Genomic DNA, 115343 nt, shown 5'->3' on the forward strand with positions numbered 1-115343 from the left:
AAAAAGACTGGACGAGGATAATTTGGCATTTGACAAGTGCACGCTGTTGAGTTCTCAAGGATCGGACGCACCCACACACCAACCAACAAAGGCCAGACGCGCAAGGCAACTTCACAATCATAATCATCCCGACCCGACTGTCAAATCGACGGCCGTGAGGATCAGAACGAATCCGCTGCCCGTGAAGGCAACTTGTCTATCTTATCCGTCTCAGCCTATCTGTCAAGTTGACTCCCGGGCGGGACTTCCACGCTCTTCAGCACGAGGCTGATCATCCGAAGATGAAGGAGGTGGTTGTTCGCTACTTGGTGGGGAGCCAGACCCTGAGGCCTTCCGCTCAACCGCTTGGGGCGAACAAGTAAGAGCTTACGTGCGTCCGAGCATCCCGGCAAATCGGGCCCCTCCGGTCGGGCGTGTCGCCCCCGCGGAGGAATGCCGCGGCCGCGGTCGCGGTTGCATCCGACGATGACTACTCCTGCGCTCTCCGTTCTCGATCTCGTCCCCGTCCGTGCCACGTCTGACGGCACCGTGCAGACCAGCGCCCAGGCGCTGACCTCCTCCCTCTCGCTCGCGCAGCGCGCTGACGAGCTGGGCCTGCGTCGCTACTGGTTCGCCGAGCACCACAACATGCCGGCGGTGGCATCCACCTCTCCCCCGGTACTGATCGCCGCGGCCGCAGCACGCACCCGACGCATCCGCGTCGGCTCGGGCGGCGTCATGCTGCCCAACCACGCGCCACTCATCGTCGCCGAGCAGTTCGCCGCGCTCGAAGCGCTCGCGCCCGGACGCATCGACCTCGGTCTCGGCCGCGCACCCGGCAGTGACCCCGTCATCACGCAGCTCCTGCGTTCATCCGGCGCCGCCGGCGATGTCGAGCGCTTCCCGCAGCATGTTCAGGACATCGCGCTGATGCTGCAGCCCGACGGCGCCACCGTGCAGTTCACGTCCGGCGGGCAGTACCAGGTGCACTCCACACCCTCCGCGACCGGGGCTCCGCAGATCTGGATGCTCGGATCGAGCGACTACTCGGCGCAGCTCGCCGCCGCGCACGGCCTGCCCTACGTCTTCGCCAACCACTTCTCGGGGCATGGCCTGGAACGTGCGCTCGACCTGTATCGGTCCGGCTTCCAGCCGTCCGAGACGCTGGCCGAGCCGCGCACCTTCCTGACGGCCAACGTGGTCGCCGCCGATACCGCCGAAGAAGCCGACGATCGCGCCCTGCCCCAGCTGCGCATGATGGCGCGCCTGCAGCAGAACAAACCACTCACCGCACTGCAGACCGTCGAGCAGGCCAAGACGGGACTCGCCGCCGACGCCGACCCCGCCGAGCACTCGCTCATCGCCGCCATGCGGCAGCGCTGGTTCATCGGTGATGGCCCGTCGGTGGCATCCGATCTCTCGGCATTCGCCGCCCGGCACGGCGTCGACGAGATCATGCTCTCGCCCGTCGCCGGCGCCTACGAGGCCGAGCCTCTCGACGAGACGCCGGGACGCATCCGCACGCTGGAGCTGCTCGCCCGCTGAGGCGGGCGGGGCGGCGAGCGCGGGGCCTATGCCTCGGGCTCGCCGTGGATCAGCGCGCGCAGCCAATCGCGCGCCTCGACGAACACCTCGTCGGCATACCGTTCCGGGTACTGCACGATCTTGCGGTCGGCGCGCGGGTACGACCCCAGGAAAGCCACGCGAGGGCTGAAGCGCCGGATCCCCATCAGTGCATCGGCCATGCGCTCGTCGTGCGCGTGGCCGTCGGCGTCGACGACGAATCGGTACCGCCCGAGGGCATCTCCGACCGGACGCGACTGCAGCAGCGACAGGTTGATGCCGCGGGTGGAGAACTGCTCGAGCATCTCCAGCAGCGCGCCGGGGCGATCGTCGGGCAGTTCGATGATCAGCGAGGTCTTGTCGGCGCCGGTCGGCTCGGCGGGGGCGACGGTCTTCGACACCAGCACGAACCGGGTCACGGCGTTGTCATTGTCGCCGATCTGCTCGGCGAGCACCTCGACCTCGTGATGCGCGACGATTCCCGGGGCGGCGATCGCGGCCTGCGCGGGGAGAGTTCCGTCGAGCACGCCGATCGCGGAGGCCACGTTGCTGGCGGCCGGCACGTGCGCGTGCCGCGGCAGGTGCTCGCCGAGCCAGCCGTGGCACTGCGCGTAGGCGACCGGATGCGCGGCGATGACCTGTACGTCGTCGAGGCGGGTGCCCGGCGCGCCGACCAGCACGAAGTTGACGTTGACCAGGTACTCGCCGATGATGCGCAGCCCCGGCAGCGTCGCGAGGGCATCGAGTGTGGTCGAGACACCACCCTCGACCGAGTTCTCGATCGCGATCATGGCCGCGTGGCTGCGGCCTTCGAGCACGTCGGCGAGCGCCTCACCGACGTTATGCACAGCACGCCAGTCGTGTCCGCGCGCCTCGGGCACCTGGTCGAGCGCTGCCTCGGTGAAGGTTCCGGCGGGGCCGAGATAGCTGTATGTGCGGCGTTCGGTCACTCCGCCAGCCTAGACCCGCGCCCCGGTGCGTCGACGCCGCGTTTCCGGGGCCCGCGGCAGGGTGAGTGAGGTCGGCCGTGTTCCGAGAACAGGATGGATGCTGAGAACAGGACGGATGCCCGAGAATCGTCCTGTTCTCGGTAACGAGCCTGTTCTCGGTGACGGCCGGGACAATCCCAGCCCCGACCCTCCGTCTCACCGCGACACGAGGATGCGCAGGCGCGAATGCCGGGGCAGACTATCCCCATGACCAGCCGTGCCGGACTCCCCGCCGAGGAACATGACCTGATCGACGTCGACGAGCTGATCGCCGCGTACTATGACCGGCGCCCGGATCCGTCCGTTCCCGCGCAACGCGTTGTGTTCGGCACGAGCGGCCACCGCGGCTCGGCGCTGACGTCGAGCTTCAACGAGGACCACATCCTCGCCACCACGCAGGCCATCGTCGACTACCGCGCCGATCAGGGCATCCGCGGGCCGCTCTTCCTGGGGAGAGACACGCACGCGCTCTCGCTGCCCGCCGAGCGCAGCGCGATCGAGGTGCTGATCGGCAACGGCGTCGATGTGCGCATCGACTCCCGCGAATCGTGGGTTCCCACACCCGCCCTCAGCCACGCCATCCTCACCTACAACCGCGGCCGCGAGGCATCCGACGCGGACCGTGCCGACGGGATCGTCGTCACCCCCTCGCACAACCCGCCCCGCGACGGCGGCTTCAAGTACAACCCGCCGCACGGCGGCCCCGCCGACACCGACGCGACGGGCTGGATCGCCCAGCGCGCGAACGACCTGATCGCTGCCGGGTTGGAGGGTGTGCGACGCATCCGTCACGCCGACATCGACGAGGACACGATCGGCACCTACGACTTCCGCGATGCGTACGTGCGCGATCTGCCCTCGATCATCGACATCGACGCGATCCGGCGCGCGGGCGTGCGCATCGGCGCCGACCCGCTCGGCGGGGCGTCGGTGGACTACTGGACGCTCATCGCCGAGATGCATGACCTCGACCTGCGCGTCGTCAACCCCGAGGTCGACCCCACCTGGCGGTTCATGACCCTGGACTGGGACGAGAAGATCCGCATGGATCCGTCGTCGCCGTCGGCGATGGCCTCGCTCGTCGCCAAGAAGGGCGACTTCGACGTGCTCACCGGCAACGACGCCGACGCCGACCGGCACGGCATCGTCACCCAGGACGCCGGACTGATGAACCCCAACCACTACCTGGCCGTCGCGATCGACTACCTGTTCTCTCACCGCGCCGACTGGCCTCGCGATGCGGCCATCGGAAAGACGTTGGTCTCGTCGATGATCATCGACCGGGTCGCCGAGTCGCTCGGTCGGCGCCTGCTGGAGGTTCCGGTCGGCTTCAAGTGGTTCGTCCCCGGCCTGCTCGACGGCACCGTGGCGTTCGGCGGCGAGGAGTCTGCGGGAGCGTCGTTCCTGCGCCGCGACGGCAGCGTCTGGTCGACCGACAAGGACGGCATCCTGCTGTGCCTGCTGGCCGCCGAGATCATCGCCGTGACCGGCAAGACCCCCTCGGAGCGCTACCGCGAACTCGAAGCGGCCTTCGGCGCCTCGGCTTACCAGCGGGTCGACGCGCCGGCAACGCCCGAGCAGAAGGCGACGCTGTCAAAGCTCGCCCCCGATGCCGTGGATGCCACCGAGCTGGCCGGTGAACCGATCACGGCGAAGCTCTCGCAAGCCCCCGGCAACGGCGCCGCGATCGGCGGGTTGAAGGTGCAGACCGAGCACGCCTGGTTCGCCGCGCGCCCCTCGGGCACCGAAGACGTCTACAAGCTGTACGCCGAGAGCCTGCGCGGCCCCGAGCACCTCGCGCAGGTGCAGGAGGAGGCCCGGGCGGTCGTCTCGGCCGCACTCGCCGACTGACGCGACGCCCGGCACCGGGATCGGCCCGCGGGCGCGGCGCCCGGGCGCGTCGCGCGGGCGCCGCGCGTCCGATTCAGCCGCGGGCGAGTTGTGCGCCGGCCTCGCGCAACCAGCGCTCGGGGTCGGCAAGGGCGGATGCCGCAGAGCCGGCGATCTGCGTCAACGACAGCGTGCCGGTGAACAGGTCGGTGTCGGCCCCATCATCGATACGACCGGCGACGAGTAGGGCGCGCGCGCTGGCATCCGCCGCGAGCGACGCGACGTACGACGGCACCTTGCCGTCTCCGGACTGCCCGTCGTACGCCCCCTCGCCGGTGACGACGACGTCGGCCGAGGCGACGGCCTCGGCCAGTCCGATCAGCCGCGCGACCTCGATCGCGCCCGGCACCAGCTGCGCGCCCCAGGCCACGAGCGCGCCACCGACGCCGCCGGCAGCGCCCGCACCGGGCGTCGCGGCATCAACGCCGAGCAGGTGCGCCACCTGACCGAGCGCGGCATCGACCCGGTGCTGATGCGCGGGGCCGGTGAGTCCCTTCTGCGGGCCGAAGACCGCGGCCGCACCGCGGGGACCGGTGAGCGGGTTGGTGACGTCGGTGAGGACGATCACGTCGGATGCCCGCCGCAGGCCACTCAGGTCAGCCGTCACGATGTCAGCAAGCCCGCGCGCGCCGGGGGCGGTCTCCGTGCCCGACGCGTCAAGGAACCGTGCGCCGAGCGCCCGCAGCATTCCGGTGCCACCGTCGGTCGATGCGCTCGATCCGATACCGAGCACCACCCGCGAGACGCCGAACTCGAGCGCCGCAGCGATCGCCTGCCCGAACCCCCGCGAATCGGCATCCCACGGACGCAACTGATCGAGCATCTCGATGCCCGAGGTCGACGCCATGTCGATCACGGCCGTCCCCTGCGGGGCGTCGTCGGATGCCGGAAGCAGCAGCCACGACGTCGTGACAGGCATGCCGGCCGGGCCGTCGACGGTCACGGGCATCCGCCGCGCGCCCGGCACCGACGCCTCGAACGCGGCGACCGTACCCTCGCCCCCGTCGGCCATCGGACGCGGCACGATCACTGCCGAGGGGTCGACCGACCGCCAGCCCGCGGCGAGCGCGTCGACGGCATCCGCGGCGGTGATCGTGCCCTTGAAACTGTCGGGCGCGAGCACCACGCGCGTCACGGCGTGACCACCGGTGTGCTGTCGCGCACGAGCACATCCAGTTCGATCGGCGACTGCTGCCACTGCGCATCGACGGTCGCCCGGAACGCCTGGTACCCGAGCTCGTCGAGCGGCACGCGCACCGTCGTCAACTGCGGCGTCACATCACGGCTCGCCGGCACATCGTCAAAGCCGCACACCGCGATGTCGGCGCCGACCGTGCGCCCGGCCTCGCGGATCGCCGTCATGGCGCCGATCGCCACGACGTCGCTCAGCGCGAAGACCAGCGTTCCGGCATCCACCCCGTCGCGCAGCGCATCAGCCATCGACGCCGCACCCGACTCGCGTTCGAAGGTGCCGCGGTAAGTGCGCTCGAGCGCACCACCTCCGGCAGTGAAGCCCTCAGTGAAGCCGGCGAGGCGGTCATCCGACGTGCGCACGCCGTCGGCCGCACCGATCGCGATCGCGCGGCGATAGCCGAGACGCGCCATCTCGCTGCCCAGACGCTCGGCCCCGTCGCGGTTGTCGATGCGGATGCTGCGACCCGCGCCCGCGCCGAACGCCACCGTGCGTGCGCCGAGGTGGCGGAAGGCGTCCAGCTCGTCCGCCGTGCGGGTCTCGCCGTCATCCGTACGCGAAGCTGCCAGGATCACACCGCGCGGACGCTGCCCGCGCAGAGCACGCAGGATCTTCGCCTCGCGCTCGGGGTCGCGCTGCGTGATGGCGATGGTGACGATGAGGCCCTCTTCATCGGCACCTCGCGCGACACCCGCGGCGATCTGCCCGAAGTACGGGTCGGCGATATCGGCGACCAGCAGCGCGATGGCCGCCGAGGTTCCGCGCGCTGTGGCTTGCGCCGAGGCATTGGCCGTGTAGCCGAGCTCATCGGCGGCCTTCTCGACCCGCTCGCGATACGACTCAGCGACCTTGCGGTCGGAGCCGTTCAGCACGCGGGATGCCGTCGCCAGCGACACCCCCGCGGCGCGGGCGACATCGTGCAGGGTCGGTGAGCGTCGCACGTCAGCGGTCATGCGCCGAGCCTACCCATGTGACGCGGACTGCTCTCACGAGGGGTGGGGGTCTTCTCCTCATGAGGGGTGGGGGTTTGTGCCTCACGAGGGGTCAAAATGTGCGGGGTTGCGCGCCCATTACACGACGTTTGTTGGCCCCTCGTGGGAGGGGTGAGGTTTCTCGTGGGGGTGGGGTTTCTCACGGGGCTGGTTCGCCCGCCTCGCCGGCGAGCAGAGCGCGCAGGGTCGCGGCTTCGGATGCCAGTAACGCAGGGTCGTCGTCGGGAACGAACTCCAGCAGGGCGTCCCGCGGCGGCAACGCCTGGGCGGATGCCGCCGTGAACAGGGCTCGCCACAGCTCCGCGCGCTCGCGCAGCCGCAGGCGCTCCGCTGCCGGCCACCACGAGAACACATGCACGGCGCTGGTGTGCGCAGCCACCGCATCGTACTCGGCCAGGGCGACAGCATCCGGCGCCCCGACCGACGGCTGCCAATACGTCGTCAGGGCGGGACTGCCAACGTCGGCGAGCAACCGCAACGTCGCCTGAGGGGTGTCGGCCAGCGTGCCGCGGTGGTACTCCAACGCCAGGGTGATCCCGCACTCTACCGCCTCGGCGGCGGCGTCCCGCAGCCGCGCGACCGTCTGCGCGTACTGCTGCGAAGACGCATCGGCGGAGTCGACGCGCCCCGCCCAGATCCGCACGCGGTCGGCGCCCAACGCGGCCGCGCTGTCGAGGGCGGGGGTGAGCGCCTCGTCCGGGTCTGCGCGGAAGTACGCTCCGTACGAGCAGGTCAGCAGTCCAGCATCCGATGTCAGTTCGGCGACCTGCGCGGCACGCTCGACGTCGCCGGCCGGCACGTGCACGTCGCCGCCCCACTCGATCACCTGCAGGCCCGCTTCAGCGGCCAGCGGCACGAGCTGCTCCGGCGTCAGCTGCCGGAAGGTCACCGAGCACAATCCCGGTCTCATCACCGTCCCCTTTCGCATCTATTCGTCACATACTCCCGCTATTCGGCCCGAATTCAGGCAGTTTGTGACGAATAGACGGGTGGGGAGGGCGGGAGGTGCGGGGCCACCGTGGCGGCGAAGGCCGCGGCCGTGCGGGCAACTACCGTCTCGGGGGCGTCAGCCCAGATGTCGGCGTTGAAGATCTCGACCTCGATATCGCGGTCGTAGCCGGTGTCGACCACCGCGCGGGTGAGCGAGGCGAAGTCGATGATGCCCTCACCCATGTAGTGCCGAGAAAGCAGCACATCGGCCGGCAGCGGCGTCTGCCAGTCGCACACCTGGTACGTGGCGATGCGCCCTTCGCGCCCGGCGCGTGCGATCTGCTCGTACACCTGCGGATCCCACCAGATGTGGAAGGTATCGACCGCAGCGCCGACCGTCGCGGCATCGAAATCGGATGCCAGATCCAGGGCCTGCCCGAGCGTCGAGACGACGCACCGGTCGGAGCCGAACATCGGATGCAGAGGTTCGATCGCCAACGTCACTCCGGCGCTGCGCGCATACGGTACGAGATCGCCGAGGGCGTCCCGCACCCGTTCACGAGCCCCGACGAGATCGCGCGATCCCTCGGGCAGTCCACCCGCGACGAGCACGAGCACGGCCGTTGAGCCGTCGGCGCCGGCATCCGCCAGCGCCGCGGTCTCGTCGATCGCTCGCCGGTTATCGGCAAGAGCCGCGTCGCGCTCGGGACCGGCCGGCAGGGTGAAGAACCCTCCCCGGCAGTGCGTCGAGAAGCGCAGGCCCGAATCCGACAGCATCCGCGTCGCCGTGTCGAGACCGACCTCGTTCACGGGCTCGCGCCACAGTCCGATGGACTGCACTCCGGCATCCGCGGTCACCCGCAAAGCGGTCGCGAGATCGGCGTACTTGATGGTGGCCTGGTTGATCGACAGGCGCGCGTCGACGGTCATATCGCGCTCCGCTCTCCACGAGGGGTCAAGAAATGCTGGGTCTGAGGGTGCAGATACGACGTATTTTGACCCCTCGTGGGGTTGGCGGGCGTTCATGCGTCGACGCCGTTCAGGCGCAGCATCCCGTGCCAACGCTGCTGCGCCAGCTCGGGGTTCTCCAGCGCGAGCGAGGCGTTGGCCAACTCGACGATGCGCGACAGGTGCGGCAGGCTGCGCGCCGAGTGCAGGCCCCCGACCATCTGGAACGCCGGCTGGTGGCCGTTGAGCCAGGACAGGAATGCGACACCGGTCTTGTAGTAGAACGTGGGTGCGGCGAACACCTGCCGGCTGAGCTCTTCGGTGGGTCCGAGGAAGCGCGCGTAGGCGGCGTGATCACCGGCATCCAACGCCTGGATCGCCGCCGACGCGACCGGGGTGATCGCAGCGAAGGCGCCCAGCAGGGCATCCGAGTACGATCGCTCGCCGACACCCGAATCGCCGATCAGCGAGACATAATTGAAGTCGTCGCCGGTGAACATGCGCACGCCCTGCGGCAACCGCTCGCGCACCGAGATCTCGCTCTCAGCGTTGAGCAGACTCATCTTCACACCCGCGATCTTCGCCGGGTTCTCGGCGATGATCTGCAGCAGCACCTCGGCGGCCGCAGGCCACTCGGTCGATCCGAAGTACCCCTCCAGCTGCGGGTCGAACGCGGTGCCCAGCCAGTGCAGCACGACGGGCGTGGTCGCCTTGTCGAGCACGGCGCGGTAGACGCGCCGGTAGTCCTCGGCGCTCGTCGCGGTGCGCGCAAGGTGACGGGATGCCATCAGCACCGGTCCCGCACCCTGCTCTTCGGTGAAGTGCAGCTGAGCGGTGTACGCGTCGATGATCTGGTCGAGCGAGAGGTGCTCGTCGTCGATGTGGTCGGTGTTGACGCCGACCACGACCGAGCCGCCCTCCTCGCGCGCGACCTGGGCGCTGCGCGCGATCAGCTCGCGAGTGGCGGCCGCGTCGAGGCCCATGTTGCGCTGCGCCGTGTCCATGGCGTCAGCGACGCCGAGTCCCCACGAGTACACGTTGCGGCGGAACGCGAGCGTGGCGTCCCAGTCGATGTCGGCGGGCTGCCCCGGCGTGTTGTCGGCGTGCACCTTGGGCACGACGTGCGCGGCCGCGTAGGCGACGCGGCTGCGCAGGGCGGATGCCGGACGCGCGTAAGCGCCGGAGTCGTTCAGGGTGGCATCCGAGATCGCTCCGGATGCTGCCAGCAGGCGAAGCGTCGTCATCAGAGCGACAGCTTCTCGATCGCCACCTTGCGCCCTTCGGCGCTGGAGGTGAGGCCGGCCTCGGCGAACTGCACACCGCGCGCACCGGCGAGCAGGTCAAAGTCGTACTCGGTGCCCAGGACGTACGAGGTGAGGTACTCCTCCCACTGCTGACGGAAGCCGTTGAGGAAGACGTCGTTGGTGGGGACGTTCTGCCAGTCGGCGTCGTAGTCGTGGGTGTCTTCGAGGTCGGGGTTCCAGACCGGCTTGGGCGTGGCGTTGCGCGGCTGGATCTTGCAGCCGAACAGGCCCACGACGGCCGAACCGTGCGTGCCGTCGACCTGGAACTCGACGAGCTCGTCGCGGTTGACGCGCACGGTCCACGACGAGTTGATCTCGGCGATCACGCCGCCATCGAGCTCGAAGATGCCGTACGCGGCGTCTTCGGCGGTGGCGGTGTAGTGCTCGCCCTTCTCGTCCCAGCGGTCGGCGATGTGCACGGCGGCCTGCGCGTACACGCTCTTGACCTCGCCGAAGAGGTTCTCGAGCACGTAGTTCCAGTGCGGGAACATGTCGCTGATGATGCCGCCGCCGTCTTCGGTGCGGTAGTTCCACGACGGACGCTGCGCGGGCTGCCAGTCACCTTCGAACACCCAGTAGCCGAACTCGCCCCGCACCGAGAGGACGCGACCGAAGAAGCCCGAGTCGATCAGGCGCTTGAGCTTCTGCAGGCCCGGCAGGTAGAGCTTGTCGTGCACCACACCGGTCTTGACGCCGGCCTGCTGCGCCACGCGCGCCAGCTCGAGCGCCTCATCCACCGACTCGGCTGTGGGCTTCTCGGTGTAGATCGCCTTTCCGGCGGCGATGGCCTTGCGGATAGCGGTGGCGCGCGCCTTGGTCACCAGGAAGTCGGCGTAGATCTCCCACTGCGGGTCGGCCAGCGCGGCGTCGAGGTCGGTGGTGTAGTCGGCGATGTCGTGCTGCGCGGCGATCTCGGCGAGCTTGGCCTCGTTGCGGCCGACGAGCAGCGGCTTGACGGTGACCTTCGTGCCGTCGGGGAGCTCGATGCCGCCCTGGTCGCGGATCGCCAGGATCGATCGCACCAGGTGCTGGCGGTAGCCCATGCGCCCGGAGACGCCGTTCATGATGATGCCGATCTCGCGTACGTCGGTCATGGTGATCCGTTCTGTCGGTGATGCTCGGAAGTCTGTGCGCTCCGCATCCGTGCGGGTAAGCGCTTTCCGCTATCAAAGCAGGTCGGGTCATCGAGCGCAACCTTCGAGCGCTCGCGGCGTCAGCAGCAGAGGGCATCAGCGCACGAGAGCGCGTCAGTGGCAGAGAGCGCCAGCGACCGAGACGGTCGGCCGAGCGCGTCAGCGACCGACACGGGCGGGCCGAGCGCCTCAGCGCTCGCGAGCGTCAGCGACCGAGCGCGTCGAGGAGGTCGGCGAAGTGTTCGAGGTCGTCGGCCGACCAGGCGCGCAGGCGGTCGCCGAGGCGCTCCTTGTACGTCGCGCGCGCGATCTCGACGCGCTCCTGCGCGAGTTCCGTCGCGACGAGGCGCCGAGCGCGTCGGTCGTCGGGATCACGGATGCTGTCGACCAGCCCCAGCTCTTCGAGCTGACGCACCTGACGACTCACCGTGGACTTGTCGGTCTGCAGTCGATCGATGATCTCGCCCGCCGTTGTCGCCGTGCCGTTCACGATCGACGTGAGCACCTGGTAGCCGAGCGGCTGCAGATCCGGATGCACCGAGGCCGCCGCTTCACGCCACCCCACTCGGATGCGGGCGAACAGCCGCCCGAGCTCGTGCTCGACGCGCGATACGGCCTGATCGAGCTCGATATCGCCCACGCCGATGCGGCCGTCCGTGCCGTCTGAGGCATCGGCGCCGACGGCAGCACCGTCGGCCGCGTGCGGGGCGGCGGTCATCTCGCCAGTGTACGACGCGGCCGTGCACGAATCGGCGACCGGCGCCCCCCGGTCAGCGTGTGCGTGCACCGTCGCCTCCGGCGTCCGTAACGACGCGGATGCCACCGGTGACGGCCATCGATGCGCCGACCTCTGCCTCGGCGACCTCGATCGTCGATTCCTCGGCCTGCTCCCGCAGCAGCTCCGCCGAGGTCTTGGTCGACAGCGGCTTGTTGCGGATGAACGCGATCGCGATGACCCCGACCACCGCCAGCGGAATGGCGATCATGAAGGCGTCGGCGATGCCGTGCCCGTAGGCGGATTCCACGATGACCCGGATGCTGTCGGGCAGCTCTCCGACCTTCGGGACGTCGCCGGAAGCCAGCCCCTGCAACGCGTCAACCTCGTCGGGCGCCGCCGGGGCGAAACCGGCCAGGCCGTCGGCGATGTAGACCCCGACGCGGGAGGCGAGCAGCGCACCCATGATGGTCACGCCGATCGTGCCGGCGATGGTGCGGAAGAAGTTCACGTTCGACGATGCCGCACCAAGCTGCTGCGGCGGGGTGTCGTTCTGAACGATCAGCGTGAGGTTCTGCATGACCATGCCAAGGCCCGCGCCGAGCACAAACATGTAGGTGGCGACGAGGGCGAATGGGGTGTCGTAGCGCAGCGCCGACATCAGCGTGACGCCGAGCAGCGTGAGCGCCGAGCCGGTCAACATCCACCCCTTCCACTTTCCGAAGCGGCTCACCAACTGGCCGATGATGATCGACGCACCCATCTGACCGACGATCATCGGGATCGTCATCAGCCCCGACTCGGTCGGCGTGGCGCCCCGCGCCAACTGGAAGTACTGGGCGAGGAAGACGGACGTGGCGAACATCGACACACCGATCGCGATCGAGGCGATCACCGAGAGCGTAAACGTGCGGTTGCGGAACAGCGACATCGGCACGATCGGCTCTTTCACGACGAACTCGACGGCGATGAAGGCGACCAGGAAGACACCCGCGATGCTCGCGAGGATCCAGCTGGTGGCGGAATCCCACGCGAACTGGCTGCCGCCCATCGACACCCAGATCAGCAGGGTCGACACCCCCACGGCCAGCAGAACGATGCCGAGATAGTCGATAGAGACCTTGGCCTTCTGCGGCTTGGGCAGGTGCAGAGTCACCTGCAGCAGGATCAGGGCGAGCACCGCGAAGGGGACGCCGATGAAGAAGTTGGCGCGCCACCCCCACGTGTCGGTGATGACGCCACCGAGCAGCGGCCCGCCGATCGTGGCGAACGCCATGACGCCGCCGACTACCCCCATGTACTTGCCACGCTCACGGGGAGAGATCAGAAGTGCCACGGCGACCATGACCAACGACATCAGACCGCCTACGCCGATGCCCTGCACGACGCGCACCGCGATGAGCATGTTCATGTCGACCGAGAACCCAGCGGTCACCGTGCCGACCGTGAAGAGGATGAGCGACAGCTGCACCAGGATCTTGCGGTCGAGAAGGTCGGCGAGCTTTCCCCAGACCGGCGTCGAGACAGCTGTGGCGAGCAGGCTCGCGGTGATCACCCAGGTGTACTGCGATTGCGTTCCGCCGAGGTCTGCGACGATCACCGGCAGCGAGGTCGAGACGACCGTGCCCGAAAGGACGGCGACGAACATGCCGACGATGAGGCCCGAGATGGCAGTGAAGACCTCGCGCGCGGAGCGCTGCGGGACGGGATCCGAATGGGTGGCTGCGGTGGTACTCAAAGGCGTGGGCGCTCCTGGATAGATAGTTGATCGACATCAACGATACGCCACTAGTTGCGATTGAGCAACCATTGCACAAGATCAATCACGAGCCGAGCGAGCGAGCACAGGAAGTCGGAGCCGACGCAGCTCACCCCGAAAACCCCTATCGTTGACGCGCAGCATCCGATCCAATGGAGGACTGATGACCACCCCGTACGAACTCGACGCACACGCGCACGGGGCCGCGCCACGGCATCCGCTCACCGCCGACCTCGACACCTTCGCATGATCGCCCTCCCCGCCGCCGACACCGCTCTCTCGCCTTTCACCGGCTGGACACGCGCACACTGGGAGCGCGTTGCCGACACGATCCTCGACGGAGCCGCCCGCCACGCCAGCCCCACCGGATCGCTGATCCGCTACCCCGGAGTCCCGGGCGGCCTCGGACGCGACATCGACCATCTCGAGGGCTTCACGCGCACGTTCATGCTGGCGTCGTTCCGCATCGCCGGCGATCCCGCCCGCACCCAGTCGCTGGCCCGGCGCTACGCGCGCGGCATCGCCGCCGGGGTCGATCCGACGCATCCGGAGCGCTGGGTGCGCATCGAAGAGCACACCCAGGCGAAGGTCGAGGCTGCGGCGCTCGCACTGGGACTGCACCTCACGCGCGACACCGTCTGGGCACAGCTCGACGATCGCGCGCGAACGCAGACGATCGACTACCTCTCGGCATTCATGGGCGAGCCGTATCCGCCGAACAACTGGGCCTGGTTCCGCATCATGGTGTCGTTCTTCCTCGAGAGCGTGGGCGGGCCGTTCTCGGCATCCGACCGCGACGAGGACTTCGCACTGCTGGACGGATTCGACCTGCCCGGTGGGTGGACCTCCGATGGCGTCGGCCGCGACTTCGACCACTACTGCGGGTGGGCCCTGCCGTTCTACCCGATCGTCTGGGCGCAGCTCGTTCAGGACGATGCCCACTATGCCCAGCGGGTGGCTCGGTACACAGAGCGACTGGACGACTACCTCGATGACGCGCTGCACCTGATCGGCGCCGACGGGGCACCGCTACTGCAGGGTCGCAGCCTCACCTACCGGTTCGCCACGGCGGCCCCCGCGTGGGCGGCCGCGTTCCACGGGCGATCCCGCCACGATCCCGGACTGCTGCGCCGGGCCGCGAGCGGCCAGATCAAGCATTTCGTCGAGCGCGGCGCCCCCGATGCCGATGGCGTCCTCTCACTCGGCTGGCACCATCCGTGGCGGGCGATCGCGCAGAACTACTCGGGGCTGGGATCGCCCTATTGGGCGGCGAAAGGGATGCTGGGGCTGGCCCTGCCCGCTTCGCACCCCGCGTGGACCGCGCCCGAGCAACCGCTGCCGATCGACCGCGGCGCCTTCGCGCGTGCCCTGTCCGCGCCCGGGTGGCTCGCCATGGGAACGACCGACGGCATCGTGCGCATCGTCAACCACGGCACCGACCATCGCGCCGAGGGCACCGACCACCCGGACGCGCCCCTGTACGCGAAGTTCGGCTACTCGACGGCGACCGCCCCCGTGCTGACCGATCCCGGCACCTCCTGGCCCGTCGACGGGACAGTGGCGCTCGTGCGCGACGGACTGCCCAGCCACCGCTCGGGATTCACCGTGGGGAACACGCTCGCCCTGGACGCTCAGACCCTCCTGGGTTGGTCGACATCGACGGCCCACTGGCCGATCGGCTACGAGGCAGGACCGGACCACGGCGTCGGCACCCACCACGGCGCAACGATGCACGGGCCGCGCATCGACACCGTATCGGTGACCCACGGCGCGTGGGAGGTGCGATTGATCCGCGTGCACGCCGATGCGCCGCTGCAGCCGGGCGACACGCTGCGCGTCGGCGGCTGGGCGCTGACCGGCGACGTGGCCCCGTTCACCGACGGCCCCGCGCCGAGTGACGAAGCACCCCACGCCGCATGGGCACGGACCGAGCGACTGGCGACCGGCGTCGTGGCGCTCGGCGAATACACGCTCGGCGACGGGGGCGACCCGCACTCCTCCGGAGTACTCATCCTCGACGACGCCACACCTCTGGCGGGACGCACCGCGGTTCCCTGGCTGGAGACGGCCCCGGATGCCGGCGCGTGGCGCGCCTTCGGCATCCACCTGGGCGCCCCCACCGAGGCGACCACAGCGCCCGTCGTCTCGACCCACCACGAGGGCCGGCACATCGCCTGGCCCGACGGGCACGTCACGCGCCTGCCGATCGACCCGCTTCTCAGCCGCTCCGACGCGACACCATGACGGGCAGCATCCGCAGGTCTTCCGGCTCGCCCCCCTCGATCAGGTCGGCCAGGCACTGAACGGCCGCCTCGCCGAGGCGATCGAAATCCTGTCGCACCGTCGTGAGCGGCGGCCGGTACTGGGCGGCATCCGCGACGTCGTCGAAACCGATCACCGCGACGTCGTCGGGCACCCGCACACCCGCGTCAGCCAGCGCCCGCAACGCTCCGAGGGCCATCTGGTCGTTGGCTGCGAACAGCGCGGTGAACGCAGCGTCGGCCGGCTGCGTGCGACGAGCATCGAGCATCCGCTCCGTCTGCGCGTACCCCGCGTCGGCGCTCCAATCGCCCCGGACGACGTCGGGAGCAGACGCACCGGCCGCGGCGAGCGCGGCACGCCAGCCGCGTTCGCGTTCGGATGCCGCGAATGAGTCGAGCGGACCGCCGAGGTGATGCACCGTGCGATGCCCGGCCGCGAGCAGCCGCTCCGTCGCCGCCCGCGCTCCCGCTGCGTGGTCGGTGGCGACGACGGTGAAGCGCTCATCGGGCGGCGAGTCGACCACGACCAGGCGGATGCCCGCCGAACCGGCCTCGCGGGCGAGAGCCGTGGCCTCGTTCAACACGATGGCGCCGTCGACGCCCTGGTCATGCAGACGCTCGAACGCGTGCGCGATATCGCCGGCGTCCCCCAGCGTGACCACGGTCAGGGCATACCCGCGTGCGGAGGCGGCATCGGCAACCGCCTGCAGCATCCGTGAGTTGCCGACCGTCGAAAGGGTCTGGGCAACCAGTCCAAGAGTCTGCGTGCGACCGGTGCGCAGCGCACGAGCGGCACGGTTCGGGCGGTACCCGAGCTCGGCCATCGCCTGTTCGACGCGCAAGCGGGTGGCGGGGTCGACGCGCGGACTGTCGTTCGCGACGCGCGAGACGGTCTGATTCGACACCCCGGCGCGGGTGGCGACCTGGGCCATCGAGACGCGTCTGGCCTGTGGCATCCGATCTTCCCCTCATTCACGGTTCGCAACTCCGGAGTGTTGACGTTACCACGGCGCCGCGCGTAACATGTTCACGTGAACATGGAAAATTCTCCGGAGTTGCGAACCGACGAACTCGGCGCCGGCGTCATCAAGCGCAGCACCCGCCTGGCCGACGGCCGCGAACTGTTCTACTTCGACGACCCCGGCACCGCACTCGGCCCCGAACGCAGCGTCGATTCCCGCGCACTCGACGAGCGCCCCGAGACGGCCACCATGCGCCAGGACGTACTCACCGGCGACTGGATCACGTTCGCCACCAAGCGGCAGAACCGCGTCATGATGCCCAGCGCCGACGCCGATCCCCTCGCACCGCAGACGGCGTCCAACCCGTCGGAGGTGCCCTCCCTCTACGACGTCGCGGTGTTCGAGAACCGCTCCCCCTCCTTCGGCCCCGCGCTCAACCGGGCCACCGGCGGTGTTCCCGCCGCGAGCAACCCGACCCGCGGACTCGACGACCTCGCCGAGCTCGGCATCGGACGCACCCGCACCAGCATCGGCCGCTGCGAAGTCGTCTGCTTCAGCCCCGAGCACGAGGGGTCGTTCGGCAGCCAGTCCATCACCCGCGCACGCACGATCATCGAGGCGTGGGCCGACCGCACCGCCGCCCTCTCGGCACTGCCCGGCATCGAGCAGGTGTTCCCGTTCGAGAACCGGGGCGAGGCGATCGGCGTCACGCTCCCGCATCCGCACGGACAGATCTACTCGTATCCGTACGTCACGCCGCGCACGCAGCGGCTGCTCGACAGCATCCACCGCACCGCTCCCGACCTGATGGGGCGCGTGCTCGACTTCGAACGCACCTCGGAGCGCGTGGTGCTGCAGGGCGAGCATTGGACCGCTTTCGTGCCGTTCGCCGCCCGATGGCCACTCGAGGTGCAGCTGATGCCGCACCGGCACGTTCCCGACTTCGCCGCGCTCAGCGACGAGGAGCGCGACGAGCTCGCGCCGATGTACCTGCGCCTGCTGCGCGGAGTGGATGCCCTCTACGAGACGCCGACGGCGTACATCGCCGCCTGGCACCAGGCGCCCGTGAACGTCGGCCGCGACACCGTGCGGATGCGGCTGGAACTGACCAGCCCGCGCCGCGCCGAGGACAAGCTGAAGTTCCTCGCAGGCTCGGAGGCCGCGATGGGTGCGTGGACGGCCGAGATCCTGCCCGAAGTCGCCGCCGACCGACTGCGCTCCGCGATCGCAGCGACCTCGACGCACTGACCCCCGCCCCTCCCCACCCCTCCCACGAGGGGTCACAAAACGTTGGGTCACCCCCACTCAACACGACACATTTTGACCCCTCGTGAGGGTTGGGACGCCTCATGAGGGTGCGCCCCCCTCGCACACGGGGCAACCGAGAATCCGAACCGAGGCACCATGACCCACACATCAACAGCACAAACCGCCGCCCGCGACCTGTTCACGGCCCTCGCCGGCACCGCACCTCAGGGCATCTGGTCGGCGCCCGGCCGGGTGAACCTCATCGGTGAGCACACCGACTACAACGAGGGCTTCGTGCTGCCGTTCGCGATCCAGCACCGCACCTACGCTGCGGCGAGCCCGCGCGAAGATGGCCGCATCCGGGTCGCCTCGACGTTCGCCGATGAGCCGGTCGAGGTGTCGCTCGACGACCTCGACCGTCTCTTCCCCACGCCTGCGGGAGAGGCGCCCGCCGTACCCGAATGGTCGGCCTACGTGCTCGGCGCGGCCTGGGCGATGCGGGCACTCGCACCCACGCCCGCCGAACACGGTGCCGATATCGCGATCGCGTCCGACGTTCCGGTCGGTGCCGGGCTGTCGTCGTCCGCCGCGATCGAAGGGGCCGTGGCATCCGCGCTCGACGAGCTCTGGCAACTCAACCTCGACCCGGTGACGCTCGCTCAGGTCGGACGCCGCGCCGAGAACGAGGCGGTCGGCGCGCCCACCGGCATCATGGACCAGATGGCGTCGATGCTCGGCCTGCCCGATGCCGCAACCTTCCTCGACTGCCGGACGTTCGAAACCCGCTCGGTGCCCACCGGGTTCACCGCTGAGCACCTCGAACTGCTCGTGATCGACACGCAGGTCAAGCACTCGCACTCGACCGGCGGGTACCGCGAACGCCGGGCATCGTGCGAGCAGGGCGCCGAGCTGCTCGGCATCCGCTCGCTGCGCGACGCCGGCGTCGAAGACCTGCCCCGCGCCGCCGATCTGATGGACGACGTGACGTTCCGCCGGGTGCGCCACGTGATCACCGAGAACCAGCGCGTGCTCGACACGGTTGACGCCCTCGCCGCGCAGGGACCGCGCGCGATCGGTGACCTGCTCGTCGCGTCGCACGCATCGATGCGCGACGACTTCGAGATCTCGGTGCCCGAGCTCGACCTGGCCGTCGAGACGGCGCTCGCGCACGGCGCGATCGGCGCGCGCATGACCGGCGGCGGTTTCGGCGGGGCGGCGATCGCCCTGATCGAGCATGCGTCGGTCGCGTCGGTGTCGGATGCTGTCGCGCGGGCGTTCTCGGATGCCGGCTTCGCCACCCCGCACATCTTCACCGTGCAACCGTCGGGCGGCCCGCGGCGGGACGCCTGAACAGCCTGGGGCTCCGGTAGCTCCAGGCGCCCCGGGCAAGTCGCACACTTGGCCGCAATGCGCCACCGCGAGGCGACCAGGTGACACACATGTCCGGGCAGGCAGCCGCAGAACCCGACCTGACACAATGACACTGCGCATCCGCGCGAGGGAAGGAACATCATGTCTTGGCTTGTCACCGGCGGCGCCGGCTACATCGGAGCACACGTCGTGCGCGCATTGTCCGCGGCCGGCCTGACCCCCGTCGTGCTCGATGACCTCTCCAGCGGGAAACCGTCGTTCGTCCCCGAGGACGTGGCGCTGGTCGACGGCAGCATCCTGGACCGCGAGCTGGTCGAGCGCACACTGCGTGAGCACGATGTCGAGGGCGTCATCCACGTGGCGGGTTTCAAGTACGCCGGCGTCTCGGTGCAGCGTCCGCTGCACACGTACGCGCAGAACGTCGAGGGCACCCGGGTGATCCTCGAGGCGATGGAAGCCGCAGGCGTGACGAACATCGTGTTCTCGTCGAGCGCTGCCGTGTTCGGCACGCCGGACGTCGCGCTCGTCACCGAAGACACCGCCAAGCGCCCCGCGAGCCCCTACGGCGAGTCGAAGCTGATCGGAGAGTGGATGCTGCGCGACCAGGGCACCGCGACCGCGGCATCCGACGCTCCGTTGCGCCACACCTCGCTGCGCTACTTCAACGTCGTCGGGTCGGCTGATCCGACGGTCTACGACGTCAGCCCGCACAACCTGTTCCCGATCGTGTTCGAGAAGCTGCTCGCCGGCGAGACCCCGGCGATCTTCGGCGACGACTACGACACCCCCGACGGCACGAACGTGCGCGACTATGTGCACGTGGGCGACATCGCGGCCGCCCATGTCGTGGCGGCGCAGCGCCTCGCCGACGGCCGCCCGATCGAGCCCGCATACAACCTCGGCTCGGGCGACGGCCTGAGTGTGAAGCAGATCATGGATGCCATGGTGCGCGTCACCGGCATCGACTTCACGCCGACCGTCGGTCCGCGTCGCCCCGGCGACCCCGACCGCATCGTCGCCACCGGCGAGCTCGCCGCGCGCGACCTGGACTGGACGATGCGTCACACCGTCGACGAGATGGTGCGCTCGGGCTGGGAGGCCCGCCGCAACGCCGGGTGATCGGCGACATCACTCCGGTCGCAGTTTCTCCCGGGTCGTCGGGGAGGCAGATCACTCCGGTCGCAGTTTCTCCCGCTTCCCGGCGTCGGATGCGGGAGGAAGTGCGACCGGAACGCCGATTCGCCAGCCGAGAGCCAGCGCTCAGTCCCAGGCAGACATGACGTGCTTGATGCGCGTGTAGTCGTCGAAGCCGTACTGCGAGAGGTCCTTGCCGTACCCGGAGTGCTTGAATCCGCCGTGCGGCATGTCTGAAACGAACGGGATGTGGGTGTTCACCCACACGCAGCCGAAGTCGAGATCGCGGGTGAAGCGCATCGCGCGGTTGTGGTCGCGGGTGAAGACGGATGCCGCCAGCGCATAACGCACGCCGTTGGCCATGCCCAAGGCCTCGTCATCATCCGAGAACGACTGCACGGTGAGCACCGGACCGAAGATCTCATCCTGCACGGCCTCGTCGTCCTGACGCATGCCCGACACGATCGTGGGTGCGAAGAAGTAGCCCTGCTCGCCGACCCGCGTGCCTCCGGTCTCGACCTTCGCGTGGGCCGGCAGCCGGTCGACGAAGCCCTGCACCTGCGCGAGCTGGGCAGCGCTGGAGAGGGGACCGTAGAACACGCCCTCCTCGCGCGGCCCACCGGTGCGGGCGTGCGTCTGCGTGCGGGCGACCAGCGCGCGAACAAGTTCGTCGTGCACCGATGCGTGGACGATCACCCGGGTCGCCGCGGTGCAGTCCTGACCGGCGTTGAAGAAGGCGCCCGACACGATGGCATCCACCGCCTTGTCGATCGACGCGTCGTCGAAGACGACGGCGGGCGCCTTGCCTCCGAGCTCGAGGTGCACGCGTTTGAGATCGGATGCCGCAGACTCGGCCACGGCCATGCCAGCCCGCACCGATCCGGTGATCGCGACCATCTGCGCACTCGGGTGCGCGATCAGCGCTGCCCCGGTCTCACGCCCACCCAGCACCACGTTCAACGCGCCCGCGGGGGTGTGCTCGGCGACGATCTCGGCGAGCAGCAGCGTGGACTGCGGCGTGGACTCGGCGGGCTTGAGTACGACGGTGTTCCCGGCGGCGAGCGCGGGTGCGATCTTCCAGACCGCCATGTTGAGGGGGTAGTTCCAAGGGGTGACCTGGCCGATCACGCCGATCGGTTCGCGTCGCACGTACGAGGTGTGTCCGGCGAGGTATTCACCGGCCGCGCGCCCTTCGAGGCTGCGCGCCGCGCCGGCGAAGAACCGCAGCTGGTCGATCGACTGCTCGATCTCGTCGGCCACGAGGGTGGCGCGGGGCTTGCCGGTGTCTTGTGATTCGAGGTCGGCGAACTCCTCGGCGCGGGCGGCCATGGCATCCGCGATGCGGAACAGGGCGAGCTGGCGGTCTCCGGGGGTCGCGTCGCGCCACGCGGGGAAAGCCGCCGCGGCGGCGGCGTACGCGGCGTCGATGTCGGCGACACCCGAGAGCGGGATGCTGCCGTACACGCCTTCTGTGGCAGGGTCGATCAGGTCGAGCCGCTCGTCGGTGAGGGCTTCGCGGTACTCACCCGCGATGTGGTTGCGCAACGTCGTCGTAGCCATGTCGCCACTCTAACCAGGATCCCTACGGAATCGAAAGTATTCTGCGCCAGATCCTGCGAAATCAGTTGCGTTCTACCGTTTTGAGTGTCAGGATCGACACGTGAGCGACAAGTCGAAAGCCCCCGTCCTCGACGATGTGTCAAAGCAGATCATCGAGCTGCTGCAGCAGGACGGACGCCGACCGTATGCCGACATCGGCCGTGCGGTGGGACTCAGTGAGGCCGCCGTGCGCCAGCGCGTGCAGCGCCTCACCGATGCGGGCATCATGCAGATCGTCGCGGTGACCGACCCCCGACAGCTCGGCTTCTCTCGTATGGCGATGATCGGCATCCGCACGACCGGTGATCCGCGCGAGCTCGCCGACGCGGTCAAGGCGATCGACGAGATCGCCTACGTCGTGGTGACGCTCGGATCGTTCGACGTACTCGCCGAGGCGATCTGCGAATCGGATGAGCACCTGCTCGACCTGGTCTCATCGCGCGTGCGATCGATCCCCGGGGTGACGCACACCGAGAGCTTCCTCTACGCCGGCCTGCACAAGGACTTCTACAACTGGGGCACGCGCTGACGCCGACCCCCGCCCCTTCCCCGATATCCACAACGGAGTGAGAACTATGGGAACCACCGTCTTCGAGAGGTTCCGGCCTGCCGAATCGCAGATCGATGCAGCATTGCGCGACACCCGACACTCGACCTTCTGGCTCGATGATGTCGCCCGCCCCGAGCATCCGCCGTTGCGCACCGATGTGCGCGCCGATCTCGTCGTCGTGGGCGGCGGGTACGCTGGCCTGTGGACGGCGGTGCGCGCCAAGGAGCGCGACCCGCAGCGCTCTGTCGTGCTGCTGGAGGCGTCACGGATCGGCTGGGCCGCGTCGGGGCGCAACGGCGGGTTCTGCGAGGCGAGCCTGACGCACGGCTACGAGAACGGCATGAACCGCTGGCCCGACGAGATGGAGCAGCTCGAACGCCTGGGCCTTGAGAACCTCGACGGCATCGAGCAGACCGTGCAGCGCTACGGCATGGACGTCGACTGGGAGCGCACCGGCCAACTGGCGGTGGCCACCGAGCCGCACCAGATCGAGTGGATGCACGGCGAGGAGTTCCTCGACCAGGACGCCGTGCGCGCCGAGGTGCACTCCCCCACCTATCTCGCCGGCAACTGGGATCGGCGGGGCTGCGCGATGGTGCATCCGGCGAAGCTCGCCGTTGAACTCGCCCGCGTCGCGACCGAGCTGGGTGTGCAGATCTACGAGCACAGCCGGGTCACCGGGCTCTCGGGCAAGGGCACCCAGACGGTGACGGTCGACGGGGGCGGCACCGTCACCGCCGACCAGGTGGCACTCGCCACCAACGTCTTCCCGTCGCTGCTGGCACGCAACCGGCTCATGACGGTGCCGGTGTACGACTACGTGCTGATGACCGAGCCGCTCACCACCGACCAGCTCGGCGCAATCGAATGGCAGAACCGTCAGGGCCTGGCCGACTCCGCGAACCAGTTCCACTACTACCGACTCAGCGCCGACAACCGGATCCTGTTCGGCGGCTACGACGCGATCTACCACTTCGGCGGCAAGGTGCGCGCCGCCTACGAGGAGCGCCCCGAATCGCACCGACGACTCGCGTCGCACTTCTTCACGACGTTCCCGCAGCTGGAGGATGTGACCTTCACGCACCGCTGGGCGGGCGCGATCGACTCATGCAGTCGGTTCTGCGCGTTCTACGGTGTCGCGCGCGGCGGCCGTGTCGCGTACGCGACCGGCTTCACCGGCCTGGGCGTCGGGGCATCCCGCTTCGCGGCGGACGTGATGCTCGACAAGCTCGCCGGAGTCGAGAACGAGCGCACCCAGCTCGAGATGGTGCGCACGCGTCCGATCCCGTTCCCTCCCGAGCCGGCCGCCGCGATCGGAGTGAACATGGTGCGCCGTGCGATGGACCGCGCCGATCACAACGAGGGCAAGCGCAACCTGCTGCTGAAGACCCTCGACGCGATCGGGATGGGGTTCGACTCGTGAGTGCGGATGCGCTCACGCCGGGAACAGCGTCGGATGCCACGGGCCTGACCCTCGCACATGAACCGCTCCCGGCCGCCGACGTGCGCCGCGGGGAACCGACAGCCGGCGCACAGGACCTCGGGACGTTCTCGGGCGTTGAGCTGGGCGTCTGGGAGATGAGCCCCGGTGTGGCCGCGGATACCGAGGAGGATGAGGTCTTCATCGTGCTGTCGGGGCGGGCGCGTGTCGACTTCGAGCATCCGTCACTACCGTCGATCAACCTCGGCCCCGGTTCGGTCGTCCGCCTCACCGAGGGCATGCGCACCGTATGGACCGTCACCGAGACCCTGCGCAAGGTGTACCTGGTCTGACGACGCGGTTCACCGCACCGGCAGCGTCAGCACCGCCAGGTGCAGCGCCGCGAGCGTCTCACCGTCGTCGAGGTCGGCGTCGAGCAGGTCCGAGATCAGCGTGAGCCGTTGGTAGAACACCGACCTCGACAGGTGCGACGACGCCGCTGCGGCCGTGCGACTGCCCGGGTGCGCGACCACGGCGCGCAGCACGCGCAGCAGGTCGCCGCCGTGCTGCTCATCGAACCGGATCAACGGCGCCAGCATCCGCTCACTGTGCTCCTGCAGGCGGTGATCGCCGCCGAGCTCGGTGACCAGGCGCGTCAGCGGCCGGTCATCGACGCGCCGCACCTCGGCAGGGCCGAGGCGCGCGGCCAGGAGCCGCGCCGGACGGACGGATGCCAACAGCTCGGCGACCGTCGACGCCGGTGTTCCGATCGCGAGCCCCGTCGAAAGCCCGGCCGCCGCGGCGAAGATCTGCGCCGACGACAGTTTCCTCCGAGACGAGACGAGCACCACACCATCGCCATCGTGCACGGCGCCCATCGCCCGCGTATCAGCGCCCGCATTTCGGGCATCCGTCGCGGTGAGCGCCTCGACCAGACGCTGCACCTGCCCGGGCTGCGCCCGCGGCACCACCAGCACGCCGAGCGCACGCCCCACCACCGGCAGCCCCGCCGCCGCCATGCGCGCCGCCACATCCGCGTCGCCGCTGTGGCCGCCCCCCGCGATCGCCTGAACGAGATCCCGCGCCGGGAGCACCTCCCAGGCCGTAGGGCCGTCGGCGAGCCGGGCGAAGGCCAGCGCCGTCGCAGCCAGCTCGAGCACGGTCAGCGCCCCCGCCGGATGCTCCGCTCCGGGCAGCGCGACCAGCGCACCCCATCGCACGCCACGCGCCTGCACCGGCACCGTCAACAACTCCACGTCGCTGCGGGATCGGGCGGCCCACCCGGTGAGCACATCGGATGCCCGCACGTCGCGCACCTCGGCGGTGACCACCTCGCGCCCGGGCGTCTCGAGCACGATGGGCGCATCGAGCACGCGGGCCGTCTCGCGCACGACGACATCCGCGGGTGCGCCGCGCAGGCTCAGCCCGGTGAACAGCTCATGCAACCGCTGACGCTCCTGCAGCGCCTCCAGCTGCCCCGAGATGATCCGGCGATGCACCGCCTCGGTGACCGTCACGAACTTCACCACGCGTTCCAGGGCGATCAGCGCCAGACCCCGGGCGCGGCACGCGGCGATGAACGCCGGCGGTGCGACCGTGAAGCGTGTCCCGAGCTCGATCACGACCCCGGCGACGCCGGCCCCGGCCAGTCGGTCGGCCAGATCGTGCAGCGCGGCATCCGCCCCCGCCCACCCCGCTGCCGTCGTCAGCAGCAGCTCGCCGCCGTCAAGAAGGTCGGCCACCTGGTCACTGTCAGAGACGTGCACCCAGCGCACACGGGCATCCAGCGCCTCGCCGCCGACCAGCACCTCGGGGGCGCCGCGCTGCAGCGCGTCCACACGGAGCACGTCGCGCACACGAGGGAGCGCATCCTCTTCCGGACGATCTGTCTGATCCGCGCCGATGTCCTGACGATCTGCACCCACTCTCCCATCCTTGCCTCTGTCAGCATGGGGATCAAGCCATTCGTACCGATTCGGTCATTCTGTACGACACATCCCCTGACTCTCGACGAGGAGCACATCTGTGAGCACCATCCGCCACTTCATCAACGGCGCCGACGCCGGCGAAACCGCCCGCACCCTGCCGGTGTACAACCCGGCCACCGGTGAGGTGCACCGCCAGGTTGCGGCCGCCTCGGCCGACGAGGTCGCCCACGCGATCGCCACGGCGAAGGCTGCCGCTCCGGCATGGCGGTCGTCGAGCCTCATCAAGCGCGCCGATGTGTTCTTCCGCCTGCGCCAGATCCTCGTCGAGCGCACCGACGAGCTCGCCGCGATCATCACCAGCGAGCACGGCAAGGTGCTCTCGGACGCCGCCGGCGAGGTCTCGCGCGGCATCGAGAACGTCGAGTTCGCCGCGGGCCTGCTGCACCACCTCAAGGGCGAGCGCGCCGAGCAGGTCGCGCGCGGCGTCGACGTGCACTCGGTCAAGCAGCCGGTGGGCGTGGTGGCGTGCATCACGCCGTTCAACTTCCCCGTCATGGTTCCGCTGTGGATGATCGCCTCGGCCATCGCCTGCGGCAACACCGTCGTACTCAAGCCCAGCGAGAAGGACCCCTCGGCCGCGCTCTGGATCGCCCGCGCCTTCCAGGAGGCCGGCCTGCCCGACGGCGTGCTCAACGTCGTCAACGGCGACAAGACCGCCGTCGACGCCCTGCTCGACGCGCGCGACGTCGCCGCCATCAGCTTCGTCGGCTCGACCCCGATCGCGAAGTCGATCTACGAGCGGGCCTCGGCCAACGGCAAGCGCGTGCAGGCACTCGGCGGCGCCAAGAACCACATGGTCGTCATGCCCGACGCCGACATCGAGGCTGCCTCCGCCGCCGCCATCTCGGCCGCCTACGGCTCGGCCGGCGAGCGCTGCATGGCCGTCTCGGTGCTCGTCGCCGTCGGCGACATCGCCGACGGGCTCGTCGAGGGCATCCGCTCACGCATCGGCGACCTGCGCATCGGCGACGGCACCGACCCGGCCAGCGAGATGGGCCCGCTCATCACCCGTGAGCACCGCGACAAGGTCGAGTCGTACGTCACCGGCGCCGCAGCCGAGGGCGCCACCGTCGTCGTCGACGGCACGCAGAAGCGCTTCGACAATGACGGGTTCTTCACCGGCGTCACCCTGCTCGACAACGTGCGCCCCGGCATGAAGGCCTACGACGAAGAGATCTTCGGCCCCGTGCTGTCGGTCGTGCGCGTCGAGACCTACGCCGACGCCGTCGAGCTCATCAATGCCAACGCCTTCGGCAACGGCACTGCGATCTTCACCCGCGACGGCGGGACCGCCCGCCAGTTCGAGTTCGACATCGAGGTCGGCATGGTCGGCGTCAACGTGCCGATCCCCGTGCCCGTGGGCGCCTTCTCGTTCGGCGGATGGAAGAACTCCCTGTTCGGCGACTCGCACATCTACGGCCCCGAATCGATCCACTTCTACACCCGCTCCAAGGTCGTCACCACCCGCTGGCCCGACCACACCCCCGCCCAGATCGACCTCGGCTTCCCGAGCAACCACTGATCGCGAAAGAGACACCGATATGGCACAGTTCACCGACCGGCACGGCGTGCAGCATCCGCTCCCCGCACCCGAGGCCGAAGCGCAGGTACGCGCCGACGACCGCTCCCACGTGTTCCACTCGTGGAGCGCCCAGGCGATGATCGACCCGCTGCCGGTCGCCGCCGGCGAGGGATCGACGTTCTGGGACTACGCGGGCAACGCGTACCTCGACTTCTCCAGCCAGCTGGTCAACCTCAACCTCGGTCACCAGCATCCCGATCTCGTCGCGTCGATCCAGCAGCAGGCCGGACGCCTCGCGACCATCCAGCCCGCCGTCGCCAACGACGTGCGCGGCGAGCTGGCCCGCCTCATCAGCGAGGTCGCCCCGGACGGGTTCGAGAAGGTGTTCTTCACCAACGGCGGCGCCGAGGCGAACGAGTACGCCGTGCGCATGGCCCGCCAGGCCACGGGACGCCGCAAGGTGCTCTCGATGTACCGCAGCTACCACGGCTCGACCTCGACCGCGATCTCGCTGACCGGCGACCCGCGCCGCTGGGCGAACGAAGTCAGCGATGCCGGAGCCGTGCGCTTCTTCGGCCCCTACCTGTACCGCTCGCCGTTCCACTCGACCACCCTCGCCGAGGAGTCGCAGCGTGCGCTGGAGCACCTCGAGCAGACGATCGTGCTCGAGGGGCCCTCGACCATCGCGGCGATCATCATCGAGACGGTCGTGGGCACCAACGGTGTGCTCGTGCCGCCGCCCGGCTACCTGCAGGGCGTGCGCGAGCTGTGCGACCGGTACGGCATCGTGTACATCGCCGACGAAGTCATGGTCGGCTTCGGCCGCCTGGGTGAGTGGTTCGGCATCCACGCGTTCGACGCCCAGCCCGACCTGATCACCTTCGCCAAGGGCGTCAACTCGGGCTACGTGCCCCTCGGTGGAGTCGTCATCTCGGATGCCATCGCGGCGCACTTCGACAAGACCGCCTTCCCCGGCGGGCTGACCTACTCGGGGCATCCGCTGGCCTGCGCCGCCGGTGTGGCGACGTTCGAGGTGTTCCGACGCGACGGCATCCTCGAGCGGGTGCGTGACCTGGGCGAGCGCGTCGTCGAGCCAACGCTGCGCGCGTGGGTCGACGCCCACCCGAGCGTCGGCGAGGTGCGCGGTCGCGGCCTGTTCTGGGCCGTCGAGCTGGTGCGCGACAAGGAGACGCGCGAGCCGCTGGTGCCGTTCAACGCGGCGGGAGCGGATGCTGCGCCGATGGGCGCGTTCGCTGCGGCGGCGAAGAAGGGCGGCGTGTGGCCGTTCACGCACTTCAACCGCATGCACGTCGCCCCGCCGCTGGTGATCAGCGAGGACGACCTGGTGCGTGGCCTGGCCGTGCTCGACGACGCCCTCTCGGTCGCCGACGAGTACACCGCCTGACACCCACCCGGCACCTCCTCAGCACCTCCCACGAGGGGTCAATAAACGCGGCATCGGGCACCCCCGACCCGACGTTTATTGGCCCCTCGTGGTGTTGGGGCCCCGTGGTGTTGGGTGGCTGTTGCGCGGGGACGACGAAGTGCGCCGGGGGATGCTCCCCGGCGCCCTTCGCGCTGTTCTGCGTGTCTCAGCGACTCACGTGTCAGCGCACGGGATCCAGCAGCGGGATCTCGTAGCGGTGCGGCGTACCGAAGCGGTGCGCCGTGACCGAGACGGCCTGCTCGCGCAGGAACGTCAGCAGCTCGACACGACCGGCCGCGACGACCGGGTTCGCGTAGATCGCCAGGCTCGGCGAGCCGTTCACGGCGGATGCGGTGGCACCGGCATCCGATCCGACCAGGCGCACGCGACCGTCGGCGTCGGCCAGGCGACGGGCGTGACCCGCCCAGGCCTGCGCGTCTTCGGTCACGACGACGACATCGTGCGCACCCAGCCAGGTGACGACGGGGGTCGGCAGGGCCGATGCCGTGCTCACCGTGACGCGCGAGCCGGCGCGCACACCGGCGGCAGCGACGCGGATCAGGTCGACGATGCGGCCACCGTCGAAACGGATGGCGGCGGGGATCGCCTGGTAGCGCAGGGCGTTGTGCTCGGTCACCAGACCGGTGGCATCGCGGACGACACCGAACTCGTCCGCCCACGCGTCGATGTCGGTGGCGAGAGCGCCGCGCAGCCAGGCCGCCTCATCGCCGTCGACCAGCTTGACGGCCGACAGGCCCAGCTCATCCAGCGGACGCGAGGTCGAGACGGGGGCATCCGTCCACTCCGACAGACCGACGAGGTAGTTCGGGCCGCCTGCCTTGGTACCCGCGCCGACGGCGGCCTTCTTCCATCCGCCGAACGGCTGGCGCTGCACGATGGCGCCCGTGGTGCCGCGGTTGACGTAAACATTGCCGGCCTCGATGCGCGAGAGCCACTGCTGGATCTCAGCCTCGTCGAGCGAGTGCAGACCCGAGGTCAGGCCGTACTCAATCGCGTTGACGATATCGATCGCCTCATCGAGCGTCTCGGCGGTCATCACGCCGAGCACGGGGCCGAAGTACTCGACCATGTGGAACTCACTGCCCGGCTGGACACCCTCGCGGATGCCCGGACGCCACAGGCGCCCCTCGTCGTCGAGCTTCTTCGGCTCGAGCATCCAGGACTGGCCCGGGTGCAGCTGCGTGAGCGCTCCGAGCAGCTTGCCCTCAGCGGGTCCGATCAGCGGACCGATGCGGGTCGAGCCGTTGCTGGGCGCGCCGACCTCGTACGCGCTGACCGCGTCAAGCAGCTGGCGACGGAAGCGGTCCGACTTCGCGACCGAGCCGACCAGCACCACCAGCGATGCGGCGGAGCACTTCTGACCGGCGTGACCGAACGCCGAGTAGACGGCGTCCTTGGCGGCGAGATCGAGGTCGGCCGAGGGGGTCACGATCAGGGCGTTCTTGCCGCTGGTCTCAGCCAGCAGCGGCAGGTCATTGCGGAACCCGCGGAACAGTTCGGCGGTCTCGTAGCCGCCGGTGAGGATCACGCGACCCACGGCCGGGTCGCTGACCAGCTGGGTGCCCAGCTCGCGTCCGTCGAGCTGCACGTACTGCAGCACGTCGCGCGGCACACCGGCCTCCCACAGTGCCTCGACCATGACGGCGCCCGAGCGGCGTGCCTGGCGTGCGGGCTTGATGATCACCGGCGAGCCGGTGGCGAGAGCCGACAGCACAGAGCCGGCGGGGATCGCGACGGGGAAGTTCCACGGCGGGGTGACGACCGTCAGGCCGACCGGCTGCATCGTGGCACCGTCGACGTCTGCGAGCTTCTTGGCGCTCTCGGCGTAGTAGTGCGCGAAGTCGATCGCCTCGGACACCTCGGGGTCGCCCTGCTCGATGACCTTGCCGGCCTCCGAACCCATGACCTCGAGCAGGTCACCGCGGTGCGCCTCAAGGATGTCACCGGCACGGTGCAGGACCTCGGCACGACCGGCGGCACCCAGCGCACGCCAGGCCTCACCGGCGGCGACGGCCGTTGCGATGCGCTCGTCGACCTGCGCGGCCGACTTCAGCGTGTTCGCCGCCACGGTGTCGTTGCCGAGCGTCGAACCCTCCATGCGGGCGCGGATCGCGTCGCCCCAGGCACGGTTGGCCGCCAGCGACGGGTCGGTGTCGGGGGTGTTGATGAAGCCGTCGCGCAGTGCGGGCACCGCGGGCTTGCTGCGGTCCTGCACACGGTTCGGACCGGGAACCTCGGTGGGCATCGAGGCGACGGATGCCAGGAAGCGCTGCTTCTCGCGGTCGAACAGCTTCGGGTCGGCGTCGAGATCGAACACGGCCGACATGAAGTTCTCGTGGCTGGCGCCCTCTTCAAGACGACGGATCAGGTAGGCGATCGCGACGTCGAACTCGTCGGGGTGCACGACCGGCGTGTACAGCAGCAGCGAGCCGACAGTGCGCTTGACGACCTCGGCCTGCGCCGAGGCCATGCCCAGCAGCATCTCGAACTCGATGCCGCTGGTGGCGCCGCGCTTCTCAGCGAGCAGCCAGGCCAGAGCGATGTCGAAGAGGTTGTGACCGGCCACACCGATGCGCACGTTCTTGACGCGCTCGGCCTGCAGCGAGTAGTCCAGGACGGCCTTGTACGAGGCATCCGACTCCTGCTTGGTCGACCAGGTCGCGAGCTCCCAGCCGTGCGACTCGGCGTCGACGGTCTCCATGGGCAGGTTGGCGCCCTTGACGACGCGCACCTTGATCGGCGCACCGCCGGCGGCCACGCGTGCGGCGGCCCACTCCTGAAGCTGGATCATCGCGCCGAGGGCGTCGGGCAGGTAGGCCTGCAGCACGATGCCGGCCTCGACGTTCTGGAACTCGGGGCGGTCGAGGATGCGCGTGAAGACCGCGATGGTGAGGTCGAGGTCCTTGTACTCCTCCATGTCGAGGTTGATGAAGGTGCCGTTCGACTTGGCGACCTCGTACAGCGGGCGCAGTGCCTCGATGGCCTCGTCGACGGCCTCGTCGAACGCCCAGGGGCTGTGCGGGGCAACGGTCGAGGACACCTTGATCGAGACGTAGTCGACGTCGTCGCGCTCGAGCAGGCGGCGGGTGCCGGCCAGACGACGGGCGGCCTCTTCCTGACCGAGGATGGCCTCGCCGAGCAGGTTGACGTTGAGGCGCACGTTCTCGGCCGAGCGGATGCGGCGGATGGCCGAGCCCAGCTGGGCGTCGCGGGCGTCGACGATGAGGTGGCGCACCATGCCGCGCAGCACGCGACGGCTGATCGGCACGACGATCCCGGGCAGGATCGGGGCGAAAGCGCCGCCCAGGGCGATGGCGCCGCGCAGCGGTGCGGGCAGGAACTTGGGGGTCAGCGGCACGATCTCGCGCAGGGCACGAGCGGCGACCTTGGTGTCTTCGGGGCGCACGACGCCGTCGACGAAGCCGACGGTGAATGCGAGGCCGTTCTCGTCGCGCAGCACGCCGGCGAGGCGCTGTGCAGCGACATCGGTAGGAACTTCGCGGCTCTGCACGAGCCACTGACGGACGAGTGCGACAGCGTCGTCGGCGAGCTCGGCGAGCTCGGCGGATGTGTCGGAGTCGGGAAGCAGAGGGGTGGTCATGTTCTCAGGATGCGGCCTGAGACCCCTAAAGAAAAGCGAACTTTTACGACGATGACTGTTTGGTTTCATCGATGGTTTTGTGGCGGGTGCGCCTACGGCGCCACCTTGCGGTGCGCGGCGAACGCGTCGGCAAGCGCCGCCCGCACCAGCGTCACGCTCTCGGATGCCCGTGCCGCCGACCGCACGGCGGTGAAAACCTCGCGCACGGGGGCGCCGGGAAGGGTCGCCAGACTCATGCCGCTGGGCTCATCTCCCCAGATCAGATCGGGCAACAACCCCACCGCATGACCCGCCGCGATGAGCCTCAGGTGAGCAGTCAGATCGTCGGCCTCGAACCGCACATCGGGCTCGAAACCCGCGGCCCGGCATTGCTGCACGGCCCAGTGGCGCACGGCCGTACCGGCCGGCTCCATGACCCAGACCCGGTCGGCGAGCTCAGCGAGACCACGCGGCTCTTCATCGGGCGGCAGCACGATGCGGATCGGATCCTCTCCCAGCAGTCGATGTTCGAGACCGGCGTGTACCTCGCGGGTATGTCCGGGGTACTGTTCGGCGATCACCAGATCGAATCGGCGCGCCGACAGCTCGAACAGGCTCTTCTCGGGCGGCAGCTCGGCCAGTTCCACCCGCAGCTGCGGGGCGCGTTCGGCCAGCAGCGTCAGCGCGGCCGGCACGATCGTCTGCGCCGCTGTCGGCATCGCGGCCAACCGCACGGGTTCGAGTGCCCCCGGCGCCGACAGCGCGGCCCGAGCAGCCTCGTCCAGTTCGAGCGCGCGAGCGGCGTGCTCTGCCAGCATCCGCCCCTCGGCCGTCAGTCGCACCCGGCGCCCGTCCGGCTCGAGCAGCGGTACCCCCGCTTCGCGCTCCAGCAGCGCGAGCTGCTGCGAGACCGTCGACGGACTGTACGACAGCGAGGCCGCCACCCCGGCGATCGTGCCGCGCAGTGCCAGCTCATGCAACAGGCGCAGGCGCCTCAGCTCGAACACGTGCCCATCCTAATTGCGGCCACCGCGGCACGCCTCAGATCGTGCGGACGTACGCGTGCGGCATCCGCTCGTGCATCACCCGGATCGCATCGGCGTTGTCGTCGACGAGCACCGCGTGCCGTCCGAGTGGGGCAGCCACGGCCCCGAGCGTCCCCGATCCCGCGAACAGGTCGAGCACACGATCTCCGGGCCGACTGGACGCCTGCACGATACGGCGCAGCACCCCCTCGGGCTTCTGCGTCGGGTATCCCGTCTTCTCGCGGCCGGTGGTCGGCACGATGGTGTGCCACCAGACGTCGGTGGGCAACTTGCCGCGCGCGGCCTTCTCAGCGGTCACGAGTCCCGGTGCCATGTACGGCTCACGATCGACGGCATCCGAGTCGAAGTAGTGCTCGCCGGGGGTCTTCGCGTAGACCAGGATCGTGTCGTGCTTGGTCGGCCAGCGTCGGCGCGACTTGGCGCCGTAGTCGTACGCCCAGATCAGCTCGTTGAGAAAGGCGTCGCGGCCGAACACGGCGTCGAGCATCACCTTGGCGTAGTGCGCTTCACGGTAGTCGAGGTGCAGATACAGGGTGCCGTCGGCGGCCAGCAGCCGCCACGCCTCTTCCAGGCGGGGGATGAGAAAGTCGCCGTAGTCGTCGAAACGGTCGTCGTATGCGCGCAGCATGCCGCGCACGCGCTCGTACGTGTGGCCGTGGAACCCCTGGCGCACCTCGCGGTCGACGCTCGGCTCGCCGGCTTCCGGTTCACAACTCCGGAGATCTGCGGCGGATTCGGCAGAATCTGCCGGTTCTGGGCCGGGATCATCCGGATTCTCCGGAGTTGCGTGCAGGCGACGGGCGGTGACGACCTGCCGTTCGCGGGTGCGCCCGGTGTTGAACGGCGGATCGAGGTAGACGAGGGTGAACGATCCGGATGCCAGGGTGGGCGCGACGGCCAGATTGTCGCCCTGGATGATCTCGACCGAGCCCCGAGCAGCGGACTCGGTCACGGAACCCTGTGCAGCCACGCGTCGGTGGCGAACTTCGACTGCACCAGTTGCTCGGCGGCCGCGTACTCGTCGTCCGAGATCGCGCCGTCCTCGGCGCCGGTGAGCGCGCGGAACGTGCTCTTGAATCGCTCGATGATCTCGGAGCGCTCCATGCCGGTCTGCGTGCGCAGCGGGTCGACGCGCTTGGCGGCCGACGTGGTGCCCTTGTCGCTGAGCTTCTCGCGTCCGATGCGCAGCACCTCGGTCATCATCTGGCCGTCGATGTCGTACGAGATGGTGGCGTGGTGCAGCACGCCACCGTTGGCGAGGCGCTTCTGCGCCGCACCGCCGATCTTGCCGGTGGGTGAGGCGATGTCGTTGAGCGGCTGATACGTCGCCTCGATACCGAGCGAGCGCAGCGCCTGCAGCACCCAGTCGTCGAGGAAGGCGTACGAGTCGGCGAACGTCATGCCCTGCACGAGGGATGCCGGAACGTACAGCGAGTATGTGATGATCTGGCCCGCGGCCATCATCATCGCGCCGCCACCCGAGATGCGGCGCACGACGTCGAAGCCGTGCTTCACGGCACCGTCGGGGTCGACCTCGTTGCGGTACGACTGGAACGAGCCGATCACCACGGCCGATTCGTCCCACTCCCAGATGCGCAGGGTGGGGCGCCGGCGCCCTTCGCCGACGCGGGCGGTGAGCACTTCGTCGAGGGCGAGGTTCATGCGCGGCGAGACGGCCTTCTCGTGCACGACCTCCCAGTCGAAGTCACTCCATCCGGGGGCGGTGACCAGGGCGCGCCGCACGGCAGTGCCGACGGCCTCGGGCGAGAACCCGAGCAGCTGCGCGCCGTCGGGCAGGGCCGCGCGCACGGCGGCGGCGATCGTGGCCGAGTCGGCTTCGACCGGCATACCCTCGACCGCGGCGTTGATGGCGTCGAGGGCCGTGTCGGGTTCGAGGAAGAAGTCGCCCGCGAGGCGGAAGTCGCGGATCAGGCCGTCTTCGACCTCGAGATCGACGACGACGAGCTTTCCACCGGGAACCTTGTACTCACCATGCACCCGTCCAGCTTAAGCCGCCGGGTCGCGAGCGCACCGGGTTCACGCCCGGACAGGCACCCTCGCGTCGAGCCAGGCCAGCAGGTCGGCACGCACGGATTCGGCCTGCAGCTCGTGGAAGATCTCGTGCCGGGCATCGGGGTACACCAGTGTGGTGACGTCGGTGAGCCCGGATCGCGTGCGGTAGGCGTCGGCGAGTTTGTGCACACTGCGGGGGCCGCCGACCGGATCGTCGCCGCCGACCATCAGCAGCACGGGGATGTCGCGTCCGAGGTCGCGTGCCGGTCGGCCGTACAGGCGCAGCGCCTCGATCGGGCCGAACAGTTTCAGCAGAGGCGTCTCGGTCGTGAGCGGGTCGTCGCGGAACGCCTCCCACACGGCGGGGTCGCGCGAGAGCCACTCCAGGCCGTGCGCGTCGGGCCCCGCCCAGCGCGCGTTCAACGGCGCCGCATTCAGGTCACCGGGGGTGCGCAGCGCCGAGCCGGTCAGCACGACGGCGTCGTACGCCTCGGGATGCTGGTTCACCAGCATCTGCGACAGGAACGACCCCCAGGAATGACCGATCAGCACGAGCGGCAGTTCCGGATGGTGGGTGCGGATGATCCCGGTGAGCTGCCAGCAGGCGGCGACGGCGGCGCGCAGACCGCCCGGCCCCAGTCGGCCGAGCTTCGCCGGGCCGCCGTGTTGTCTGATGCCGGTGCGCCCGTGGCCGCGGTGGTCGTCGGCGTAGACGTGGAAGCCGGCCGCGGTGAGAGCGTCAATGACGGCCCCATAGCGGCCGGCGTGCTCACCGACGCCGTGCAGCAGCTGCACGACGCCGCGCGGTTCGCCCGCTGCCGTGTACACGTCGTACACGATCGATATCCCGTGGGCGTCGACGAACTCGGCTGTTGTGGGTGCGGCCATGGCCCGAGTCTACGGATTTCGCTCGGCGCGGGTCAGGCGACGACCGGGGCGAGGGCGGCGACGACGGCCAGTGCCGCGTCGCGATCGGTGGTCTCGTAGCCACCGACGCCGTCGCTGGCGGATCCCAGGCGGACTCCCCCATCGGCGGTCACCGTGCGCTTGGCCGAGAAGTGCACCGCGTCGACTCCGGTGGCGGCGATCGCGACGACGTCGGATGCCGTGATGCCGCTGCCGGCCATGACCTCGATGCCGCCGTCGGCCTCGGCGACGAGCGCGCGCAGCACGTCGACGCCGTCGACCGCGCGCGAGGCGCCACCCGAGGTCAGGACACGTCGGATGCCGAGTTCTCGCGCCGTACGCAGCGCGGCGATCGGGTCCCGGGTGGTGTCGATCACACGGTGCAGCGTCACCGGGGCGCCAGCGGCAGCATCCACCAGTCGTGCGAGACCCTCCCGGTTGAGCGCGCCGTCGTCGCCCTGGCATCCGACGACGACACCGTGCGCACCCGCGGCGAGCGCGAGGCGCACATCGCGCGCCATGAGGGCGATCTCGTCGGCGTCGTAGTGGAAGTCGCCGGCACGGGAGCGCACCAGGGCGTGCACCTCGGGGCCGTCGTCCCCCGCGACCTCGCGGGTGATTTCGATCGTCGCCTGGGAGGGCGTGAGCCCGCCGAGGGCCAGCGCCTGGGTGAGTTCGACGCGCGCCGCACCCGCCTCGCGCGCGATGCGCATTCCGGCAGGGTCCTGGATGGCGATTTCAAGCGCGAGTGACATGAAAACGATTTTCGCAGGATCGCCCTCGACGTCAAGTGTTCTGGTCTTTATTTTCACGCCCCCGAAATGTATCCCCCGGATCACCCAAAAGTTAGTTAGGCTATCTAAGCAATGACTGCCGATCTCCCCGCCACCGCCACTGAACTCCGCTACGCCGTCTTCCGCCTCGCCCGGCGCCTCCGCTGCGCGCGAGCCGTCGACTCCCTGAGCGACGCGCAGCTGGCGATCCTGGGCGGCCTGCGCGCGCACGGCAGGCACACGCTGTCGCGGCTCGCCGAGCGCGAACGCGTCACCGCGCCGACCATGAGCGCCATCGTCGGCGGGCTGGTCGAGATGGGTCTCGTTGTGCGCATCCCCGACGAGGACGACCGCCGCCGGGTGCACGTCGAGATCACGCCGCAGGGCGAGGACGTGGTCACCGAGACCATCCGCCGCCGCGACGAGCTGCTGGCGGCGATGATCACCGACGCGGGCCTCGACGACAGCGACCTCGCGGTGCTGCGCGAGGCGGCCGCCCTGCTGCAGAAGATGGCCGACGCATGAGCGGCATGTTCCGGTCGTTCCGCACCTTCAACTACCGCACCTGGTTCCTCGGCGGCGTCATCTCGAACATCGGCGGCTGGATGCAGGCGACCGCCCAGGACTGGGTGGTGCTCACCGAGCTGACCGACAACGACGCCACCGCGATGGGCATCACCATGGCGCTGCAGTTCGGCCCACCGCTAGTGCTGGTCAGCATGACCGGTTGGGTGGCCGACCGGTTCGACCGGCGCAAGGTGCTTCTCGTGACGCAATCCACGCTGATGCTGCTGGCGCTCGGCGTCGCGGCGCTGCTGCTGACCGGCGTCATGACGCTTCCGCTGATGTTCTGCTTCGCGGCAGCGTTCGGCGTCGCGAACGCCTTCGACGCCCCGGCCCGCCAGGCGTTCGTGTCGGACATGGTGAGCATCGACGACGCCTCGAATGCCGTCGCGCTGAACTCGGCGGCGTTCAACATGGCCCGCCTGATCGGCCCGGCCGTCGGCGGTCTGCTGATCGTCGTGCTCGGCAGCGGATGGGTATTCGTCGCCAACGCCGTCACCTTCCTCGCCATGATCATCGCCCTGCTCGCGATGCGCGTGCACGAGCTGATCCCCCGCACCAAGGACCACCGCTCGGGTGGCCTCGCCGAGGGCTTCCGGTACGTCTGGGGCCGGCCCGACCTCGTCGTGGTGTTCGTGATGGTGTTCCTGATCGGCGCGTTCGGCATGAACTTCCCGATCTTCGCCTCGACGATGGCTCTGGAGTTCGGCAAGGACGCCGATGGCTACGGCGTGCTCAGTTCGGTACTCGCGATCGGGTCCGTGGCGGGCGCACTGCTCGCGGCGCGGCGCGACCGCGCCCGGGTGAGGGTGCTGGTGCTCTCGGCGGGAGGGTTCGGGCTGGCATCCGTCCTCTCGGCGTTCTCGCCGACGTACTGGACCTACGCGTTCGTGCTCGTCTTCGTCGGGTTCAGCATCGTCTCGATGCTGACCACCGCCAACGGCTACGTGCAGACGACGACCGACCCGGCACTGCGCGGCCGAGTGCTCGCGCTGTACATGGCGGTCATCATGGGGTCGACGCCGATCGGCGCGCCGATCGCCGGGTGGATCGTCGATGCGTTCTCGGCGCGCACCGCGATCGTCGTCGGCGGCGTCGCCGGCATCATCGCATTCGGGATCGGCGTCGGGTGGATGCTGTGGTCCGGCCGCCTGCACCGGCGCGAGGGTGCGAGGTTCCGGCTCACGCTCGACGAGACCCGACCGGTCTCGGTCGTGCGCGCGATGGAACCCGAGACCTTCGACGAGCGCACCGCGATCACCTCGCCGATCCGCCTGCCCCGCCTTCGCAAGAGCAAGCGCTGACCCGTGCAGCGGCATCCGCGCTCACTGCTCCTCGCGCTCGGCGCGCTGACGGCCTTCGGCCCGCTCTCACTCGATGTCTACCTGCCGTCGCTGCCACAGCTCGGCAGTGACCTGGGCGCCTCCGAGTCGCTGACCCAGTTCACCCTGAGTGCGTGCATGATCGGCCTGGCGCTGGGCCAGCTGCTGTGGGGGCCGATCAGTGACCGGTACGGACGGCGGATGCCGCTGTTCATCGCGATCACCGGGTTCATCGTCACCTCGCTGCTGTGCGCCGTAGCACCCACGATCGAGGTGCTGATCGGCATCCGCATCGTGCAGGGACTGTGTGGCGCCGCCGGAATGGTGATCGCCCGCGCCGTGGTGCACGACCTGTTCTCGGGTGCCGAAGCGGTCGCGGCGTACTCCACACTCGCCGCCGTGCTCGGCATCACGCCGGTGCTCGCCCCGCTCGTGGGCGGCGGCATCGCCCTGGTGTCGGACTGGCGTGGCGTCTTCGTGACGCTCGCCGTGATCGGTGCGCTGCTGCTCGCGGTCGCCGCCCTCGCCGTCCCCGAGACGCACGCCCCCGACGACCGCACCGCCGGTGGCATCCGCAACGACTTCCGCGGCATCGGTGCGGCCCTCACGAACGGTCCGTTCATGCTCGCGGCCGCCACGCTCGGTCTCGCCTCGATCGCCCTGTTCTCGTACCTGCAGATGTCGCCGTTCGTGCTGCAGCAGCAGTACGGTCTGAGTCCGCAGGGCTTCGCCCTGGTGTTCGCGGCGAACTCGGTCGGCATCCTCGCCGCTGCGACCCTCAACCGGCGCCTCGCCCGCCGAGCCCCCGCTCAGCGGGTCGTGCGGTGGTCGTTGTCGATCGCCGCGGCAGCCGCGATCGCGGTGCTGCTGGCCGGAATGCTCGACTCGTCACTGCCGTGGCTGCTGGTGCCGCTGTTCGTTGTCATGTCATCGCACGGCATCAACAACCCCTCGCTCACCGCGCTCGGTTTGGGCCAGATCACGCGCAGCGCCGGGTCGGCATCCGCCGTGCTCGGCACCGTCTCGATGCTGCTGGGCGCCCTCGTGCCGCCGCTGGTCTCGCTGTTCGGAGTCTCGGCCGCGGTTCTCGGCGGAACCATGCTCGCAGCGCTCGTCGGGGCACTCGTGCTGCTGGCCGTGGCGAGCGCCCGCGGCGCCCGGAACGCGTAGCCCCGCCTCGCGCGAAGATCAGGCGCACGACGCGGGCCGGGGCTCGTAACGTGGAGTCGTGAGGCGATCCGGTGCGGCGGCAGCGGCCGGTGGCGCGGCAGCGCTGCTGGGCGCAGGAGCAGGCGAGCTCGTCGCGGCCCTGGCGGCTCCGACGGCCAGCCCGTTCGCCGTGATCGGCGGCGCCCTCATCGACGCGGCGCCGACATGGGCGAAAGACACCGCGATCGCCTGGTTCGGCACGGCCGACAAGCTCGCGCTGCTGATCGGCATCGGCGTCGCGCTGCTCGCCGTTGCGGCCATCGCAGGCGTCGCCGAATCTCGGTGGCGGGGTGTCGGCGTCATCGCGTTCGCCGCGCTGGGCGTCGGAGTCGGCGTTCTCGCGCTCACCCGGGCCGACGCGGGACCACTGTCGTGGCTGCCCGCCGTCATCGCGGGCGCCGTCGCAGCGGTGTTCCTGCGCACGCTGCTCTCGCTCGCGCCTGCCGAAGGGGTCGTGCCCGCCGAAGGGGTCGTGCCCGCCGAGGGTGTCGTGCCGTCCGAGAGGGTCGCGCCGGAGGGCGCACCATCTGACACGTCCGCGCACTCCCGGCGGCGCTTCCTCGCCTGGACCGGTGGTGCCGCGATCGTCGGGGTCGCCTTGGCGGTGGGCGGCACGCTTGCCCGCGCCGGCTCGACCGCGGTCATGGTCGTGCGCGACGCGATCCGCCTGCCCCGACCGGCCCTGCCCGCTCCGGCGGCGCCGGCCGGCGCAGCGCTCGATGTCGCCGGGCTCAGCCCACTGATCACTCCGAACAGCGACTTCTACCGCATCGACACCGCCCTCGTGGTGCCCACCGTCGACCCGGCGCAGTGGCAGCTGCGCATCCATGGTCTGGTCGACCACGAGGTGCGGCTGACCTGGGACGAGCTGCTCGCCCTGCCGCTGATCGAGGCACCGGTCACCCTGTCGTGCGTATCGAATCCGGTGGGTGGAGACCTGGTCGGCAACGCTGTGTGGCTGGGATACCCGATCCGCGAGCTCCTTGCCCGTGCTCAGCCGCACGCCGACGCCGATATGGTGCTGTCGACCTCGGCCGACGGCTTCACCGCCGGCACACCCTTGGAAGCGCTCACCGACGACCGCGACGCTCTGCTCGCGATCGGCATGAACGGCGAACCCCTCCCTCTGGAGCACGGCTTTCCCGTGCGGATGGTGGTGCCCGGCCTGTACGGGTACGTCTCGGCGACGAAGTGGGTGACCGACCTTGAGGTGACCCGCTTCGATCGGTCGCGGGCGTACTGGACCGACCGCGGCTGGTCGGCACGCGGCCCGATCAAACTGCAGTCGCGCATCGACGTACCACGCTCGGGAGCGCAGATCACCGCCGGCGACGCCGTGATCGCCGGCGTCGCCTGGCAGCCCGGCACCGGTGTATCCGGCGTCGAGGTGCAGGTCGACGACGAGCCGTGGCAGCGTGCCGAGCTCGCCCCGGCGCTCTCGTCCGACACGTGGGTGCAGTGGCGGATGCCCTGGCGCGCCACCCCGGGGGCGCACGTGCTGCGCTGCCGGGCGATCGATGCCGACGGGAACGCCCAGACCGGGGCATCCGCTCCTCCCGCGCCCGACGGCGCGACCGGATGGCACACCGTCACCGCGACCGTGGCGTGAGCCCCATTCCGCCGGCGGCACGACAGGAGTAGCGTCCTGTCGCATGGACCTCATCATCCGCACGCGCGGGCTGACGAAGACGTACGGACGGGTGCACGCCCTCGACGGCCTCGACCTCGAGATCGGTGCCGGGCAGGTGCACGGCTTCCTCGGCCCCAACGGCGCCGGCAAGTCCACCGCGATCCGCGTGTGCCTGGGGCTGGCGCGCAAGACGGGCGGAGATGCGTCGGTGTTCGGCGAGGATCCGTGGACGTCGGCCGCGCGCCTGCATCGGCGCATCGCGTACGTGCCCGGCGATGTCAGCCTGTGGCCGAACCTGTCGGGCGGCGAGGCGATCGACCTGCTCGCCCGGTTGCGCGGCGCCCGCACCGACGCCGCCGACTACCGCGCACAGCGAGCGCGTCTGCTGGACGTGTTCCAGCTCGACCCACATAAGAAGGGTCGCTCGTACTCGAAGGGCAACCGGCAGAAGGTCGCGCTCGTCGCGGCTCTCGCGGTTCCCGCCGACCTGTACATCCTCGATGAGCCGACCAGCGGCCTGGACCCGCTGATGGAAGTGACGTTTCGGCATGAGCTCACCCGATTGAGGGACGGCGGCGCGACCGTGCTGCTCTCGAGCCACATCCTGAGCGAAGTCGAGCACACGTGCGATCACGTCTCGATCATCCGAGCGGGGCGCATCGTCGAGACCGGCACCCTCACCGACCTGCGGCACCTTACCCGCACCGAGGTCTCGTTCGACGCGACCTCCGACGACGCCCTGACAGGGATCCCCGAAGCCCACGACGGCGCTGTGCGTGGCGGCCGCGCCCGATTCACGGTCGACAGCGACCGGGTCACCGCCGTCCTCCCGGAACTCTCCCGTCGGGCCGTGACGGGACTGCGCATCGAACCGCCCTCGCTGGAGGAGCTGTTCCTGCGTCACTACGGCGACGTGGTGAACGACACAGCGTCCAACACGGTGGACGCACGCGGGAAGCTCCGTCGATGAGGACGCTCCTGCTGCTGCGGCTGCGCCGTGACCGCCTGCAGGTGCCGCTGTGGGTCGTCGGCACGACGCTGCTCGCTGCTGCCGCGGTCGGCGGTGTCACCGCCTCGTTCACGACCGAGGCCGACCGCCACGGGCTGCTGGCCGCGGTGATGGCCAATCCGGTCATCCTGCTGTTCCGCGGGTTGCCGTCCGGGTCGGGCGAGGCGCAGGTCGCGGTGTTCCTGATCCTCCCGTTCCTGTCGATGCTCGTCGGCATGATGAGCGTGTTCCTCGCCGTGCGCCACACCCGCACCGATGAGGAGCAGGGGCGGGCCGAACTGGTCGCCGCAACCCCCGCAGCGCGAATCCTGCCCCTGGCGGCGACCACCCTGCACGGCCTCCTCGTCACCACCGTGATCGGCGTCGGCATCGCCCTCGCGTTCATCACCCTGGGGTACCCGGTCGCGGGCTCACTCATCGCAGGGCTCGCCGTGGCATCCGTCGGTCTGTGCTTTCTCGGGGTCGGGCTGCTGTCGGCGCAGCTGATGCGCACCTCACGCGGCGCGAATTCCCTGGCCGTCTGGCTGCTGGTCGCGGCATACCTGACCGCCGGGCTCGGCAACGCGCTCGGCACGCCCAGCGACGACCTCACCCGTCTGGAGAGCAGCCCGCTGACCTGGCTGTCGCCCATCGGATGGGCCGAGAACACCCGCGCCTACGCCGATGACGTCGCCTGGCCGGCGCTGCTGGGCATCGCCCTGGGCGCGCTGCTCGCGAGCGCAGCGTTCCTCGTGCAGTCGACGCGCGATCTCGGCGAGGGCATCGTGCCGCAGCGGCACGGTCGTGCCTCGGCGTCGCGGATGCTGGGATCGCCGATCGGCCTGGCCTGGCGTCTGTCGCGCGGCGCCGCGTGGGGGTGGGCGACGGGCGGGCTGATCGCCGGCGTATTGGCCACGAGCCTCACCTCGGCGATGAACGAGCTCGCCCGGATCGACTCGGTGCAGCAGTTGCTCGAAGCGATGTCGCAGCAGAACGACATCGAGCAGAGCATGGTCGTGGTCTTCTACCTGATCGTCGGCGTGCTCGCCTCGTGCGCCGCTGTGCAGACGGTCTGCCGGGCCCGTCAGGAAGAAGCACACGGCACCGCCGAGCCCGTCCTGGCGGGCGCCGTCGACCGAACCCGCTGGCTGGCATCGCACCTCGTGGTGGCGGCTGCCGCGGCGGCGCTGACCCTGGCCGCCGCGATCGCAGGATCGGCACTGGGAGGTCTGCGCGGCGGTGCCGACCTGGTCGCCGACGCTGTCATCGCCGGCGTGGGCCAGGCGCTGGCGGCCGCAGTGATCCTAGCGCTGACCGCGGTGGTCTTCGTCGTCGCGCCGCGAGCGACGATCGTCTTCGGGTGGATGCTGGTGCTCGTCGCGTTGCTCATCGGCCTGTTCGGCCCGCTGTTCTCGCTACCGGAATGGGCGACCCGGCTGTCGCCGTTCGCGCAGGCACCGGTGCCGGGCCCCGACGGAATCGATGTCAATGGCGGATGGTGGCTGCTCGCGATCACCGTGCTGGGTGCTGCGGCGGCGCTGTGGCTGATGCGCCGACGCGAGTTGCACCCCGCATCCTGAGGCCGCATTCGTCACCGGTGACCCGCACTGGATAGCGTGGAGGGCATGAGCGGACACGGCGAGGCGACTCAGACGACCGAGACCGAGACGCGCGAACCCCAGGTTCTGCGATGGGTCTTCTGGCCCGCGGCGGCGATCATCATCGCGTTCGTCTTGTTCACCCTGCTGTTCCCGCAGGTCGCCGAAGAGGTGTTCGCGGCCGTGCAGACCTCGATCGTGAACGCCTTCAACTGGTACTACGTGCTGATCGCGGCGTTCTTCGTCGCGTTCAGCCTGTTCCTCGGCTTCAGCCGGTTCGGTGACATCAAGCTCGGGCGAGACGACGAAGAGCCCGAGTTCTCGCTGATGAGCTGGTTCTCGCTGCTGTTCGCCGCCGGAATGGGCATCGGTCTGGTCTTCTACGGTGTCAGCGAACCGCTCAGCCACTTCGTGAGCCCGCGGCCCGGCGTGACCGGAACACCCGAGCAGCTCGCACAGGGGGCGCTGGGGCAGACGTACCTGCACTGGGGTGTGCACGCCTGGTCGATCTATGTCGTGATCGGTCTCGCCCTGTCGTACGCGATCCATCGCCGTCGGCGTCCCGTGTCGATCCGGTGGACGCTCGAGCCGCTCCTCGGCAAGCGCGTCGAAGGCGGCTGGGGGCACACGATCGACGTGATCGCCCTGGTCGGCACCCTCTTCGGCGTCGCAACCTCGCTCGGGCTCGGTGTGCTGCAGATGAGCTCGGGCCTGCACGCGGCAGGCTTCGCCGACCCCGACGAGGCGACCCAGGTCGTGCTGATCCTCATCATCTCGGTGTTCGTGCTGATGTCGGTGCTGTCGGGCGTCACCCGCGGTATGAAGTGGCTGTCGAACGCCAACCTGGTGCTGGCCGGGCTGCTGGTGCTCTACCTGCTGGCTGTCGGCCCGACCGAGTTCCTGTTGCGCGACTTCGTGCAGTCGATCGGGTACTACGTGCAGAACTTCGTGGGTCTGTCGTTCAACGTGAGTGCGTTCCAGGGCGAGGCCGGCGAGCAATGGCAGGCGGGGTGGACGTCGTTCTACTGGGGCTGGTGGATCTCATGGGCGCCCTTCGTCGGCATCTTCATCGCCCGGGTCTCGAAGGGCCGCTCGGTGCGCGAGTTCGTGATCGGCGTGATCATGGTGCCGACGCTGCTCGGCATCCTGTGGTTCGCCGTGCTCGGCGGCTCTGGGCTGGCGATGGAACTCGCCAACCCGGGCACCCTCACCGGACCCGACGGCGAAGTGGACTTGCAGGGTGCGCTGTTCGAGATGCTGCAGCACGTGCCCGGGTCGGCAATCGTCAGCATCGGAGTGCTGTTGCTGCTGACGATCTTCTTCGTGACCTCGGCCGATTCGGGCGCCCTGGTGATGGGCATGATCGCCACCGGTGGCAAGCCCGAACCGCGCCGGTGGATCCGCACGTTCTTCGTCGCGGCGACGGCCCTGCTGGCGATCGCGCTCCTGCTGGCCGGAGGCCTCACCGCGCTGCAGACGGCGGCGATCACGATCGCACTGCCGTTCAGTGTGGTGATGCTGCTGATCTGCTGGTCGACTGTCGTGGCGTTCACCCGTGAGCGCCGCGCCTATGCGAAGGCCGAGCGTGCGCAGTTCATCGACCGGATCGGCGACTACTACGGCCTGGAGGTCGAGGCGCACGACGCCACCGGCGTGCTGGGAGCCCAGCCCCGATGGATGCGTAGCCTGCAGCGCCGGTTCGGGCTGCCCGTGGCGCCGACCGAACCGTCGCGCATCACGCCGACAGCACTCGCGATCGAGAGCCACGTGGATGCGTCGCCGTCGACGATCGACGTCGACGTGCTCGTGGATCAGGACGAGCTCGCCGGCCTCGACGACCCCGACGTTCCCTCGCAGGACGCAGGCCCGTTCCTGAAGGACTGACGCCCCGCGCGCTCGCGCCCAATCCCCACGCGCCCACCCCCCCACCCACGAGGGGCCAAGAATCGCGCAGTCCAGCCCCTTGAACGCGACATTTCTTGACCCCTCGTGAAGAAGAGAGCTGTTGCGTGCGCTGCGTGACCCACGAGGGGTCAAATTCTGCGCAGTCCAGCCCCCTGAACGCGGCATTTCTTGACCCCTCGTGAGGAGGAGAGGTGTTGCGTGCGTTGCGTGCGCTGTGTGCGGTGCGCGCGGGCTACGCGGCGAGCACGTGCCGCAGCTGCTCGACGGCCCAGTCCAGCTCGGTCGCGCGGATCACCAGCGGCGGCGCGATGCGGATGGTCTGCCCGTGGGTGTCCTTCACCAGCACGCCGCGCTCGCGCAGCTTCTCGGCGATCTCTCGCCCGGTACCGATCGCGGGGTCGATATCGACGCCGGCCCACAGCCCCGCGATACGCACCGCGGTCACGCCGTGCCCGATGAGCGGTTCGAGAGCGGATGCCAGATGCGCGCCGAGCAGACGGGCACGCTGCTGGAACTCGCCCGTGCTGAGCATCTCGACGACCTTGGTGCCCACGGCGGCGGCCAGCGGGTTGCCGCCGAACGTCGAGCCGTGCTCGCCGGGACGGATCACCCCGAGCACATCCCGGTTGCCGACGACGGCCGAGACAGGCAGGATGCCCCCACCGAGCGCCTTGCCCAGCAGATACAGGTCGGGCACGACGCCCTCGCGATCGCAGGCGAAGGTCTCGCCGACGCGGCCGAGGCCCGACTGGATCTCATCGGCGATGAACAGCACGTTCCGCTCGTCGCAGATCTCTCGGACCCGGCGCAGGTATCCCTCGGGTGGGATGATCACGCCGCCCTCGCCCTGGATCGGCTCGATGAGCACGGCCGCGGTGTCTTCGGTGATCGCGTTCGCGATGGCATCCGCATCGCCGTAGGCGGCCACGTCGAAACCGGGCGTGTACGGGCCGAAATCGGCACGCGCCTGCTCATCGTCGCTGAAGCTGACGATCGTCGTGGTGCGGCCGTGGAAGTTACCGTCGGCGACGATGATGCGCGCCCGACCGGCCGGGATGCCCTTGACCCGGTACCCCCACGCGCGGGCGACCTTGATGCCCGTCTCGACGGCCTCGGCGCCGGTGTTCATCGGCAGCACCAGCTCTTTGCCGCACAGTTCGGCGAGGGCCGCGGCGAACGGTTCGAGCTGGTCGTTCATGAACGCGCGGCTGGTGAGCGTGACGCGGCCCAGCTGCGCGGTCAGCGCCTGCACGATCGCCGGATGCCGGTGACCGAAGTTGACGGCCGAGTAGGCGGCCAGCAGATCGAGGTAGCGCTTGCCGTCGGCATCCGTCACCCACACCCCGTCGGCTTCGGAGACGACGACGGGCAGTGGGCTGTAGTTCTCGGCGACGTGCGGTTCGAGCGGCGCGGTCGTCGAGGTCGACATCAGGACTCCCCGTCGGTCTTCGCGCCGCGCAGTTCGAGCGTGCAGCACTTGATGCCGCCACCGCCGAGCAGCAGCTCGGACAGGTCGACGGTGAGCGGGTTGTATCCGCGCTCGCGCAGCTGCTTCTCGAAGCCCTTGGCGCGCGGCGAGATGATCACGTTGTAGCCGTCGCTGGCCGAGTTCAGGCCGAACACGGCGCCGTCCTCATCAGCGACGAGGATCGCGTCGGGGAAGCGCTCGGCGAGGATGCGCTGGGATGCCTCGTCGAACGCGCCAGGCAGGTAGGCGATGTTGGCGCGCTCGGGGCCGCCGTTCTCGTGACCCACTACCGGGTCGAGCACGGTGAGCGCGGTGTCGAGGTGGTAGAACCGCGGGTCGACGAGCGTGAGCGTGACGACCTCGCGTCCGAAGACCTCGTGCACCTCGCGGTGGCTGTCACCGGCGGAGCGGAAGCCGGTGCCGGCGAGGATCACGTCGCCGGCGAGCAGGAAGTCGCCCTCGCCCTCGTTGACTTCCTGGGGCAGAACCGTGTCGAAGCCGTTCGCGCGGAACCACTCGGCGAAGGCGGGGGCCTCACCCTGGCGCTGCTCGAAGTAGAACTCGGGGACGTACGCCCGGCCGTCGATGACGAATCCGCCGTTGGCGGTGTAGACCATGTCGGGGTAGCCAGCCAGCGGCTCGATCAGCTCGACCTCGTGGCCGAGCTCGATGTACAGGTCGTACAGCTTCTGCCACTGCTCGAGGGCCTTGGCGGTGTCGGTGGGCTTGGCGGGCTCCATCCACGGGTTGATCTTGTAGCTGACCGTGAAGTGCTCGGGACGGCACATCAGGTAGCGGCGGTGGTGGGCGACGCGGGTGGGGGCGGTGGCGGTGGTGGTCTCAGGCATGGACATGGAGGCTCCTCGTGAAGGTGCGGCGGACGCTGTCCAGGGGCCCGGCGGAAGTTCGACCCGCAACACTGACGGGGAAGATGCACGTGGGCACGCCAGTGATCATTATTTCACGGGAAGGCTCACGATGCAGTGGGCGAATCCTCAGCGTGCACGACGAGTTTTCCGGCGGCGTGCCCCGTCTCGATGCGAGCCATTGCCTCGCCCGCCGCCTCGAATGCGTACTCGTCGGCGATCACAGGATGCAGGCGCCCCTGTGCCACGAGGTCGAGCAGGTTCGCGAGGATGTCCGGCTTCGCGACGGCTGCGAGGGGGCGGATGCGATGGCGCGATCCGATCGAGAGCAGAGCGGCCCGTAGCATCCGAGGGATCGGTCCGAGCACGCGTCCGCCATCGCCCCCGACGAGCACGACCGTGCCACCGGGACGAGTGAGCCGCTGCAGCGCGCGCAGCGACTGCCCGCCGGCGATCTGGATCACCGCGTCGTACTCACCGTGCGGCAGCTCGTCCACGGGGGTGTTCCGGTCGAGCACGCGTGCGGCGCCGAGCCCGGAGAGTAGCGGGTGGTGCTGTTCGCCGGACGTGGCATGCACCTCGGCACCACGGATCGCCGCGAGCTGGACGGCGAACGTGCCGACGCCACCGGAGGCCCCGAGAATGAGCACTCGGTTGCCCTCGGTGACCCCGGCGAGGTCGAGCGCCTGCCAGGCGGTTCCGCCCGCGATCGGCAGTGTCGCCGCGATCTGCGGCGGCACGGCCTCGGGTCGCGGCACGCAGCGAGCGACCGGGGCCGTCGCAAACGGCGCCAGCCCTCCGCCGCCGGGCAGTTCGGCCACGACGGCGTCGCCGACGGTGGCATCCGTCACTCCGTCGCCGAGGGCGACGACCGTACCCGCGACATCCATGCCTCGGACCGGCTGACGGGGCCCGCGCAGTCCGAAGGCGGGCCGGACGACCAGCGGGTCGCCGAGCATGATCCGCACGTCTCCGGCGTTAAGCGCGGTGGCCTCGATGCGCAGCAGCACCTCGCCGCGTCGCGGCTCGGGGGTGGTGCGCTCGTGGCGTCGGATGCCGGATGCCGGCCCGTAGCGGTGCTGCATCCAGGCGGTCATGGTGGTTGTCGAAACGGTCATGTCAATCCTCCGGGTACTGGAAGAGGTCATCGAGCCCGAGCTGGAGTGCGCGGGCGATCTGGAAGGCGAGTTCGAGCGTGGGCGAGTACTTGCCCTGTTCGATCGCGATGAGGGTCTGGCGGGTGACGCCGATGGTGCGGGCGAGTTCGGCCTGCGTGAGCCCGGCGCGTTCGCGGTGCGCGCGGATGCTGTTGGTGACCAGTGTCGGCTTGACCATCAGATGAGCCCCCGCCGGTAGGCGATCACGCGGGCGATTCCGCCGACGAAAGCCGAGACGGCGAACCCGGCGAACATGGTCTGTGCGATCCAGAAGACATCGGCGCTGACCGCGCACAGGGCGATGACGCCGAGCCCGGCGATGACCAGGAAGGCGTGCTCGACGCGTGTTCCCATGCGCGAGATGTCGCGGTCGCGGATATCGGTGGCGGCGACCGCGTCTCCCTCACGGGCACGGGCGATGAGCGCCCAGACCGCGATGATCAGCACCGTGAGCACGATGCCGGCACCGATCGTCCACAGCATGATCGGCAACCACGATGCCGTGGGATCGGAAGCACCCACGAGCACCACCACATATACGGGGATCGTCAGCACCAGGCTGATCAGTCCGGCCCAGGCGGCCCGTTCCTCAGCGACCATCACACACCTCCGTGTAAAAGATTCTTTACACGGAGGCTACGCCTACCCGCGGCGCGATGTCAAGAATCTTTTACATGGGCCGCGGTCGCCCCGTTCAGGTCGCAATATCTCCCGCAACATCACCGCGGAAGCGGCACAAATTGCGACCGGAACGACCGCTTGCGACGAGAACACCCCGCGCGGGCCGGCTCAGATGACCCCGGCGCTCCAGTCGTCGGGATCCCCGAAGCGGTGCGCGGTGATCGAGATCGCCTGCTCGTGCACGAACGGCAGCAGTTCCAGCCGCCCGGCCGTAGTCACCTCGTTGTCATAGACGGCGAGATCCGGGTCACCGGCCACCGCACGCGCCAGATCCGCGTGCAGCGCCGCGACGGCCTCGCGCGATCCGACCAGTCGCACGCGCCCGGCATCCACACGGCCCGAAGCCCCGGCATCCGACGTCACGGCATCCACCCCTCCGGAGTGGACCGCACCGCCGCGCCGCGCGATGCGGTCGATCCACTCCGCGTCGCTCTCGACCGCGATGAGCACCTCCAGGTCGCTGAGCTGCCCGCGCACGCCGGCGGGAAGGCCCGCCGGCACCGACAGCACGAACGGCGCTCCCGCGCGGATGCCGGCGAACACCACCCGCAGCACTTCGTGCAGCCCGGCATCCGACGTCGCACGCACCGTCACCGGAACCGGCCGGTACCGGAACAGATTGCGTTCGACCCCCAGGTGAGAGACGTCACGCACCTGACCGAACTCGCGATCCCACGCGACGGCGTCTGAGAGCGCCGCCTGCCGCAGCCACTCGAACTCGTCGAACCCGAGCGAGGGCTGCGCCGCCTCGATCAACGTCGAGATGCGGGTGTCGAGACCCCGCAGATGCAAGGTGCTCGACACCTTGCCCCGCGACTGCGAACGCCAGCGCCCCAACCCGACCAGGTAGTTCGGCCCGCCGGCCTTCGCTCCGGGTCCGACCGACGAGCGCTTCCACCCTCCGAATGGCTGGCGCTGCACGATCGCGCCGGTGATGCCCCGGTTCACGTAGAGGTTGCCGGCCTGCACCCGGTCGAGCCAGAGCTCGAGGTCAGCGGGGTCCTGCGTGTGCAGTCCCGCTGTCAGCCCGTAGGCCACGGCATTCTGCATCTCGATCGCGTCGCTCAACGTCGCCGCGTGCATCACCCCCAGCATCGGCCCGAAGAACTCCTCCAGGTGTGTGCGCGAGCCCGGCTGCACCCCGGCACGCACGCCGGGACTCCACAGCCGCCCGCTGTCATCGAGCGATCGGGGGCGGATCAGCCACTTCTCGTCACCCTCCAGGTCGTTCAGCGCCCAGGCGAGCTTGCCCTGCGGCTGCTCGATGACCGGGCCGATCTCGGCTGTGGGGTCCGACGGCCAGGCCACCCGCATCGACTTCACGGCATCGGCCAGTTGCCGCACGAACCGCTTGGAGCGGCCCACCGGACCGACCAGAATCGCCAGCGACGCCGCCGAGCACTTCTGCCCGGCGTGGCCGAAGGCGCTGCGCACGAGGTCGGCGACGGCGAGATCGAGATCGGCGGTGGGGGTGATGACGATCGCGTTCTTTCCGCTGGTCTCGGCCAGCAGCGGCAGGTCAGGACGCCACGAGCGGAACAGCGCCGCGGTGTCCCATGCGCCGGTCAGGATCACCCGATCGACCGACGGGTGCGCGATGAGCCGGCGTCCGAGTTCGCGTTCACCGAGGTCGACGAGGGCGAGCACGTCCCGCGGGACACCCGCCTGCCACAGCGCCTCGGCGATGACGGCGGCGCACCGACGCGCCTGATGGGCGGGCTTGAAGACGACCCCGGATCCCGCCGCCAGCGCGGCAAGCACACCGCCGGCGGGAATCGCGAGCGGAAAGTTCCACGGTGGCGTGACCACCGTCACCTGCGCCGGCTCGAAACGCGCGCCACTGACCGCGTCGAGCTCACGCGCGCGGCTGGCGTAGTACTTCGCGAAGTCGACGGCCTCACTGACCTCGATGTCGGCCTCCGAGAACACCTTGCCCGTCTCGACGGCGGCGATCTCGATCAGATCGCCGCGTCGCGTCTGCAGCGCGACGGCGGCACGCTGCAGGATCTCGGCACGTTCGGATGCCGGACGCGCGCCCCACTGGGCACCGCCGGCCTGTACGCGGTCGAGTGTCTGCTCCAGCATCCGCTCGTCGTCGATCCGCGCGGCACGCACCGAGTCAAGGCCCAGGGCGCACGCGTCGGGCTCGGCGACGCGTGCGAGGATGCCGCGCGCCCACTCGCGGTTGGCGGGCAACGCCGGATCACTGTCCGGGGTGTTCTCGAAACCGGGGGCACCTGCGGTGCCGTCCACCGCGACAGCCAGCTCGTGACGCGCGTACACGGCGGTCTGCAGAAAGGCGTCGCCGTCATCCTCCGACCCTCGGGCGATATCGAGCACGACGCCGGTGAGGTCTTCGCGCTCGACCGCCCGGCGCGGTGCGGGGCGCACGGATTCGTGCGCCGGTGCGTTGCGGTCCTGGGTGCGCCGCGGCCCGATCTGCAGGGTGCGGTCGTCCTTGCGGGTGAGCGAATCCACGAAGCGCAGCCGCTCACGCTCGAACAACGAAGGATCCTCGGCGAGATGGAACGCCGCCGAGAGGAAGTTCGACGGCGACGCGTTCTCATCGAGACGGCGCACGAGATAGCTGATCGCGACGTCGAACTCAGCGGGATCGACCACGGGCACGTACAGCAGAACCTCGCCGACCTCGCGGGCCACGGCCGCCACCTGCCCCTGCGCCATGCCGAGCAGCATCTCGAACTCGATGGCGTCGCGCACCTCGCGCTCCCCCGCCAGCAACCACGCATAGGCGATGTCGAAGAGATTGTGCCCGGCGACGCCGATGCGCACGGCGGCGGCGTTGCGGGGCGTGAAGGCCTCGTCGAGGCAGCGCAGGTAGTTCGCGTCGGTGTCGAGCTTGGTGGTGTACGGGGCCTGCGGCCAGCCGTGCATCACGGCATCCACCTTCTCCATCGCGAGGTTGGCGCCCTTGACGAGCCGCACCTTGATGGGCGCACCGCCATGGTCGACGCGGTCGCGCGCCCAGGCGGTCAGCTCGCGCAGCGCGGGCAGCGCGTCGGGCAGGTAGGTCTGCAGCACGATGCCCGCCTCAAGGCGCTTCAGCCGTGGGTCCTCCAGCAGACGCGTGAACACCGCGACCGTCAGATCGAGGTCGCGGTACTCCTCCATATCGAGGTTGATGAACGTGCCGTTCGCCGCGGCGGTCACGTAGAGCGGCAGAAGACGCTCGATCACCTGGTCGACGATCTCGTCGAACGCCCACATCGAGATGCGGCTGATGATCGCCGACACCTTCACTGAGACGTAGTCAACGTCGTCGCGGCGGATCAGCGCGTGAATGCCGTCGAGCCGGCGCTTCGCCTCGGCCTCGCCGAGCACCGCCTCGCCGAGCAGGTTGAGGTTGAGCCGAGAGCCCGAGACGCGCAGCTTCTGCAGCGCGGGTCCGAGCTTGTCGGGTCGCGCGTCGACGATGAGATGGCCGACCATCTCACGCAGCACGCGCCGTGCGATCGGCACGGTGGGCACGGGCAGCAGCGGGGCGACGCCCCCGCCGAGCCGCACCACGCCGCGCAGGTACCAGGGCAGGAAGTCGGGCGCGAGCGTCGCGACCCGATGCAGATTGGATGCTGCCGCCGACGCGCTCTCCGGGCGCATCACCCCGTCGACGAAGCCCAGGGTGAAGGGCATCCCCTTCGGATCCTGCAGCACTCCCGCGAGGCGCTCGGCGGCCGGGTCGACGTGCTCATCGGCGGCCTGCAGAACCCAGCGCGCGGCGAGTTCGACGGCCGCTTCCGCCAGGTCGCTTCCGGTGGGCGATGACGACTGCTCTGCCATGTGTCCACACTAGGCGCGTGCCGGCGTCAGGGGCGGGTGATGCGCGCCGTGTCAGTTCCAGGTGCTGGGCGCGGGCGCCTTCGTCGGCGGCAGGGCGACCGCCGCGGCCCAGTCGTGGATCCACTCCTCGATGTCGGGAATGCCCTCGGGGCGCCCCACAGCGGCGAAGAGCTCTTCGTGGCTCACCGTGCCACCGCTGCGTCGCAGCATCCGCGCCCGTACGATCACGCGGGCATAGACCTCGCCGTCGACGACGGCGCGGTGCTCGAGGAAGACCGCCTTGTCGTCGTGCCCGATCATGCGCGACTCGACGTCGAAGCGCTGCCAGAGCTCCAGCGACTTGCGGAACGTGACGGTCTCACTGGAGACGACGGCGTACCAGCCGCGCTGCTTCATGGAGTCGAACAGGCCGGTGCGGATCAGCAGGTCCCAACGGCCCAGGTCGAACAGCGACAGGTATCGGCCGTTGTTCATGTGCCGCAGGATGTCGATATCGGTGGGCAGTGTGGTGAGCCGGACCGTCCCCACGTCGGTGGGACCGAGCGTGCCGTCGCGGCGCACGCGCCGCCGCGCCTGGAGGATCACGAGGAGGGTGCGCCAGATCACATTCACAAGTGGCGATAGTAGTGATCCACGATGCATGTCCCAACTTCGTTGGCGGGTTTCCACACACGAGGGGGTGTGTGACGGGCCGATTTCACCTCTTGGGCCCTCGAGCGTAGAGTCGCGGCATGAGCGCCGAAGCCCAGCCCGAGATCATCGTCCGTCCGGTCCGCGACGTGGATGCGGAAGCCCTCGGTCGCGTGCACGCGCAGACGTGGCACGAGACCTATGACCACCTGATCAGCAAGGCGGCGCTGGAGCGCATCTCACCGCGCCGCATGGCCGAGCTCTGGACGAACTGGGCCCGTCAGGGCGAGGACTTCAAGATGAGCGCCGCACTCGTCGACGGCGAGATCGTCGGCTTCGTCGGCTCGGGGCCTGCGCGCGACAAGGATGCCCCCGCGTTCCGCGAGCTGTACTTCATCTATCTGCTCGACGAGTACCACGGCACCGGCATCGGCCAGCAGCTCTTCGACGCGGCCGTCGAGAAGGAAGAGCCCCTGTACCTGTGGGTCGCCGAGGACAACCCCCGGGCGCACCGCTTCTACGCCCGCAACGGGTTCTCGCTCGACGGCGCCAGCCACACCGAGCCCTTCCTCGGCGAGACGCTGACCGAGGTGCGCTTCGTACGCTGAGCGCATCGCTCTTCGCGTCGACACCCCGTGTTCGCGCCGAGACCCCCTGCTGCAGACGTCTGCAGCAGGGGGTCTCGGCGTCAGGTGGGGGTGTCGGCGGTCCTGTCCCGTGGCCTGGCCCGGGACCGGCCCGGCCCGGCCCGGGGCGGGGTGGACCGGGTCGGATGCCGGGTCACAGCGCCCGGATGATGTCCTCCACCCGTTCCTTGGCGTCGCCGAACAGCATCTGGGCGTTTTCGCGGAAGAACAGCGGGTTCTGCACGCCCGCGTAGCCCGCGGCCATCGACCGCTTGAACACGATCACGTTCTCGGCTTCCCACACCCGCAGCACGGGCATGCCGGCGATCGGGCTGCCCGGGTCCTCGGCGGCGGCCGGGTTGACCGTGTCGTTGGCTCCGATCACCAACACGACGCTCGTCGAGGCGAGGTCGTCGTTGATCTCGTCCATCCCCAGAACGATGTCGTACGGCACCTTCGCCTCGGCCAGCAGCACGTTCATGTGCCCCGGCAGGCGCCCCGCGACGGGGTGGATGCCGAAGCGCACGTCGACGCCGCGCTCGCGTAGCTTCGCGACCAGGTCGGCGACGGGGTACTGGGCCTGTGCGACCGCCATGCCGTATCCGGGGGTGATCACGACCGACTGCGCCTGCGACAGCAGACTGGCGGCGGCCTCGGCGTTGAGTTCGCGGTGCTCGCCGTGGTCGACGTCGTCGGAGGCGGAGGCTGTGATGCCGAAGCCTCCGGCGATGACCGACAGGAACGACCGGTTCATGGCCTTGCACATGATGTACGACAGGTACGCACCCGACGATCCGACCAGCGCGCCGGTGACGATGAGCAGATCGTTGTTCAGCAGGAAGCCGGCCGCAGCCGCCGCCCAGCCCGAGTAGCTGTTGAGCATCGAGACGACGACGGGCATGTCGCCGCCGCCGATCGAGGCCACCAGGTGCCAGCCGAGGGCGAACGACAGCAGGGTCACCGCCACCAGCAGCCAGAGCTGCTGGTCGAGCACGAACCACACCGTCAGCACGACGAATGCGATCAGCGCGCCGACGTTGAGCAGGTTCTTGCCCGGCAGCACCAGCGGACGCGACGACATCCTGGCTGACAGCTTCAGGTACGCCACGATCGAGCCGGTGAAGGTCACACCACCGATGAAGATGCCGATGAAGACCTCGGCGTTGTGGATGTCGACCAGTTCGGCCGGGATCGACGCGTGCGAGAGGTGGCCGTTCCATCCGACCAGCACCGCGGCAAGGCCGACGAAGCTGTGCAGCAGGGCGATGAGCTGCGGCATCTCGGTCATCTTGACGACCTTGGCGCGCCACAGGCCGATCGCCGCACCGACCAGCACACCGACGGCGAGCAGGCTCAGGCCGAGGGTGGCACCGCTGCCGCCCCAGGCGTCGGCGACGGTGAGCGCCAGAGTGGCGCCGAGGGCGATCGTCATGCCGACGATGCCGTAGACCACGCCCGCGCGGGCGGATTCGTGGCGGCTGAGCCCGGCCAGGCTCAGGATGAACAGCAGGGCGGCGGCGATGTAGGCCGCGCCGGCGAGTGCGTCGACGGTCACTTGTGGTCGCCCCCTGTCGTCTTGCCGAGTGTGAACATGCTGAGCATGCGGCGGGTGACGGCGAATCCACCGAAGATGTTGATGCTCGCGACCAGTACGGCGACGGCGGCGAGGGCCTGCACGATGGGGTTGGCGTCGGTGATCTGCAGCATCGCTCCGACCACGATGACGCCCGAGATGGCGTTGGTGACCGACATCAGCGGGGTGTGCAGCGCGTGGTGCACCTTGCCGATGACGTAGAAGCCGACGACGACGGCGAGCATCAGCACGGTGAAGTGCTGCGGCAGCGGTGCCGGGGCGAACGCATTGACGAGGAACAGCGCGGCGATGCCCACGACGATCAGCGCGATCTTCTTGCCGGCGCTCATCTTCTTGGGCTCGGGAACGGGTTCTGCAGAGGCGGCGAGTGCCGCCGGGGCCGGGGCGGCGGCGACCTGCACGGGCGGGGGCGGCCAGGTGACCTCACCGTCGCGCACCACGGTGACCGCGCGCTGCACGACATCGTCGAAGTCGATGGTGAGCGTGCCGTCCTTGCCCGGGGTGAGCAGCGCGACCAGGTTGGCGACGTTGGTGCCGTACAGCTGCGAGGCCTGCGCGGCCAGCCGCGAGGCGAGGTCGGTGTAGCCGAGGATGATCACGCCGTTGTCGGTGACGACGCGCTCGCCCGCCACCGAGCCCTCGACGTTGCCGCCCTGCGCGGCGGCCATGTCGACGATCACGCTGCCCGGCTTCATCTGCGCGACGTCGGATGCTGTGATGAGCCGCGGCGCTGCGCGCCCCGGGATCAGCGCGGTGGTGATGATGATGTCGACGTCGGCGGCCTGCTCGGTGTAGATCTCGGCGGCGCGGCGGTCGTAGTCGGCGCTGGTGGCCTTGGCATAGCCGTCGGTGGACTTCTCGACCGCGACGTCGACGGCCAGGTAGGTGCCGCCGATCGACGACACCTGGTCGGCGACCTCGGGTCGCGGATCTGTGGCGCGCACGATGGCGCCGAGGCTGGATGCTGCTCCGATCGCGGCGAGTCCGGCGACGCCGGCACCGGCGACGAGCACCTTCGCGGGCGGCACCTTGCCGGCCGCCGTCACCTGCCCGGTGAAGAAGCGGCCGAACTCATGGGCGGCCTCGACGACGGCGCGGTAGCCCGAGATGTTGGCCATCGAGCTGAGCACGTCCATCGACTGCGCGCGCGAGATACGCGGAACCGCGTCAAGGGCGAGCGCCGTGATGTCGCGCTGGGCGAGCTTCTCGATCAGCTCGGGCTTGAGCGCGGGTGAGAGCAGCGCGATCAGGGTGGCTCCGTCGGCCAGGGCGGCGATTTCCGCATCCGATGGCGGGTTCACCTTGAGGACGACGGGGCTGCGCCACGCCTGCTCCGCTGCGACGATCGTCGCACCGGCCTGCCGGTACTCGTCATCCGGGTACGACGATCGCTCGCCCGCCCCGCTCTCGACGGCCACTTCGTAGCCGAGCTTTCTCAGGGTCTGCACGGTGGCCGGGGTGGCAGAGACACGTGTCTCCTCCGGGCCTTCCCGCACGATTCCGATCTGCGTCACTGCGATCCTTCCGTCCCGACATCACTGTCGGCCTCAGCGTTTTGCTCAGACTACTGACCGATCGAGAAGGAATGAGGGGAAATCTGCTCTGTGACCGCTGAAAATCAGGCGAAATTGATCAATGGAGAAAGCGAGAGGCCCCCGTGCTCAGCACGGGGGCCTCTCAAGAAATGCGTGGCGTCAGCGCCCGGACACCTGCCCGAACAGCTTCGCGATCGGCGCCAGCACCAGCGGGCGAGCGGCGAACCAGCCGGCAGCGACCACGACCATGGCTCCGACAAACACCCAGAAACCGGTCCAGACATCCGCATAGGCGATGCCATCGACCGAGCCCTGCGCGGCGAACATGTGGTTCAGGTTGCGCAGCGCACCGGTGAGGAACACCAGCGCGACGTGCACGATGATGAACGCCACGAAGTACAGCATGACGGGGAAGTGCAGAGCACGCGCCCACTCGACCGGGTAGGCCTTCGACAGCTTCTCGGCCTTCTTCGGCCACAGCCCCGACATGCGGAACCCAGTGATCACTGCAAGGGGCGCGGCGATGAACACCGTCGTGAAGTACGCCAGCTGCTGCAGGCTGTTGTAGTTCACCCAGCCATTCTCGGTCGGCCAGTCGAGCGAGATGTACTGCAGCAGGGCCGAAAGCGCGTTCGGGAAGACCTCCCAGCTGGTGGGCACAATGCGCACCCAGTGGCCAGTGACGATGAGCAGCACCACGAAGATCACTCCGTTGACGATCCACAGGATGTCGAGCGACTGGTGGAACCACAGAGTCAGGCTGATCTTGCCCTTGCTGTTGCCGCGCGGCGCCCAGAACACGGTGGGCCGCTTCTCGGTGCGCACCCCGAGCCCCGAACGGATGATCAGCACCATCAGGAAGATGTTGAAGAAGTGCGCCCAGTTGACCCACGGCGCGAAGCCCGGTTCGGTCTCGAACGCGGGGTGGTACTCGCCGGGGTAGGCGGCCAGGAAGTCCTGCATGAACGGCAGAGTGAGGAACGCCCGCACCAGGAACACCCCGGCCGTGGCCAGCAGACCGAGTGAGGCGAGTCCCAGCAGTCCGCCGATGGCCTGCGGCCACGTCGGGCGCAGCTTCGAGGGCTGCGCGACGGGCTGCGAAGCATGCCGCGGCGCGCGTCCCTGCCAGACAGTGCGGGTGAACGGCAGCGGCGTCGACAGGTCGGGGCGGTCGGATGCCACGGCCACCGCAGTCTGGGTGGACGGGGCTTCCGTCACCGCAGCCTCGGCGACAGCATCCGACGACGCGACGACCGCGGCGACCGAAGCGGTACCGGCGGGCGGCCACGGGTCGCCGCCGGCGACGCGCGGCAGGCCGCGGCGCAGCTCGGCGCCCGGCGCGGTGGCTGCGGCGGCGGTCGCCTGGGGCGCGGCAGCCGCCGCCGGGGCGACGGCTGCCGCGGGCGCCTCGGTCACGACCGGGGAGGGTGCGGCCATCGCGGGTGCCGGAGCAGCAGGTGCCGGAGCAGCGGATGCCGGCGGCCAGGGATCTCCCCCGGCGACGCGCGGCAGACCACGACGCAGGCTGGCGCTCGGTGCTGCGGCGGTCGCCGGCGCAGCACTCGCCGGCGCAACGCCGACCGATGCGGCCGCCGGCTCGGCCGCGGGCGCGGCGGGAGCGGACTCCACTGGCGCGGGCGCGGCGGCAACCGCCTCCGCGACCGGCATATCGTTCACGTTGTCAGCGCCCTCGACGGTCACCTCGGTGACGGGAGGCCAGGGCTCTCCGCCGTTGATCCGCGGCAGTCCGCGGCGCAGCATCCGCGTTCCCATGGTTAGTTCTTCCGCGCTTCGAGCGCCTCGATCAGCTGCGGCACCACAGTGAAGACGTCACCGACGATGCCGAAGTCGGCGACGTCGAAGATCGGCGCCTCGCCGTCCTTGTTGATCGCGACGATCGTCTTGGCGGTCTGCATGCCGGCGCGGTGCTGGATCGCGCCCGAGATACCGAGCGCGATGTACAGCTGCGGCGACACCGAGACGCCGGTCTGACCGACCTGATGCGCATAGGGGATGTACCCGGCGTCGACCGCCGCCCGCGAGGCGCCGATGGCGGCACCCAGCGTGTCGGCGAGCTGCTCGACGAGCACGAACTTCTCCTTCGAGCCCAGGCCGCGGCCGCCCGAGACGACTCGCGCGGCACCACGCAGCTCGGGACGCGACGAGGTCTTCTCTTCGGCCACGATCTCTCCGGTGCTCGCGGCGACCGCATCGGACACGGTAACCGCGAGCTCCTCGACCGTGAGGTCGGCGGCCTCGGCGCGGGCATCCACAGCGCCCTGACGGACGGTGATGACCGGGGCACCGAAGGTCGGGGCCGAATCGGTGAGGAACGAGCCGCCGTAGACGGAGTGCTGGGCGGTGACGCCCTCGTCGTCGCGGGAGACGCCGATGGCATCCACCGACAGGGCGAGCTTCTCGCGCACGGCGAAACGTCCGGCGACATCGCGGCCGGCGATCGAGTTCGAGATCAGCACGGCATCGGGCTTCACCTGTGCGTAGGCGGCCTGCAGCGCGTCAACGACCGGGACGGTCAGCTTGCCGGCGTCACCGGCGGCCGTGAGCACGACCTGCGCTCCGGCCGCTGCGGCGGCATCCGCCGCGGCGGGGCTGCCACCGACGATCAACGCGACGGGAGCACCGATGGTGGATGCCGCACCGATGAGCGCCGCAGTGCTGCTGGCGGCATTGCCGGCGGGGTCGACGTCGACGAGGACGAGGATCGGGTTCGCGGGGTACGCCATGTCACACCAGCCTGTTCTGTGCGAGGAACTCGACGAGCTGAGCGGCGGCGTCGCCCTCGTCGGTGATCTTGACACCGGCCGCCCGCGGGGGCTTCTCTGCGACCGTCGTCATGATCGCGCGAGGCGCCAGAGCGGGATCCGCCGAGACGCCCAGGTCGGCCAGCGAGAGCACCTCGAGCGGCTTCTTCTTGGCCGCCATGATGCCCTTGAAGTTGGGGAAGCGCGCGTCGGGCAGCGCCTCGGTGATCGAGATGACCGCGGGCAGTGCCGCGGTGATCTGCTGCGTGCCGTCGTCGCCGGTGCGGGTGCCGACGACCCGTGCGTCGGAGATCTCGATCTGGCTGAGCGCCGTCGCCTGCGCGAACCCGAGGTGCTCGGCGAGCATGGCGGGGATGACACCGCCGGAGCCGTCGGTCGAGAGGTTGCCGGTGATGACCAGGTCGGGCTCACCGCGGCGGATCGCGGCGGCGAGCACCTCTGCGGTCAGCGTGAGGTCGGCGCCGCGCAGATCCTCATCGACGACGTGCACGGCAGATGCCGCGCCGATCGCCAGGGCACGACGCACGGATGCTGTCGACGACTCCGGCGCCATCGAGAGGGCGACCACCTCGGTGCCGGCGTTCTTGTCGGCGTACGAGAGCGCGGCTTCGAGAGCACGCTCGGTGATCTCATCCAGTACGACATCACCCGAACGATCAGCCAGTCCCGTCTCGAGATCGAGCTTTCGGTCACCGTAGGTGTCTGGCACTTCTTTCACCAGGACATAGATCTTCATCGAGCCTCCTTACGCCGGATTCGAGTCTACCTGCGAGCGTACCTGAGATTCAGTTCCGCAGCCGGTGAAATTGAGTATCAGCCAGACTCGATGGCGACCCGATACCGTGGCTCTATGGCCCGCCCCCGCCCTCTTCCCATCGATCCGCTCGCCGAGGCGAAGCGGCAATGGCTCGCGCACGGCTGGAACGATGCCGCCGAGGGCATGGCCGTGGTCACCTCGATCATGCGCGCCCAGCAGCTGCTGCTCGCACGAGTGGATGCGGCACTCAAGCCCTTCGGCGTGACCTTCGCGCGCTACGAGGTGCTGCGTCTGCTCGCCTTCAGTCGCACGGGCACCCTGCCGCTGTCGAGCGTCGTGGCCAGGCTGCAGGTGCACGCTACGAGCCTGACGAGCACGGCCGAGCGCCTCGTGCGCGACGGCCTGGTGCGCCGTGATCCGCACCCGCACGATGGCCGCGCCGCACTGCTGACCCTCACCGATGCCGGCCGCGATCTCGTCGAGCGTGCCACTGCCGCACTGAACACCGAGGTGTTCTCCTCGCCCGGGCTGGCCGCCGACGATGCCAAGGAACTGGTCGGCATCGTCGCGCGACTGCGCAAGAACGCCGGCGACTTCACCGACCCGCGCCCGCTGCCCGAGCCACTCTGAGTCGCGGATCGCGGTCGCGGTCGCGGATCACACCGCCGAGAAACCATCTGTCGTGTGAGAAACCACGTGCGACGTGGTTTCTCAAACGGGAAGTGGTTTCTCACCGGAAGGGTGCGCTCAGTCGCCCTCGTACACGTACTGGTCGAACCGCTCAGGCACACGCTGACGCTGCCAGGCGAGCTCCTCGTCGCGCCGCTCACGGTCGCCGGGGAACGCCTTGGCCGTGTACCGCGGCACCTGGCGGGCGTGCCCGGCCATGTGCGCGACGGCCGCGGCCTGCCCGCACACCCGCGCCGCGGCGATGGCCGACGCCTCAGACGCCTCGCGCGCGGCCGCGTGGCTACCGAACGACCGCTCGCGCACCTCGTCGATCGCGAGTTCTCCGCGGATGAACGCCTGCGCCGCGTCGAGCGCCTCGCGAGGTCTGAGGTCGTCGGGCCGTTCTTCGAGGAAGAACGGCAGCATCCGCTCTGCGCACGCCACGGTCCATTCCACCAGCTCGCGGCGGTCGTGCTCGGAGAGTCTGAGGTCTGCGTCGTCGGGCTGGCTGTTCACGGTCGATCTCATCGGTGCTGGAAGTGAGGGGGGCGCTTCTGTCGAAAAGCGGCCATCCCCTCCTTCTGATCTGCGGTGTCGAACAGTGCGGCGAACTGCTGCTTCTCGACGGCAAGTCCCGCCTCGAGGGTCGTCTCCATGGCAGCATCCAGCGTCGCCTTCGCCGCGTACAGCGACGGCAGCGACTTCGACGCGATCGTCTCGGCGAGCGTCGTCGCCTCGGCGAGCAGATCGGATGCCGGAACCACGCGCGACACGAGGCCGATGCGTTCGGCCTCGTCGGCCGCGATCATGCGTCCCGACAGAATCAGTTCGGCGGCCTTGTAGTACCCGACCGCGCGGATGAGGCGCTGGGTGCCGCCCATGCCCGGCACGACACCGAGGTTGATCTCGGGCTGACCGAAGCGTGCCGAGTCGGCGGCGAGGATGATGTCGCACATCATCGCCAGTTCGCATCCGCCGCCGAGCGCGTACCCCGAGACGGCGGCGATCACCGGCGTGCGGACGGCCGCGAAGCGGGTCCAGGCGCCGAAGTGGTCGGTGTCGAGCATCTCGGATGCCGTCTTCGACTCCATCTCTTTGATGTCGGCCCCGGCGGCGAACGCCTTCTCGGATCCGGTGACGACGATCGCGCCGATCTCATCGCTGGCGTCGAAGATCTCGGCAGCTGCGGCCACTTCTTCGGACACGAGGCCGTTGAGGGCGTTGAGCGCCTCGGGCCTGTTGAGGGTGATCCAGCCCACCCGTCCTCGCTGTTCGACGATGATCGTCTCGTACTCGGCGACGTTTCCTTCAGGCATTTGCGCTCCCTCCGCCGCGTCCCTGCGGCGCTTCCAGTATCTCAGTCCCTCGCGCCCCCGCGCGCACTCCGCCCTCCCCACATGACTCCCGTCTATTCGTCACAAACCCCGGCTATTCGGCCCGAATAGGGGCGTTCTGTGACGAATAGACGGATGCCACGGGGGGCGGGTCAGGAGTCGGTGGCTCGGATGTCGGTGATGATGCCCGAGAAGTCCCGGGCGGCGCCGTCGCCGGCCGCGAACGCAGCATAGATCTGCTGGGCGAGGCGGCCCATCCTGGCATCCGTCGAGGTCTGCTCGATCGCCTGAAGCGCCAGCCCCAGGTCTTTGGCCATCAGCGCGCCCGCGAAACCCGGCTGGTAGTCGCGGTTCGCCGGGCTCGTCGGCACCGGACCCGGCACCGGGCAGTTCGTCGTGATCGACCAGCACTGCCCCGACGCCTGCGAGACGACGTCGAACAGCGCCTGGTGCTCCAGCCCCAGCCGCTCGCCCAGCACGAACGCCTCGGCGACGGCGATCTGCGACACCGCGAGCACCATGTTGTTGCAGACCTTCGCGGCCTGCCCCAGCCCCGGCCCACCGCAGTGCACGATGCGCTTGCCCATCGCCTCCAGCAGCGGCAGCGCGTCGGCGAAATCGGCATCCGACCCGCCGACCATGAACGCGAGGGTGCCGTTCTCGGCGCCGACCACGCCGCCCGAGACCGGCGCGTCGATGTTCCGGTGGCCGGCGGCGAGCGCCAGCTCGTGCGCGGTGCGAGCCTCATCGACGGCGATGGTCGACGATTCGATGAACAGCGTGCCCGGCGCGGCAGCGGCGAGCAGCTCGTCCTGATAGGCGGCGATCACGTGCCGCCCGGCGGGGAACATCGTGATGACGACGTCGGCGCCGGCGACAGCATCCGCACCACTGTCCGCGACCGGGATGCCCGCATCACGCGCGGCGTCGACCGCGGCGGGCACCAGGTCGAACCCGTGCACGTCGTGCCCGGCCTTCACGAGGTTGAGCGCCATCGGCAGGCCCATGTGGCCGAGGCCGAGAAAGGCGACCTTCTTCGATGCCGACGCGGTCATGAGGCGCTCCGCGCCTGAGCCCGCTGCTGCGAGGCCGAACCCGCAGGACGCAGCATCTCGCGTCCGACGATGAGTCGCATGATCTCGTTCGTCCCTTCCAGGATCTGGTGCACACGCAGGTCGCGCACGACCTTCTCGATCCCGTAGTCCTGAAGGTACCCGTAGCCGCCGTGCAGCTGAAGGGCCCGATTGGCGACGTCGAAGCCGGCGTCGGTGGCGAAGCGCTTGGCCATGGCGCAGCGCATCGTGGCATCCGGCGCCTTCTCATCGACCGCCTGCGCACCATCGCGCACCATCAGGCGCGCGGCCTGCAGGTCGGTGCGCATATCGGCGATTGCGAACAGGATCGACTGCTTCTCGGCGAGCGGCTCGCCGAAGGCGACGCGCTCGTGCACGTACTGCACGGCCCGTTCAAGCGCCCACTGCGCGCCGCCCAGCGAGCAGGCGGCGATGTTGAGCCGGCCACCGTTGAGCGCCGACATCGCGATCGCGAATCCTCGCCCCTCGTCGCCGAGCATCGCCGATGCCGGCACCCGCACACCGTCGAGGATCACCGGACGGGTCGGCTGCGCGTGCCAGCCCATCTTCTTCTCGTGCGCGCCGAAGCTCAGGCCGTCGGCATCGCCCGGCACGAGGAAGGCGCTGATGCCCTTGGCGCCCGGCTCGCCGGTGCGGGCCATCACCACGTACACGCCGGCCTCGCCCGCGCCCGAGATGAACTGCTTCACGCCCGTGATCAGGTAGTCGTCACCGTCGCGCGTCGCGCTGGTGGTGATGTTGGCGGCATCCGACCCGGCGCCAGGCTCGGTCAGGCAGTAACCGCCGAACTGTTCCATCGCGGTGAGCTGCGGGAGCCACTGTGCGCGCTGGGCGTCGTCACCGTAGGTGTCGATCATCCAGGCGACCATGTTGTGGATCGAGATGTACGCGGCCACGGCCGGGTCGCCCTTGGCGAGTTCCTCGAAGATCGCCACGGTGTCGATGCGGCCGAGGCCCGTGCCGCCGAAATCCTCGCGGACGTAGATGCCGCCGAGCCCCAGCTCACCGGCCCGGTGCAGCGACTCCCGCGGGAAGATGTGCTTCTCGTCGCGCTCAGCGGCGTGCGGCGCCAGCTCGGTTTCGGTGAACTCGCGCACGGCGTCGAGGATCGCCTCGCGCTCTTCGGCGGTGACGGAGGTGTTGATCATGGTCATCGTGTGTTCCTAGTTCATGGTGGGGATCACGAAGCTGGCACCGTCACGCACGCCGTGCGAGGGCCAACGACTGGTCACCGTCTTGGTCTTCGTGTAGAAGCGGAAGGCGTCGGCGCCGTGCTGGTTCAGGTCGCCGAACCCGCTGCGCTTCCAGCCGCCGAACGTGTAGTACGCGATCGGCACGGGGATCGGCACGTTCACGCCCACCATTCCGACGTTCACGCGCGCGGCGAAGTCGCGCGCGGCGTCGCCGTCGCGGGTGAAGATCGCGACGCCGTTTCCGAATTCGTGATCGGATGCCATCGCCAGCGCCTGCTCGTAGTCGGCGGCTCTGGCGATCACGAGCACGGGCCCGAAGATCTCCTCGCGGTAGATCGCCATGTCGGTGGTGACGTGATCGAACAGGGTGGGGCCCAGGTAGAAGCCACCCTCGTGCCCGTCGACGGTGAATCCCCGGCCGTCGGCGAGCAGCGTCGCGCCCTGGTCGATGCCCTGCTGGATGTAGCCGGTGACCCGATCGACGGCCGCACTGTTGACCAGCGGCCCGTAGTCGGCGCCCTCAGACAGCGACGGACCGACGTTCAGGGCGGCGACGCGCTCGGTGAGCTTGGCGGCGAGGGCATCCGCCGTCTCTTCACCCACCGGCACCGCGACCGAGATGGCCATGCAGCGCTCGCCGGCCGAACCGTAGCCTGCGCCGATCAGGGCATCGGCGACCTGGTCGAGGTCGGCGTCGGGCATCACGATCATGTGGTTCTTGGCGCCGCCGAAGCACTGGGCGCGCTTGCCGTTGCTGATCGCGGTCGTGTAGATGTACTCGGCGATCGGCGTGGAGCCGACGAAGCCGACCGCCTGGATGCGCGGGTCACTGATCAGCACGTCGACGGCCTCTTTGTCGCCGTGGACGACGTTGAACACTCCGGCGGGCAGGCCCGCTTCGAGGAATAGCTCGGCAAGGCGCACGGGGACCGAGGGGTCGCGTTCGCTGGGCTTGAGCACGAACGCGTTTCCGGATGCCAGGGCGGGGCCCGCCTTCCACAGCGGGATCATGGCGGGGAAGTTGAACGGAGTGATGCCGGCGACGACGCCGAGCGGCTGGCGCATCGAGTAGACGTCGATACCGGCGCCGACACCGGTGGAGTACTCCCCCTTGAGCAGGTGCGGCGCTCCGATGCAGAACTCGATGACCTCGATGCCGCGCTGGATGTCGCCCTTGGCGTCGTCGAAGGTCTTGCCGTGCTCGCTGGAGAGCAGCCGGGCGAGGTCGTCCATATCGCGGTTCACGAGTTCGACGAAGCGCATCAGCACGCGGGCGCGCTTCTGCGGGTTTGTCGCGGCCCAATCGGCCTGTGCGGCCTCGGCATTCGCGATCACAGCGCGCACCTCGTCAGCCGAGGCGAGCGGCACGTGGGCCTGTACGGCTCCTGTGCTCGGGTCGAACACGTCGGCGACGCGTCCACCGGTCGGGTCGACGTGCTTTCCGCCTACGAAGTGGGGGATCATTCGGGTCATTGTGCTGACTCTCCTCTGTGCCTTCTTTGGCACAGTGTCATGATACTCGGCCCTCAGTGGATTTACTAGGGAGCCCTAGTAAATCCACTGAGGGCGCTCCCTCGACGTTCAGCGGGCCTCCGATTGAGAGGCCGTCCGACTCAGACGTAGTCGTCAGGATGCATCTGCCGGACACCCCGCTCGAACAGCGTGAACTGCGCCCGGAGCGGGACGTCGAGCGCCTCAGCCTGCTCGGCCATCGCACGCGCCCAGGCACGGTCGATCTCGCGCGGCTCTTGCAGTCCGGGGTGCTCCCACACCAGCACGACCTGGGCGTTGCCGGTCATCTCGCGCATGGACCCGATGCGGTGCATGAGCAGATGCCCGTGCGATACCTCACCGAGGTCGTCGACGCGCACGCTCTCGCCCGGATCCTCTGGATAGTCGGCCATCGGCATGAGCGGATCGCCGAGGCAGCCGCGCTCGTCGATGAACAGCAGCCAGAACTGTCGCTGGTTCGCTTGGCGCAGGAGCAGCTCGATCATGTCGCGCAGTTGGTCGTCGGTGTGCAGCACGCGGTCTCGCGGCGATTGCTGAGTTTCCATGCGCACCACACTGTCGCGCGCGCCTCGCCCGCGTAGTCGGATTCGCCTCATTGTGGACAACTCTTCGGAACCGCCCGCCTGTGCACGAAGACTCGTCAGGAGTTCGCCCACCGTACACCCACCGGCCACCTGCGCCCTCTAGAAAAGAACCCGCGCGACGGAAGACAGATCGGAATCGGGTGTCGTCGGAACTCGCGCCGCGGTGAGTGCGGTCGCAGCCTCCCGCCGCGGTCTCAGACCGCGAGACCCCCGCCGAATCGGGTCGGCGGGGGTCTCTTCCGTCTCAGGAATCGGATGCCGGCTACGCCGTGGCATCCACCGATCGCGCCGCCAGCCGCATCCACGTCTCGACGACGGTGTCGGGGTTCAGCGACATCGACTCGATGCCCTGGTCGAGCAGCCAGTCCGCGAGGTCGGGGTGATCCGACGGGCCCTGTCCGCAGATGCCGACGTACTTGCCGCGACGCAGGCACGCCTCGATCGCCATCGCGAGCATCTTCTTGACGGCCGGATCGCGCTCGTCGAAGGTGGATGCGACCAGTGCCGAGTCGCGGTCGAGCCCGAGCGTGAGCTGGGTCATGTCGTTCGACCCGATCGAGAACCCGTCGAAGTGATCGAGGAACTCATCGGCCAGCAGCGCGTTCGAGGGCACCTCGCACATCATCACGACCTCAAGACCGTTCTCACCCCGGCGCAGTCCGTTTGCTGCCAGCATCTCGACGACCGCGGCACCCTCGGAGACGGTGCGCACGAACGGGATCATGACTTTGACGTTCTGCAGGCCCATGTCGTCGCGCACGCGGCGGATCGCCTCGCACTCCATGTCGAAGCACTCGCGGAACTCCGGCGAGATGTAGCGCGAGGCGCCGCGGTACCCGATCATCGGGTTCTCCTCGTGCGGCTCGTAGCGGTCGCCGCCGAGCAGGTTGGCGTACTCGTTCGACTTGAAGTCGCTCATCCGCACGATCACCGGCTCGGGCGCGAACGCCGCGGCCAGCATGCCGATACCCTCGGTCACGCGCTGCACGAAGAACTCCCGCGGCGACGGGTAGGCGGTGATGCGGTCGGACACCTGGGCCTGAAGATCCGCGGGCAGGGCGTCGTACTCGAGCAGCGCGCGGGGGTGGATGCCGATCTGGCGGTTGATGATGAACTCCAACCGGGCCAGCCCCACACCCCGGTTGGGCAGACGCGAGAACGAGAACGCCTGATCGGGAGTGCCGACATTCATCATGATCTTGACCGGTACCTCGGGCATCCGATCGAGCTGCGTCTCCTCTTCGCGGTACTCGAGCAGGCCGCGGTAGACGAACCCGTCGTCTCCCTCGGCGCACGACACGGTGACGTCGAGGCCGTCGGTGAGCACCCGGGTGGCGTCTCCCGTGCCGACGACGGCGGGAATGCCCAGTTCGCGCGCGATGATCGCAGCATGGCAGGTGCGGCCGCCGCGGTCGGTGACGATCGCCGAGGCCTTCTTCATGATCGGCTCCCAATCGGGGTCGGTCATGTCGGCGACCAGCACGTCGCCCGCACGGAAGGCCGCCATATCGTCGAGGGAGCGCAGCACGCTGACCGCGCCCGAGCCGATCTTCTGCCCGATCGCGCGTCCGGTCGAAAGCACCTCGGCGCGCTCACCGAGCACGAATCGGCGCATGACGTTGGCGTCCGTGCGCGAGACCACCGTCTCGGGGCGCGCCTGCAGGATGTAGAGGCGGCCGTCGACGCCGTCGCGCGCCCACTCGATGTCCATCGGGCGGCCGTAGTGCTGTTCGATCGTCACGGCGTGGCGGGCGAGTTCCTCGACTTCAGCATCCGAGATGCTCAACAGCCGGCGCTCGGCGGCCGGGACGTCCTCGAACACGGTCGTGCCGCCCACCTGCGCACTTTCGGTGTAGCGCATCGCGACGGCCTTCTCACCCACCGCGCGCTTGAGGATCGCCGGTCGTGACGCCGCCAGCGCGGGCTTGTACACGTAGAACTCGTCCGGGTTCACCGCCCCCTGTACGACGGCTTCGCCCAGCCCGTACGAGCTGGTGATGAACACGGCGTCCTCGAAGCCCGACTCGGTGTCGACGGTGAACATGACCCCGGAGGCCCCGATATCGGAGCGCACCATGCGCTGCACGCCGACCGAGAGCGCGACGTCGTGGTGGTCGAAGCCGTTGTGCACGCGGTACGCGATGGCACGGTCGTTGTACAGCGATGAGAAGACCTGCGTTACGGCCTGCAGGATGTTCTCGATCCCCGAGATGTTCAGGAAGGTCTCCTGCTGGCCGGCGAACGAGGCGTCCGGCAGGTCTTCGGCGGTCGCCGATGACCGTACGGCCCAGGAGACGGCATCCGGGGTCGGGTCGTTCTCGACGAGGTGCGCGTAGGCGGCGCGGATGTCGTTCTCGATGTCCGCCGGAAGGGGCTGCCGCTCGATCCACTCGCGCACCGTCGCGCCGACGCGGGTGAGCTGGGTGACATCGTCGACGTCGATCGCCTCGACGGCCTCGCGGATGCGGGTGTCGAGCCCGTCCGAGGCAAGGAAGGCCCGATAGGCGTCGGCTGTGGTCGCGAACCCACCCGGGACGCGCACGCCGAGATCCGAGAGGTGCGAGACCATCTCGCCCAGCGAGGCGTTCTTGCCCCCGACCTGGGGGAGGTCCGTCATCGTGACCTCGTGGAACCACAGGATGTTGCTCATAGCGCTGCTACTTTCGCTCGGGTCACGCACGCAGCTTCATGGTCTGCATGATGACCGCGGACATCTCCTCGACGCTTTTTGTCGAGGAGTTCAGGAACGGGATTCGGTGTCGGCGGTAGAGGTCTTCGGCGCGGCGCAGCTCGAGCGTGCACTGCTCGAGGCTGGAGTAGCGCGAGCTGGGGCGGCGCTCGTGGCGCACCTGGCTCAGGCGCAGCGGCGTCGTGGTGAGCCCGAAGCAGCGCGGGCCGTACTTCGCGATCGGACGCGGCAGCGCCTCGCTGCCGAAGTCGTCGTCGGTGAGCGGGTAGTTCGCGACGCGCAGCCCGTGCTGCAGGGCGAGATACATCGTGGTGGGCGTCTTGCCGCAGCGTGACGGCGCGATGATCACGACGTCGGCCTGGTCGAGAGCGCGCGAACTCTGCCCGTCGTCGTGCTCGATGGCGTACTCGACAGCACGCATGCGTGCGAAGTAGCGGTCGGTGTCGCCGAGGCCGTGGTAGTTGCCGAGTTGCTCGGAGGCCGTCACCCCGAGAGCGTTCTCGAGCTCGGTGAGGTGTCCGGCGAGCAGGTCGATGACCGTCGCGCCCGAGGCGCTGAGGATGCCGCGCAGCTGGGCGTTCTTCACAGTGATGAACAGCAGGGGGTCGTGTCCGCGCGCGACGTCGGCATCGATGCTCGCGACGACCGAGCGCGCCTCGGCGTCGGTGAGCACGAACGGGATCGTGTGCCGCAGAAAGCGGATGCCCGGAAAGTTCGCCAGCAGTGCGTTGCCGAGCGTCTCTGCGGTGACTCCGGTGCTGTCCGAGACGAAGTACGCAGCACGCGTACCGGCGACGGGCGCGGAATCAGTGGGGGGCACGTTCCCACCGTATGGAAGGAACATGCCCCCTTACCAACGAATTCACCCGAAGGTTTTCGTAGTTTTACGATTTGTGAAGAACTGCGCTACGCGAGGCGCTCCACGATCAACGCGTTGGCCATGCCGCCGCCCTCGCACATCGTCTGCAGCCCGAGCGTGCCACCCGTCTCATCGAGATGGTCGAGCAGGGTGCCGAGCAGGCGCGTGCCCGATGAGCCCAGCGCGTGCCCCAGAGCGATGGCTCCGCCGCGCGGGTTGAGCCGGTCGGGATCGGCTCCGAGCTCGGCGGCCCAGGCCAGCGGCACCGAGGCGAACGCCTCGTTGACCTCGTACGCATCGATGTCCGAGATATCGAGCCCGGCGCGCTCCAGCACCCGACGCGTCGCGGGGATCGGTCCGGTGAGCATCATCAGCGGGTCGTCCCCGACCACGTCGAAGGCGCGCAGTCGAGCCCGCGGGCGCAATCCGAGCTGCTCGGCACGGTCGGCGCTCATCATCAATGCAGCCGAGGCCCCATCGGTGAGCGGCGACGAGTTGCCCGGCGTGATGCGCCAGTCGAGCTCGGGAAAGCGTTCGGCCAGGGCATCCGTGCGGAACGACGCCGGTAGGCCGGCGAGCTTCTCGGCTGTGGTGCCGGCCCGCACCGTCTCATCGACGCGGGCCTCCGGCGCCTCCGGAACGGCGACCACCGTGCGGTCGAAGAACCCGTCCGCCCACGCCTGCGCCGCCCGGCGGTGCGACTCGGCGGCAAACGCGTCGAGTCGGTCGCGGTCGAAGCCCCAGCGCTGGGCGATCAGCTCGGCGCTGACGCCCTGGTTCACCAGACCCTCGGGATACCGCGCGCGCAGGCGCGGCGACATCGGCGAACCACCCGTGGCCGACGAGCCCAACGGCACGCGGCTCATCGACTCCACTCCCCCGACGACCACGATGTCGCTCTCGCCGGCCATGATCCCGGCGGCAGCGAAGTGCACGGCCTGCTGACTCGACCCGCACTGGCGGTCGATCGTCGTCGCGGGCACGCGCTCGTCGAACCCCGCGGCGAGCACGGCCTGACGGGCGATGTTCATCGACTGGTCGCCGACCTGGCTGACGCAGCCCAGCAGCACGTCGTCGATCTGCCCCGACTCGAGGCCGTTGCGCTCGAGGATCTGCTGCAGGACGCCGGCGGCCAGATCGACCGGATGCACGCCAGACAGCATCCCGCCAGGTTTTCCGCGCCCCACCGGGGTGCGGACCACATCGACGACGACGGCCTCGGTGCTCATCAGCCCGCGGCTTCCTCGGCGCGCTCCTGCACATCGATCGCCGCCGTGTCGGGCACGTACTCGGCGATGTGGCGCTCATCGACGCCGACGTAGGCCGACAGCGGGCGGATCAGCGCGTTCGAGGCCTGCTGTTCGAGGACGTGCGCGGTCCATCCGGTGATGCGCGCCGCGATGAACAACGGCGTGAAGGTGAGTGTGTCGTAGCCGATCAGGTTGTACGCCGGGCCCGACGGGTAGTCGAGGTTCGGGTAGATGCCCTTGCGCGAGACGAACTCGTTCTCGAGCGTCTCATAGAGCTCGGCGACATCGGGGCGGTCGTAGTGCGCGACGAGGGTGTCGAGCGCCGCCTTCATAGTGGGCACGCGCGAGTCGCCGCGCTTGTACACGCGGTGGCCGAAGCCCATGATCTTGCGCTTCTCGGCGAGGGCGGCATCCAGCCAGCCGACGACCTCGGAAGCCGATCCGATCTCATCGAAGATGTGCATGACGGCCTCGTTGGCACCACCGTGCAGTGGCCCCTTCAGCGCGCCGATCGCACCGACGACCGCCGAATACAGATCGCTCAGCGTCGAGGTGATCACCCGGGCGGTGAACGTCGAGGCATTGAAGGAGTGCTCTGCGTACAGGATCATCGAGCGGTTGAACGCGTCGACGACGACCGGGTCGGGCTCTTCGCCGAACGTGAGCCACAGGAAGTTCGCCGCGTAGTCGAGGTCGTCGCGCGGATCGATCATCGCCTGCCCACGGCGGCGACGCTGACCGTACGAGACGATCGCCGGCAGCACGGCGAACAGCTGCAGGCTGCGCTGCAGGTTCTGCTCGGGGGTGCCGACGGCATCGAGCACGTTCCCGGTGCCCGCGGTCTCGATCGCACCGATGACGCTGACGGCGGTGCGCACCTCGTCCATCGGGTGCGCGTCGAGCGGCAGCGCATCGATCGCCGCCTTCACCTTGGGCGCAAGCGCGCGGTGCGCGCGCTCGGTCGCGCGGAACTCGGCCAGCTGCGCCGCCGTGGGCAGCTCGCCGTGCCACAGCAGGTAGGCGACCGCCTCGAACGGCTGGGTGGCCGCGAGCTCCTGCACGGGATAGCCCCGGTACAGCAGGCTGTTGGTCTCTGGATTGACCTTGCTGATCGCCGTCACATCGGCGACGACTCCGGCCAGCCCCTTCTTGATCTCGGTCTCGCTCATTCCGTCACTCCCTCGTGTTCAGCGATCGATGGTGAAGTTGAAGACGCCCGAGTCGAACCGGTTGTACGACTCGTAGTCGATCAGGTCGTAGAGATCGGCGCGGTGCTGCATCTCGCCGAGCTTCGAGGTCAGGTGGCCCTCGTCGATCAACGTATCAAGGGCACGACCGGTCGCGCCCATCGCGATACGCAGCATCGACACCGGCCAGATGACGATGTTCACGCCGACGTCACGCAGCTGATCGACGCTGAACAGGTCGCTCTTGCCGAACTCGGTCATGTTCGCCAGGATCGGCACGTCGACGGCGGCGCGGATCGCGGCGAACTCGTCGAGCGAGCGCATCGCCTCGGGGAAGATCGCGTCGGCACCGGCATCCACCAGCGCCTTGGCGCGGTCCTTCGCGGCCTCCAGCCCATCGACGGCGGCGATGTCGGTGCGCGCCATGATGAGGAAGTTCTCGTCACGACGCGCATCGACGGCGGCGCGGATGCGCTTGACCGCGGTGTCGGCGTCGACGACGGCCTTGCCGTCGAGATGTCCGCAGCGCTTGGGGTTGACCTGGTCCTCGATGTGGGCGCCGGCGATACCAGCATCCTCCATCGATTGGATCGTGCGCGCGACGTTCATCGGCTCGCCGAACCCGGTGTCGGCGTCGATGATGGTCGGCAGGTCGGTCATGCGCGAGATCTGCTGCCCGCGACCGGCGACCTCGGTGAGCGTGGTCAAGCCGATGTCGGGCAGTCCGAGGTCGGCAGAGAGCACGGCGCCCGAGATGTAGACGCCCTCGAAGCCCTTCTGCTCGATCAGGCGTGCGCTGAGCGGGTTGAACGCACCGGGAAAGCGCAGCAGCTCACCCGAGGCGAGGCGCTCGCGGAACGCCCTGCGCTTCTCGTGCGCGGGAACGGTCGAGTACAGCATCAGAACAGCCCCTTCGGGGCGTCGGCGGATGCCAGCAGACCGGGCTTCGCGATGATCGACAGCTCGGCGACCTCGTCCGCGGTCAGCTCGGGCAGGCGCTGGACGAGCTCGAGGAAGCGGTCGATCTCTGCCGGCTCGAGCACGGGCTCGGCGAGGATGCGGAACTTGTTGATGTAGTTCTCGCGGGCAAACGGGCGGGCGCCCAGCGGGTGGGCATCCGCGACGGCGATCTCGTCGATCACCTTCGTGCCGTCGTTCATCGTGATCTCGACGCGACCGCCGAAGGCCTTCTCGCTGATGTCGAGCGAGTGGTAGCGCCGCGTCCACTCGGCGTCCTCGACCGTGGTGATCTTGTGCCACAGCGCAACGGTGTCCTCACGGGCGGCCCGCTCGGGAGCGTACGAGTCGACGTGGTGCCAGGTGCCGTCCTGCAGCGCGACGGCGAAGATGTACGGGATCGAGTGGTCGAGGGTCTCGCGCGATGCCGTCGGGTCGTACTTCTGCGGGTCGTTCGCCCCCGAGCCGATCACGTAGTGGGTGTGGTGGCTGGTGTGCAGCACGACGCTGTCGATGGCCGAGGTGTCGATGCCCTCGCGGTGCAGCTTGCGGGCGAGGTCGATCCACGCCTGCGCCTGGTACTCGGCCGAGTGCTCCTTGGTGTACGTGTCGAGGATGGCCCGCTTGGCCTCGCCGGCGGCCGGCAGCGGCACCTCGTAGGCCGCGTCGGGTCCGTCCAGCATCCACGCGATCACGCCGTCTTCGCCTTCGTAGATCGGCGACGGCGAGGTCTGACCGCGCATGGCGCGGTCGACGGCCTCGACAGCCATCTTGCCGGCGAAGGCCGGGGCGTGCGCCTTCCAGGTCGAGATCTCACCCTTGCGGCTCTGTCGGGTGGCGGTGGTGGTGTGCAGCGCCTGCGCGACCGCCTGATAGATCGTCTCGGCGTCGAGGCCGAGCAGGGTGCCGATGCCGGCCGCGGCCGAGGGGCCGAGGTGGGCGACGTGGTCGATCTTGTGCTTGTGCAGGCAGATCGCCTTCACCAGGTCGACCTGGATCTCGTAGCCGGTGGCGAGTCCGCGCACCAGGGCGCGTCCGTCGCTGCCGACGTGCTGCGCGACGGCCAGGATCGGGGGGATGTTGTCGCCGGGGTGCGAGTAGTCGGCGGCCAGGAACGTGTCGTGGTAGTCGAGCTCGCGCACGGCGACGCCGTTGGCCCAGGCGGCCCACTCGGGGCTGGTGCGGTGGTCGAGCTCAGCGCCGAAGACGGTGGCGCCCTTTCCGCCGGTCGAGACGGGGTGGGCGAAGGCCTGAGCCCGGGCGGCGTTGATGGGTGCGCGCGTGAGAGAGGCCGCGGCGACCGAGGCGTTGTCGATGATGCGGTTGATGATCATGTCGACGACGGCGGGCTCGACCTCGACGGGGTCGGTGGCGACCTCGGCGATCTTCCAGGCGAGCTGTCCCTCGCGGGGCAGGTTCTCTTCGGAGCGGTAGACGCGAACAGGGTGGTTGACGGTCATCATGTTCCTTCCGGGGACTCGAGCGATTCGAGGATGCTGTCGAGGGCGTTGTGCAGGTGGACGTGGGTGGCGTGGGCAGCGAGCTCGGCGTCGCGGGATGCCAGGGCGCGGGCGATCAGGTGGTGCTCGCCGGCGGATGCGGCCAGCCGCTCGGGCTTGTCGCGCGCCATGCGCCGCACGCGCACGAGGTGGGTGCGCACGGTGCGCAGCGCCGAGCTGAGGTAGTCGTTGCCGACGGCGGCGTCGAGCGCGGCGTCGAAGCGCGCGATCAGGGCGTAGTACGCGTCACGCCCCTCGGGGCGGTCGAGGTCGACGCGGGCGAACTCGTCGGCGAGCTCGCGGAACAGCACGGCATCGCCGCGCGTGGCCGCGAGCCGTGCCGAGGTCTCTTCGAGTGCGCGGCGGATCTCGAACAGCGATCGGATGTCGTCGGCGTCGAGATCGGCGACGACGGTGACTCGCGGCGATTGCTGCACGGCGAGCCCTTCGGCGGCGAGTCGGCGCAGCGCCTCGCGCATGGGCGTGCGGCTCACTCCGAGGCGCGCCGCCTGTTCGACTTCGGCGAGCACGGCACCAGCGGGAAGGATGCCGGACTGGATCTCATCGAGCAGCACCGCGTAGGCACGGTCGCTGGCGCGAAGAGACTCGACGGTGGTGCTCACGGGATCAGCGTATACACAAACCCGCGCATATACCAGCGTCGTTCACCGATCAGCCCACTTGCGTATACATAACCGGGGCGCGGCGGGCACTGGCGCACCCCTGCGACTTTCTGCGATCCGGGGGTTGCACTCCCACTACTCAGCGGTACTATGTAGTGGTAGTCAGTATCACTGAGTAGTACGCGGAGGTGCCGGATGGGCAGACAGATGACAGAGATGCTCAAAGGCACCCTCGAGGGCATAGTGCTCGCCCTGCTCGTCGACCGACCGGCATACGGGTACGAGATCACGGCGCAACTGCGCGACCGCGGCTTCGCCGACATCGCCGAGGGCACCGTGTACGCACTGCTCGTACGCATCGAGCAGAAGGGCTTCGTCGACGTCGCGAAGGTGCCGAGCGAGAAGGGCCCGCCCCGCAAGGTGTACACGCTCAATGCGAGCGGCACCGCCGAACTGAACGAGTTCTGGATGACCTGGAGCTTCATCTCCGCCCGGATCGCAGAGCTCCGCACGAAGGGAGAATGACATGGCAGCAAAGTGGATCGAAGCGGTCACCGGACCGCTCGAACAGAAGAGGAACTACCGACAGGCGAAGGCGCGCATGGACGCGCTGCCCGAGCCCTACCGCGCTACTGCGACCGCGCTGACGCGGTACCTCATGTACTACGGCGGCGTCACCGATGGCGACACCCTGGTGCAGATGTTCGTCGACCTCGCCGACCTGTGGGAACGCGCCGCACTCGACGCAACGCCGGTGTCGGCGATCACCGGAGACGACCCCGTCGAGTTCGCCGAGTCATTCGCCCAGGCGTACACCGGCAAGCGGTGGATCGACAAGGAGCGTCAGCGCCTGATCGACGCCGTCGAGGCGGCCACGCGTGCCCAGGAGTCGTCGTGAACGCCGTGCACGCCGATCCGCGAGCGATCGACGTACGCGGCATCCGCAAGTCTTTCGGCGCACACGACGTGCTACGCGGCGTCGACTTCGCCGTCGACCGCGGCAGCGTCTTCGCGCTGCTCGGGTCGAACGGCGCCGGGAAGACGACAATGGTGCGCATCCTCTCGACTCTGCTCGCAGCGGATGCCGGTAGCGCCCACGTGCAGGGGATGGACGTGCACGAGAAGGCCGCCCAGGTGCGCGAGGTGATCAGCCTCACGGGGCAGTTCGCCGCCGTCGACGACGTGCTCACCGGACGCGAGAACCTCGTTCTGGTCGGGCGGCTGCGTCACCTCACAACCCCGGGTGACACGGCGGATGCCCTGCTGGCCAGGTTCGGCCTGACCGAGGCGGGCTCGCGACGCGCGGGAACGTATTCGGGCGGGATGCGACGTCGGCTCGACATCGCGATGAGTCTCGTCGGGCATCCGCAGGTCGTCTTCCTCGATGAGCCGACCACAGGGCTCGATCCCGAGGCCAGACAGGAGGTGTGGGCCGTGGTCGAGGAACTCGTGCGCGGCGGCACAACCGTGCTGCTGACGACGCAGTACCTCGATGAGGCCGAACGACTCGCCGACCGCATCGCGATCCTGCACGAGGGGCGCATCATCGCCAACGGCACAGTCGCCGAGCTCAAGCAGTTGTTGCCTCCCGCACGAGCGGAATACGTCAAGCGGCAACCGACACTCGAAGAGGTCTTCCTCGCGCTGGTCGGTCCGTCGACCAGCGACGCTGAGAGGAGCGATGCCGCATGAGCACGCACGTGCTCGCCGATACGGCGAGCCTCACCGGCCGGTCGCTGCGGCACATCCTGCGCAGCGCCGACACCGTCATCACAACCGCAGTCACACCGATCGCCCTGCTGCTGCTTTTCGTGTTCGTGTTCGGCGGGGCCCTGCGGCAGAGCATCGGCGATGCCGCGTACATCGACTACCTGCTCCCCGGCATTCTGCTGATCACGATCGCCTCGGGGATCGCCTACACGGCGTTCCGCCTGTTCACCGATCTGCAGGGCGGCGTCTTCGAGCGATTCCACTCCATGCCGATCTCCCGCTCGAGCATCCTGTGGGCTCATGTGCTGACATCCCTCGTGGCGAACGCCATGACCCTGGCCATCGTGTTCGGCGTGGCTCTGCTGATGGGCTTCCGTACATCGGCGAGTGTGTGGGCATGGCTGGCCGTCATCGGCATCCTCGCTCTGTTCACGCTCGCGCTGACCTGGCTCGCCGTCATCGCAGGGCTGTCGGCGAAGACGGTCGACGGGGCGAGCGCGTTCTCGTATCCGCTGATCTTCTTGCCGTTCATCAGTTCGGCGTTCGTGCCGACCGACACCATGCCGGGACCGGTGCGGTGGTTCGCCGAGCACCAGCCGGTCACGTCCATCGTGAACTCCATCCAGGCGCTGTTCGCGCAGCAGCCGGTGGGAGCCGACCTCTGGGTCGCGCTGGCCTGGTGCCTCGGCATCCTGATCATCGCCTACGTCGTGGCGATGCGGGTGTATCGCCGGCGCATCGGATGACGACCGCGGGGCGAGTGCCAGCCCCCGCACCTCGCGACCCGTCGCGGGGTGCGGGGGCTAGCATGACGTGATGCCGCCCGACCGTCCGCGTTCGAGAGCCGTGAGGTCGGCGATCATCGCGGTCGCCGGTGCCGGCGCGCTGGTGCTCGTGCTGTGGGTCGTGACGCTGTTCCTGCCCGACCCTCGACCCGCGACGATCGAGGCCGCGACCGCGACCGTGACCTCGCACCTCGATCGGATAGAGGACACCATCCCCGAGGAGGGCGTACAGGGTCGCTCGGAGCGTATCGCTCCGCTGCCGTGCCCCCTGGAGGGATCGGGCCCCCAGGTGAAGGTGCAACGCGTCGTCGACGTCGATCCGCACCTCGATCGGGCACGGTGGGCCGCGGACCTCAGCCACGAGCTCGCGAAGCAGGAGGGGTGGGTGATGCGCGTCACGACGCAGGGCGCCACGGATGCCCGCGACGACCTGCGCATCCGCATCGTGTCTCCCGACCTGACCATCGTGAACGTGATCGCCAGCGACGCCACCGGCACACCGCGGATCACGATGCACGCCACCAGCGAGTGCACGCAGCCTGGTTGAGTGGGCGGATGCCGGTTCGGCGGTCTCGATGTCGGTGGCCCCTCTCATACTGGATCCATCACGGCGCTGATGGATGTCTCACGAGAGCAGGTGGCCACGCTCGACGAGCTGGTCGACCTGGCTGTGGACATGCAGCGCTCGATAGCCGCGATGCAGGCCGGACTCGACGGCGTGCTTGCGCTCGCGTCGCGATGGGCGCTGAGCGCCGCCGGCGACGCGGATGGGGCCGACATCACGCTCCGCACGGTCGCGGCCGAACTCGGTGCGGCGCTCCGAGTGTCCGGTCGCACGGTGCAGCGGCGCATGTGCGACGCCGAACTCAAGGTCGAGCGGTTCCCGGCGGTGTGGCAGGCGCAGGGCACGGGGCGGATCAGCGCCGCGCACGCGCGTGTGATCATCGACGCCGGCGTCCACCTCGACGACGCGGCGTCGCGCGACGCCTACGCCGCGCGCGTGCTGGAGTTCGCCGAAGAGGAGTCCCCGAATCGCGTACGGGCGATCGCCGCGCGAATCGCCGAGCAGTACCAGCCGCGCCCGCTGGAAGAACGGCATGCGGATGCCCATGAGAAGCACTCCGTCTGGGTGAAGGACGCCGACGACGGCATGGCCGAACTGGGCGTCTTCGGTCCCGCCGCGCTCGTGCACGGCGCATTCGAACGCCTCACACGCATGGCCACGACGGGCACCGAACCAAGCTCGGCACCCGGGCTGCTCCGGACCTCGACGGGCGCACGGTCGCGCACAAGCGCGCCGACATCGCGCTGGATCTGCTGCTGACCGGTGCCCCGGCGGGGCATGACACCGCCGAAGGGATGCTGGGTGCGATCGCCCCACATGTGTCCGTCACCGTCCCCGTGACCACGCTGCTGGGCACAGAGGGCATCAACACTCCCCCGGCAGCGCTGGATGGCCGCGCTCCGATCGACAGCGACACCGCACGGCGACTGGCCGGAGCGGCGACCGGATGGGATCGCATCCTCACTCACCCGATCACGGGAGCGATCCTCGCAGTGGATCGGTACCGCCCGACCGCGTCGATGCGCCGACAGTTGCAGGCGAGAGACCAGCGCTGCCGCTTCCTGACCTGCGGCATGCCCTCTCGCGAGAACGACCTCGACCACACGGTCGATGCGGCGCTCGGCGGCGCCACCGAAGAGAACAACCTCGGCGGGCTCTGCCGCCGGCACCACGTGCTCAAGCATCTTTCGCCCTGGCACGTCGAACAGCTCGGCGGCGGCCTCTTGGAATGGACCAGCCCCACCGGCCGCACCTACATCGACAAACCGCCGCCCCAGCACAACGTCAGATTCACTGAGGACGGCGAGGAATCGACTTCCCGTCCCGGCGCATACCCGTGGGCTCACGTGCCCGCGCAGCTACTGGCGCCTTTCTGACGTCGCACGCGCCAGTCGTGTCCGCGGCACCACGCCGCAGCAAGACTCAGCGCACGGCAAGACTCAGCGCGCTGCAGGAATCAGCGCACGGCAGGCTCGGGCAACGGCTCGACGAACTCCTGCGTCGCGGGCTCACCGAGCTTCACGAGCACGACGCCGACCAGCACCAGCGCTCCGCCAAGCAGCTGCACGGTGCCGGGCAGCTGGCCGAGCAGCATCCATCCGAACAGCATCGCGGCGATCACCTCGGCGAGCGCGACGAACGACGCCAGGCGCGAGCCGAGCATGCGCGTCGAGGTGATGCCGAGCACGTATGCCAGGGCGGTGGCCAACACCCCGATGGCGATCACCGGCACGAACCACGGCACCGTCCCGAACCGGTAGGCGACGTCGTCGGTGTTCCAGGCCATCGGCAGGATGCCGATCAGACCGGCCGTGGTCAGCCCGAGCGCTCCGAGCAGCAGGCCGAGCCCTGCCAGCGCAATCGGCGGCAGCCCCGTGTCGCCGCGCCCCGAGAGCACGAAGTAGGTCGCCGCGCCCACCATCGCCCCCAACGCCCAGAGGATTCCCCCGCCATCGATACGCGCCCCGGTGAGCACGTCCAGCATCAGCACCAGCCCGATGAACGCGATCGCCGCGCCGAGGACGCTGCGCCGACTCGGGCGCTCGCCACGACGGATCCAGAACCACAGCACCACGGCCACCGGTGCGGTGTACTCGATCAGCAGAGCGATCCCCACATCCATCACCGCAACGGCCTGAAAGTAGAACAACTGGGTGGCCGTGACCGCGAGCAGCCCGTAGGTGACGATCATGCCGGCATTGGCCCGCACCAGACCCCACCGGCCCCGCAGCGTCAGCACGGTCGGCACGAGCAGCACGAGAGCCGCGACCCAGATGCGTGCGGTGACGGCGGCGCCCGGCGTCCACCCGGCATCGATCAGCCCTCGCGCCCACGCGCCGGACATGCCGAACGCGAACGCGGCAGACACGGCAACCAGCAGGCCGGTGCCGACCCCCGCGCGGCGAGTGTCATGGGTCATAGTCGTCATGATCGATGACGCTACGCCCGGCGTGCGTAAGATGTCAACATGATTTTCACCGATGACACGGATGAGGCGCTGCGCGCTGCCGTCGCGCTGGTGAACTCCGCCGAACCCGTGGATGCGTTCGACCTCGAGGCGTTCCTGACTCAGCATCCCTACACCGGACGCATCGACCGAGACGAGACCGAGCTGGCCGAGCTACGCGCCCTGCGCCCCCGACTGCGCGAGATGCTGCTCGCCCCGCGCGATGAAATGGCCCCGCGCGTCAACGACGCGCTCGCACGCGTCACCCTCTCTCCCCGCCTCGCCCGGCACGACGGTGCCGACTGGCATCTGCACGCCATCGCCGACGACCGCCCCCTGGCCGAACGCATCCTCGTCGAGACCGCCATGGCGCTGATCGATGTCATCCGCAGCCGCGAAGGCAGCCGTCTCACCGTCTGCGCCGACGACGACTGCCGCGCCATCGCCCTCGACCTCTCCCGCAACCGCTCGAAGCGCTACTGCTCGACCACCTGCGCCAACCGCAACGCCGTCGCCGCCTACCGGGCACGGCAAGGAGCCGGCACATGACCGATACGACACGGATCGAGACGACACGGATCGATCCGACGCGGACGGCGCCGCCGTTCGACTCCTGGTTTCCGGATGCCACCTTCGACGGCAGCTACGGCCACACCCTCGACACCCTGCGCGACATCGCTCCGATCGCTGCGACCCCCGCCTTCGCCGTGCAATGGCGCAGGTGGCGTGCTGAGGCACGCCTGGTCGATGCGGCACCCCGCATTCTGTCCACCCAGCAACGCGGCCGCCGCGATGTGTCACTGATCGAGCATTCCGGCGCGGACGGCACACGACTGCGCGCCTGGTATGTGGCGCCGACCTCCGGGCATCCGCGCGTCGGAGTCGTGCACAGCCACGGGTACGGCGGTCGGGACCGCGTCGAGTACGGACGCGTGCCCGCTGATGCGGCGGCGATCTTCCCGGTCGCCCGTGGCCTCGGAGCCCTCAATGCCGGCGTCGGAGCACCCGAGCCGGTCGGTGAACACGTGCTCGCGGGCCTCGCCTCGGCGGACGACTACGTGCCCGGCCTGTGTGCACGCGACCTGTGGCTGGCCGCCGACGCCCTTGTCTCGCTGGCAGGCGAACTGCCCCTTTACTACGTCGGCGAGAGCTTCGGCGGCGGCATCGGCGCGCTGGCCGCCCCATGGGACGATCGCTTCATCGGGGCCACGCTCGTGGTGCCGACGTTCGGGCACTACGACGAGCGCCTCGCCGTGCCCTGCCTGGGCAGTGGCGAGTACCAGCGGATGCACCTGCAACAGCATCCCGAGGCCAGGGAGCAGCTACGGCTGTTCGACGCCTCAACGTCTGCGGCGTTCTTCACGATCCCCGTGCGCGTCGAAGCCGCACTGTGGGATCAGTCCGTGCCACCGCAGGGGCAGTTCGCCGTCGCCAACGCCGTGCCGCACGACCTGCTCGAACTCAGGGTGCTGCCGGCGGGCCACGCCGAGTACCCCGGGCTCGGTCGCGTCCTGGTCGACGCACGACGCGAGGGCCTGGCGCACCTCGAACGCGCGCTCAGCTGACCATCCCCTCAAACAAGCCGATGCGGTTGCCGTCCGGGTCGATGATCACCGCCCACGCGCTCGTCTCGGTGATCGGCGACTTCTCGAAGGCCACCGATCCGCCCGCGGCCTTCGCCGCGGCGATCGTCTCGTCGATCGAGTCGACCTCGACGTAGGAACGCGGATGCTCGAATCCGTCCTCGCGCGGGGCGAGCCCGCCGCCCGAGATCCCATTCGGGGCCTGCCACATCGGGTACCCCTCAAAACCGGGCATCTCGGCGATCTCCCACCCGAACAGCCCGTGGTAGAAGTCGATCGCCCGTTGCATATCGCCCACCGGGATGTCGATGTGCGTGATGTCGCCGTGCGCCATGATCCGTCCTCTCGTCTGCCGACGCGGCCAGTCTGCGCCTGAGAAGGCGCGAAGACAAGAGGTTCCGGCGCTGCGCGTCAGTACGGCACGGCGAAGATCTCTTCATGCACGGCAGCGGGTGTTCCGGTCGGCAGCGGCACGAACTTCAGGAAGTCGCGGTCGTCGGTGTCGCGGCACCAGCGCAGCAGCGAGGTGCGCATCTCGTCGCGCACATCGTCGAAGGCCGACTCGACGGCGAGATTCCGCTGCTCACCGGGGTCGTTGCTCAGATCATGCAACTGCTCCCGGTGACGCCCCCAGCTGTAGACGGTGTACTTGTACGGACCCCGCACGAGCGCACGCCCTCGAGTGAGAGGCGGATCCGATCGCTCGAACCGGGTCTCGACCACCGCGACGCGCTCGGCAGCCCCGTCGCCGACGCCCAGGGCGAGCGGGGCTCCCCGCAGCTCGCCCGGTCGCGGGCATCCCGCCGCCGTCAGCACCGTGGGCAGCAGGTCGAGCCCGACCGACACCACCCCCGACCGCCCCCCGGGCGAGACCCCCGGACCGCGGACGATGAGCGGAACGCGCACGCATTCCTCGAACAGTGCCGTCTTCTGGTTCCATCCGTGCGCGGCGTCGCCATCGCCGTGATCGCTGGTGAAGATCACCAATGTCGAGTCGCTGAGTCCCGCACTGTCGAGCGCGTGCAGCAACCGGCCGACGTACCCGTCGACCCGCTCGACGAGCCGACGGTAGGCGGCCCGGTACACCCGCCAGTCGTCCGCCGTGTAGTCGGCCGTGCCGTACACCTGCCCGGCCGCCGCCTTCTCGAACCGCACGGCCTCGGGTTCGAATGGCGCCGGAGCGAAGTTCGCCGGCAGCGGCGGCGCCTCGCGCGCCCCTCCGGCATCCACGTCGCCGTACGGCATCGGCTGCCGCCGCGCGTACTCGCAGATGGTGTGCGGGTCATCGAAAGAGGCGACGAGCAAGAACGGCTCCTCCTCGTCTGCGCGCCCCCGCAGCCACTCCGCGCACGCATCGACCAGCCCGCGGTCGCCGAACGGCGCCAGCACCTCGAATCCGGCATCCGCGGGGGCACTCGCCTGGGTCGCATGCCACTTGCCGGCGTACGCGCACGTGTACCCGGCCGCCGCCATCGCATGACCGAGGCTGTCGGCGCGCGCCCCCGGCTCGACGACGGTGTCGGGCTGGGCCCGGTTGCCCCCGATGCCCACCTCGTGCGGCATCCGACCGGTCAGCATCGATGCGCGCGAGGGCACGCACAGCGGAAAGGTCACATAGGCGCGACGGAAGTCCGCGCCGGCGCGGCGCAACCCGTCGAGATGGGGCGTCGCCACCCACCCCTCATCACGGTCGAGCACGTGCGCTCCGAGCTGGTCGGCCGTGATCACCAGGATGTTCGGCTGCACGTCTCAGCCCTACTTGCCCATGCCGAGCGTCAGGCCCTCGGTGAGCCGGCGCCCGAGCCACAGGTAGATCGCCAGCATCGGCAGCACGACGATGCACAGGCCGGCGAACAGGCCTCCCCAGTCGGCGCCGGAGTACGTCTGCTGCTGGATGAACGAGATCAGCGCCACCGGCAGGGTGTACTTCTCGGTCGATTGCAGCAGCGTCAGCGCCAGCAGGGTCTCGTTCCAGTGTGAGATCACCTGCAGCACGAAAGCGGTGAGGATTCCGCCCTTCGCCAGAGGCAGGGTGATGCGCCAGAAGGTACCGAAGGCCGTTGTGCCATCGAGCGCCGCCGCCTCTTCCATCTCGAGCGGCAACGAGCGGAAGAAGGCGGTCAGCAGGAACACGGTGAACGGCATCGAGACGCCGATGTAGACGAGGTTCAAGCCGATCAGGCTGTCGGTCAGGTAGACCTCGTTGAGCATGACGAACAGCGGAATGACGATCACCTGCGCGGGAATGCCGAGGCCGAGCACGAAGTACAGAGTCAACGAGTTCGTCAGCCGATTCTCGACGCGGCTCAGGTAGTACGCGGCGGGGGCGGCGAGCGCCACGGTCAGGAAGGACGACACCACCGTGGTGACGACGCTGTTCATCGTCGCCGTCGCGAAGTCGCCGACGGTCCAAGCCGTGACGAAGTTGACCGGATCCAGCGATGTCGGCATGCCCCACGGGTCTGCGAGGATCGCGCGGGTGTCACGGAACGCCTGGATGACCATCCAGACCATCCAGGCGACGTTCAGCACGACGAACGCCCACAGCAGCACGAGGCCGATGCCGCGCAGCACACTGCGGTCGCGCCCGATCGCGGCCCGGTTGCGGTTTCTGCGCCGCGGCGAGGGCACGACGAGCGTGCGGGTGGTCTGATCTGACACCGGTGGTGGTGCGATAGCGGTCACGATGTTCTCCTAGAACTCGATCGCGTCGCGCTTCATCACGCGACGCAGCAGCAGCACGAGCACGGACACGAGCGCCAACGACAGCACGGCCGACGCGGATGCCGCACCGTAGGCCGGCACCGATTCGCCCGAGAACGCGGTCACGTACGTGTAGACGGCGGTGGTCCAGGTCTGGGTCGGAGGCATGCCCTGCCCCGTGGACCCGCCGAAGATCCAGATGATCTCGAAGATCTTCACCGATGAGATGGTCCACAGCACCGCGCAGGTGCCGAAGACGTCCCAGGTGAGCGGGAGGATCACGTAGCGCAACCGCTGCCAGGCATTCGCTCCGGCGAGCGCGCAGTCCTCGTAGTAGTAGGGCGGGATGCGGTCGACGCCCGCCATCAGGATCGTGGTGAAGTACCCGGTGGTGATCCAGGTCATCATCACCATGATCAGCGGGAACAGGTTGTCCTGCGCCAACCATGCGGGCGGGTCGCTGACGCCGAACGCGCCGAGCAGAGTGTTCACGAGCCCGCCGGGGTTGAACACGAAGCCGGCGAGCACGCCGAAGATCATCGCGTTGACCAGGTGCGGGAAGAAGATCACCGAGCGTGCGATCTTGCGCCCAGTCATGTCGCGCAGCACGAGCGTGAGCGCGAAGGCGATGACGAAGATCGCGAGACCGACCACGAACAGCAGCAGCAGTGTGTTGCCGAACGACCGCAGGAACAGCTTGTCCGAGAACAACCGCACGTAGTTGCCGAACCCGACGAACTCCATGGGACCGGCCCCGGCCCACTTGTTGAAACTGATCCAGATCGCGTACAGGGACGGGACGACGAACAGGATCGTGTAGAGCGCGAAAGCGGGGCCGACGAAGGGCACGAGCAGCCGGCGGCGAGCGCGATCGATCGTGCTGCCCCCGCCTCGCCGCCGACGAGCGGCGGCGAGGCGGGGAGCGGCAGGCGCCAGGGCGGCATCGGTCATGAGTTGAGCTTCCAGTAGTCGACTTGACCGGTCTTCATCGTCTCGACGAAGGCCTCCGCATCGATCTTGCCGAGCACCAGGTCGCTGACAGCCGGCCAGAAGAGCTTCTCGGAGTACCCGGGGAAGCTGATGCCGTCGTTCTGCTGGTAGTAGGAGTCGGCTGCCGCGAGGGCGTCGGTGACCGTGGACATCTCATCGCTGACAGCCGCGTCGGGACGGATGGGGATGATCTTCGCGTCGGTGCCGAGCGCGTCCTGATACTGCTTCTTCAAGAAGAACGCGGCGAGATCCTGCGCGTTATCGGAGTTCTTCGCACGGGCGGGGACGGCGAAGCCGACGAAGTCCGCACGGGCGCTGCTGCCCAGGGCGGGGAAGGGGAATGAGGAGTACTCGAAGCCCTCGGCCGCATAGGGCCCCGTCTCGGTGGGGATCCAGGTGCCGTTGAACATCAGGGCGGCCTGGTTGTCGGACCAGGCCTGCTGCTGAGCCGGCCACTTGCTGGCGTTGTACCCGTCGATGAAGTACCCGCCCTCGACGAGTCCCTCGATCATCTGCGCGGCCTCAAGCGCCTCCGGTGCATCCCAGGCCTCACCCGTCTCGTCCGCCGCCGTCTCACGCAGCGAGCCGGGCCCGGCGAGCCCCACCATCGCCGAGGTGTACCAGTAGGCGTTGTAGCCCGCGACATCACCGTCGATCGCGATCGGCGTGGTGCCGGCGGCCTTCATCTCGTCCATCACCGACAAGAACGACGCCCAGTCCTGCGGCGAGTTTTCCACAAGGTCGGGATGCTCGGCGGCATTGAACCAGATGGCATCGCTGGTGAGCGAGTAGGGCAGCATCCACGGCGCGTCCTCGCCCTCGACGGTCACGACGTCGCCGGCGAGGTACGCCTCGGGGATGAGCGAAGAGACGGCGTCGCCCTCGACCTCGGCGCCGTACGCCTCGACCAGGGGCTTGGCCTGGCCGGTCTCGGCGAGCACCGGGGCGAGCTTGGCGAACGACCCGTCGACGAGGTCAGGCACCTTGTTCGTGTTCAGCGTGGGAACGGTCTTCTTGATGTTGTCGCGTCCCTGCCACTGCACGTTCACCTCGATCCCCGTCTCCTCCTCGAAGTCGGCGATGGCGTCGGCGACCACCTTCTGCTGGGCCTCGCCTTCCTTCCACATCGACCAGTAGGTGAGTTCCTTCGAGCCGCCGGCGTCGCCGGACGCCGAGGCGCATCCGGTGAGAGCGAACGCACCGACGAGGGCGACTGCGGACAGTGTGCGGATCTTCGCCATCGGTTTTCCTTCCGTCTGGGAGAGGCGTCTTCGCCTCTGTCGGTCGACTCTCGCGCCGCTTGACAAGAGCATTCAAGGAGTATTCCGGAATTCATCTGCCCTCATCGCTCGAAGACCGCCGTCACCACCGGAGAACTGCGAGCGAACTGACGAGGGAATCCCCGATTACCCCTTTATTCCTTTCTTTGAAGAGAACAGAATCAGAGGAAGAACGACGGAGGTGGGGCATGGCATCACAGCGCAGCGCAGCGGTGCGCGACGCCGAGACACGGGGGCTGAAGTTTGAGATCCTGGCCGACCAGTTGCGCCGGGGGATCATCGCCGGCACGTGGACGGCCGGGCAGAAGCTGCCGACCGAGCAGGAGCTGTCGAAGGAGACGGGTCTGTCGCTGACGACCGTGCGCCGCGCCTTCGACGAGTTGGTCGCGGAGCGGATCGTCGTACGCCGCCAGGGCGCGGGCAGCTTCGTAGCGCCCGCCCGCCCCCGCGAGGAGCGAGCACGCCGGCGCATCGGCGTCCTGCTCCCCGACACGCAGCTGTACTACCCGCGCGTGCTGCAGGGGATCGACGAGTCGCTGTCGGCGGCGGGAGCGTCGCTGCAACTGGCGACCTATCGCTACGACCCCGATCGCGAGGACGAAGCCATCGCGGCACTGCTCGAGGCCGGGGTGGACGGTCTGCTGCTCGCCCCGACACTCTCGGGCATTGCCGACCCCGCGGCCCGCGCACAGCAGCTCATGGCGCTGCCGGCACCGGTTGTGCTGGTCGAACGCAGTCTGCACGGCCTGGGGCCCGCCGACATCACCGAGCACGTCTGCTCCGACCACGCCGGCGGCGCCTACGACGCCGTCGCCCACCTCGCCAGGCTCGGCCACCGTCGCATCGCTCTGCTGACGCGGTCGCGCACCGTGACCGAGTACGGCGTGGTGCAGGGGTACCTGCAGGCCGTCACCGATCTCGGACTGACACCGGATCTGCGATTCTCGCAGTCGAAGACCGAGTGGGAGGCCGATTCCGCCGAGGCGGCCTACCGCGCGCTGCGCGACTTCGAGGCGACGGCGGCGCTGACCTTCGGCGACCGGGAGGCGGCAATGCTCGAAGGCGCCGCGCGACGCAACGGCCGGCACGTGCCCGACGACCTCGCACTCGTCTCGTACGACGACGAGGTGGCCGATCTCGCGGAGGTACCGCTGACCGCCGTCGCCCCTCCGAAGTACCGCATCGGTCGCATGGCGGCCGACGTCATGCTGCGCCGCCTGATCGAGGGCGACGAATGCCCCTTGCACCAGATCCGGCTGCGCCCCAGGGTCGTCGTGCGTCGATCGTGCGGCGCCGAGCCGGCATCCGCGACGCGCTGACCCGCCGGCCGTTTCACCCGTACATCGAAGAGGAGATCACGTGCGCATCGGATTGATCGGGGCGGGCGCTGTCGCGCCGTTCCACATCACGGCGGCGGCCGAGAACGACGGACTCGAGCTCACCGCCGTCTGCGACATCGATGCGGATGCCGCGGCCCGCGCGGCATCCGGATCCGGCGCGGCGGTGTTCACCGACCACCGCCGGATGCTCACCGCCGGGGTCGTCGATGCCGTGATCGTGAACACCCCGCACGCCACGCACCTGCCGATCGGCGCGGATGCCGCGGCCGCCGGCGCCCATGTGATGGTGGAGAAGCCGATGGCGACCACCCTGCAGGACTGCGACCGACTCGCCGAGCTGTGCCGACAGGCGGGTGTCGGGCTCACCATCGGCCACATCCAGCACTACATGCCCGAGAAGGTCGCCGCGCAGCGCGTGCTGGCGACCGGTGAGCTCGGGGCGGTGCGGATGATCCGCGACAACCGCAGCACCGACTACCGTCCGGGATCGCGATCGGAGTGGTTCTTCTCCCCCGAGATCGCCGGCGGGGGTGCCCTGATGAACATCGGCGGGCATTGCCTTGACCGTTCCCTGTGGTTCGGCGGGGGCCGCGCGGTCGAGATGCTCGCCACGACCGTGCACCGGTTCGGCGCAGCCGTCGAGACCGACGGTGCGATGCTGCTGCGGCTCGACAACGGCGTGGGGGTGAGCATCACCGTGGTCAGTGACCCCGGTACGCGCGGTGACCTGTTGACGATCGTGTGCGACCGCGGTGTGATCGAGATCGACCCACGGGTGGGCACGACGGTGCACGCCAACGGGCGGTCGCGGGTCGTGCACGAACATCACGCCGACGACATCCAGCGCGCGTTCACCGCACAGCTGGCCGACTTCGCAGCGGTCATCGCCGGGGCCGAGCCGACCGTCGCGCACGCGCACGCGCGTCACGTGGTCGAGCTCGTGCTCACGGCGTACCGTTCGGCGGATGAGGGCAGGGCGCTGTCGCTCCTGCCTGCCGGGGTGCCCGCGTGACGAACCGCCCGAACCTGATCCTCATCGTCAGCGACGACCAGGGCCCCTGGGCGCTCGGCGCGGCAGGGAACCCCGAGATCCGCACCCCCGTTCTCGACGACCTCGCCGCCCGCGGCATCCGACTCGACCGCTTCTTCTGCGCGTCGCCGGTGTGTTCACCGGCACGGGCGAGCCTGCTGACCGGACGCATACCGTCAGCACACGGGGTGCACGACTATCTCGATGGCGCGCATGTCGGAACCGAAAGCCAGGACTACCTGCAGGGGGTGCCCACACTGACCGACGCGCTGGCTGATGCCGGCTATCGACTCGGGCTGTCGGGAAAGTGGCACCTCGGAGCCAGCGACGCGCCGCGTGCGGGGTTCGTGCACTGGTACGCCCTGGAGGGGGGCGGGAGCGCCTACCGCGACGCCGTCATGTATCGCGACGGCGTCGCCGAACACGTCGGTGAGTACCTGACCGACGTCATCGCCGACGACGCGATCGCCTTCATCGACGCCGAGCAGCAGCATCCGAATCCGTTCTTCCTCGCACTGAACTTCACCGCGCCGCACAAGCCGTTCGCCGGGCAGCACCCCGAGCGGTTCACCGACCTGTACCGCGACTGCGCGTTCGAGAGCTGTCCGCAAGAGAGCCCGCACCCCTGGCTGCAGACGCTGAACGGCGCCCCGATCGGCGGCGAGTCCGATACGCGTGAGGCGCTGATCGGCTACTTCGCGGCCGTGACGGCGATGGATGCCGCGATCGGGCGGGTACTGGATCGGCTGCGCGCGCACGGCATCGAGCAGGAGACGATCGTCGTGTTCCTCAGCGACAACGGCTTCAGCTGTGGTCATCACGGGTTCTGGGGCAAGGGGAACGGCACGTTCCCGATGAACATGTACGACGAGTCGGTCATGGTGCCGTTCATCGTCTCGGCCCCGGGCATGCTCCCGGTCGGCGTCGTGCACGACGACCTGCTCAGCGCCTACGATCTGCCCGCGACCCTGCTGGAGCTGCTCGGCCTTCCCTCGCACGAGTTCGAGCAGGGCCCGGGACGCAGCTTCGCGGGGCTGCTGCGCGGCGAAGCTCCCGCCCGCCCCGAGCGCCCGGTCGTCGTACACAGTGAGTACGGGCCCGCGCGCATGATCCGCACGGCCGATCAAAAGTACGTGCACCGCCATCCGTACGGACCGCACGAGTTCTACGACCTCGCCTCCGACCCTCGGGAGTCGCGCAACCTCATCGACGATGCCGCGTATCGCGATGATCAGGCGCGGCTTCGCGGGATGCTGCACGACTGGTTCGTGCGGTTCTCACGATCGGATGCCGATGGCCGGGCGCTGCCGGTGGTCGGCGCCGGTCAGCACAGTGCCCTGGGCACGGATCCCCTCGGCGCGTTCTCCGCTCCGGGGTGGGACGGGGCCGTCTGACACGCACCGCACCGGACGCTCAGGCGTTCATGGGCTCGAGGCGATAGGTGTCTGCCAGTGCGTCCGCGCCCGCCCAGTCGTCTCCGGCGGCCGTGAGGGCCTCGTGCAGCATCCGCGCCATCGTCGTCGCCAGGCCCGTCTGCGGACGGCTGCTGAGTTCGAACGGGTCGTCGTCGAGGTCGAACACCTCGACGGAGAGCCCACCCTTCGGGTCCCACGTGGCGACGATCTTCGCTTGAGGTGTTCGCAGGCCACGCACGCTGGTCGGATCGCTGCGAGAGGCGTAGCGGTAATACATCGCCGTGTCATCGTCGGCTCCGCCCGGCTCTCCGCGCAGCGCTCCGGAACGGTCGCGCCCCGCGACGGCATCCCCACCGAGCGCGAGCCCGACGAGGCCGAGGATCGTCGGAGCGACGTCCATCGAGTCGACGACGACCTGTGATTCGCCTGCGGGGACGAGCTGCGGCGAATGGACGATGAACGGTAGCCGCATCGACTCCTCGTAGGCGACGTTCTTGTACAGCAGTTCGTGGCTGCCCATCTGCATTCCGTGGTCCGAGGTGAACACGATCACCGTGGGGCGGTCGCCCGAGCACGCCTGCACGGCGGCGTGCAGGCGTCCGATCTGCTCATCGACGCCGGTCACGGCCGCGTAGTAATCGCGGGCGATGCCGGCGGCCTTGTGCGCGGTCTCGGTGCCGAGGCGGACGTTCGGGCGGGGCAACAGGGTCGCGTCGTCGAGCTCTGCGTAACGCGTTCGATAGCGATCGGGTACCAGTTCGAACGGCGGATGCGGCGGATTGAGCGACAGCATCAGCGCGAACGGCTCGTCACCGCTCTGTTGCAGGAAGCGGATCGCGACATCGGTCTCGTGCTCGGCCGACCACTGATCGATATCGACGCGCTCGTGGCGCCCGGCACGGGTCGTCCAGTAGTGCGGGGTGAGGTGACGGTCGGCGGCGCCGTACGAGTACCAGAAGTCGAACCCGAACCGGCGATCGGGCGGCGACCAGGCGTCCCACACCTTCCCGTCACTGCGGCGCCCCTCGCCGAACTCCGCATCCTCATCCACGGGCGGTTCGAGATGCCATTTGCCGATGTAGCCGGTGCGCCATCCGTGCCGACGCAGCACGCCGGCCCAGGTGTCGAGCCCGCTGCGCAGACCGATGCCGTCCTGCGCGGTCTCGGAGTTGACGTTCAGGGTGACGCCGTTGTCGACCGGCCGCATGCCGGTGAGAAACATCGCGCGGTGCGGACTGCATACCGGATAGTTGCTCACCGCCTGCCGCACCAGGCACCCCTCCGCGGCGAGCCTGTCGAGATGCGGCGTGTGCACGGGGTCCTCACCCAGCAGCCCGAGCGATGACGCGCGGAACTGGTCGGCCATGATGACGAGGATGTTCGGGCGATTCGGCAAGGGGCCTCCTGGGGGTGTCCGCTCCAGTCAACTCCGCGCCGACAAGAGGAATCAACACGCACCGCCGCCGCGGCGCGTCGGATCAGCCGCGTCGGTACCCGGTGTGGTCGGGGTTGGGTGCGAGTCGCCACCCCTCACCATCAGCCAAGACGAGGTTCTTCATGCCGCCGGCATCGGCGATGAGGGCGTAGTCCTGGCCGGCGTCCGCGGCGTAGCAGAACAGGGTGACGAACGGCTCGTCGCCGGTGTTCACACTGCGGTGGATCCAGTGTCCGGGCACGTTCACCGCTTTGCCCGGGGTGAGCTCGACCGCTTCGGACTGCCCGTCGACAGTCTCGAGCAGCATGACCCCGCGACCGCTGAGGCAGTAGTACAGCTCGGCGCGGTCGGCGATGGCGTGCAGATGACCACGGGTCACGGCGAACTCCTCGCCGATGCGTCCTGGCAGCAGAGTGCTGGTGCCGACGATGAGCGCACCCGGCCCGTCCTGATACTTGTGATCGTCGACCCAGTAGACGAGCTCAGAGTCGCCCCGCTCCTCGACCGCGGCCCGCCAGGCGGCCTCGTCGCGGTAGACACCCGACATATCGCCCAAGAACTTCTCGTACCGACGGGAGCGCCCTTCGATGCCGCCCGCGGGTGAGATCTGCAGCGGGACGGGGAAATCGACGACGGTGTGAGTGCTCACGGGGACCTCCTGGTAACTTGTAATTACAGGTATACTCCCTCGTACCTCGAAACCCAAACCGCACCTCTGCCAGTGAGACAGGACGAACTGTGATCATCGCGCACGACCTCGGCACGACCGGCGACAAGGCATCGCTGCACCACGACGACGGCCGACTGGTGGCCTCGGTCACCGTCCCATATCCCGCGCACTTCGCCGCCGGCGGCGTCGCCGAACAGAACCCGCAGGACTGGTGGGATGCGACGGTCACGGCGACCCGAGAGCTGCTCGCCCGCACCGGCACCGCGCCCGCAGAGATCGCCGGCCTGGTCGTCAGCGGACAGATGATGGGCGCAGTCCTGCTGGACTCGGCGGGAGAGCCCGTGCGGCCCGCCATCATCTGGGCCGACACCCGATCGGGTGCCCAGCAGCGCGAGCTCGAGGCCGCGCTGGGGGCCGAGCACGCCTATCGACTGCTCGGGCACCGCCTGAACCCCACCTATTCGGTCTCGAAGATCATGTGGGTGCGCGACAACGAGCCCGATGTCTGGGCACGCGTGCGTCGCACGTGCGTCGCGAAGGACTTCATCGTGCTGCGCCTGACGGGGCGTCTGGCCACCGACCGCTCTGACGCCTCGGGCACCAACGCCTACGATCAGCAGCGCGGCACCTGGTCGGACGAGGTTCTGACGGCGGCCAAACTGGACCCGGCGCTGTTTCCCGAGATCCTCGACTCCACCGCCGTGGTCGGCGCACTCACCGCCGACGCCGCCGAGCAGCTCGGCCTGCACACCGGCGTGCGGGTGGTCATGGGCGGCGGCGACGGGCCGATGGCAGCGGTCGGCTCGGGCATCGTCTCACCCGAAGATGGCGCCTACGTGTGCCTGGGCACGAGCTCGTGGATCTCGTTCGTCACCGAGGCGCCGCTGCTCGACCCCGCGATGCGCACCTTCACCTTCGACAACGTCGTTCCCGGTCTGTTCGTGCCGACGGCGACCATGCAGGCCGGCGGCGCATCGGTGCAGTGGATCGCCGAGGCGCTCTCACCGGACCCTGCCCACCCTGAGACGGGTCGGCTGACTGCCGAAGCCGCCGACGGCATCGACACCGAGGACCTCTACTTCCTGCCCTACCTGCTCGGCGAGCGCGCCCCGATCTGGGATCCGCACGCACGCGGAGCCTTCGTGGGCATCGGCCGGCACCACACCCGTGCGCACCTCGTCCGCGCGGTGCTGGAGGGCACGGCGTTCAACTTGCTCACCTGCATCCAGGCGTTCCGCGCCTCGGGCGCCGTGATCGATCGCATCGACGCCGTCGGCGGCGGGGCCCAGAGCGATGCGTACCTGTCGGTGCTCGCGGATGTCTGGGGCATTCCGGTGCGCCGGCGCACGATCGTCGAAGAGGCCAACAGCCTGGGCGCCGCGGTGACCGCCGCGGTCGGACTGGGCCTGGCCGATTTCTCGGCCGCGCGGGCGCTGAGCGAGGTCACGGCCGAGTTCGTTCCGGATGCCGCCCGGCACGCCATCTACACACGACGTCACGCCCGCTTCACCGCCGCGTACGAGGCGCTGGCGCCCTGGTTCGCGGCCGCACCGCACGTTCAAAACGCCGACATGCTGGCCGAGAGCGGAGCCCACTGATGGCTGTGATCCTCGTGACCAGCCGGTCGTTCTCGGATGGCGACCTCGACCTCGTCGAGCGGGCCGCGGCCGCCGGGCACCGCATCATGCGCGGTCCGGCGCACCACGCCCTCGACGACCTGCGGCCGTTGCTGCACGGCAGCGACGCCTGGATCGCCGGCACCGGCCCGGTGACCGCCGAGCACCTGGCTGCGGCGCCGCGACTGAAGATCATCGCGCGCTACGGCGTGGGATACGAGTCGGTCGATCTGGTCGCGGCTGCGGCGCGCGGCATCCCCGTCACCAACACCCCCGGCGCGAACGCGAACGCCGTCGCCGATCACGCCGTCGGGCTCATGCTCGCGGCGCTGCGCACGATCCCGGACGGCGACCGCCGCGTGCGCGCAGGCGACTGGAGCGTCCGCCGCGGGCGCGAGCTGGGGGCGGCGACCGTCGGCATCGTCGGCTTCGGCCGCATCGGCCAGGGCGTCGCCGCGCGACTGCGCGGCTTCGGCGCTCGGATGCTGGCATCCGACCCCTACGTCCCGGCCGAGGCGATCCGCGAGGCGGGCGCGGAGCCCGCCACTCTCGACGACCTGTTCCGCGAGGCGGACCTGATCACGTTGCACGCACCAGGAGGTCAACGACTGGTCGATGCGGCCCGGTTGGCGCTCCTGCGCCGCGGCACCGTGCTGGTGAACACCGCGCGTCCCGACCTGATCGACGAACACGCGGTCGCCGCCGCGCTGCACGAGGGCGTCATCGCCGGGTACGCAGCCGACACGCTCGATGGCGACACCGCGGGCGGCGCCAGCCCGCTGCTGGCCCCCGGCCTCGCCGACCGTGTGATCGTCACACCGCACCTGGCGGCGCAGACCACCCAGGCCGTCGACAACATGGGACGCATGTCGCTCGACGACGTCATCGCCGTGCTGCGCGGCGATGCCCCCGCCCACCCCGTCACCCGCTAGGAGCAGCCGATGACCACCCTCCCTCTCTCCGATGACCACGTGGCTCCCTCTGATGACTACATGGGCTTCGTCGGCGTCACCACCGGCTCGTCGTCGATCATGAAGGTGTTCCCGCTGTGGGCCGACATCCTCGGCCTGCCGACGCGCACCCTTGTCGGGCACGATCTGCCGATGGACGCCACCCCCAGCGTCTACCGCGAGATGGTCGAGCGCATCCGCGACGACAAGCACCACCGCGGCGCCCTGGTCACCACACACAAGATGAACGTGTTCGCGGCGGCATCCGATCTGTTCGACGAGCTCGATCCGTTCGCCGTCTCGTGCTCCGAGATCTCGAGCATCTCCAAGCGCGGGGCGAAGCTGATCGGACGCGCGAAAGACCCCCTCACGGTCGACCTCGCGCTGAACGACTTCCTGCCCGCCGATCATTTCGCCCGCACCGGTGCCGAGGTGATCATCCTGGGCGCGGGCGGCTCCGGCACGGCGCTCAGCTGGGCGCTGTCCGAGCGCGCGGACGCGCCCGCACGCATCACCGTCACCGCGCGCACGCAGGACAAGCTCGACCATCTGCGCGAGGTGCACCGCCAGCACGGCACCCCGGATGACCTGATCCGGTACGTGGTCACTCCGCACGCGACCGACGCCGACGCTCTCGTCGAGGCGGCCCCTCCCGGTTCGGTGATCGCGAATGCGACGGGCCTCGGCAAGGACCGCCCCGGTTCCCCTCTCACCGATGCCGTGGTCTTCCCCGAACGGGCGTGGGCGTGGGAGTTCAACTACCGCGGTTCGCTGGAGTTCCTGCACCAGGCCGCCGCCCAACGCGACCGCCGGGCGCTGCAGGTGGTCGACGGCTGGCGCTACTTCATCCACGGCTGGTCGCAGGTCGTCGCCGACGTCTTCGAGATCGAGCTGACCCCCGACACGGTCGACCGGCTCGCGGCGGCAGCGGAGTCGGTGCGCTGATGACCGCCGTGGTGCGCACCGTCCTCGGTGACGTCGAACCGGCGGCGCTGGGCAGGGTGAACTACCACGAGCACCTCTTTCAGGTCTCGCCCCTGCTGCCAGGGGACGAGCTCGATGACGAGCAGTCCTCGAGCGCCGAGGCCGCTCTGTTGCGAGCCAGTGGGTTCGAGACCATGGTCGATGCCACGCCGTTCGGACTCGGGCGCGACCCCGCGGGTTTGGCGCGGATCAGCACCGCCACCGGACTCGGCGTGATCGCCACGACCGGTCGGCATCGAGAGGCCCACTACGCGCCGGATCATCCGACGCACACAGCGGATGCCGCACAGCTAGCCGCCCTGTTCATCGCCGATGTGCGCGAGGGGATGCCCGCGACCGACGCCGATCCGCGCGGGCCGCGCGCGCTGTCACCGACCGGCGCGCCGGTGCGCGCCGGCATGCTCAAGGGCGGCGCCGACTACTGGCGGATCAGCGCGTTCGAGCGCACCACGCTGATGGCCATCGCCGAGGCGCACCGCGCGATCGGCGCGCCCATCATGGTGCATCTGGAGTTCTGCACCGCCGCACACGAGGTGCTCGATCTGCTGGCGGACGAGGGGGTGGCATCCGACCGCGTCGTGCTGGCCCACGCCGACCGCGACCCCGATGCCGGTCTGCATCTCTCGCTCACCGAGCGCGGCGCCTACCTCGGCTACGACGGCTACGCCCGCCCGCGCACGCGCTCGGATGCCGAGCTGCTGACGCTGACAGACACGGTGATCGCGGGCGGCGGGGGCGATCGCATCGTCCTGGGCGGCGATGTGGCACGCGCCACCCGCTACATCGCCTACGGCGGCATGCCCGGACTCGCCTATCTCGGCGAACGGTACCTGCCGCGCCTGCGCAGCGCCGTCGGCGACGCGGCTGTCGACGCGCTGATCACGACCAATCCGGCACGTCTGCTGGCCCTGCACTAACGTGCACCGCACGACAGCAGAAGGCCCCCTCGCTCACGCGAGGGGGCCTTCTGCTGTCGTGTCAGATCACTCGTAGAGGACTGCCGCGATCTTCGGGTCGTCGATGTTGTCGGCGTCGTACCAGTACGAGCCGGTGTCGTAGAACTCATCGAGCGTCTCGCCGTTGGCCGCGGCCACGGCCGACTCGACGGTGCGGGCGCCGATGCCGATCGGGTCCTGGGTGATGGCACCGGCCATCGTGCCGTCCTTGATGGCGTTGATCTGGGCCGCACCCGAGTCGAAGCCGATGATCGTCAGCTCACCCTTGGCCAGCCCGAGCTCGTTGACCGCGTTCACCACACCGATGGCCGAGCCCTCGTTGGTGCCGTAGATGCCCTTGAGGTCGGGGTGTGCGGCGATCATGCTCTTGGCGATGTCGGCCGACTTCAGGTGGTCGCCATCACCGTACTGGATGTCGACGATGGTGATGTCGGGGTAGTCGGCCTCGATCTTCTCGACGAAGCCGTCACGGCGCTCGACACCGGTCGAGTTGATCTGCGAGTGGCCGACGATGGCCACTTCGCCCTCGCCGCCGATCAGCTCGGCCATGTGCTCGGCGGCCAGCGCACCGGCGGCCTTGCTGTCCGTGGCGGCCAGGCTGAGCCCGACGTCTCCGTTGCAGGGGGCGTCGAAGTAGACAACCGGGATGTCCTTCGACTTCGCCTGCTCGAGCGGGGCGACGCACGCTTCGGGGTCGAGTGCCGCGTAGCCGATGGCGTCGGGGTTGCTGTTGATCGCGGTGGTCAGCATGTCGAGCTGCTGGGCGATCTCGGTCTCGGCTGCGGGGCCCTCGAACGTGACACGCACGCCGAGCTCCTCGGCCTTCTGCTCGGCACCCGTCTTGACGGCCTGCCAGAACTGGTGCTGGAAGCCCTTCGAGACGAGGGCGATGTACATCTCGCCGTCGTTGCCGGACTCGCCCGCGGGGCTCTCGCTGACCACGTCGCCGCCACCGCAGCCGGCGAGGGCGATAGCGGAGGCTGCGACGATCGCCGCGAATGCGGTCTTCTTACCAAATCGCATGGAAACTCCATTGTTCTCTGTGTGCCGACCGAGGTCGGCGGTGTGGACATCTGGTGCTGTGCCGTGCGGATCGCTCCGCGGGTTCGGCCGGAGCCGATCGGGTGGTGGCAGGCACGGGTATCGCCGCCACCCGAGTCATCAGGTGCGCTGTCGATTGCGCAGCGAGTCGAAGAACACCGCCAGCAGCACGACGACGCCGACGACGACGTTCTGCCATTCGGGCTGGATCGACATGATCCGCAGGCCGTTGACGAGCACGCTCATGATCAGCGCGCCGATCACGGTGCCGACGATCGATCCGCGCCCTCCCAGCAGCGAGGTGCCGCCGATGATCACGGCCGCGATGGCCTGCAGTTCGTAGCCCATGCCGATCTGGGGCTGGGCGGAGTCCAGTCGCGACGCGATCACGACACCGGCGACGCCGACGAACGCGCCGGCGAACATGTAGACGAAGATCGTCCAGCGGCGGGTGTTCACGCCCGAGAGCCGCGTGGCCTCTTCATTCGAGCCGATCGCGAAGGTGTAGCGGCCGAGCAGCGTCTTCGACAGCACGAGAGCCGCGACGACCGCGAGCACCAGCGTGATCAGCACGGCGTTCGGGATGCCGGGGATCAGCGTTCCCAGCGCGATGCGCTTGAACTCGGGAGCCGACGTCGAGAAGTAGATGGGTCGCACGTTCGAGATCACCAGCGCCAGGCCACCGGCGATCATCATCATCGCCAGTGTGGCGATGAACGGGGGCAGTCGCAGGATGGTGATGTTCACACCATTGACGAGCCCCATCAGCACGCCGGTGGCGATTCCGCCGACCACGCCGACCCAGATCGGCATGCCCCAGTTCGTGATGAACACACCCGTCATCACGGCCGAGAGTGCCATGCCGGTTCCCAGAGACAGGTCGATGCCGCCGGTGATGATGACGAAGGTGGTTCCGAGTGCGAGGATCGCGATCACCGCGGTCGACAGCAGCACCGTGGTGAGGTTGCTGACGGTGAAGAAGGCGGGGCTGGCGATGGCGAAGAAGATCACCAGCACGATCAGCGTGCCGAATGCCAGCGACTGCTGCAGCTGGCGCTTCAGCATCGCGCCGATGTCGCGCTTGTCGGTGTTCTCGTTCACGGCCTGCTGAACGACGGTCGTCGTCGATCCGGGCTGCTTCGGCGTGCTCATTGTTCTTCCTCCCCGTGGGCGGCGAGCTGCATGATCTTCTCCTGGCTGGCTTCCTCGTTGCGGAGCGTTCCGGTGATCCTGCCGTTGGCGAACACGGCGATGCGGTTCGCGACGCGCAGGATCTCGGGCAGCTCCGACGAGATGACGATGATGGACTTGCCCGATGCCGCGAGCTGCTGCATCAGACGGTAGATCTCCTCTTTGGCACCGACGTCGATCCCTCGGGTGGGTTCGTCGAAGATGAGGATGTCGCAGTCGCGCATCAGCCAGCGGGCGATGACGACCTTCTGCTGATTGCCTCCCGACAGCAGCTTGACGATCTGGTTGACCGAGGGGGTCTTCACACGCAGCTGCTGCACGTACTCCTTGGTCTGGTTCTTGGCCTTGCGGTCGCCCATCCAGCCGATCGCATTGGCGTAGGAGTCGAGCGAGGCCAGCACCGTGTTGAACGTGACGTCCTGGTCGAGCATCAGCCCGAGCAGCTTGCGGTCCTCCGAGAGGTAGCCGATGCCACGCTTGACGGCATCCTCGGGCTGGCGGATGCGGGCGACCTTGCCGGCGATGCTGACGGTGCCGGCGTCCTTGCGGTCGGCGCCGATCACGGCACGGGCCGTCTCGGTGCGACCAGCCCCCATGAGTCCCGCGAAGCCGAGGATCTCGCCCCGATGCAGTTGGAACGACACGTCCTTCAGCAGTGCCTTGGTCGACAGCCCCTGCACGTCGAGCACCACCGGGTCATCGAGGTGCTCACGCGCCGCGGGACGCGTGCCCTCGTCGATGGTCCGACCGACCATCATCTCGATGATCCGGGGAATGCTGATCTCGGACTTCTCGAGCGAGCCGATGTACGCGCCGTCGCGCAGCACGCTGACCCGATCGGCCAGACGACGCAGCTCGTCCATGCGGTGCGAGATGTAGACGATGCCCGTGCCGCGCTGCTTGAGCTGCTCGATCAGCACGAACAGGGTCTCGACCTCGGTATCGGTCAGCGCCGACGTGGGCTCGTCCATGATCAGCACCTTGGCGTTGAACGACAGCGCCTTGGCGATCTCGACCATCTGCTGCTCGGCGACGGTCAGCTCGCCCACCTTCTGTCGTGCGTCCAGGCGGATGCCCAGACGTGCCAGCAGCTCGTCGGTCTGCTTGTTCAGCGCACGTTCCGAAAGAAACGGACCGGTCTTGGGCTCGCGGCCGATGTAGATGTTCTGGGCGACCGTGAGGTCGGGCATCATGTTCAGTTCCTGGTGGATGATCGTGATCCCCAGTTGCTGTGCTTGCAGCGGGCTGGTCAGCTCGACCGGCTGCCCTTCGAAGTGGATGGTGCCCTCATCTCGGGTGTAGATGCCCGAGAGGATCTTCATCAGGGTCGACTTGCCGGCGCCGTTCTCTCCGACGAGAACGAGCACCTCGCCCGACCGCACCTCGAGGTTCACATCCTGAAGCGCCTGCACACCGGGGAACCCTTTGCTGATCCCGGCCATGCGGAGGATGGGTTCGGTCATGTTGCCCTACTCCCTCGGAGGTTACGGACCCCTCTTGGAATCCATTTCAAACATCGGGTCAATTGTGCGCTTCTCGCGGTTCCGATGCAAGTTGTATCTAAATGTATCTAAGAATGCGCGGTTGCGCCAGACCTGTAATAACAAGTCGATTACAGGGCGTCAGTGCAACGCGATCGACTCCACGGCGACGAGCTTGTCGCGGATGAACCGGTTGGCGTGCGCCCCCAGCTCGTCACTATCGGTCCAGAGGTTCCGCCAGATTCCGAGCATCCGGCTGAGGTCGTCGGCGACCACCGCCGACGAGAACGACTCGAACACGATCGGGCCGTCGTAGCCGATACGGCCGAGTGCTTTGAAGAACGCATCGAAGTCGACCGTGCCGGTACCCAGGTACCCGCGGTGGCTCTCACCGATGTGGACGTAGCGCAACAGCTCGGCGGCATCCAGCACAGGAGCGGTCATATCCGACTCCTCGATGTTCATGTGGTACGTGTCGAGGTGAATCCCGAGCCCCGGCCGGTCGACCTGCCCCACGTACTCGACCGCCTGTCTCGCGGTGTTGAGCACATTGGTCTCGTAGCGGTTGACCACCTCGAGCGACACCTGCACGCCCCGCGACGCCGCATGATCGACGACGCGTGCGATCGACCGCTGACTGCGTGCGACGCCGACCTCCGAAACAGGAAGCATGTACTTCTTCATCGCCGAGTAGATCACTCCGCAGAAGTGCGTCCCGCCCAGATCGGCCAGCACATCGACCGCCCGCATCAGCAGTGCTTCACCCGCCGCGACCACCGCGGGGTCGTCGCTGGTGACATCGGTCGCATCCGACAACCCCAGTGAGGCGCTCACAGCCAGGCCGTGCTCGTCGAGCACGCGCCGCGCGGCACCGACGTCGAAGGCGAACGGGTCCATCAGGGGGAACTCGATCAGGTCGAAACCCGCCTCGGCGGTCTTGCGCACCGCCCGTTCGATCCCGGCGGCGTCGAACGTGCCCGTCCACACCAGTCCATGGCATCCGATGTTCATCACAGCTCCTTTGCTGGTTTCTCTTCACTTCTGTCTGCGTCTACGGCCGCAGCGGCCGGGAACCGTCAGTCTGACGGATGCCCGACGACGCCCTTGCGCAGCAGGGCGTTGCCGTACTTGCGGGTCTCGCCGGTGCGCACCATCAGATAGGCCCCCTTGGCCACGTCGTAGTACGCGAAACGCTCCACGAAGCGCGTGGTCTGCACCGTCGTGCCCGCGGCCATCATCAGTTCGCGCTGCACATCGAGCACCGTCGCGTCGGCCGACTCCATCAGGTCCATACCCGGGGCGTCATCCAGCGGCAGCACCGAACGGATCGCGGCGACCACCTCGGGCGTCGTCGTGCCCGGCAGGTCGATCACGCGCGCGCCGAGCGCCCACGCGGGGAAGTGGGCGTCGGCGACGACGACCGCATCGGAGTGCCCCATGCGATCGAGGTGCAGCAGCAGTTCACCCGTCAGCAGCGGGTTGATTCCTTCGAGCATCGTCGTGTCCTTCTGTCAAGCTCCGGTCAGGCGGGAATGAGCCCCTCGGCGGCGAGGTTCTGCCACAGCTCCGCCGGAATCGGCAGCGCCGCGTACTCGGCGTTCTGCGCAAGCTGGGCGGGCCGGCTGCCACCGACGACGACCGAACGCACGGCGTCGGCCTGCAGCGGGAACTGGATCGCCGCGGCGGGAAGCGGCACGCCGTGGTCCTTGCAGATATCGGCGATGCGCACCAGACGGTCCCACAGCTGCTCGGGCAGCTGGCCGTACTCGTAGCGCCCGTCACGGGTCGGCTCGCTCTTCGCGAGCAGCCCCGAATTGAACACCGACGCAGCGACGATGCCCGTGCCGCGCTCATCACACGCCGGCAGCACCTCGGCCGCAGCCGGCTGCTCCAGCAGGGTGTAGCGGCCGGCGACCATGATGATGTCGAGGTCGGCTTCGCGCACGGCCCGAGTCAGGGCATCCGACACCATCGATCCGATGCCGATCGCCGTCACCGCGCCCTCGCCACGCACCTTCTCAAGCGCCGGGAACGCCTCGGCCAGCGCGAGATCGAGATCATGCCGCTCGGGGTCATGCAGGTAGAGCAGATCGATGCGGTCCAGCCCCAGGCGCTCCTGCGACTCGGCAATGCTGGCGCGGATGCCCGCCTCGGTGAAGTCCCACTCGCGACGCAGGTCGTCAGGCACATGGAAGTCGTTGTCGGTGTCGAGTCCGCCGGACTGGTGCTCGGGGTTCGGGCGCAGCAGACGCCCGGCCTTGGTCGAGACGACGAACTCGTCGCGCGGCTTCGTCTGCAAGAAGGCGCCCAGGCGCTTCTCGGAGAGCCCCAGCCCGTAGTGCGGCGCAGTGTCGAAGTAGCGGATGCCCGCATCCCAGGCCGCCTCAAGCACCGCCCAGGCCTCATCATCGGTGAGCGACCGGAACAGGTTGCCGACGTTGGCGGCACCGTATCCGAGGGTCGGCAGGGCCAGGTCGGTCGATTCCGCATCAGTCAACAACGTGCTGTCCCGTCCAGGTGTACTTTGCAATGCTCTCGGCCTTCATCTCCATGCTCGTGCCGGGCCCCGTCGGCGCCATGTACGACCCGCCCTGGATGTCGGTGGGGATCACGAAGTGCTCGTGCAGGTGATCGACGTACTCGATCAGGCGCCCCTCACGCGTGCCGCTGACGGCCACGAAGTCGAACATCGACAGGTGCTGCACGGCCTCACACAGGCCCACGCCACCCGCGTGCGGGCACACCGGCTTGCCGAACTTGGCGGCGAGCAGCAGGTTGGCGATGTTCTCATTCACTCCGGCGACGCGCACCGAGTCGATCTGCATGACCTCGATGGCCTCGGCCTGCAGCAGCTGCTTGAAGATCATCCGGTTCTGAGCGTGCTCGCCGGTGGCGACGCGGATCGGGGCGACTCCACGGGCGATCTCGGCGTGACCGAGGATGTCGTCGGGGCTGGTGGGCTCCTCGATCCAGGCGGGGTCGAACTCGGCGAGTGCGTTCACCCACGCGATCGCCTCCGAGACCTCCCAGCGCTGGTTGGCATCGATCGCGATCGGGAAGTCCGGTCCGCACACCTCGCGCGCCTTGCGGAAGCGGCGGATGTCGTCTTCGAGGTCGGCGCCGACCTTGAGCTTGATCTGGGTGAAGCCGTCAGCCATCGCCTCGCGGGCCAGGCGTTCGAGCTTCTCGTCCGAGTAGCCCAGCCATCCGGGGCTGGTGGTGTAGCCGGGGTATCCGGTGGCCAGCAGCTCGGCCTCGCGCGCTGCGCGACCGGGCACCGCGGCGCGCAGGATCTCGAGCGCCTCGTCACGGGTCAGCGCGTTGGTCAGGTACCGGAAGTCGACCAGGTCGACGATCTGCTCGGGCGTCATACGCGAGAGCAGCTGCCACAGTGGCAGACCGGCGCGCTTGGCCTTGATGTCCCAGAGTGCGTTGATCACCGCGCCGATCGCCATGTGCATGACGCCCTTCTCGGGGCCGAGCCAGCGCAACTGCGAGTCGCCGATGATCTCGCGGAACGTACCGCCCATGTCGTCGAGCAGCGGTTCGATCTCGCGCCCGACGAGGTGGCCCGCGAGGGCGTCGATCGCGGCGACCTGCACGTCGTTGCCACGGCCGATCGTGAAGACGAAGGAGTGCCCCTCGATGCCGTCGGCCGCATCGGTGCGCACCACCACGTAGGCCGCCGAGTAGTCGGGGTCGGGGTTCATCGCATCCGAGCCGTCCAGACTCAACGACGTGGGGAAGCGGATGTCGCTGGTGTCCAGCGCGACGATACGGCTCACAATGCTCCTTCAACGCGTCGGAGTGCCCGACGCAGATCACTTGGAAGTGTAAACATCCGATGTCTATACTGTCAACGGCGGCGGCCCCCATGGCACCCGCCCCCGAAGACGAGAAGGAGAACCATGAAGTTCGCGCGACTTGGCGAGGCCGGAAGAGAGATCCCGGTCGTCATCGACGCAGACCGCACCTTCGATCTGCGCCCCGTGACATCCGATGTAGACGGCGCGTTCCTGGCCGACGAACCCGTCGCCCGCACCCGCGCCGCGCTCGACGCCGGTGAGCTGACCGAGCTGACCGACGCCGACCAGCTGCGCATCGGCGCGCCGATCGCCCGCCCCAGCGCGGTCATCTGCATCGGCCAGAACTACGCCGCCCACGCCCGTGAGTCGGGCTCCGAGCCGCCCACGGTGCCGATCATGTTCCTGAAGACGCCCAACACGGTCGTCGGGCCGAACGACACCGTGACGATCCCCCGCGGCAGCGAGAAGACCGACTGGGAGGTCGAGCTCGGCATCGTCATCGGCGCGCGGGCGGCCTACCTCGACTCGGTCGACGAGGCCGCGGCGCACATCGCCGGCTACGTCGTCGCCAACGACGTCTCCGAGCGGACCTTCCAGATGGAGATCTCGGGCGGGCAGTGGTCCAAGGGCAAGATCGCCTTCGGCTTCAACCCCACCGGCCCGTGGCTGGTGACCCCCGACGAGGTCGACGTCGACAACCTCACTCTGAAGAGCTTCGTCAACGGCGAGGCCCGACAGGACTCGAACACCAACGACATGATCTTCGACGTGCGCACCATCGTGCACCACCTGTCGCAGTACGTCACCCTCGAGCCCGGCGACCTCATCCTCACCGGCACCCCGCAGGGCGTCGCCTTCGGCGGCAAGTTCCCGTACCTGAAGGCCGGCGACGTCGTCGACATCGAGATCGAGGGCCTAGGCGCGCAGCGCCAGCAGTTCGTCGCCTGGGAGCGTGCGAAGTGCGGTGCGCTGAGCGAGCGGAGCGAGACGAAGTGAGCGGCATCGACCCGGTCGTTGAGCGAGCCGAAGGCGAGACGAAACGCGCCGGCGGCCAGCTCGACGGACTCGTCGCGATCGTCACCGGCGGCGCCTCGGGTATCGGCGCCGCCGTCGCCGGAGCGCTGCACGCCGAAGGCGCGCAGATCGCGGTACTCGACCGCGACATCGCCCACGCCGATGCCGCCTTCGCCGCGTTCACCGCAGATGTCTCCGACCGCGCGTCGGTGGATGCCGCCGTCGCGGCGGTCGCAGAGAAGTTCGGCCGCATCGACATCGTGATCAACAACGCCGGCGTCGGCGCCCAGGGCGATATCGCCGCGAACGACGACGACGAATGGGCGCGCGTGCTCTCGATCAACGTCACCGGTATCGCGCGAGTGACCGCGGCGGCGCTCCCCTGGCTGCGGCGTTCGCCCGCCGCTGCCGTGTGCAACACGGCATCCATCGCCTCCACCACGGGACTCCCCCAGCGCGCTCTGTACTCGGCATCCAAGGGCGCCGTCTCGGCGCTGACCCGGGCGATGGCCGCAGATCACCTGCGCGAGGGCATCCGCGTCAACGCCGTCAACCCCGGCACCGCCGACACCCCCTGGGTGGGGCGCCTGCTCGACTCGGCCGACGACCCCGCCGCCGAGCGCGCAGCGCTGAACGCCCGCCAGCCGCACGGCCGCCTGGTCTCGCCCGACGAGGTCGCCGGCGCCGTGCTCTACCTGGTCAGCCCGCTGTCCGGTTCGACCACCGGCACCTGCATCGAGGTCGACGGCGGCATGGCGCAGCTGCGCCTGCGCAGCGAGTAGTCGCGCCTTCGGCCGGCTTGTCGCCCGCGTTCCGGTCGCAGTTTCTCCCGCTTCCGGCGTCGCGTCCTCATTCCGGTCGCAGTTTCTCCCACATCCGCCGTCGCGAAGCGGGAGAAACTGCGACGGGAACCACCCGGCGGATGCCCTCAATGACGCACCGCGCGTCGGCGCCTGTGGATAACCGGCTCGGCACCGGCCCCGAGATGCCATCGTGGGCGGATGCCACCGCGCCCGCGCCCTCTCCCGCCTCACCTTCCCACGCACTTCGCCGTGCGGGACGCCGCGGTCGCAGGAGTGAACCGCGGGCGCCTGCACCGCGCTGACCTGGATCGCCCGTTTCAGGGCGTGCGCTCCCGCCGCACGGGGTCCTCCGCCACGCCAGAGCCCACAGATGCGTTCGCGCGCCAGCGGCACGAGCACAGACTCCGCACGTTGGCCTACGCGACGCGACTTCGGCCGAACCAACTGATCAGCCACGAGAGCGCGATCGCCCTCATCGGCGGACCGATGCCGCTCGCGCTCGACGAGAACGGCCCCCTCGACGGTGCGACCCTACCCGTGCACGTCAGCACCCGAGGCGCGGGACCGCTCGTGCGCGCGGCAGGCGTGCGTGGCCACCGAATCCCTGAAGAAGTGCCGTGGCTCGAAGGAGACGGTATCAACGCCGTACATCCGGCATTTCTGTGGACGCAGATGGGCTCGTGGAGCGTGCCCGACCTCGTCGCATTCGGTGACTACCTGTGCCGCCGGCACCGGCCAGGTCCCGGCCGCCCAACAGTGGGGCGCCAACCGTGGACCACAATCGCCGATCTGCGCACCATGCTGGCGTCCGGACGCCGCATCGGCATGGCGCGGCTCCGCACGGCGGTGGACCTCATCCGCGAAGACTCCTGGTCCCCGCGGGAATCGCTGTTGCGATATCGCATCGTGATGGCCGGACTGCCCGAGCCCGCGCTCAACCACGACGTGTTCACCGCGGACGGCCGATTCCTGGCCTGCGTCGATATGGCGTATCCGCAACGAAAGGTTGCCATCGAGTACCAGGGCCGCCTGCACCATGCGAGCTACGCGGCCGACGTCGAGCGGATCGCCGCACTACGCGCCGCAGGCTGGACGGTGATCGAGGTCACCGATGCCCTCTACCGCCGCCCCGATGAGCTCATCGCACGCATCCGCCGGGCGCTGGCCCGCTGACGGGCGCTGCCCGGCCGAGCCGCATCCGCATCCGCATCCGCATCCGCATTCGCCTCTGCTCGCGCCCGCCATTCCGGTCGCAGTTTCTCCCGCATCCGCCGTCCGGCTCTTCATTCCAGTCGCATTTTCTCCCGCATCCGACCTCGCGAAGCGGGAGAAAGTGCGACCGGAGCAGCCGAACCGGGCGCCCGACACCACCGACTTCAGCGGATGCCGTAAAACCGGCGACCGTTCGTCCAGAGGATCTTGTCAACATCAAGGCCGCGGCGCTCTGCCCAGTCGGCGATGGTGTGGCACCAGTCGTCGCGTCCCCCCGGAACGTAGGCACCGCCGTCGATCACGGTGGCGTCGATCGACGACACCGGCCAGTCACTGCCCCACATCAGCCGGTTCTCCCCGAAAGCGTCCGCCGCGGCATCCAGGAAGGGCTCCAGCTGATCCTCATCCCACACCCCACCTGCTTCGGCCGGCAGACCGGACAGCTTGATGTACACCTGCGGGTGTCGCGCGAGATCGGCCAGGTCACGCAGCCAGTCCGCACTCGGCCGCAACGGCCCGTCCGGGGTGCCGACAGCGGGCTTGCCGAGGTGGTCGAGCACGATGTTCAGCCCCGGAACGGCGTCGGCAAGGGCTGTGACGTCGGGGATCTGATGCGCGCGCACACAGGCGTCGAACGTCCATCCTCGGGATGCCAGGGTTCGGGCGCCCTCAATGAACTTCGGGGTGCGGGCGAGTCCGTCCTTCTCTCCCTGCAGCAGGTGCCGCACCCCCACGACACTCTCGTATCGGGCGAGTGCGTCGAGGTGCCGTGTGGTCTTGCGACCGCGGTCGAGCCGAGCCCCCGCAACGATTGCGACGACGCCGGTCGCCTCGGCGATCGCGTCGACCCAGCGCACTTCGTCGATCGATTGCTTCTCGACGGGGTCGGCTTGTACGAAGACTGCGATCTGCTCGTCGACATCGTCGATCCGGTCGTTGAGAAGCTCATCGACGGCGAAGCGGCTGTCGAGCTCTCCTTCCAACCAGGGGTAGCTGAGGACCTCCGGGTCCCACAGGTGGAGGTGAGAGTCCATGACGCGCATGCACCCATGCTCACACACCTCACCGAGACATCCGATCAATATGCGAAGATGTGCGCATGGCTGTGACAGACGAGGCGATCGAGAAGATCAAGGCGATGATCGTGTCGGGCGAACTCGGTCCCGGCGACCGCCTGCCGCCCGAGAAGGAACTCGCCGAGCGACTCGGCCTCTCGCGCAACTCGATGCGCGAGGCGGTGAAGGCGCTCGAGGTCATCCGCGTACTCGATGTGCGCCGCGGGGACGGCACGTATGTGACGAGTCTCGAACCGCATCTGCTGCTGGAGGCGATCACGTTCGTCGTCGACATGCACGATGATGACTCGCTGCTGGAGCTGTTCGCCGTGCGCCGCATCCTCGAGTCCCAGGCGACCGCGCTGGCCGCGGGCCATGCCGGCGCCGATGATGCCGGTGCACTGCTCGACGAGGTCAACGCCGTCGATCCGCAGACCGTGTCGATTGACGACCTCGTGGCGCATGACACGCACTTCCACTCGCAGGTGGTCGGCCTGGCCGGCAACGGATATCTCGCCAGCCTGATCGACGGCCTGAGCAGTCAGACCATACGGGCGCGGGTGTGGCGCGGGCTCACCGAACAGGGGGCCGTGGAGCGCACGCTCTCGGAGCACCGCGCGATCGCCGAGGCCATCGCGAACCACGATGCGACGCTGGCGGCATCGCTCGCGAGCGCGCATGTCGCCGGTGTGGAGCGCTGGCTGCGTCAGGCCGCTCAGGCCTGACGCGACCGGTTCTGCTCAGGCTCCGAGGCGCACCATCGCGGCGTCGAACTCGGCGGCTGACGAGTCGCTGACCGGGTGCGCGAAGAGCTCATCGAGCACGGCCGGTGCGGCCGTGAAGTAGGGCACGCCGTTCTCGCGCAGCGCGACGATGTCGTCGGCCGAGCGCAGACTCGCGGCGAGCACGTCCGTGTCGCTGTCGGCGCACACCGCCTGCATGCGGGCGATGAGTCCGTCGCCGTCGAGGCCGGCGTCGCGCATCCGCCCGAGGTAGGGGGCGATGTACCGCACGCCGATACTGGCGCAGGCGAGCGCCTGCGCCACGGAGTAGACGGCGGTGACGAGCACGGTCGCCCCGTCGCGCACGAGGGCGGATGCCGCCGCGAAGCCTTCTTCGGTGGCGGGCACCTTGACGGCGATGCGGTCACCCAGCTCGAGCAGGCCTGCGGCGTTGCGCAGGAAGGCGTCCCGGTCACCGCCCCAGGTCTGGAAGAAGACCTCGCGTGCGCCCTGGCCGGTCCAGCGCGCGTAGAGTTCTGGGATGTCGGCGGCCGTGCGGCCGCCGCGCTCGAGGATGGTCGGGTTCGTCGTCACGCCGTGGATCACGCCGGCGTCGAGCAACCGTCCCACACGTTCGACATCAGCACTGTCCACATACAGCCGCGGCGCGGTCATCCGGTCTCCTCACGCGTCCAACCTGTGATTACAGGTAGGGATGCGGCTAATGTAATGACAGCGTTCGTCGAAGTCAAAGCCGATCGGGAGAACATGACAAGCGACCAGTCCAGCCGCACCGGTGTGGTGATCGTCGGCAGCGTCACCGCCGATGTGACCACCTTCTCCCAGCGGCTCCCCGCCCGCGGCGAGACCATCCTCGGCGACGAGTTCACCCTGCTGCTGGGCGGCAAGGGCGCGAACCAGGCCGTCGCGGCCGGTCTCGCAGGCGCCCGCACCAGCTTCGTCGGCTGCGTGGGCGATGACCTGTTCCACGATCTCGTCGTCGACGGCCTCAGCAGCGCGGGTGTCGATCTGACCCACCTGCGCACGGTGCCCGGACCCACCGGGATCGCCCACATCCGCGTCGACGCCTCGGCGCAGAACGACATCGTCATGGTGCCGCTGGCCAACGCCCACCTCAACGCCGAGCAGATCGACGCGGCCCTCGCCGCGCTCGCGCCGACGACGTCGGTGCTGCTGACACAGCTCGAGACCCCGGCATCCCTCACCCTGCACATCGCCTCGCGTGCCCGCGAGCACGGCATGACCGTCGTGCTCGACCCGGCTCCGGCAGCGCCACTGGATGCCGCGGTCTGGGCACACATCGACATCGTCACCCCGAACGAGACCGAGGCGACACTGATGAGTGGCATCGAGGTCGTCGACCGCGACTCTGCCGAACGTGCGGGCCGCTGGTTCCGTGAGCAGGGCGCCGGCGCCGCGGTGATCACGATGGCTGAGAAGGGGTCGTGCGTCGTGACCGCCGAGGGCACCACGTTCATCGACCCGATCCCCGTCGAAGCCGTCGACACGACCGCCGCGGGCGACGCCTACGCCGGCTACCTGGGCGCGGCACTCGCCGAGGGCTGGACATTGGCTGAGGCGACCGAGCTGGCCAGCGCGGCGGGCGCGATCGCCGTCACCCGCCAGGGCGCCTCGCCGAGCCTGCCCCGTCGTGCAGAAGTGGATGCCCTGCGCGCGTCGCAGAGCTGAGGAGGAGCCCATGCGCAAGACCGACACCACCATCAACCCGGCGCTCTCTCGCGTGATCAGCGAGACGGGTCACACCGACCTGATCGTCGTGACCGACGCCGGACTGCCGATCCCGCCCGGTGCCGAGCGCATCGATCTGGCATATCGCCCCGGCGCACCGGCGTTCCTCGATGTGCTCGACACCGTGCTCGCCGAGATGGTCGTGGAGGGTGCGACCGTGTCGGCAGAGGTCGCCGAGATCAGCCCGCACGTGCTCGACGCACTGCGTGAGCGCCTGCCGGGCATCGAGATCGAGTTGGTGCCGCACATCGAGTTCAAGAAGCGGACCGCGGATGCCCGCGCCTTCGTGCGCTCCGGCGAGTTCACACCGTACGCCAACGTGATCCTGCACGCGGGCGTCGCGTACGGAGCACCGTCATGACCGAGAGCAACGACGGGATCGACCGTCGCTCCGCCGCTCCGATGTACGACCAGCTGCGACGGCTGATCGTCGAGCACATCGAGAACGACCGCCTGCAGCCCGGCGACCCGTTGCCGGGCGAGCACCGACTGTGCGACCAGTACGGCGTCTCGCGCACGGTGGTGCGGCAGGCACTGGGCCAGCTAGAGCACGAGGGCCTGATCGAACGGGTCAAGGGCAAGGGCACCTTCGTGGCCAGGCCGCGTACGGCCGAATCGCTCGTGCACACGCTGGTCGGACTCTACGAGGAGGTCGAGCGCCGCGGCGGGCACGTGCACAGCGACATCCTGCGCCATGAGCGGATCACCGCCGATGCCGAGGTCGCGCGGGCGCTCGAGCTGGACGAGGGCGCCCCGGTGGTCGTGCTCGAACGTCTGCGTCACGTCGACGGCGACGCCTGGTCGCTGTCGACGACGTGGATGCCCGAGGACGTCGGCACGCACTCGTTCGACGTCGATCTGCGGGAGGCCTCGCTCTACCGACTGCTCGCAGAGCAGGGCATCGTCGCCACGCACGGCGTCCGCTCGGCTGAGGCGACGGTGGCCACGCACGAGCAGGCCCAACTGCTGGGGTTGACCGCGGGCGCGGCCCTGCTGCGGCTGCGCAGCGTGAGCC

General features: G+C 69.1%; 103 protein-coding genes (1 of these 103 running past the window's edge). 43 read left to right on the top strand and 60 right to left on the bottom strand.

Annotation, left to right across the window (positions count from 1 at the left end):
* The first annotated feature begins 465 nt into the window (after positions 1-465).
* On the top strand, positions 466-1524 hold the full coding sequence (locus tag JF543_RS00005; RefSeq protein ID WP_242519350.1) for an LLM class flavin-dependent oxidoreductase: 1059 nt from the start codon (positions 466-468) through the stop codon (positions 1522-1524).
* Positions 1525-1550: 26 nt separating this feature from the next.
* Here JF543_RS00005 and pheA read toward each other — a convergent pair whose 3' ends face one another.
* On the bottom strand, positions 1551-2492 hold the full coding sequence (pheA, locus tag JF543_RS00010) for a prephenate dehydratase (RefSeq protein WP_206822378.1): 942 nt from the start codon (positions 2490-2492) through the stop codon (positions 1551-1553).
* A gap of 246 nt (positions 2493-2738) precedes the next feature.
* On the opposite strand from pheA, the gene pgm reads away from it, so the two are divergent.
* The gene (gene pgm, locus JF543_RS00015; RefSeq protein ID WP_206822379.1) at positions 2739-4382 is read left to right on the top strand and encodes a phosphoglucomutase (alpha-D-glucose-1,6-bisphosphate-dependent); all 1644 of its coding nucleotides are present in this window, start codon (positions 2739-2741) and stop codon (positions 4380-4382) included.
* A 73-nt stretch (positions 4383-4455) separates the two neighbouring features.
* Here the strand turns inward: pgm and JF543_RS00020 are convergent, their stop codons facing one another.
* The 8 genes from JF543_RS00020 to JF543_RS00055 all read right to left on the bottom strand — a co-directional run bounded on the left by JF543_RS00020 (position 4456) and on the right by JF543_RS00055 (position 13373).
* Positions 4456-5556 carry a glycerate kinase gene (locus JF543_RS00020; RefSeq protein ID WP_206822380.1) on the bottom strand — a complete coding sequence of 367 codons (1101 nt, stop codon included), beginning with the start codon at positions 5554-5556 and terminating at the stop codon, positions 4456-4458.
* Positions 5553-6566 carry a LacI family DNA-binding transcriptional regulator gene (locus tag JF543_RS00025; protein ID WP_206822381.1) on the bottom strand — a complete coding sequence of 338 codons (1014 nt, stop codon included), beginning with the start codon at positions 6564-6566 and terminating at the stop codon, positions 5553-5555. Before JF543_RS00025 ends, JF543_RS00020 begins: the two co-directional genes overlap by 4 nt.
* Positions 6567-6744: 178 nt before the next feature.
* Entirely contained in the window at positions 6745-7515 is a 771-nt protein-coding gene (locus tag JF543_RS00030) for a sugar phosphate isomerase/epimerase family protein (protein WP_242519351.1), read from the bottom strand.
* Positions 7516-7568: 53 nt separating this feature from the next.
* The gene (locus JF543_RS00035; protein WP_206822383.1) at positions 7569-8465 is read right to left on the bottom strand and encodes a sugar phosphate isomerase/epimerase family protein; all 897 of its coding nucleotides are present in this window, start codon (positions 8463-8465) and stop codon (positions 7569-7571) included.
* Between the two features lie 92 nt (positions 8466-8557).
* Positions 8558-9727 carry a dihydrodipicolinate synthase family protein gene (locus JF543_RS00040; protein WP_206822384.1) on the bottom strand — a complete coding sequence of 390 codons (1170 nt, stop codon included), beginning with the start codon at positions 9725-9727 and terminating at the stop codon, positions 8558-8560.
* On the bottom strand, positions 9727-10881 hold the full coding sequence (locus JF543_RS00045; protein WP_206822385.1) for a Gfo/Idh/MocA family protein: 1155 nt from the start codon (positions 10879-10881) through the stop codon (positions 9727-9729). The genes JF543_RS00040 and JF543_RS00045 overlap by 1 nt, the downstream gene beginning before the upstream one ends.
* 244 nt (positions 10882-11125) lie before the next feature.
* Complete coding sequence (locus tag JF543_RS00050) at positions 11126-11638, bottom strand: MarR family winged helix-turn-helix transcriptional regulator (protein ID WP_179409900.1); 513 nt, start codon at positions 11636-11638, stop codon at positions 11126-11128.
* 52 nt (positions 11639-11690) lie between these two features.
* Positions 11691-13373 (bottom strand): MFS transporter, encoded by a 1683-nt coding sequence (locus tag JF543_RS00055; RefSeq protein ID WP_242519352.1) that lies wholly within the window; start codon positions 13371-13373, stop codon positions 11691-11693.
* Positions 13374-13640: 267 nt separating this feature from the next.
* Here JF543_RS00055 and JF543_RS00060 point away from each other — a divergent pair, with 267 nt between their 5' ends.
* Positions 13641-15638, top strand: coding sequence for a DUF2264 domain-containing protein (locus JF543_RS00060; RefSeq protein ID WP_206822386.1), 1998 nt, complete (start codon positions 13641-13643; stop codon positions 15636-15638).
* Here JF543_RS00060 and JF543_RS00065 read toward each other — a convergent pair.
* Positions 15613-16611: a LacI family DNA-binding transcriptional regulator gene (locus JF543_RS00065; protein ID WP_242519353.1), complete on the bottom strand. Its 999-nt coding sequence runs from the start codon at positions 16609-16611 to the stop codon at positions 15613-15615. The genes JF543_RS00060 and JF543_RS00065 overlap by 26 nt on opposite strands.
* Positions 16612-16692: 81 nt before the next feature.
* On the opposite strand from JF543_RS00065, the gene galT reads away from it, so the two are divergent.
* The 3 genes from galT to galE all read left to right on the top strand — a co-directional run bounded on the left by galT (position 16693) and on the right by galE (position 20355).
* On the top strand, positions 16693-17865 hold the full coding sequence (gene galT / locus JF543_RS00070; RefSeq protein ID WP_206822387.1) for a galactose-1-phosphate uridylyltransferase: 1173 nt from the start codon (positions 16693-16695) through the stop codon (positions 17863-17865).
* A gap of 156 nt (positions 17866-18021) precedes the next feature.
* Entirely contained in the window at positions 18022-19215 is a 1194-nt protein-coding gene (gene galK, locus JF543_RS00075) for a galactokinase (RefSeq protein WP_206822388.1), read from the top strand.
* A gap of 162 nt (positions 19216-19377) precedes the next feature.
* A complete protein-coding gene (gene galE / locus JF543_RS00080; protein ID WP_206822389.1) occupies positions 19378-20355 on the top strand; it encodes a UDP-glucose 4-epimerase GalE in 978 nt (325 codons plus the stop codon).
* A 141-nt stretch (positions 20356-20496) separates the two neighbouring features.
* Here galE and JF543_RS00085 read toward each other — a convergent pair whose 3' ends face one another.
* The gene (locus tag JF543_RS00085) at positions 20497-21930 is read right to left on the bottom strand and encodes a gamma-aminobutyraldehyde dehydrogenase (protein WP_206822390.1); all 1434 of its coding nucleotides are present in this window, start codon (positions 21928-21930) and stop codon (positions 20497-20499) included.
* Positions 21931-22030: 100 nt separating this feature from the next.
* Here JF543_RS00085 and JF543_RS00090 point away from each other — a divergent pair, with 100 nt between their 5' ends.
* The 3 genes from JF543_RS00090 to JF543_RS00100 are packed head-to-tail and all read left to right on the top strand — an operon-like array spanning position 22031 to position 24292.
* Positions 22031-22498, top strand: coding sequence for an Lrp/AsnC family transcriptional regulator (locus JF543_RS00090; protein WP_179409893.1), 468 nt, complete (start codon positions 22031-22033; stop codon positions 22496-22498).
* 46 nt (positions 22499-22544) lie between these two features.
* On the top strand, positions 22545-23942 hold the full coding sequence (locus JF543_RS00095) for an NAD(P)/FAD-dependent oxidoreductase (protein ID WP_206822391.1): 1398 nt from the start codon (positions 22545-22547) through the stop codon (positions 23940-23942).
* The gene (locus JF543_RS00100) at positions 23939-24292 is read left to right on the top strand and encodes a cupin domain-containing protein (protein WP_206551147.1); all 354 of its coding nucleotides are present in this window, start codon (positions 23939-23941) and stop codon (positions 24290-24292) included. Before JF543_RS00095 ends, JF543_RS00100 begins: the two co-directional genes overlap by 4 nt.
* A 9-nt stretch (positions 24293-24301) precedes the next feature.
* Here the strand turns inward: JF543_RS00100 and JF543_RS14565 are convergent, their stop codons facing one another.
* Positions 24302-25864: a PucR family transcriptional regulator gene (locus JF543_RS14565; protein WP_347401056.1), complete on the bottom strand. Its 1563-nt coding sequence runs from the start codon at positions 25862-25864 to the stop codon at positions 24302-24304.
* A 100-nt stretch (positions 25865-25964) separates the two neighbouring features.
* On the opposite strand from JF543_RS14565, the gene JF543_RS00110 reads away from it, so the two are divergent.
* Together JF543_RS00110 and JF543_RS00115 are read left to right on the top strand one after the other, a co-directional pair.
* Positions 25965-27449 (top strand): CoA-acylating methylmalonate-semialdehyde dehydrogenase, encoded by a 1485-nt coding sequence (locus JF543_RS00110; RefSeq protein ID WP_179409891.1) that lies wholly within the window; start codon positions 25965-25967, stop codon positions 27447-27449.
* Positions 27450-27468: 19 nt separating this feature from the next.
* On the top strand, positions 27469-28854 hold the full coding sequence (locus JF543_RS00115) for an aspartate aminotransferase family protein (RefSeq protein ID WP_206551145.1): 1386 nt from the start codon (positions 27469-27471) through the stop codon (positions 28852-28854).
* 202 nt (positions 28855-29056) lie between these two features.
* Here JF543_RS00115 and JF543_RS00120 read toward each other — a convergent pair whose 3' ends face one another.
* From JF543_RS00120 to JF543_RS00145, 6 genes are all read right to left on the bottom strand, one after another.
* Positions 29057-32497 carry a bifunctional proline dehydrogenase/L-glutamate gamma-semialdehyde dehydrogenase gene (locus JF543_RS00120; protein ID WP_206822392.1) on the bottom strand — a complete coding sequence of 1147 codons (3441 nt, stop codon included), beginning with the start codon at positions 32495-32497 and terminating at the stop codon, positions 29057-29059.
* A gap of 92 nt (positions 32498-32589) precedes the next feature.
* On the bottom strand, positions 32590-33483 hold the full coding sequence (locus tag JF543_RS00125) for a LysR family transcriptional regulator (RefSeq protein ID WP_206551143.1): 894 nt from the start codon (positions 33481-33483) through the stop codon (positions 32590-32592).
* Positions 33484-33517: 34 nt separating this feature from the next.
* Positions 33518-34474: a DNA methyltransferase gene (locus JF543_RS00130; protein ID WP_206822393.1), complete on the bottom strand. Its 957-nt coding sequence runs from the start codon at positions 34472-34474 to the stop codon at positions 33518-33520.
* Complete coding sequence (locus JF543_RS00135; RefSeq protein WP_206822394.1) at positions 34471-35520, bottom strand: lipoyl protein ligase domain-containing protein; 1050 nt, start codon at positions 35518-35520, stop codon at positions 34471-34473. The genes JF543_RS00130 and JF543_RS00135 overlap by 4 nt, the downstream gene beginning before the upstream one ends.
* Positions 35521-35559: 39 nt before the next feature.
* Positions 35560-36423 carry an alpha/beta fold hydrolase gene (locus JF543_RS00140; protein ID WP_206822395.1) on the bottom strand — a complete coding sequence of 288 codons (864 nt, stop codon included), beginning with the start codon at positions 36421-36423 and terminating at the stop codon, positions 35560-35562.
* A gap of 32 nt (positions 36424-36455) precedes the next feature.
* Positions 36456-37196 (bottom strand): copper homeostasis protein CutC, encoded by a 741-nt coding sequence (locus JF543_RS00145; RefSeq protein WP_206822396.1) that lies wholly within the window; start codon positions 37194-37196, stop codon positions 36456-36458.
* Positions 37197-37307: 111 nt separating this feature from the next.
* Between JF543_RS00145 and JF543_RS00150 the strand changes: the two genes are divergently transcribed.
* The 7 genes from JF543_RS00150 to JF543_RS00180 are packed head-to-tail and all read left to right on the top strand — an operon-like array spanning position 37308 to position 46409.
* Positions 37308-37739, top strand: a complete 432-nt coding sequence (locus tag JF543_RS00150) for a MarR family winged helix-turn-helix transcriptional regulator (RefSeq protein WP_206822397.1) — start codon at positions 37308-37310, stop codon at positions 37737-37739.
* Positions 37740-37744: 5 nt separating this feature from the next.
* On the top strand, positions 37745-39082 hold the full coding sequence (locus JF543_RS00155; RefSeq protein WP_206824157.1) for an MFS transporter: 1338 nt from the start codon (positions 37745-37747) through the stop codon (positions 39080-39082).
* Positions 39083-39085: 3 nt separating this feature from the next.
* Positions 39086-40270 carry a multidrug effflux MFS transporter gene (locus JF543_RS00160; RefSeq protein WP_179409882.1) on the top strand — a complete coding sequence of 395 codons (1185 nt, stop codon included), beginning with the start codon at positions 39086-39088 and terminating at the stop codon, positions 40268-40270.
* A 58-nt stretch (positions 40271-40328) separates the two neighbouring features.
* Positions 40329-41918 (top strand): molybdopterin-dependent oxidoreductase, encoded by a 1590-nt coding sequence (locus JF543_RS00165; protein ID WP_206822398.1) that lies wholly within the window; start codon positions 40329-40331, stop codon positions 41916-41918.
* A 43-nt stretch (positions 41919-41961) separates the two neighbouring features.
* Positions 41962-42909: an ABC transporter ATP-binding protein gene (locus JF543_RS00170; protein ID WP_206822399.1), complete on the top strand. Its 948-nt coding sequence runs from the start codon at positions 41962-41964 to the stop codon at positions 42907-42909.
* Positions 42906-44507, top strand: a complete 1602-nt coding sequence (locus tag JF543_RS00175) for an ABC transporter permease (protein WP_206822400.1) — start codon at positions 42906-42908, stop codon at positions 44505-44507. Before JF543_RS00170 ends, JF543_RS00175 begins: the two co-directional genes overlap by 4 nt.
* 45 nt (positions 44508-44552) lie before the next feature.
* Positions 44553-46409, top strand: coding sequence for a BCCT family transporter (locus JF543_RS00180; protein ID WP_206822401.1), 1857 nt, complete (start codon positions 44553-44555; stop codon positions 46407-46409).
* A gap of 253 nt (positions 46410-46662) precedes the next feature.
* On the opposite strand, the gene rocD is transcribed toward JF543_RS00180, so the two are convergent.
* The 7 genes from rocD to JF543_RS00215 all read right to left on the bottom strand — a co-directional run bounded on the left by rocD (position 46663) and on the right by JF543_RS00215 (position 55012).
* Positions 46663-47859 (bottom strand): ornithine--oxo-acid transaminase, encoded by a 1197-nt coding sequence (rocD, locus tag JF543_RS00185; protein WP_206822402.1) that lies wholly within the window; start codon positions 47857-47859, stop codon positions 46663-46665.
* Positions 47859-48746, bottom strand: coding sequence for a dimethylargininase (gene ddaH / locus JF543_RS00190; RefSeq protein WP_412098035.1), 888 nt, complete (start codon positions 48744-48746; stop codon positions 47859-47861). The genes rocD and ddaH overlap by 1 nt, the downstream gene beginning before the upstream one ends.
* Before the next feature lie 125 nt (positions 48747-48871).
* A complete protein-coding gene (locus JF543_RS00195) occupies positions 48872-49882 on the bottom strand; it encodes an NAD(P)-dependent alcohol dehydrogenase (protein WP_206821600.1) in 1011 nt (336 codons plus the stop codon).
* Position 49883: 1 nt separating this feature from the next.
* Positions 49884-50099: a helix-turn-helix transcriptional regulator gene (locus JF543_RS00200; RefSeq protein ID WP_179409874.1), complete on the bottom strand. Its 216-nt coding sequence runs from the start codon at positions 50097-50099 to the stop codon at positions 49884-49886.
* Complete coding sequence (locus tag JF543_RS00205; RefSeq protein WP_206551129.1) at positions 50099-50521, bottom strand: hypothetical protein; 423 nt, start codon at positions 50519-50521, stop codon at positions 50099-50101. The genes JF543_RS00200 and JF543_RS00205 overlap by 1 nt, the downstream gene beginning before the upstream one ends.
* A gap of 189 nt (positions 50522-50710) precedes the next feature.
* Entirely contained in the window at positions 50711-54400 is a 3690-nt protein-coding gene (locus JF543_RS00210) for a proline dehydrogenase family protein (RefSeq protein WP_206822404.1), read from the bottom strand.
* Positions 54401-54451: 51 nt separating this feature from the next.
* Positions 54452-55012, bottom strand: a complete 561-nt coding sequence (locus JF543_RS00215) for an acyl-CoA thioesterase (protein ID WP_179409871.1) — start codon at positions 55010-55012, stop codon at positions 54452-54454.
* Between the two features lie 119 nt (positions 55013-55131).
* Between JF543_RS00215 and JF543_RS00220 the strand changes: the two genes are divergently transcribed.
* Positions 55132-55638, top strand: a complete 507-nt coding sequence (locus JF543_RS00220; RefSeq protein WP_179409870.1) for a GNAT family N-acetyltransferase — start codon at positions 55132-55134, stop codon at positions 55636-55638.
* A gap of 172 nt (positions 55639-55810) precedes the next feature.
* Here the strand turns inward: JF543_RS00220 and pntB are convergent, their stop codons facing one another.
* The 5 genes from pntB to JF543_RS00245 all read right to left on the bottom strand — a co-directional run bounded on the left by pntB (position 55811) and on the right by JF543_RS00245 (position 62304).
* Entirely contained in the window at positions 55811-57211 is a 1401-nt protein-coding gene (gene pntB, locus JF543_RS00225) for a Re/Si-specific NAD(P)(+) transhydrogenase subunit beta (protein ID WP_179409869.1), read from the bottom strand.
* Positions 57208-58764: a Re/Si-specific NAD(P)(+) transhydrogenase subunit alpha gene (locus JF543_RS00230; protein WP_206822405.1), complete on the bottom strand. Its 1557-nt coding sequence runs from the start codon at positions 58762-58764 to the stop codon at positions 57208-57210. The genes pntB and JF543_RS00230 overlap by 4 nt, the downstream gene beginning before the upstream one ends.
* 180 nt (positions 58765-58944) lie before the next feature.
* Positions 58945-60558, bottom strand: a complete 1614-nt coding sequence (locus tag JF543_RS00235; RefSeq protein ID WP_206822406.1) for a cytochrome b/b6 domain-containing protein — start codon at positions 60556-60558, stop codon at positions 58945-58947.
* 2 nt (positions 60559-60560) lie between these two features.
* Positions 60561-61529, bottom strand: coding sequence for an electron transfer flavoprotein subunit alpha/FixB family protein (locus tag JF543_RS00240; RefSeq protein WP_206822407.1), 969 nt, complete (start codon positions 61527-61529; stop codon positions 60561-60563).
* A gap of 1 nt (position 61530) precedes the next feature.
* A complete protein-coding gene (locus JF543_RS00245) occupies positions 61531-62304 on the bottom strand; it encodes an electron transfer flavoprotein subunit beta/FixA family protein (RefSeq protein WP_206822408.1) in 774 nt (257 codons plus the stop codon).
* A 114-nt stretch (positions 62305-62418) separates the two neighbouring features.
* Here JF543_RS00245 and JF543_RS00250 point away from each other — a divergent pair, with 114 nt between their 5' ends.
* Positions 62419-62955 (top strand): MarR family winged helix-turn-helix transcriptional regulator, encoded by a 537-nt coding sequence (locus JF543_RS00250; RefSeq protein WP_206551122.1) that lies wholly within the window; start codon positions 62419-62421, stop codon positions 62953-62955.
* Between the two features lie 117 nt (positions 62956-63072).
* Here JF543_RS00250 and JF543_RS00255 read toward each other — a convergent pair whose 3' ends face one another.
* The 13 genes from JF543_RS00255 to JF543_RS00315 all read right to left on the bottom strand — a co-directional run bounded on the left by JF543_RS00255 (position 63073) and on the right by JF543_RS00315 (position 77775).
* Positions 63073-63510, bottom strand: a complete 438-nt coding sequence (locus tag JF543_RS00255; protein ID WP_179409863.1) for a putative immunity protein — start codon at positions 63508-63510, stop codon at positions 63073-63075.
* 8 nt (positions 63511-63518) lie between these two features.
* The gene (locus JF543_RS00260; RefSeq protein WP_179409862.1) at positions 63519-64310 is read right to left on the bottom strand and encodes an enoyl-CoA hydratase-related protein; all 792 of its coding nucleotides are present in this window, start codon (positions 64308-64310) and stop codon (positions 63519-63521) included.
* A 170-nt stretch (positions 64311-64480) separates the two neighbouring features.
* Positions 64481-65383 (bottom strand): 3-hydroxyisobutyrate dehydrogenase, encoded by a 903-nt coding sequence (gene mmsB / locus JF543_RS00265; protein WP_206822409.1) that lies wholly within the window; start codon positions 65381-65383, stop codon positions 64481-64483.
* Positions 65380-66576 (bottom strand): acyl-CoA dehydrogenase family protein, encoded by a 1197-nt coding sequence (locus JF543_RS00270; RefSeq protein ID WP_206822410.1) that lies wholly within the window; start codon positions 66574-66576, stop codon positions 65380-65382. The genes mmsB and JF543_RS00270 overlap by 4 nt, the downstream gene beginning before the upstream one ends.
* A gap of 9 nt (positions 66577-66585) precedes the next feature.
* Positions 66586-68088 (bottom strand): CoA-acylating methylmalonate-semialdehyde dehydrogenase, encoded by a 1503-nt coding sequence (locus tag JF543_RS00275; protein WP_179409859.1) that lies wholly within the window; start codon positions 68086-68088, stop codon positions 66586-66588.
* Between the two features lie 140 nt (positions 68089-68228).
* Positions 68229-68672, bottom strand: coding sequence for a hypothetical protein (locus JF543_RS00280; RefSeq protein WP_206822411.1), 444 nt, complete (start codon positions 68670-68672; stop codon positions 68229-68231).
* Positions 68673-68973: 301 nt separating this feature from the next.
* The gene (gene ppsA / locus JF543_RS00285) at positions 68974-71361 is read right to left on the bottom strand and encodes a phosphoenolpyruvate synthase (RefSeq protein ID WP_206822412.1); all 2388 of its coding nucleotides are present in this window, start codon (positions 71359-71361) and stop codon (positions 68974-68976) included.
* A 22-nt stretch (positions 71362-71383) separates the two neighbouring features.
* Complete coding sequence (locus tag JF543_RS00290; protein ID WP_224818015.1) at positions 71384-72220, bottom strand: pyruvate, water dikinase regulatory protein; 837 nt, start codon at positions 72218-72220, stop codon at positions 71384-71386.
* A gap of 86 nt (positions 72221-72306) precedes the next feature.
* Positions 72307-73488 carry a thiolase family protein gene (locus tag JF543_RS00295; protein WP_206822413.1) on the bottom strand — a complete coding sequence of 394 codons (1182 nt, stop codon included), beginning with the start codon at positions 73486-73488 and terminating at the stop codon, positions 72307-72309.
* A complete protein-coding gene (locus tag JF543_RS00300; protein WP_206821585.1) occupies positions 73488-74678 on the bottom strand; it encodes a bifunctional 2-methylcitrate synthase/citrate synthase in 1191 nt (396 codons plus the stop codon). Before JF543_RS00300 ends, JF543_RS00295 begins: the two co-directional genes overlap by 1 nt.
* A gap of 18 nt (positions 74679-74696) precedes the next feature.
* Positions 74697-75596 (bottom strand): methylisocitrate lyase, encoded by a 900-nt coding sequence (prpB, locus tag JF543_RS00305; protein ID WP_179409853.1) that lies wholly within the window; start codon positions 75594-75596, stop codon positions 74697-74699.
* The gene (locus tag JF543_RS00310; protein WP_179411760.1) at positions 75596-77113 is read right to left on the bottom strand and encodes an MmgE/PrpD family protein; all 1518 of its coding nucleotides are present in this window, start codon (positions 77111-77113) and stop codon (positions 75596-75598) included. The genes prpB and JF543_RS00310 overlap by 1 nt, the downstream gene beginning before the upstream one ends.
* Positions 77113-77775 carry an FCD domain-containing protein gene (locus JF543_RS00315; RefSeq protein WP_179409852.1) on the bottom strand — a complete coding sequence of 221 codons (663 nt, stop codon included), beginning with the start codon at positions 77773-77775 and terminating at the stop codon, positions 77113-77115. The genes JF543_RS00310 and JF543_RS00315 overlap by 1 nt, the downstream gene beginning before the upstream one ends.
* Positions 77776-77970: 195 nt before the next feature.
* Here JF543_RS00315 and JF543_RS00320 point away from each other — a divergent pair, with 195 nt between their 5' ends.
* The 7 genes from JF543_RS00320 to JF543_RS00350 all read left to right on the top strand — a co-directional run bounded on the left by JF543_RS00320 (position 77971) and on the right by JF543_RS00350 (position 82211).
* Entirely contained in the window at positions 77971-78300 is a 330-nt protein-coding gene (locus JF543_RS00320; protein WP_179409851.1) for a PadR family transcriptional regulator, read from the top strand.
* A 1-nt stretch (position 78301) separates the two neighbouring features.
* The gene (locus tag JF543_RS00325) at positions 78302-78673 is read left to right on the top strand and encodes a DUF1048 domain-containing protein (RefSeq protein WP_179409850.1); all 372 of its coding nucleotides are present in this window, start codon (positions 78302-78304) and stop codon (positions 78671-78673) included.
* The gene (locus JF543_RS00330; RefSeq protein ID WP_410340893.1) at positions 78670-79467 is read left to right on the top strand and encodes an ABC transporter ATP-binding protein; all 798 of its coding nucleotides are present in this window, start codon (positions 78670-78672) and stop codon (positions 79465-79467) included. Before JF543_RS00325 ends, JF543_RS00330 begins: the two co-directional genes overlap by 4 nt.
* Positions 79464-80231, top strand: a complete 768-nt coding sequence (locus JF543_RS00335) for an ABC transporter permease (RefSeq protein WP_206822414.1) — start codon at positions 79464-79466, stop codon at positions 80229-80231. Before JF543_RS00330 ends, JF543_RS00335 begins: the two co-directional genes overlap by 4 nt.
* A gap of 70 nt (positions 80232-80301) precedes the next feature.
* Positions 80302-80817, top strand: a complete 516-nt coding sequence (locus JF543_RS00340) for a hypothetical protein (RefSeq protein WP_206822415.1) — start codon at positions 80302-80304, stop codon at positions 80815-80817.
* 69 nt (positions 80818-80886) lie between these two features.
* Positions 80887-81594: a DUF222 domain-containing protein gene (locus tag JF543_RS00345; protein WP_206822416.1), complete on the top strand. Its 708-nt coding sequence runs from the start codon at positions 80887-80889 to the stop codon at positions 81592-81594.
* 77 nt (positions 81595-81671) lie between these two features.
* Positions 81672-82211, top strand: coding sequence for an HNH endonuclease (locus tag JF543_RS00350; RefSeq protein WP_206822417.1), 540 nt, complete (start codon positions 81672-81674; stop codon positions 82209-82211).
* Between the two features lie 80 nt (positions 82212-82291).
* Here the strand turns inward: JF543_RS00350 and JF543_RS00355 are convergent, their stop codons facing one another.
* The gene (locus tag JF543_RS00355; protein WP_206822418.1) at positions 82292-83254 is read right to left on the bottom strand and encodes an EamA family transporter; all 963 of its coding nucleotides are present in this window, start codon (positions 83252-83254) and stop codon (positions 82292-82294) included.
* A gap of 48 nt (positions 83255-83302) precedes the next feature.
* Here JF543_RS00355 and JF543_RS00360 point away from each other — a divergent pair, with 48 nt between their 5' ends.
* Positions 83303-83830 (top strand): CGNR zinc finger domain-containing protein, encoded by a 528-nt coding sequence (locus tag JF543_RS00360; RefSeq protein WP_179409845.1) that lies wholly within the window; start codon positions 83303-83305, stop codon positions 83828-83830.
* Positions 83827-84846, top strand: coding sequence for an acetylxylan esterase (locus tag JF543_RS00365; RefSeq protein ID WP_206822419.1), 1020 nt, complete (start codon positions 83827-83829; stop codon positions 84844-84846). The genes JF543_RS00360 and JF543_RS00365 overlap by 4 nt, the downstream gene beginning before the upstream one ends.
* Here the strand turns inward: JF543_RS00365 and JF543_RS00370 are convergent.
* The 5 genes from JF543_RS00370 to JF543_RS00390 all read right to left on the bottom strand — a co-directional run bounded on the left by JF543_RS00370 (position 84839) and on the right by JF543_RS00390 (position 89798).
* Positions 84839-85198: a VOC family protein gene (locus JF543_RS00370; protein WP_179409843.1), complete on the bottom strand. Its 360-nt coding sequence runs from the start codon at positions 85196-85198 to the stop codon at positions 84839-84841. The two genes, JF543_RS00365 and JF543_RS00370, sit on opposite strands and share 8 nt — an antisense overlap.
* A 77-nt stretch (positions 85199-85275) precedes the next feature.
* Positions 85276-86610 carry a sulfatase-like hydrolase/transferase gene (locus tag JF543_RS00375; protein ID WP_206822420.1) on the bottom strand — a complete coding sequence of 445 codons (1335 nt, stop codon included), beginning with the start codon at positions 86608-86610 and terminating at the stop codon, positions 85276-85278.
* 9 nt (positions 86611-86619) lie between these two features.
* Positions 86620-87549 (bottom strand): carbohydrate ABC transporter permease, encoded by a 930-nt coding sequence (locus tag JF543_RS00380; protein ID WP_224818025.1) that lies wholly within the window; start codon positions 87547-87549, stop codon positions 86620-86622.
* 9 nt (positions 87550-87558) lie between these two features.
* On the bottom strand, positions 87559-88518 hold the full coding sequence (locus JF543_RS00385; protein WP_179409841.1) for a carbohydrate ABC transporter permease: 960 nt from the start codon (positions 88516-88518) through the stop codon (positions 87559-87561).
* Complete coding sequence (locus JF543_RS00390; protein ID WP_206822421.1) at positions 88515-89798, bottom strand: ABC transporter substrate-binding protein; 1284 nt, start codon at positions 89796-89798, stop codon at positions 88515-88517. The genes JF543_RS00385 and JF543_RS00390 overlap by 4 nt, the downstream gene beginning before the upstream one ends.
* Positions 89799-90025: 227 nt before the next feature.
* Between JF543_RS00390 and JF543_RS00395 the strand changes: the two genes are divergently transcribed.
* Genes JF543_RS00395 through JF543_RS00405 form a run of 3 tightly spaced genes read left to right on the top strand, consistent with a single transcriptional unit; the run spans position 90026 to position 93601 of the window.
* The gene (locus JF543_RS00395) at positions 90026-91156 is read left to right on the top strand and encodes a GntR family transcriptional regulator (protein ID WP_179409839.1); all 1131 of its coding nucleotides are present in this window, start codon (positions 90026-90028) and stop codon (positions 91154-91156) included.
* A gap of 40 nt (positions 91157-91196) precedes the next feature.
* Positions 91197-92189 (top strand): Gfo/Idh/MocA family oxidoreductase, encoded by a 993-nt coding sequence (locus JF543_RS00400; RefSeq protein WP_206822422.1) that lies wholly within the window; start codon positions 91197-91199, stop codon positions 92187-92189.
* Complete coding sequence (locus tag JF543_RS00405) at positions 92186-93601, top strand: sulfatase-like hydrolase/transferase (RefSeq protein ID WP_206822423.1); 1416 nt, start codon at positions 92186-92188, stop codon at positions 93599-93601. Before JF543_RS00400 ends, JF543_RS00405 begins: the two co-directional genes overlap by 4 nt.
* A gap of 19 nt (positions 93602-93620) precedes the next feature.
* On the opposite strand, the gene JF543_RS00410 is transcribed toward JF543_RS00405, so the two are convergent.
* Together JF543_RS00410 and JF543_RS00415 are read right to left on the bottom strand one after the other, a co-directional pair.
* The gene (locus tag JF543_RS00410) at positions 93621-95018 is read right to left on the bottom strand and encodes a sulfatase family protein (protein WP_206822424.1); all 1398 of its coding nucleotides are present in this window, start codon (positions 95016-95018) and stop codon (positions 93621-93623) included.
* Positions 95019-95100: 82 nt separating this feature from the next.
* Complete coding sequence (locus JF543_RS00415; protein WP_179409835.1) at positions 95101-95706, bottom strand: glucose-6-phosphate isomerase family protein; 606 nt, start codon at positions 95704-95706, stop codon at positions 95101-95103.
* Positions 95707-95795: 89 nt separating this feature from the next.
* Between JF543_RS00415 and xylB the strand changes: the two genes are divergently transcribed.
* The 4 genes from xylB to JF543_RS00435 are packed head-to-tail and all read left to right on the top strand — an operon-like array spanning position 95796 to position 100194.
* The gene (gene xylB, locus JF543_RS00420; RefSeq protein WP_206822425.1) at positions 95796-97325 is read left to right on the top strand and encodes a xylulokinase; all 1530 of its coding nucleotides are present in this window, start codon (positions 95796-95798) and stop codon (positions 97323-97325) included.
* Positions 97325-98275, top strand: coding sequence for a phosphoglycerate dehydrogenase (locus JF543_RS00425; protein WP_179409833.1), 951 nt, complete (start codon positions 97325-97327; stop codon positions 98273-98275). The genes xylB and JF543_RS00425 overlap by 1 nt, the downstream gene beginning before the upstream one ends.
* 9 nt (positions 98276-98284) lie before the next feature.
* Positions 98285-99238, top strand: coding sequence for a shikimate dehydrogenase family protein (locus tag JF543_RS00430; protein WP_179409832.1), 954 nt, complete (start codon positions 98285-98287; stop codon positions 99236-99238).
* Positions 99238-100194 (top strand): phosphotriesterase family protein, encoded by a 957-nt coding sequence (locus tag JF543_RS00435; protein WP_206822426.1) that lies wholly within the window; start codon positions 99238-99240, stop codon positions 100192-100194. The genes JF543_RS00430 and JF543_RS00435 overlap by 1 nt, the downstream gene beginning before the upstream one ends.
* Positions 100195-100260: 66 nt before the next feature.
* Here JF543_RS00435 and JF543_RS00440 read toward each other — a convergent pair whose 3' ends face one another.
* The 7 genes from JF543_RS00440 to JF543_RS00470 form a co-directional block, all read right to left on the bottom strand.
* Positions 100261-101256, bottom strand: a complete 996-nt coding sequence (locus JF543_RS00440; protein ID WP_179409830.1) for an ABC transporter substrate-binding protein — start codon at positions 101254-101256, stop codon at positions 100261-100263.
* Between the two features lie 138 nt (positions 101257-101394).
* The gene (locus JF543_RS00445; protein ID WP_206822427.1) at positions 101395-102426 is read right to left on the bottom strand and encodes an ABC transporter permease; all 1032 of its coding nucleotides are present in this window, start codon (positions 102424-102426) and stop codon (positions 101395-101397) included.
* On the bottom strand, positions 102423-103928 hold the full coding sequence (locus JF543_RS00450; protein WP_179409828.1) for a sugar ABC transporter ATP-binding protein: 1506 nt from the start codon (positions 103926-103928) through the stop codon (positions 102423-102425). The genes JF543_RS00445 and JF543_RS00450 overlap by 4 nt, the downstream gene beginning before the upstream one ends.
* A gap of 159 nt (positions 103929-104087) precedes the next feature.
* Positions 104088-104957, bottom strand: a complete 870-nt coding sequence (locus JF543_RS00455; protein WP_206822428.1) for a sugar phosphate isomerase/epimerase family protein — start codon at positions 104955-104957, stop codon at positions 104088-104090.
* 65 nt (positions 104958-105022) lie between these two features.
* The gene (locus JF543_RS00460) at positions 105023-105442 is read right to left on the bottom strand and encodes an RbsD/FucU family protein (protein WP_206822429.1); all 420 of its coding nucleotides are present in this window, start codon (positions 105440-105442) and stop codon (positions 105023-105025) included.
* Between the two features lie 26 nt (positions 105443-105468).
* A complete protein-coding gene (locus JF543_RS00465; RefSeq protein WP_206822430.1) occupies positions 105469-106443 on the bottom strand; it encodes an aldo/keto reductase in 975 nt (324 codons plus the stop codon).
* Positions 106436-107731, bottom strand: coding sequence for an enolase C-terminal domain-like protein (locus JF543_RS00470; RefSeq protein ID WP_206822431.1), 1296 nt, complete (start codon positions 107729-107731; stop codon positions 106436-106438). The genes JF543_RS00465 and JF543_RS00470 overlap by 8 nt, the downstream gene beginning before the upstream one ends.
* Before the next feature lie 123 nt (positions 107732-107854).
* Here JF543_RS00470 and JF543_RS00475 point away from each other — a divergent pair, with 123 nt between their 5' ends.
* The 3 genes from JF543_RS00475 (at position 107855) to JF543_RS00485 (ending at position 110742) form a co-directional block, all read left to right on the top strand.
* Positions 107855-108748 carry a fumarylacetoacetate hydrolase family protein gene (locus JF543_RS00475; RefSeq protein WP_206822432.1) on the top strand — a complete coding sequence of 298 codons (894 nt, stop codon included), beginning with the start codon at positions 107855-107857 and terminating at the stop codon, positions 108746-108748.
* Positions 108749-108753: 5 nt separating this feature from the next.
* Positions 108754-109548, top strand: coding sequence for an SDR family NAD(P)-dependent oxidoreductase (locus JF543_RS00480; RefSeq protein WP_206824159.1), 795 nt, complete (start codon positions 108754-108756; stop codon positions 109546-109548).
* Between the two features lie 432 nt (positions 109549-109980).
* On the top strand, positions 109981-110742 hold the full coding sequence (locus tag JF543_RS00485) for a DUF559 domain-containing protein (RefSeq protein ID WP_206822433.1): 762 nt from the start codon (positions 109981-109983) through the stop codon (positions 110740-110742).
* 203 nt (positions 110743-110945) lie between these two features.
* Here JF543_RS00485 and JF543_RS00490 read toward each other — a convergent pair whose 3' ends face one another.
* Positions 110946-111815: an amidohydrolase family protein gene (locus tag JF543_RS00490; RefSeq protein WP_206821559.1), complete on the bottom strand. Its 870-nt coding sequence runs from the start codon at positions 111813-111815 to the stop codon at positions 110946-110948.
* A gap of 65 nt (positions 111816-111880) precedes the next feature.
* Between JF543_RS00490 and JF543_RS00495 the strand changes: the two genes are divergently transcribed.
* Positions 111881-112561 (top strand): FadR/GntR family transcriptional regulator, encoded by a 681-nt coding sequence (locus tag JF543_RS00495; RefSeq protein ID WP_179409821.1) that lies wholly within the window; start codon positions 111881-111883, stop codon positions 112559-112561.
* Positions 112562-112576: 15 nt separating this feature from the next.
* On the opposite strand, the gene JF543_RS00500 is transcribed toward JF543_RS00495, so the two are convergent.
* The gene (locus tag JF543_RS00500; protein WP_179409820.1) at positions 112577-113233 is read right to left on the bottom strand and encodes a transaldolase family protein; all 657 of its coding nucleotides are present in this window, start codon (positions 113231-113233) and stop codon (positions 112577-112579) included.
* 54 nt (positions 113234-113287) lie between these two features.
* Between JF543_RS00500 and JF543_RS00505 the strand changes: the two genes are divergently transcribed.
* The 3 genes in view from JF543_RS00505 to JF543_RS00515 are tightly spaced (at most 10 nt apart) and all read left to right on the top strand, a layout consistent with a single transcriptional unit that may run on beyond the window.
* Positions 113288-114268, top strand: a complete 981-nt coding sequence (locus JF543_RS00505; protein WP_242519354.1) for a ribokinase — start codon at positions 113288-113290, stop codon at positions 114266-114268.
* A gap of 10 nt (positions 114269-114278) precedes the next feature.
* Positions 114279-114689 carry a D-ribose pyranase gene (gene rbsD, locus JF543_RS00510; RefSeq protein WP_206822434.1) on the top strand — a complete coding sequence of 137 codons (411 nt, stop codon included), beginning with the start codon at positions 114279-114281 and terminating at the stop codon, positions 114687-114689.
* Positions 114686-115343: the 5' portion of a GntR family transcriptional regulator gene (locus JF543_RS00515; protein ID WP_206551081.1), read on the top strand. The gene runs 119 nt beyond the window's last position; 658 of the gene's 777 nt are visible here — the first part of the coding sequence; the start codon lies at positions 114686-114688; the stop codon falls past the right edge of the window. The genes rbsD and JF543_RS00515 overlap by 4 nt, the downstream gene beginning before the upstream one ends.

The sequence above is a fragment of the Microbacterium esteraromaticum genome, from assembly GCF_017303215.1.
GTDB classification, from domain to species: Bacteria; Actinomycetota; Actinomycetes; order Actinomycetales; family Microbacteriaceae; genus Microbacterium; species Microbacterium esteraromaticum_C.

Coding starts and splice junctions, on each gene's coding strand:
- JF543_RS00005 (WP_242519350.1), top strand. CDS start 466: ATGACTACTCCTGCGCTCTCCGTTCTCGATCTCGTCCCCGTCCGTGCC.
- pgm (WP_206822379.1), top strand. CDS start 2,739: ATGACCAGCCGTGCCGGACTCCCCGCCGAGGAACATGACCTGATCGAC.
- JF543_RS00025 (WP_206822381.1), bottom strand. CDS start 6,566: ATGACCGCTGACGTGCGACGCTCACCGACCCTGCACGATGTCGCCCGC.
- JF543_RS00030 (WP_242519351.1), bottom strand. CDS start 7,515: ATGAGACCGGGATTGTGCTCGGTGACCTTCCGGCAGCTGACGCCGGAG.
- JF543_RS00035 (WP_206822383.1), bottom strand. CDS start 8,465: ATGACCGTCGACGCGCGCCTGTCGATCAACCAGGCCACCATCAAGTAC.
- JF543_RS00040 (WP_206822384.1), bottom strand. CDS start 9,727: ATGACGACGCTTCGCCTGCTGGCAGCATCCGGAGCGATCTCGGATGCC.
- JF543_RS00045 (WP_206822385.1), bottom strand. CDS start 10,881: ATGACCGACGTACGCGAGATCGGCATCATCATGAACGGCGTCTCCGGG.
- JF543_RS00050 (WP_179409900.1), bottom strand. CDS start 11,638: ATGACCGCCGCCCCGCACGCGGCCGACGGTGCTGCCGTCGGCGCCGAT.
- JF543_RS00060 (WP_206822386.1), top strand. CDS start 13,641: ATGATCGCCCTCCCCGCCGCCGACACCGCTCTCTCGCCTTTCACCGGC.
- JF543_RS00065 (WP_242519353.1), bottom strand. CDS start 16,611: ATGCCACAGGCCAGACGCGTCTCGATGGCCCAGGTCGCCACCCGCGCC.
- galT (WP_206822387.1), top strand. CDS start 16,693: ATGGAAAATTCTCCGGAGTTGCGAACCGACGAACTCGGCGCCGGCGTC.
- galK (WP_206822388.1), top strand. CDS start 18,022: ATGACCCACACATCAACAGCACAAACCGCCGCCCGCGACCTGTTCACG.
- galE (WP_206822389.1), top strand. CDS start 19,378: ATGTCTTGGCTTGTCACCGGCGGCGCCGGCTACATCGGAGCACACGTC.
- JF543_RS00085 (WP_206822390.1), bottom strand. CDS start 21,930: ATGGCTACGACGACGTTGCGCAACCACATCGCGGGTGAGTACCGCGAA.
- JF543_RS00095 (WP_206822391.1), top strand. CDS start 22,545: ATGGGAACCACCGTCTTCGAGAGGTTCCGGCCTGCCGAATCGCAGATC.
- JF543_RS00115 (WP_206551145.1), top strand. CDS start 27,469: ATGGCACAGTTCACCGACCGGCACGGCGTGCAGCATCCGCTCCCCGCA.
- JF543_RS00120 (WP_206822392.1), bottom strand. CDS start 32,497: ATGACCACCCCTCTGCTTCCCGACTCCGACACATCCGCCGAGCTCGCC.
- JF543_RS00140 (WP_206822395.1), bottom strand. CDS start 36,423: ATGGCCGCACCCACAACAGCCGAGTTCGTCGACGCCCACGGGATATCG.
- JF543_RS00145 (WP_206822396.1), bottom strand. CDS start 37,196: ATGTCACTCGCGCTTGAAATCGCCATCCAGGACCCTGCCGGAATGCGC.
- JF543_RS00150 (WP_206822397.1), top strand. CDS start 37,308: ATGACTGCCGATCTCCCCGCCACCGCCACTGAACTCCGCTACGCCGTC.
- JF543_RS00155 (WP_206824157.1), top strand. CDS start 37,745: ATGTTCCGGTCGTTCCGCACCTTCAACTACCGCACCTGGTTCCTCGGC.
- JF543_RS00170 (WP_206822399.1), top strand. CDS start 41,962: ATGGACCTCATCATCCGCACGCGCGGGCTGACGAAGACGTACGGACGG.
- JF543_RS00175 (WP_206822400.1), top strand. CDS start 42,906: ATGAGGACGCTCCTGCTGCTGCGGCTGCGCCGTGACCGCCTGCAGGTG.
- JF543_RS00180 (WP_206822401.1), top strand. CDS start 44,553: ATGAGCGGACACGGCGAGGCGACTCAGACGACCGAGACCGAGACGCGC.
- rocD (WP_206822402.1), bottom strand. CDS start 47,859: ATGTCGACCTCGACGACCGCGCCGCTCGAACCGCACGTCGCCGAGAAC.
- ddaH (WP_412098035.1), bottom strand. CDS start 48,746: ATGCCTGAGACCACCACCGCCACCGCCCCCACCCGCGTCGCCCACCAC.
- JF543_RS00195 (WP_206821600.1), bottom strand. CDS start 49,882: ATGACCGTTTCGACAACCACCATGACCGCCTGGATGCAGCACCGCTAC.
- JF543_RS00200 (WP_179409874.1), bottom strand. CDS start 50,099: ATGGTCAAGCCGACACTGGTCACCAACAGCATCCGCGCGCACCGCGAA.
- JF543_RS00205 (WP_206551129.1), bottom strand. CDS start 50,521: ATGGTCGCTGAGGAACGGGCCGCCTGGGCCGGACTGATCAGCCTGGTG.
- JF543_RS00210 (WP_206822404.1), bottom strand. CDS start 54,400: ATGGCAGAGCAGTCGTCATCGCCCACCGGAAGCGACCTGGCGGAAGCG.
- JF543_RS00220 (WP_179409870.1), top strand. CDS start 55,132: ATGAGCGCCGAAGCCCAGCCCGAGATCATCGTCCGTCCGGTCCGCGAC.
- JF543_RS00235 (WP_206822406.1), bottom strand. CDS start 60,558: ATGGGAACGCGGATGCTGCGCCGCGGACTGCCGCGGATCAACGGCGGA.
- JF543_RS00240 (WP_206822407.1), bottom strand. CDS start 61,529: ATGGCGTACCCCGCGAACCCGATCCTCGTCCTCGTCGACGTCGACCCC.
- JF543_RS00245 (WP_206822408.1), bottom strand. CDS start 62,304: ATGAAGATCTATGTCCTGGTGAAAGAAGTGCCAGACACCTACGGTGAC.
- JF543_RS00250 (WP_206551122.1), top strand. CDS start 62,419: ATGGCCCGCCCCCGCCCTCTTCCCATCGATCCGCTCGCCGAGGCGAAG.
- JF543_RS00260 (WP_179409862.1), bottom strand. CDS start 64,310: ATGCCTGAAGGAAACGTCGCCGAGTACGAGACGATCATCGTCGAACAG.
- mmsB (WP_206822409.1), bottom strand. CDS start 65,383: ATGACCGCGTCGGCATCGAAGAAGGTCGCCTTTCTCGGCCTCGGCCAC.
- JF543_RS00270 (WP_206822410.1), bottom strand. CDS start 66,576: ATGACCATGATCAACACCTCCGTCACCGCCGAAGAGCGCGAGGCGATC.
- JF543_RS00275 (WP_179409859.1), bottom strand. CDS start 68,088: ATGACCCGAATGATCCCCCACTTCGTAGGCGGAAAGCACGTCGACCCG.
- JF543_RS00280 (WP_206822411.1), bottom strand. CDS start 68,672: ATGGAAACTCAGCAATCGCCGCGAGACCGCGTGCTGCACACCGACGAC.
- ppsA (WP_206822412.1), bottom strand. CDS start 71,361: ATGAGCAACATCCTGTGGTTCCACGAGGTCACGATGACGGACCTCCCC.
- JF543_RS00295 (WP_206822413.1), bottom strand. CDS start 73,488: ATGAGCACCGAGGCCGTCGTCGTCGATGTGGTCCGCACCCCGGTGGGG.
- JF543_RS00300 (WP_206821585.1), bottom strand. CDS start 74,678: ATGAGCGAGACCGAGATCAAGAAGGGGCTGGCCGGAGTCGTCGCCGAT.
- prpB (WP_179409853.1), bottom strand. CDS start 75,596: ATGCTGTACTCGACCGTTCCCGCGCACGAGAAGCGCAGGGCGTTCCGC.
- JF543_RS00310 (WP_179411760.1), bottom strand. CDS start 77,113: ATGACCGTCAACCACCCTGTTCGCGTCTACCGCTCCGAAGAGAACCTG.
- JF543_RS00320 (WP_179409851.1), top strand. CDS start 77,971: ATGGGCAGACAGATGACAGAGATGCTCAAAGGCACCCTCGAGGGCATA.
- JF543_RS00325 (WP_179409850.1), top strand. CDS start 78,302: ATGGCAGCAAAGTGGATCGAAGCGGTCACCGGACCGCTCGAACAGAAG.
- JF543_RS00335 (WP_206822414.1), top strand. CDS start 79,464: ATGAGCACGCACGTGCTCGCCGATACGGCGAGCCTCACCGGCCGGTCG.
- JF543_RS00340 (WP_206822415.1), top strand. CDS start 80,302: ATGCCGCCCGACCGTCCGCGTTCGAGAGCCGTGAGGTCGGCGATCATC.
- JF543_RS00345 (WP_206822416.1), top strand. CDS start 80,887: ATGGATGTCTCACGAGAGCAGGTGGCCACGCTCGACGAGCTGGTCGAC.
- JF543_RS00355 (WP_206822418.1), bottom strand. CDS start 83,254: ATGACCCATGACACTCGCCGCGCGGGGGTCGGCACCGGCCTGCTGGTT.
- JF543_RS00360 (WP_179409845.1), top strand. CDS start 83,303: ATGATTTTCACCGATGACACGGATGAGGCGCTGCGCGCTGCCGTCGCG.
- JF543_RS00365 (WP_206822419.1), top strand. CDS start 83,827: ATGACCGATACGACACGGATCGAGACGACACGGATCGATCCGACGCGG.
- JF543_RS00370 (WP_179409843.1), bottom strand. CDS start 85,198: ATGGCGCACGGCGACATCACGCACATCGACATCCCGGTGGGCGATATG.
- JF543_RS00385 (WP_179409841.1), bottom strand. CDS start 88,518: ATGACCGATGCCGCCCTGGCGCCTGCCGCTCCCCGCCTCGCCGCCGCT.
- JF543_RS00390 (WP_206822421.1), bottom strand. CDS start 89,798: ATGGCGAAGATCCGCACACTGTCCGCAGTCGCCCTCGTCGGTGCGTTC.
- JF543_RS00395 (WP_179409839.1), top strand. CDS start 90,026: ATGGCATCACAGCGCAGCGCAGCGGTGCGCGACGCCGAGACACGGGGG.
- JF543_RS00425 (WP_179409833.1), top strand. CDS start 97,325: ATGGCTGTGATCCTCGTGACCAGCCGGTCGTTCTCGGATGGCGACCTC.
- JF543_RS00430 (WP_179409832.1), top strand. CDS start 98,285: ATGACCACCCTCCCTCTCTCCGATGACCACGTGGCTCCCTCTGATGAC.
- JF543_RS00435 (WP_206822426.1), top strand. CDS start 99,238: ATGACCGCCGTGGTGCGCACCGTCCTCGGTGACGTCGAACCGGCGGCG.
- JF543_RS00440 (WP_179409830.1), bottom strand. CDS start 101,256: ATGCGATTTGGTAAGAAGACCGCATTCGCGGCGATCGTCGCAGCCTCC.
- JF543_RS00445 (WP_206822427.1), bottom strand. CDS start 102,426: ATGAGCACGCCGAAGCAGCCCGGATCGACGACGACCGTCGTTCAGCAG.
- JF543_RS00450 (WP_179409828.1), bottom strand. CDS start 103,928: ATGACCGAACCCATCCTCCGCATGGCCGGGATCAGCAAAGGGTTCCCC.
- JF543_RS00455 (WP_206822428.1), bottom strand. CDS start 104,957: ATGAACATCGGATGCCATGGACTGGTGTGGACGGGCACGTTCGACGCC.
- JF543_RS00460 (WP_206822429.1), bottom strand. CDS start 105,442: ATGCTCGAAGGAATCAACCCGCTGCTGACGGGTGAACTGCTGCTGCAC.
- JF543_RS00475 (WP_206822432.1), top strand. CDS start 107,855: ATGAAGTTCGCGCGACTTGGCGAGGCCGGAAGAGAGATCCCGGTCGTC.
- JF543_RS00490 (WP_206821559.1), bottom strand. CDS start 111,815: ATGGACTCTCACCTCCACCTGTGGGACCCGGAGGTCCTCAGCTACCCC.
- JF543_RS00495 (WP_179409821.1), top strand. CDS start 111,881: ATGGCTGTGACAGACGAGGCGATCGAGAAGATCAAGGCGATGATCGTG.
- JF543_RS00500 (WP_179409820.1), bottom strand. CDS start 113,233: ATGACCGCGCCGCGGCTGTATGTGGACAGTGCTGATGTCGAACGTGTG.
- JF543_RS00505 (WP_242519354.1), top strand. CDS start 113,288: ATGACAGCGTTCGTCGAAGTCAAAGCCGATCGGGAGAACATGACAAGC.
- rbsD (WP_206822434.1), top strand. CDS start 114,279: ATGCGCAAGACCGACACCACCATCAACCCGGCGCTCTCTCGCGTGATC.